Origin of the sequence: Tabrizicola sp., assembly GCF_016792905.1 — a bacterium.
GTDB lineage: Bacteria > Pseudomonadota > Alphaproteobacteria > Rhodobacterales > Rhodobacteraceae > Tabrizicola.
Window position 1 is genome coordinate 1 of record NZ_JAEULP010000016.1, and the last position, 89141, is coordinate 89141.

86 protein-coding genes are annotated in these 89141 nt (G+C 66.7%); 50 read left to right on the plus strand and 36 right to left on the minus strand.

The window, feature by feature from the left end; genetic code table 11:
* Positions 1-354: 2-oxo acid dehydrogenase subunit E2 (locus tag JNL31_RS01985; protein ID WP_294969206.1), on the plus strand; the 354-nt coding region annotated here is incomplete at its 5' end.
* Positions 351-1724: a dihydrolipoyl dehydrogenase gene (gene lpdA, locus JNL31_RS01990; RefSeq protein WP_294969209.1), complete on the plus strand. Its 1374-nt coding sequence runs from the start codon at positions 351-353 to the stop codon at positions 1722-1724. The genes JNL31_RS01985 and lpdA, both read left to right, overlap by 4 nt.
* A gap of 22 nt (positions 1725-1746) precedes the next feature.
* Here the strand turns inward: lpdA and JNL31_RS01995 are convergent, their stop codons facing one another.
* The 11 genes from JNL31_RS01995 to JNL31_RS02045 all read right to left on the minus strand — a co-directional run bounded on the left by JNL31_RS01995 (position 1747) and on the right by JNL31_RS02045 (position 16017).
* Positions 1747-2823, minus strand: a complete 1077-nt coding sequence (locus tag JNL31_RS01995; RefSeq protein ID WP_294969212.1) for a branched-chain amino acid aminotransferase — start codon at positions 2821-2823, stop codon at positions 1747-1749.
* A 22-nt stretch (positions 2824-2845) separates the two neighbouring features.
* Positions 2846-3367, minus strand: coding sequence for a hypothetical protein (locus JNL31_RS02000; protein ID WP_294969215.1), 522 nt, complete (start codon positions 3365-3367; stop codon positions 2846-2848).
* Positions 3360-6167 carry a 2Fe-2S iron-sulfur cluster-binding protein gene (locus JNL31_RS02005; RefSeq protein WP_294969218.1) on the minus strand — a complete coding sequence of 936 codons (2808 nt, stop codon included), beginning with the start codon at positions 6165-6167 and terminating at the stop codon, positions 3360-3362. The genes JNL31_RS02000 and JNL31_RS02005 overlap by 8 nt, the downstream gene beginning before the upstream one ends.
* Complete coding sequence (locus JNL31_RS02010; protein ID WP_294969220.1) at positions 6164-6421, minus strand: sarcosine oxidase subunit delta; 258 nt, start codon at positions 6419-6421, stop codon at positions 6164-6166. Before JNL31_RS02010 ends, JNL31_RS02005 begins: the two co-directional genes overlap by 4 nt.
* A gap of 7 nt (positions 6422-6428) precedes the next feature.
* Positions 6429-7682: a sarcosine oxidase subunit beta family protein gene (locus JNL31_RS02015; protein ID WP_294969223.1), complete on the minus strand. Its 1254-nt coding sequence runs from the start codon at positions 7680-7682 to the stop codon at positions 6429-6431.
* A gap of 5 nt (positions 7683-7687) precedes the next feature.
* Complete coding sequence (locus tag JNL31_RS02020) at positions 7688-10099, minus strand: FAD-dependent oxidoreductase (RefSeq protein ID WP_294969225.1); 2412 nt, start codon at positions 10097-10099, stop codon at positions 7688-7690.
* A 127-nt stretch (positions 10100-10226) separates the two neighbouring features.
* Positions 10227-10907, minus strand: a complete 681-nt coding sequence (locus JNL31_RS02025) for a TetR/AcrR family transcriptional regulator (protein ID WP_294969228.1) — start codon at positions 10905-10907, stop codon at positions 10227-10229.
* A 120-nt stretch (positions 10908-11027) separates the two neighbouring features.
* Positions 11028-12638 carry an ABC transporter ATP-binding protein gene (locus tag JNL31_RS02030; RefSeq protein ID WP_294969231.1) on the minus strand — a complete coding sequence of 537 codons (1611 nt, stop codon included), beginning with the start codon at positions 12636-12638 and terminating at the stop codon, positions 11028-11030.
* A 2-nt stretch (positions 12639-12640) separates the two neighbouring features.
* Positions 12641-13468, minus strand: coding sequence for an ABC transporter permease (locus tag JNL31_RS02035; protein ID WP_294969235.1), 828 nt, complete (start codon positions 13466-13468; stop codon positions 12641-12643).
* 1 nt (position 13469) lies between these two features.
* The gene (locus JNL31_RS02040) at positions 13470-14426 is read right to left on the minus strand and encodes an ABC transporter permease (RefSeq protein WP_294969238.1); all 957 of its coding nucleotides are present in this window, start codon (positions 14424-14426) and stop codon (positions 13470-13472) included.
* Between the two features lie 19 nt (positions 14427-14445).
* Complete coding sequence (locus JNL31_RS02045; RefSeq protein ID WP_294969240.1) at positions 14446-16017, minus strand: ABC transporter substrate-binding protein; 1572 nt, start codon at positions 16015-16017, stop codon at positions 14446-14448.
* A gap of 325 nt (positions 16018-16342) precedes the next feature.
* Here JNL31_RS02045 and JNL31_RS02050 point away from each other — a divergent pair, with 325 nt between their 5' ends.
* The gene (locus tag JNL31_RS02050) at positions 16343-17251 is read left to right on the plus strand and encodes a LysR family transcriptional regulator (RefSeq protein ID WP_294969242.1); all 909 of its coding nucleotides are present in this window, start codon (positions 16343-16345) and stop codon (positions 17249-17251) included.
* Positions 17252-17262: 11 nt separating this feature from the next.
* Here the strand turns inward: JNL31_RS02050 and JNL31_RS02055 are convergent, their stop codons facing one another.
* The 5 genes from JNL31_RS02055 to JNL31_RS02075 form a co-directional block, all read right to left on the minus strand.
* Positions 17263-18816, minus strand: coding sequence for a trimethylamine methyltransferase family protein (locus JNL31_RS02055; RefSeq protein ID WP_294969245.1), 1554 nt, complete (start codon positions 18814-18816; stop codon positions 17263-17265).
* A 204-nt stretch (positions 18817-19020) separates the two neighbouring features.
* On the minus strand, positions 19021-20100 hold the full coding sequence (locus JNL31_RS02060; protein ID WP_294969248.1) for an ABC transporter ATP-binding protein: 1080 nt from the start codon (positions 20098-20100) through the stop codon (positions 19021-19023).
* A 24-nt stretch (positions 20101-20124) separates the two neighbouring features.
* Positions 20125-20946: a carbohydrate ABC transporter permease gene (locus tag JNL31_RS02065; RefSeq protein WP_294969250.1), complete on the minus strand. Its 822-nt coding sequence runs from the start codon at positions 20944-20946 to the stop codon at positions 20125-20127.
* Positions 20943-21821, minus strand: a complete 879-nt coding sequence (locus JNL31_RS02070) for a carbohydrate ABC transporter permease (RefSeq protein WP_294969253.1) — start codon at positions 21819-21821, stop codon at positions 20943-20945. The genes JNL31_RS02065 and JNL31_RS02070 overlap by 4 nt, the downstream gene beginning before the upstream one ends.
* A 63-nt stretch (positions 21822-21884) precedes the next feature.
* Positions 21885-23216, minus strand: a complete 1332-nt coding sequence (locus JNL31_RS02075; protein WP_294969256.1) for an extracellular solute-binding protein — start codon at positions 23214-23216, stop codon at positions 21885-21887.
* Positions 23217-23378: 162 nt separating this feature from the next.
* Between JNL31_RS02075 and JNL31_RS02080 the strand changes: the two genes are divergently transcribed.
* From JNL31_RS02080 to JNL31_RS02145, 14 genes are all read left to right on the plus strand, one after another.
* On the plus strand, positions 23379-24143 hold the full coding sequence (locus JNL31_RS02080) for a GntR family transcriptional regulator (RefSeq protein WP_294969259.1): 765 nt from the start codon (positions 23379-23381) through the stop codon (positions 24141-24143).
* Positions 24140-25060 (plus strand): ROK family protein, encoded by a 921-nt coding sequence (locus tag JNL31_RS02085; RefSeq protein WP_294969262.1) that lies wholly within the window; start codon positions 24140-24142, stop codon positions 25058-25060. Before JNL31_RS02080 ends, JNL31_RS02085 begins: the two co-directional genes overlap by 4 nt.
* Positions 25061-25076: 16 nt before the next feature.
* Positions 25077-26126, plus strand: coding sequence for an SIS domain-containing protein (locus JNL31_RS02090; protein ID WP_294969266.1), 1050 nt, complete (start codon positions 25077-25079; stop codon positions 26124-26126).
* 3 nt (positions 26127-26129) lie between these two features.
* Complete coding sequence (locus JNL31_RS02095; RefSeq protein ID WP_294969269.1) at positions 26130-27776, plus strand: choline dehydrogenase; 1647 nt, start codon at positions 26130-26132, stop codon at positions 27774-27776.
* A gap of 230 nt (positions 27777-28006) precedes the next feature.
* Positions 28007-28834 carry an aldo/keto reductase gene (locus JNL31_RS02100; protein WP_294969272.1) on the plus strand — a complete coding sequence of 276 codons (828 nt, stop codon included), beginning with the start codon at positions 28007-28009 and terminating at the stop codon, positions 28832-28834.
* Between the two features lie 112 nt (positions 28835-28946).
* Positions 28947-30572, plus strand: coding sequence for a DUF4139 domain-containing protein (locus JNL31_RS02105; RefSeq protein ID WP_294969275.1), 1626 nt, complete (start codon positions 28947-28949; stop codon positions 30570-30572).
* A gap of 223 nt (positions 30573-30795) precedes the next feature.
* Positions 30796-31185, plus strand: a complete 390-nt coding sequence (locus JNL31_RS02110) for a MerR family DNA-binding transcriptional regulator (RefSeq protein WP_294969429.1) — start codon at positions 30796-30798, stop codon at positions 31183-31185.
* Positions 31186-31239: 54 nt separating this feature from the next.
* Positions 31240-33012 carry an acyl-CoA dehydrogenase C-terminal domain-containing protein gene (locus tag JNL31_RS02115; RefSeq protein WP_294969278.1) on the plus strand — a complete coding sequence of 591 codons (1773 nt, stop codon included), beginning with the start codon at positions 31240-31242 and terminating at the stop codon, positions 33010-33012.
* A 76-nt stretch (positions 33013-33088) separates the two neighbouring features.
* On the plus strand, positions 33089-33718 hold the full coding sequence (locus JNL31_RS02120) for a glutathione S-transferase family protein (protein WP_294969281.1): 630 nt from the start codon (positions 33089-33091) through the stop codon (positions 33716-33718).
* Between the two features lie 10 nt (positions 33719-33728).
* Positions 33729-34940 carry an acetyl-CoA C-acetyltransferase gene (locus tag JNL31_RS02125; RefSeq protein ID WP_294969284.1) on the plus strand — a complete coding sequence of 404 codons (1212 nt, stop codon included), beginning with the start codon at positions 33729-33731 and terminating at the stop codon, positions 34938-34940.
* Positions 34941-35001: 61 nt separating this feature from the next.
* Positions 35002-35472, plus strand: coding sequence for a cupin domain-containing protein (locus JNL31_RS02130; RefSeq protein WP_294969287.1), 471 nt, complete (start codon positions 35002-35004; stop codon positions 35470-35472).
* Complete coding sequence (locus tag JNL31_RS02135; protein WP_294969290.1) at positions 35469-35930, plus strand: hypothetical protein; 462 nt, start codon at positions 35469-35471, stop codon at positions 35928-35930. The genes JNL31_RS02130 and JNL31_RS02135 overlap by 4 nt, the downstream gene beginning before the upstream one ends.
* Positions 35927-36907: a cupin domain-containing protein gene (locus JNL31_RS02140; RefSeq protein ID WP_294969293.1), complete on the plus strand. Its 981-nt coding sequence runs from the start codon at positions 35927-35929 to the stop codon at positions 36905-36907. Before JNL31_RS02135 ends, JNL31_RS02140 begins: the two co-directional genes overlap by 4 nt.
* On the plus strand, positions 36904-39093 hold the full coding sequence (locus tag JNL31_RS02145) for a 3-hydroxyacyl-CoA dehydrogenase NAD-binding domain-containing protein (RefSeq protein ID WP_294969296.1): 2190 nt from the start codon (positions 36904-36906) through the stop codon (positions 39091-39093). Before JNL31_RS02140 ends, JNL31_RS02145 begins: the two co-directional genes overlap by 4 nt.
* Before the next feature lie 193 nt (positions 39094-39286).
* Here the strand turns inward: JNL31_RS02145 and JNL31_RS02150 are convergent, their stop codons facing one another.
* The 5 genes from JNL31_RS02150 to trpS all read right to left on the minus strand — a co-directional run bounded on the left by JNL31_RS02150 (position 39287) and on the right by trpS (position 43354).
* Positions 39287-40243: a D-glycerate dehydrogenase gene (locus JNL31_RS02150; protein WP_294969299.1), complete on the minus strand. Its 957-nt coding sequence runs from the start codon at positions 40241-40243 to the stop codon at positions 39287-39289.
* Positions 40243-40578, minus strand: a complete 336-nt coding sequence (locus JNL31_RS02155; protein ID WP_294969302.1) for a tRNA-binding protein — start codon at positions 40576-40578, stop codon at positions 40243-40245. The genes JNL31_RS02150 and JNL31_RS02155 overlap by 1 nt, the downstream gene beginning before the upstream one ends.
* The gene (proC, locus tag JNL31_RS02160; RefSeq protein ID WP_294969305.1) at positions 40575-41387 is read right to left on the minus strand and encodes a pyrroline-5-carboxylate reductase; all 813 of its coding nucleotides are present in this window, start codon (positions 41385-41387) and stop codon (positions 40575-40577) included. Before proC ends, JNL31_RS02155 begins: the two co-directional genes overlap by 4 nt.
* A 27-nt stretch (positions 41388-41414) precedes the next feature.
* Positions 41415-41918, minus strand: coding sequence for a YbjN domain-containing protein (locus JNL31_RS02165; RefSeq protein ID WP_294969308.1), 504 nt, complete (start codon positions 41916-41918; stop codon positions 41415-41417).
* 380 nt (positions 41919-42298) lie between these two features.
* Positions 42299-43354: a tryptophan--tRNA ligase gene (trpS, locus tag JNL31_RS02170; RefSeq protein ID WP_294969311.1), complete on the minus strand. Its 1056-nt coding sequence runs from the start codon at positions 43352-43354 to the stop codon at positions 42299-42301.
* 78 nt (positions 43355-43432) lie between these two features.
* On the opposite strand from trpS, the gene JNL31_RS02175 reads away from it, so the two are divergent.
* Positions 43433-44122, plus strand: coding sequence for a rhomboid family intramembrane serine protease (locus tag JNL31_RS02175; RefSeq protein WP_294969313.1), 690 nt, complete (start codon positions 43433-43435; stop codon positions 44120-44122).
* On the opposite strand, the gene murJ is transcribed toward JNL31_RS02175, so the two are convergent.
* The 3 genes from murJ to JNL31_RS02190 are packed head-to-tail and all read right to left on the minus strand — an operon-like array spanning position 44113 to position 49612.
* Complete coding sequence (gene murJ / locus JNL31_RS02180; protein ID WP_294969315.1) at positions 44113-45657, minus strand: murein biosynthesis integral membrane protein MurJ; 1545 nt, start codon at positions 45655-45657, stop codon at positions 44113-44115. The genes JNL31_RS02175 and murJ overlap by 10 nt on opposite strands.
* A complete protein-coding gene (locus tag JNL31_RS02185; protein WP_294969432.1) occupies positions 45654-48395 on the minus strand; it encodes a [protein-PII] uridylyltransferase in 2742 nt (913 codons plus the stop codon). Before JNL31_RS02185 ends, murJ begins: the two co-directional genes overlap by 4 nt.
* A gap of 44 nt (positions 48396-48439) precedes the next feature.
* Positions 48440-49612, minus strand: coding sequence for a penicillin-binding protein activator (locus tag JNL31_RS02190; RefSeq protein ID WP_294969317.1), 1173 nt, complete (start codon positions 49610-49612; stop codon positions 48440-48442).
* Between the two features lie 106 nt (positions 49613-49718).
* Here JNL31_RS02190 and rsmI point away from each other — a divergent pair, with 106 nt between their 5' ends.
* The 3 genes from rsmI to gshB are packed head-to-tail and all read left to right on the plus strand — an operon-like array spanning position 49719 to position 51978.
* Positions 49719-50576, plus strand: a complete 858-nt coding sequence (rsmI, locus tag JNL31_RS02195; protein ID WP_294969321.1) for a 16S rRNA (cytidine(1402)-2'-O)-methyltransferase — start codon at positions 49719-49721, stop codon at positions 50574-50576.
* Positions 50577-50625: 49 nt separating this feature from the next.
* On the plus strand, positions 50626-50979 hold the full coding sequence (locus tag JNL31_RS02200) for a YraN family protein (protein WP_294969434.1): 354 nt from the start codon (positions 50626-50628) through the stop codon (positions 50977-50979).
* Between the two features lie 54 nt (positions 50980-51033).
* The gene (gene gshB / locus JNL31_RS02205) at positions 51034-51978 is read left to right on the plus strand and encodes a glutathione synthase (RefSeq protein WP_294969324.1); all 945 of its coding nucleotides are present in this window, start codon (positions 51034-51036) and stop codon (positions 51976-51978) included.
* A gap of 99 nt (positions 51979-52077) precedes the next feature.
* Here gshB and JNL31_RS02210 read toward each other — a convergent pair whose 3' ends face one another.
* The gene (locus JNL31_RS02210) at positions 52078-52974 is read right to left on the minus strand and encodes a hypothetical protein (RefSeq protein WP_294969326.1); all 897 of its coding nucleotides are present in this window, start codon (positions 52972-52974) and stop codon (positions 52078-52080) included.
* Positions 52975-53153: 179 nt separating this feature from the next.
* On the opposite strand from JNL31_RS02210, the gene JNL31_RS02215 reads away from it, so the two are divergent.
* From JNL31_RS02215 to pqqE, 6 genes are all read left to right on the plus strand, one after another.
* Positions 53154-53693 carry a sel1 repeat family protein gene (locus JNL31_RS02215; RefSeq protein ID WP_294969328.1) on the plus strand — a complete coding sequence of 180 codons (540 nt, stop codon included), beginning with the start codon at positions 53154-53156 and terminating at the stop codon, positions 53691-53693.
* A gap of 76 nt (positions 53694-53769) precedes the next feature.
* Complete coding sequence (pqqA, locus tag JNL31_RS02220) at positions 53770-53865, plus strand: pyrroloquinoline quinone precursor peptide PqqA (protein WP_294969330.1); 96 nt, start codon at positions 53770-53772, stop codon at positions 53863-53865.
* Positions 53866-53874: 9 nt separating this feature from the next.
* Positions 53875-54765, plus strand: a complete 891-nt coding sequence (gene pqqB, locus JNL31_RS02225; protein WP_294969331.1) for a pyrroloquinoline quinone biosynthesis protein PqqB — start codon at positions 53875-53877, stop codon at positions 54763-54765.
* 5 nt (positions 54766-54770) lie between these two features.
* Positions 54771-55505 carry a pyrroloquinoline-quinone synthase PqqC gene (pqqC, locus tag JNL31_RS02230; protein ID WP_294969436.1) on the plus strand — a complete coding sequence of 245 codons (735 nt, stop codon included), beginning with the start codon at positions 54771-54773 and terminating at the stop codon, positions 55503-55505.
* Positions 55502-55765 (plus strand): pyrroloquinoline quinone biosynthesis peptide chaperone PqqD, encoded by a 264-nt coding sequence (gene pqqD / locus JNL31_RS02235; RefSeq protein ID WP_294969333.1) that lies wholly within the window; start codon positions 55502-55504, stop codon positions 55763-55765. Before pqqC ends, pqqD begins: the two co-directional genes overlap by 4 nt.
* Positions 55758-56861, plus strand: a complete 1104-nt coding sequence (pqqE, locus tag JNL31_RS02240; protein WP_294969336.1) for a pyrroloquinoline quinone biosynthesis protein PqqE — start codon at positions 55758-55760, stop codon at positions 56859-56861. The genes pqqD and pqqE overlap by 8 nt, the downstream gene beginning before the upstream one ends.
* 112 nt (positions 56862-56973) lie before the next feature.
* Here pqqE and JNL31_RS02245 read toward each other — a convergent pair whose 3' ends face one another.
* Positions 56974-57756: a CPBP family intramembrane glutamic endopeptidase gene (locus tag JNL31_RS02245; protein ID WP_294969338.1), complete on the minus strand. Its 783-nt coding sequence runs from the start codon at positions 57754-57756 to the stop codon at positions 56974-56976.
* A 217-nt stretch (positions 57757-57973) separates the two neighbouring features.
* On the opposite strand from JNL31_RS02245, the gene JNL31_RS02250 reads away from it, so the two are divergent.
* The 5 genes from JNL31_RS02250 (at position 57974) to JNL31_RS02270 (ending at position 64552) form a co-directional block, all read left to right on the plus strand.
* Entirely contained in the window at positions 57974-58381 is a 408-nt protein-coding gene (locus JNL31_RS02250; protein WP_294969341.1) for a c-type cytochrome, read from the plus strand.
* Between the two features lie 125 nt (positions 58382-58506).
* Positions 58507-60270: a PQQ-dependent methanol/ethanol family dehydrogenase gene (locus JNL31_RS02255; protein WP_294969344.1), complete on the plus strand. Its 1764-nt coding sequence runs from the start codon at positions 58507-58509 to the stop codon at positions 60268-60270.
* Positions 60271-60420: 150 nt separating this feature from the next.
* Positions 60421-61113, plus strand: coding sequence for a response regulator transcription factor (locus JNL31_RS02260; protein ID WP_294969439.1), 693 nt, complete (start codon positions 60421-60423; stop codon positions 61111-61113).
* 123 nt (positions 61114-61236) lie between these two features.
* Entirely contained in the window at positions 61237-62349 is a 1113-nt protein-coding gene (locus JNL31_RS02265; RefSeq protein ID WP_294969441.1) for an FIST N-terminal domain-containing protein, read from the plus strand.
* A 1-nt stretch (position 62350) separates the two neighbouring features.
* Positions 62351-64552, plus strand: coding sequence for a PAS-domain containing protein (locus JNL31_RS02270; RefSeq protein ID WP_294969347.1), 2202 nt, complete (start codon positions 62351-62353; stop codon positions 64550-64552).
* Here the strand turns inward: JNL31_RS02270 and JNL31_RS02275 are convergent.
* From JNL31_RS02275 to JNL31_RS02295, 5 genes are all read right to left on the minus strand, one after another.
* Positions 64549-65340 carry an ABC transporter permease gene (locus JNL31_RS02275; protein WP_294969350.1) on the minus strand — a complete coding sequence of 264 codons (792 nt, stop codon included), beginning with the start codon at positions 65338-65340 and terminating at the stop codon, positions 64549-64551. The genes JNL31_RS02270 and JNL31_RS02275 overlap by 4 nt on opposite strands.
* Positions 65337-66050 carry an ABC transporter ATP-binding protein gene (locus JNL31_RS02280; RefSeq protein ID WP_294969354.1) on the minus strand — a complete coding sequence of 238 codons (714 nt, stop codon included), beginning with the start codon at positions 66048-66050 and terminating at the stop codon, positions 65337-65339. Before JNL31_RS02280 ends, JNL31_RS02275 begins: the two co-directional genes overlap by 4 nt.
* Positions 66051-66168: 118 nt before the next feature.
* Entirely contained in the window at positions 66169-66606 is a 438-nt protein-coding gene (locus tag JNL31_RS02285) for a hypothetical protein (protein ID WP_294969357.1), read from the minus strand.
* Between the two features lie 4 nt (positions 66607-66610).
* Positions 66611-67561, minus strand: a complete 951-nt coding sequence (locus tag JNL31_RS02290) for a YVTN family beta-propeller repeat protein (RefSeq protein WP_294969360.1) — start codon at positions 67559-67561, stop codon at positions 66611-66613.
* Positions 67558-68727, minus strand: a complete 1170-nt coding sequence (locus JNL31_RS02295; protein WP_294969363.1) for an ABC transporter substrate-binding protein — start codon at positions 68725-68727, stop codon at positions 67558-67560. Before JNL31_RS02295 ends, JNL31_RS02290 begins: the two co-directional genes overlap by 4 nt.
* 160 nt (positions 68728-68887) lie before the next feature.
* Between JNL31_RS02295 and pedF the strand changes: the two genes are divergently transcribed.
* The 6 genes from pedF to JNL31_RS02325 all read left to right on the plus strand — a co-directional run bounded on the left by pedF (position 68888) and on the right by JNL31_RS02325 (position 74808).
* Positions 68888-69571, plus strand: a complete 684-nt coding sequence (gene pedF / locus JNL31_RS02300; RefSeq protein WP_294969366.1) for a cytochrome c-550 PedF — start codon at positions 68888-68890, stop codon at positions 69569-69571.
* Position 69572: 1 nt separating this feature from the next.
* A complete protein-coding gene (locus JNL31_RS02305; RefSeq protein WP_294969369.1) occupies positions 69573-70487 on the plus strand; it encodes a transporter substrate-binding domain-containing protein in 915 nt (304 codons plus the stop codon).
* Between the two features lie 75 nt (positions 70488-70562).
* Positions 70563-71087 (plus strand): CoxG family protein, encoded by a 525-nt coding sequence (locus tag JNL31_RS02310; protein WP_294969372.1) that lies wholly within the window; start codon positions 70563-70565, stop codon positions 71085-71087.
* A gap of 45 nt (positions 71088-71132) precedes the next feature.
* Positions 71133-71618 (plus strand): (2Fe-2S)-binding protein, encoded by a 486-nt coding sequence (locus tag JNL31_RS02315; protein WP_294969374.1) that lies wholly within the window; start codon positions 71133-71135, stop codon positions 71616-71618.
* Between the two features lie 9 nt (positions 71619-71627).
* Positions 71628-74006, plus strand: a complete 2379-nt coding sequence (locus tag JNL31_RS02320) for a xanthine dehydrogenase family protein molybdopterin-binding subunit (protein ID WP_294969375.1) — start codon at positions 71628-71630, stop codon at positions 74004-74006.
* Positions 74007-74019: 13 nt separating this feature from the next.
* Complete coding sequence (locus JNL31_RS02325; RefSeq protein ID WP_294969377.1) at positions 74020-74808, plus strand: FAD binding domain-containing protein; 789 nt, start codon at positions 74020-74022, stop codon at positions 74806-74808.
* Between the two features lie 53 nt (positions 74809-74861).
* Here JNL31_RS02325 and JNL31_RS02330 read toward each other — a convergent pair whose 3' ends face one another.
* The 3 genes from JNL31_RS02330 to JNL31_RS02340 are packed head-to-tail and all read right to left on the minus strand — an operon-like array spanning position 74862 to position 78486.
* Complete coding sequence (locus JNL31_RS02330) at positions 74862-75713, minus strand: FAD:protein FMN transferase (protein WP_294969380.1); 852 nt, start codon at positions 75711-75713, stop codon at positions 74862-74864.
* The gene (locus JNL31_RS02335; protein WP_294969382.1) at positions 75710-77785 is read right to left on the minus strand and encodes a 4Fe-4S binding protein; all 2076 of its coding nucleotides are present in this window, start codon (positions 77783-77785) and stop codon (positions 75710-75712) included. Before JNL31_RS02335 ends, JNL31_RS02330 begins: the two co-directional genes overlap by 4 nt.
* 53 nt (positions 77786-77838) lie before the next feature.
* Positions 77839-78486: a carbonic anhydrase gene (locus JNL31_RS02340; protein WP_294969385.1), complete on the minus strand. Its 648-nt coding sequence runs from the start codon at positions 78484-78486 to the stop codon at positions 77839-77841.
* Between the two features lie 186 nt (positions 78487-78672).
* Between JNL31_RS02340 and JNL31_RS02345 the strand changes: the two genes are divergently transcribed.
* From JNL31_RS02345 to JNL31_RS02355, 3 genes are all read left to right on the plus strand, one after another.
* Positions 78673-79017: a hypothetical protein gene (locus JNL31_RS02345; protein WP_294969388.1), complete on the plus strand. Its 345-nt coding sequence runs from the start codon at positions 78673-78675 to the stop codon at positions 79015-79017.
* A gap of 238 nt (positions 79018-79255) precedes the next feature.
* Positions 79256-80644 (plus strand): M17 family metallopeptidase, encoded by a 1389-nt coding sequence (locus JNL31_RS02350; protein ID WP_294969444.1) that lies wholly within the window; start codon positions 79256-79258, stop codon positions 80642-80644.
* A gap of 57 nt (positions 80645-80701) precedes the next feature.
* Entirely contained in the window at positions 80702-81517 is an 816-nt protein-coding gene (locus JNL31_RS02355; RefSeq protein ID WP_294969391.1) for an NlpC/P60 family protein, read from the plus strand.
* A gap of 55 nt (positions 81518-81572) precedes the next feature.
* On the opposite strand, the gene JNL31_RS02360 is transcribed toward JNL31_RS02355, so the two are convergent.
* Together JNL31_RS02360 and JNL31_RS02365 are read right to left on the minus strand one after the other, a co-directional pair.
* Positions 81573-81917: a DUF2794 domain-containing protein gene (locus JNL31_RS02360; RefSeq protein WP_294969394.1), complete on the minus strand. Its 345-nt coding sequence runs from the start codon at positions 81915-81917 to the stop codon at positions 81573-81575.
* Positions 81918-81947: 30 nt separating this feature from the next.
* The gene (locus JNL31_RS02365) at positions 81948-82955 is read right to left on the minus strand and encodes an asparaginase (protein ID WP_294969398.1); all 1008 of its coding nucleotides are present in this window, start codon (positions 82953-82955) and stop codon (positions 81948-81950) included.
* A gap of 180 nt (positions 82956-83135) precedes the next feature.
* Here JNL31_RS02365 and JNL31_RS02370 point away from each other — a divergent pair, with 180 nt between their 5' ends.
* The 9 genes from JNL31_RS02370 (at position 83136) to JNL31_RS02410 (ending at position 88912) form a co-directional block, all read left to right on the plus strand.
* Positions 83136-83666, plus strand: coding sequence for an invasion associated locus B family protein (locus JNL31_RS02370; RefSeq protein WP_294969401.1), 531 nt, complete (start codon positions 83136-83138; stop codon positions 83664-83666).
* Positions 83667-83788: 122 nt separating this feature from the next.
* Entirely contained in the window at positions 83789-84964 is a 1176-nt protein-coding gene (rlmN, locus tag JNL31_RS02375) for a 23S rRNA (adenine(2503)-C(2))-methyltransferase RlmN (RefSeq protein ID WP_294969404.1), read from the plus strand.
* 60 nt (positions 84965-85024) lie between these two features.
* On the plus strand, positions 85025-85447 hold the full coding sequence (locus JNL31_RS02380; protein ID WP_294969407.1) for a DUF6173 family protein: 423 nt from the start codon (positions 85025-85027) through the stop codon (positions 85445-85447).
* Between the two features lie 75 nt (positions 85448-85522).
* On the plus strand, positions 85523-85672 hold the full coding sequence (locus tag JNL31_RS02385; RefSeq protein WP_294969410.1) for an aa3-type cytochrome c oxidase subunit IV: 150 nt from the start codon (positions 85523-85525) through the stop codon (positions 85670-85672).
* A 28-nt stretch (positions 85673-85700) separates the two neighbouring features.
* A complete protein-coding gene (locus tag JNL31_RS02390) occupies positions 85701-86306 on the plus strand; it encodes a hypothetical protein (RefSeq protein ID WP_294969413.1) in 606 nt (201 codons plus the stop codon).
* Positions 86307-86384: 78 nt separating this feature from the next.
* A complete protein-coding gene (gene mobA, locus JNL31_RS02395) occupies positions 86385-86975 on the plus strand; it encodes a molybdenum cofactor guanylyltransferase MobA (RefSeq protein ID WP_294969416.1) in 591 nt (196 codons plus the stop codon).
* Positions 86972-87463: a molybdopterin-guanine dinucleotide biosynthesis protein B gene (gene mobB / locus JNL31_RS02400; RefSeq protein ID WP_294969419.1), complete on the plus strand. Its 492-nt coding sequence runs from the start codon at positions 86972-86974 to the stop codon at positions 87461-87463. The genes mobA and mobB overlap by 4 nt, the downstream gene beginning before the upstream one ends.
* Positions 87456-88322 carry a molybdopterin guanine dinucleotide synthesis gene (locus JNL31_RS02405; protein ID WP_294969422.1) on the plus strand — a complete coding sequence of 289 codons (867 nt, stop codon included), beginning with the start codon at positions 87456-87458 and terminating at the stop codon, positions 88320-88322. The genes mobB and JNL31_RS02405 overlap by 8 nt, the downstream gene beginning before the upstream one ends.
* Complete coding sequence (locus JNL31_RS02410) at positions 88313-88912, plus strand: GNAT family N-acetyltransferase (RefSeq protein WP_294969425.1); 600 nt, start codon at positions 88313-88315, stop codon at positions 88910-88912. Before JNL31_RS02405 ends, JNL31_RS02410 begins: the two co-directional genes overlap by 10 nt.
* The last annotated feature ends 229 nt before the right edge of the window (positions 88913-89141 follow it).

Below are 89141 nucleotides of genomic sequence, written 5' to 3' on the forward strand. Positions count from 1 at the left end.
GGCCTTTTCGCGACGGCGGCCGAAATCCTTCGTCTTGCCGAAGCTGCCCGCTCCGGCAAGGCCACGCGCGAGGAGCTGACGGGATCGACGATCACCGTCTCTTCGCTGGGGCCGCTGGGAGGGATCGCGACGACGCCGATCCTGAATGCGCCGGAAGTGGTGATCATCGGGATCAACAAGGTCGCCGTGCGGCCGGTCTGGGACGGAAGCGGCTTCGCGCCGCGCCGGATGATGAACCTATCGGCCAGCTTCGACCATCGCGTCATCGACGGCTGGGATGCGGCGACCTTTGTCCGGCGGTTGAAGGCGCTGCTTGAACAGCCTGCGCTGATCTTCATGGGGTCGGAGGCATGAGGCAGGATCGCTGCAAGGTACTGGTGATCGGGGCCGGGCCGGGGGGCTATGTCTGCGCGCTGCGCTCGGCGCAGGCGGGGCTGGATACCATGGTGGTCGAGGCGGCAGCGCCGGGCGGCACCTGCCTGAACGTGGGCTGCATCCCGTCGAAAGCGCTGATCCATGCCGCGGATGCGTTTCATGCCGCCGTGCAGATGGCCGCCGACAACCCGCTTGGCATCCGCGCGTCGGTGCCCAGCATCGACCTGGCCCGCACGATGGCCTGGAAGGACGGCATCGTCGCCCGGCTGACCGGCGGGGTGACGGGGCTGATGGCGAAGGCCGGGGTGCGGCTGGTGCAGGGACAGGCCTGCATTCTTGACGGCAAGAGCGTGGAGGTCCTGACTGCCGAGGGGCCGGTCCGGATCGTGACCGAGCATCTGGTCATCGCCACCGGCTCGCGTCCGGTGGACCTGCCGGACCTGCCCTTTGGCGGTGATGTGCTGTCCTCGACCGGGGCGCTGGCGCTGGCGGAGGTGCCGAAGCGGCTGGCGGTGGTTGGCGGCGGCTACATCGGGCTGGAGATCGGCACGGCGCTGGCCAAGATGGGCGCGCAGGTGACGGTGGTGGAGGCCGGACCGCGCATCCTGCCGCAGTATGATGCCGAGCTGACGCGCCCGGTTGCAGCAAGGCTGAAGGCGCTGGGGGTGGAGGTGTTGACCGGCGCGCGCGCCATTGGCCATGCAGCGGGGGTGCTGACGGTGGATACCGCCGATGGCAGGCGCGAGGTGGGGGCCGACAAGGTGCTGGTCACGGTCGGGCGCGCGCCGGTGACGCAGGGCTTCGGGTTGGAGACGCTGGGCCTGACGATGGCGGGGGCGTTCGTTGCCATCGACGCGCGCTGCCGTACCTCGATGCGCGAGGTCTATGCGATCGGCGACGTGACCGGCGAGCCGATGCTGGCACATCGCGCGATGGCGCAGGGGGCGATGGTGGCGGCGGTCATCGCGGGCGGGCGCGAGGACTGGGACAAGCGCGCGATCCCGGCGGTCTGCTACACCGACCCCGAGATCGTCACCGTCGGCCTTTTGCCCGGAGCTGCCAAGGGCGCTGCGGTGGCGACGTTTCCCTTTGCCGGAAACGGTCGCGCGCTGAGCCTTGGGCGTGACGATGGCTTTGTGCGCATCGTGCATGACCGTGACAGCGGTCTGGTCCTGGGCGTGCAGGCGGTGGGTGCCGGGGTGTCGGAACTGGCGGGGGAATTCGCGCTGGCGCTGGAAATGGCGGCGACGCTGACCGACCTGGCCGAGACGGTCCACGCCCACCCGACCCTGGGCGAGACGGTGCAGGAAGCGGCGCTGAAGGGGTTGGGCCGGGCGCTGCACCTGTGAGGGAGCGCCCGGCCCGGGGTCATCAGCCGATGGTGCGGACCCAGCCGTAGGGGTCGTTCGACTGGCCGCGTTGCAGGCTGACCAGCGCCTCGCGCAGACGGCGGGTGACGGGGCCGGTCTGGCCGTCGCCGATCAGGAACTCGCCCCCGTCATGGCGGACCTTGCCGATCCCCGCGACCACGGCGGCGGTGCCGCAGGCGAAGGCCTCGACGAGGTGGCCGCTGGCGGCGTCGGCCTGCCACTGGTCGAAGGCATAGGGCCGTTCCTCGATGGCGGTCCCCGCATCGGACGCAAGCTGCATCAGCGACTTGCGGGTGATGCCGGGCAGGATGGTACCGGTCAGCGGCGGGGTGATCACGCTGCCGTCCTTGAACACGAAGAACACGTTCATGCCCCCCAGCTCCTCGACCCAGCGGCGTTCGGCGGCGTCGAGGAACACCACCTGATCGCAGCCATGCGCCGAAGCCTCGGCCTGGGCGATCAGGCTGGCGGCATAGTTGCCGCCGCATTTCGCCGCCCCGGTGCCGCCGGTCGCGGCGCGGGTATAGGCCTGCGAGGCCCAGATGGTGACAGCCTTCTCGCCGCCCTTGAAATAGGGACCGACGGGCGAGGCGATGACGCAGAAGATGTATTCCCGCGCCGGGCGGACACCCAGGAACGCCTCGGAGGCGAACATGAAGGGCCGCAGGTAGAGGCTGCCCTCGCCCTCGGGCACCCAGACGGCATCCTGCGCGACCAGCTTCTGCACGGCGTCAAGGAACACCTCCTCGGGCAGTTCCGGCATCGCCATCCGGCGGGCCGAGGCGTTGAAGCGCCCGGCATTTTCGTCGGGGCGGAACAGCACGATGCGGTTGCCCGGCTGGCGATAGGCCTTCATGCCCTCGAAGATTTCCTGCGCGTAATGCAGCACGCTGGTCGCCGGGTCGAGCGGGAAGGGTGCGCGGGCGGTGATCTGGGCTGAATGCCAGCCCCGCCCCTCGGTCCAGCGGATGACCACCATGTGGTCGGTGAAAAGCGTGCCGAAGCCCAGAGCCTTGAAGGCCTCGACGCGATCGGCCTCGGGCAGGGGTGCCGGATTCGGATGGATATCGAAGTGCATTCTGTTCCCGTGAGTTGTTCTGTTACTCCGAATACGCCGCAAGTCCGGTCGCGGCAATCCAGTCCAGCACAAAGGCCGTCAATCCGCGGTCAATGTGCAGCCGAAGGCCCTGCGGGTCGCGGCAGAGCGCGGCGATCTGCCCGGCGAAGAGCAGCGCGGCAGAGGGGCCGGGCGCGCGCGGGTCGATGGCGGTTGCGCGGACGAAGAGCTCCATCGCGTTCGCGCCGCCGATGTGAAGCACAGCAAGCGCCCCGGTCATCGGGGTGATGGCGATGCCGTCCCGCCAGCCGGCCGCCGCGTGATCCGCCGTCAGCCCGACGGCGAGCATCCGGTTGCGCGCCAGCCGCAGCGCATACCGGGTGTCGTCGACCTGCCCCAGCAGCCCCACGGGGGCGGACAGGGTCTGCGCCGCGCAAAACGCATCGAGATCGCCGCTGACCATCAACTGCGGCACGGCGGGCAGCACCCGCACGATCAGGCCATCGCCGCGCAGCGCGGCACCGGGGGCGGGGGCAGGGGGCCAGAAGGCGGCGCGGTCACGCATGAAGCCGCTCTCCTTTCGGGTCGAGGAAGCAGGGCGGGCAGAGCGTCGCGCGCCGCCGCTGGCCCAGGTGGTGCAGCGTGATCTCCTGCCCGTGGCGTTCGGCGCCGCGTTCGATCAGGCCAAGGGCGACGGGATGGTCGAGCGCCGCGCCGGGATGGCTGGAGGTGATATAGCCGATGGAGCGTGGTGTTGTGCCGGACAGGTCGATGCCATGCGCGCCGACCGGCAGCGGGCCGAACCCGTCGGCGGGCAGAAGGCCGACGAGCTGGTTGCGGTCGGCCCGCTGCGCCTCGTCGGTGAAGAGCGAGCGGCGGCCAAGGAAATCCACCTTCTTCGCCTTCATCGGCCCGCTGACCCCAAGGTCCATCGGTCGGGTCATGCCGTCGGTGTCCTTGCCGATGACGATGAAACCCTTCTCGGCCCGCAGGATCATCAGCGCCTCGATCCCGATCGGCCCGCCGCCCTCGGCCCGGGCGGCAGCGGCCAGCCGGTCCCACAGCGGCGGGGCAAGGTCCTGCCGAACCGACACTTCATAGGATCGGTCGCCGGTGAAGCTGACCCGGGTCAGGCGCAGTGCAGCCTCGCCGCTGCCATGCCAGCGCGTCGTCATGTGCGGGAAGGCCGTGTCGGACAGGTCGGCGTCGATGCCGGCGGCGGCCAGTGTCGCGCGCGCCTTCGGGCCACTGACCGTGAGGGTCGCGGTTTCGGCGGTGGCATCGTGAATGGCGATCCGCGCGGCGGGAAAGCGATCCTGCCGCCATTCTTCCAGCAGCCCATGCACGCCCGCGACATGCGCGGAGGAGCAGGACACGACGAAGCGGTGGTCGTCCAGCCGCACCAGCACGCCATCGTCATAGACCACGCCGCTTTCCGCCAGAATGAAGCCATAGCGGCACTGGCCCGGCTTCAGGGTGGAGACGGTGTTGTAGTGGATGAAATCGAGGAAGGCGGCGGCGTCGGGGCCGATCACCTCGATCTTGCCGAGGGGCGAGGCGTCGAACAGGCCGACGGCGGCGCGGGCCAGTTTCGCCTCGGCCAGGATGGCGCTGTCATCGCTGCCGTAATGCGCCGGGCGCAGCCAGCCGCCATAGTCGCCGAGGCTTGCGCCGATCTCGCGGTGGCGGGCCTCGCAGGCCAGCCGCCGGACCGGGTTCATCCGCGACCCGCCGCGCGGCCCGGCGAGGCTGGTATAGGGCACCGGCGCAAACGGCGGGCGGTAGGTGGTGGTCCCCACCTCGGGGATACTGCGCCCGGTCAGCGCCCCCATCAGCGCCATCCCGGCGAGGTTCGAGGTCTTGCCCTGGTCGGTCGCCATGCCAAGCGTGGTGTAGCGCTTCAGGTGCTCGACCGAGACCATGTTTTCGCGCGCGGCAAGCTCCACATCCTTGGCGGTCACATCGTGTTGCAGGTCGATCCAGACCCGCCCCGGCTGACCGGGCCTGGGCCAGAGGGGCGTGATGTCATAGGGCGCGGAGTCGGCCACCGGCACATCGGGCAGGCCAAGCGTTTCGGGCAGGGCGGCAAGCGCCTCGGCCAGCGCGAAATGACCGGCGGCGGCGCCGACCGTGACCAGGCCAGCCACAGGCGCTTCGGGAACGAAGCTGAGCCGCGCGTCGTCCCAGCGCAGGCGTCCTTTCGCCTGGGCATGGAGGTGGACGGTTGCGGTGAACCCGCCCGAGACCAGAACGCAGTCGCAAGGGATGCGGGTGCCGTCTTCCAGCACGACCCCCGTCACCATGCGACGCCCCAGCGCGCGGGCGACGCGACGGCCTTGGCGGGCATCGACCACCGTCACCTCGGCCCCGGCGGCGGTCATGGCGGCAGCCACCTCGTCGGTCGAGCTGTTGTTGGTGGCGACGACGATCCGCAGCCCCGGCAGCACGGCCTGCCGCCGCAGGTAGCCAAGCGCCGCCTCTGCCGACATCACCCCGGGCAGGTCGTTGGCGGCAAAGGGCAGCGGGCGTTCGACGGCGCCCGCCGCCAGCACGATGCGCCGGGGCCGCACGCGCCACAGCCGGTCGGGGCCGTCGTCCCGCCGCTGGTTCAACGCGATCAGGCCGTGGTCATAGATGCCGAAGGCGGTGGTGCGGGTCAGCACGGTCACGCCAAGCTGGCGCAGGTCGGCCTCTGCCGCAGCCAGCCAGTTGGCGCCGGGCATCCCGTCAATCCGGGCCGAGCGGAACAGAAGGCTGCCGCCGATCCGGCTGCCGTCATCGACCAGGACCACGCTTTCGCCGCTTCGCGACAGCCCCAGCGCGGCGGCGATGCCGACCGGCCCGGCCCCGACGACGACCGTATCGCAATGGTGGTTCCGCTGGTCGCCGTCCGGGAGCGGAGCGGAAGACGGCTTGATCCGCCCAAGCCCGGCCATGCGGCGGATGGCCGGTTCGTAGACGTGCCAGTTCGGCCAGAAGAAGGTCTTGTAGTAGAAGGCCGAGGGCAGGAACCGCGCGAAAAGGTCCAGAAACCCCAGCCGGTCCGCCCGGGCGGAGGGCGAGCTGTTGGCCGACCGCAAGTCCAGCCCGTCCCGGGCCGGTTCCAGCGTGACCCGCAGGTTCGGGTGGAAGCGGGGGCCGTCGGTGGCATCGGCGTAGACGTTCGGCTCTTCGGTTCCCGCGCCCCAGATCCCGCGCGGACGGCGATACTTGAAGCTGCGGCCAAGCACGCGCTCGCCCGACGCGAGGAGCGCCGAGGCCAGCGTGTCGCCGTGGAACCCCTGCACCGGGCGACCATCGAAAGTGAAGCTCAGCGGGCGGCTGCGGTCGACCTCGCCCCCCTCGGGCAGTCGGCGGGCGGTCATGGCTGATCCCCCAGGGCGCGGCCGGGCAATGCCGTCATCGTCACGGTGTCGCGGTGCATCTTGAACAACTCGCCACACGGGATGTGCAGCCAGATCTCCTCGGCCGCGCCGCGCGGATTGGTGCGGAAGTGCAGGTACTGCGCCCAGGCCTCGGGCGAGCAGTCGGGAGCGGGGCGGTGGTTGCCAAGCTCGCCGCCGAAGTGGAATTCGGGTTCGGGACGGGGGCCGCAGAAGGGGCAGGAAAAGATCTGCATCAGGTCCTCAATGCGCGATGCCGGAACCCGCAGCCTCGTCGATCAGCCGGCCGGTGGTGAAACGGTCCAGATCGAAGGGGCGCGAGATGTCGTGGTGCTGGCCGGTGGCCATCAGATGCGCCAGCAGCACGCCTCCGGCCGGGATCGACTTGAACCCCCCGGTACCCCAGCCGCAGTTGAGGAAAAGCCCCGGTAGCGGGCTTTCGCCAAGGATGGGAGAGCTGTCGGGCACCACGTCGACGATGCCCGCCCATTGCCGCATCAGGTTCAGCTGGCGGAAAGCGGGGAACATTTCCACAAGGCCGGAGAGCACGGTTTCCAGCACCGGCAGGTTGCCGCGCTGGCCGTAGGACGGGATGCGGTCCAGCCCACCGCCCACCACCATCTCGCCCTTGTCGGACTGGCTGGCATAGGTGCCTGCGCCGGGGGACAGGACCACGGTATCCAGGATCGGCTTCACCGGTTCCGACACGCAGGCCTGCAAGGCGTAAGAGGTGACCGGCAGGCGGAACCCCGCCTTCGCCGCCATCTGCGACGAATGCCCGGCAACGGCGAGGCCGACCTTGTCGGCGCGGATCGCCCCGCTCGCGGTGACGACGCCCCGGCAGCGACCGCCCTCGATCAGGAAATCCGTGACCTCGCATTGCTGAAGGATATGGACCCCCAGCCGCGCGGCGGCGCGGGCATAGCCCCAGGCGACGGCATCGTGGCGCGCGGTGCCCGACCGGCCCTGCCAGACCCCGCCAAGGGCCGGATAGCGCGCCTTCGGTCCGAAGTTGTAGATCGGCAGCACGCGCTTCACGTCCTCGGGGCCGAAAAGCTCGGCGTCGGTGCCGTTGATCTGCATGGCGTTCACCACGCGGGCCGCCATCTCCATCTCGGCGGGCGTATGGGCCAGGCTGATCATGCCGCGCTGCGACAGCATGATGTTGTAGTTCAGCTCGCGGCTGAGGCCTTCGTAGAGCTTCAGCGCCATGTCGTAGAGCCGCACGCTTTCCGGGAAGAAGTAGTTCGACCGCACGACCGTGGTGTTGCGCCCGGTGTTGCCGCCGCCCAGCCAGCCCTTTTCCACCACCGCCACATCGGTGATGCCGTGCTGTTTCGCCAGGTAATAGGCGGTCGCCAGCCCGTGCCCGCCGCCGCCCACGATCACCATGTCGTAGCGCGGCTTCGGCTCCGGGCTTTCCCAGGCCTTTGCCCAGCCCTTCTGGCCCGCCAGACCTTCTTTCAGCAGCGAAAGCGCGGAATAATGCCGTGTCATCGGGATCAGCCGCGCATCGCCACGCCACTTGGGTCATGCGGCGAGGCGGCGATCACCTCGGCGGCGACCTCTTGCCCGACGATGTGCAGGCTGAGAGCCGTTCCCGGAGAGGAAACCGCGCGATCGACCATCGCCATCGCAAGGCTTTGCCCGACCGTATGGCCATAGCCGCCGGAGGTGACGAAGCCCACCAGCCTGCCGTCCTGCCAGACCGGTTCATAGCCGGAGGCATCGGCATCTGTCGCGGCGACCTTGAGCGTCACCAGAACGCGGGCCGACGGATTGTCGCGTTCGGCCAGAGCGGCGGCGCGACCGGTGAAATCGCCCTTGTCCCAGTCGATGAAGCGATCCATCCCCGTCTCGCCCGGTGTATAGCCTTGCGTGAACTCGCGCGACCAGATGCCGAAGCTCTTCTCCAGCCGCAGCGACAGGACGGCGTTGAAGCCGATTTCGCGGAGGCCGAACTCCTGCCCTGCCGCCAGCAGCAGACGGCGCAGGGTCGCGTGTTCCAGTGCGCCGACGTTGATCTCGTAGCCCAGCTCGCCGGTGACCGACATGCGCGCGACCTTCGTGCGCAGCAGGCCGATGTCGAGCCGGGCCAGCCCCATGAACGGCAGGGCGGCGGCGGACACATCCTGATGCGTCAGCTTGCGCAGCACATCGCGCGACTTGGGGCCGACCAGGGCAAAGCCGCCCACGCTGTCGGAAATGTCGCGGACCACGGCATCCGGCGCGGCGTGATCCTGAAACCAGCGCATGTGCCATTCGCGCAGGTAGTAGGAGCCCATGATCCACCAGGTCCCGTCGCCCCAGTTCAGGATCGACAGGTCGCCCTTGAGCTTGCCGTTCTGGCCCAGCATCGGCGCAAGGGCGGCGCGGCCGGGTTTCGGCAGCTTGCAGGCGAAGGTGCGGTCGAGCCAGGCCTTTGCGCCGGGGCCGGTGACTTCATAGCGCGAGAAGGCGGTGATATCGAGAAGGCCCACGCCGTCGCGGGCGGCCTTGGCCTCGGCGGCGATCAGGTCGAAGGCGTTCGACCGTTTCAGGGTTGGCACCTCCTCGAAGCCCTCGGGCGCGAAGTAGAGCGGTTGCTCCAGCCCCCAGCCCGCCCCCCAGCGGCAGCCTGCGGCGGTCATGCCGTCATAGGCGCCGGGGGTCTTCAGCACCCGACCGGCGGGCAGCTGTTCGTTCGGGTAGGACATCACGAAGCGGCGCGAGTAGAACTGGCCAGTGGTCTGGCGGATGAATTCGCGGCTGGCGGCGAAATCGCCGTAGCGGGCGATGTCCATGCCGTAGATGTCGGCCTCCGGCTCGCCGTGGATCATCCATTCGGCCAGCGACTTGCCGACGCCGCCGCCTTGCAGGAACCCGGCCATCACCCCGCAGGCGACCCAGTAGTTGCGCAGCCCGCGCACCGGGCCGACCAGCGGGTTGCCGTCGGGCGAAAAGGTGAAGGCGCCGTTCACCCAGCGCTTGACCCCGGCGGTGTTCAGGCAGGGAAAGCGCTGGAAGCCAAGACCCATCTCATGCTCGATGCGGCCAAGGTCCTCCTGGATCAGCTCGATGCCGAAGTCCCAGGGCGCGCCATCCATGTTCCAGTGCTTGAAATCGCGTTCATAGATGCCAAGCAGCAGGCCCTTCTGTTCTTGCCTTGTGTAGGTGAAGCCTTCAAGATCGACGATCAGCGGGATTTCCCGGTCCATCGCGGCGAGTTCCGGGATGGTTTCGGTGACGAGGTAGTGGTGTTCCATCGGCGTCACCGGCAGGTCTATGCCTGCCATCCGCCCCACCTGCTTGGCCCAGAGCCCGCCCGCGTTCACCACATGCTCGGCGGTGATCAGGCCCTTGTCGGTGATGACTTCCCACATCCCGTCGGCGCGCTGGCGCAGGCTTTCGACCCGGGTGTGTTCCAGGATGTCGGCCCCGCGCATCTTGGCGGCGCGCGCATAGGCATGAACCACGGCGGAAGGGTCGATATGGCCTTCGCGGTCGCTCCACATGCCGCCGATGATGCCTTCGGTGGAGATGATCGGGCAGCGGGCCTTGATCTCGTCGGGCCCGATCAGTTCCACATCGTCGATGCCAAGCGACTGGAAGGTGCGGTAGGCCGATTGCAGCCATTCCCAGCGGGCGGGCGCGCAGGCGACGGAGATGCCGCCCGTCATGTGCATTCCGATGTTGATACCGGATTCGGCGCCGACCTCGGTCAGAAGGTCGATGGTGTAGGCCTGCAACGACGCGATGTTCGGATCGGCGTTCAGAGCGTGGAAACCGCCTGCGGCGTGCCAGCTTGATCCGGCGGTCAGCACGTCGCGTTCCAGGATCGCGACATCGGTCCAGCCGAATTTCGCCAGGTGATAGGCGATCGAAGCCCCGACCACGCCACCGCCGATGATGGCAACCCGATACTGATTCTTCATCGCGTCCCTCCGCTTTGCCGGAACGGTGTCACATAGGTACACTTATGTCCATTGCTTTCTCGATTCGACGGCACAACATGAAAACGCCGCCCCGGGGGCGGCGTTTCAGATGGCATTCGGCAGGGGGTCAGTCGCGGGCGCGGCGCAGCGGGCCAAGCACCTTGTCCTCGACCAGCTGCGTCAGTTCGCGGCATTGCGCTGCATCGGGCATGAGACCGGCGAAGATGTGCAGATAGGCCGGCCCATGCGAAAAGCGGACCGCCGGTTCCTCGAACTCTTCCAGCGTGTACTGGCCGATCTGGGTGAAATACAGGACGCGGGCGCGGATCAGCGCCTCTTCCTCGCCCAGGCCGTAGCGCAGGAACATCCGCCGCAAAGCATCCATCCGGATCTCGTCGGCCTGCAAGACCACCGATTTCACCGTGGCCGAGCGCCGTGCCCAGAGCCGCACCGCCATGTCGAGCGTCGGGTCGAACTGGCTGGAATCAACCCAGCATTCGAACACGTTGGTTATCGCGCGGATCACGTCCGGCGCGGGTCGCATCGCCCGTTCGATGATCGGGCTGGTGTTCTTGCGCAGCCATTCGTCCAGCATCGCCTTGTGCAGCGCCTCGCGGCTTTCGAAATGCCAGTAGAAGCTGGATCGCGCCACGTCCAGTTGCCGGGCCATGATCTGCACCTTGACCCGGTCGATGCCGTCTTCGACCAGAGTGCGCAAGGCGAGGTCGAGCCAGTCCTGCCGCGTCAGCGGTTGGGCGCGGTCTTCGGGGGCCGCCTCGGGGCGGGAGTGGTCGGTTCCGTCCTGCACAGTGGCCCTGGCCTTTCGCCGCCGATGGTGCCCGAGATTAGGAAGTTCAGCGTCCTTGGGCAATGGCTGCCAAGCCTTTCATGTCGCGGCACCCGCAAGGACAGGGTGCCGCATTAAGGTTCACTTATGTACGGTCTTTTCGGCCATCACAGCCTCCAGCCAGCCGGGTTTCATCTGCGGAACCGAGACGAGCAGATTGCGGGTATAGGGGTGCATCGGTTCGGCAAAGACCTCGGCGGTCGGGCCGACGGCAACGGTCTGGCCCTGAAGCAGGACCAGCGTGCGGTGCGCGATGCGGCGGACGATGCCGAGATCGTGGGTGATGAACAGGTAGGACAGGCCGAGTTCATCCTGCAACCGGACCAGAAGCCGCAGGATGTCGTCGGCGATCAGCTGGTCGAGCGCCGAGGTGGGTTCGTCGCAGATCAGGATGTCCGGCTCTGCGGCCAGGGCGCGGGCGATCGCCACGCGCTGCTTCTGGCCACCCGACAGCTGCGGCGGCTGGCGGTCGGCAAAGGCGGCGGGCAGGCCGACCAGCGCCAGCAGCTCCTCGACGCGGCTGCGCAGTCCGGCCCCCTTCAGCCCAAGACGCAGCGCCGCCGGTCGCCCGACGATCTTGCCGATGCTTTGCCGCGGGTTCAGCGACATGTCCGGCAACTGGTGGATCAACTGGATTCGCCGCAGTTCCTCGGCACTGCGGGACCGATATCCTTCGGGCAGCGGCCGACCGTCCAGCGCGACCCGCCCGGCCACCGGCGGCAGGAGCCCGGTCAGCACCTTCGCCAGCGTCGACTTGCCCGAACCGGATTCCCCCACCACGGCAAAGGTCTCGCCCCGGTGCAGGTCCAGCGTGACGCCCTGCAACACGCGGGTGCGGCCATAGGCGGCCTCTACCTTCTGCACCCGCAGGACCGGGGGGCCGGGATCGGCAGGCAGGGGCCGCATCATCGGCTGGCTGTGGTCGCGCTCGGCGACCAGCGCGGCGGTATAGCATTCGCGGGGGGCGGTGAGGATCTGGGCGCATGTGCCCAGTTCGACCATCTTGCCGCCGCGCAGCACCATGATCCGGTCGGCCAGTTGCGAGACCACGGCAAGATCGTGGCTGATGTAGAGCGCGGCGCTATGCTCCTCGGCGATGATCTTCTTGATCAGCGCCAGCACCTCAAGCTGGGTCGTCACGTCCAGCGCCGTCGTCGGTTCGTCGAAGACGAGGATGTCGGGGCGACCGATCACCGCCATCGCCGCCATCGCGCGCTGCAACTGGCCGCCTGACACTTCGTGCGGGTACTTGCGCGCCAGGGCCTGCGGATCGGGCAGGCCAAGCCGGCCTAGCAGCGCCACCGCGCGGGCCTGCGCCTCGGCCTTGGTCATCTGGCGGTGCCGCAGCGGGCTTTCGCAGATCTGGTCGACCAGCCGCATGGCCGGGTTGAACGAGGCGGCGGCGCTTTGCGCGACATAGGCGATCCGGACGCCGCGGTAGCCCTGCCGCCCCGTCACGCCGATGCGGCGCAGATCGGTGGCGTCGATGCGGATCTCGCCGCCGGTGATCCGGCACCCCGCCCGGGCATAGCCCATCGCGGCCAGCGCGATGGTGGACTTGCCCGCGCCGCTTTCGCCGATGAGGCCCAACACTTCGCCCCGCCGCAGGGTGAGCGACACATCGTCGACCAGCACATGCTCCTGCGCCTCGATGCGCAGGTTGCGGATTTCCAGGATCGGGTCTTGGGCCATGATCACAACTCCGCCGAGGCGCCCGAAGGACGGACGTTGCGGCTGAGCAGCCAGTCGACGATCAGGTTCACCGCCACAGTGACGATGGCGATGGCCAGCGCCGGCCAGATCGGGGCGAGGATGCCGAAGCTGATCGCCTGACCGTTCTCGCGCACCATGCCGCCCCAGTCGGCCTGCGGCGGCTGCACGCCAAGGCCCAGGAACGACAGGCTGGCGACGTAGAGAAAGTTGAAGCAGAACCGCAGCCCGAATTCCGAGATCAGCGGCGGCAGGGCGTTTGGCAGGATTTCGTGCGCCATGATCCAGGGCAGCGATTCCCCGCGCAGACGCGCGACGTCGACGAAATCGCGGGTGGCGACGTCCACCGCCACGGCCCGGGCCACCAGGTAGACACGCGTGGAATCGAGAAGCGCGATGGTCAGGATCAGCGTCGGGATCGACGACCCCAGAGCGGTCAGCACGATCAGCGCCATGATCAGCACCGGCACCGACAGGAACATGTCGATGACGCGCGAGAGAAAGGCGTCGACCCTTGGCCCGGCGACGGCAGCGAAGATGCCCAGCGAGACGCCAATGGCGAAGGAGAGAAGCGTCGTTACGAGCGCCAGCCCGATGGTGGTGCGCGCGCCCGAGATCACGCGGGATAGGATGTCGCGGCCGATGTTGTCGGTGCCCAGCCAGAATTCGGCGGACGGGCCGGACCAGGTGCGACCGACGGTGGTTTCCGGGTCATAGGGCACGATCCACGGCCCGATGAGCGCAAAGCCGATGAAAAGCGCCAGCACGATGATGCCGAAGATCGCGGTCGGCGGAATCCGGAGCCGGGTCATCTCATCTCCCCCTGTTCGGACTGCGCAGGCGCGGGTTCACCAGGACGGCCAGGATGTCGGAGACAAGGTTCAGCCCGATGAAGGCGATGCCGAAGATCAGCCCGCAGGCCTGAACGACCGGAATGTCGCGCTTGGCCACCGCGTCGACCATGTACTGCCCAAGGCCCGGATAGACGAAGACCACCTCGATCACCACGATGCCGACAACCAGATAGGCCAGGTTCATCGCCACCACGGCGATGATCGGGGCCGCCGCGTTGGGCAGGGCGTGGCGGGTGATGACCGCACCGCGCGGGACGCCCTTGAGGAAGGCCATCTCGATATAGGGCTGCGACATGACCGACAGGATCGAGGTCCGCGTCATCCGCATCATGTGCGCGGTGACAAGGCAGGCCAGCGCCACGATGGGCAGCACCATTGCGTGCAGCGATTCCCAGAACCCCATTTCGGGGAAGATGGTGGACAGGTTCGGGAACCACCCGAGCTTGACCGAGAACACCAGGATCAGGAGGTAGGCCGTGAAGAACTCGGGGAAGGAGATCGCGGCCAGCGCGCCGATGGCAAGGACACGGTCCAGGGCCGTGCCTTCGTGCGCGGCGGAAAGGATGCCAAGCCCGATCGCCAGCGGCACCGAGACCAGCGCCGTCAGCCCCGCCAGGCGCAGCGTGCTGACCAGGCGGGGCCAGATCGTCTCGGCGATGGGGGTCTGGGTGGTCAGCGACTGGCCAAGATCGCCGTGCAACAGATCCCACAGCCATTTGCCGTAGCGCAGAACCAGCGGGTCATCGAGCCCCAGCTGCTCGCGGAACCGGGCCAGGGTTTCCGGCGTGGCGCCGCGACCGAGGATTTCGGTCGCGGCGTCACCGGGCAGAAGGTTGGTGGCCACGAAGACCAGCACCGTCACGCTGATGAGCGTCACCAGGCCAAGCGCCAGGCGAATTGCGATGTAACGGCCCATCTGTCGCGGCCCCTTTTCGTCAGGCGAACCAGGCCTTTTCCGCAACCCGAAGGTCGCACATGCCGAAGCGCGGGTGCTTGTCGACGCCCATCACCGTGGTGGCATAGCCATCCAGCGTGTCGTTGATGGCAAAGACGATGTGCCCGGCCTCGTCCGACACCAGTTGCTGACAGGTGGCATACATTTCCTTGCGTTTCGCCTGGTCAAGTTCGACCCGCGCCTCGGCCAGAAGCTTGTCGAAGGTTTCGTTCTTCCAGTTGCTGTCGTTCATCGGCGAGGCGGTCGAATAGCTGACGGTCAGGCTTTCGTCCGCTGTCATCCGCGCGCCCCAGATCACCGCGCAGAACGGATCGACGCGCCAGACGTTCGACCAGTAGCCGTCGGCGGGCACCTTGTTCAGCTCCAGCTTGATCCCGGCGGGTTCCAGCGACTGCTGGAAGATCTGCGCGCAGTCGGGCGATGTCACCCAGGCACCCTCCGAGACGGTCAGGCGGAATTCGCTGCCGGTCAGCCCGGCCTCTTTCAGGTGGAAGGCGGCCTTGTCGGGGTCATAGGCGCGCTGCGGCAGGTCGGCGTTGAAGAACGGGTTCGACGGGGCGACGGTGTGGTCGTTGCCGATCGTCGCATAGCCGTTCAGCACGTTGTCGATGATCTTCTGCCGGTCGATGCCGTATTTCAGCGCCAGAACGGCGTTCTTGTTGGTGTAGGGGTCGTCCGAAACGCGGGCGCAGAACACATAGCGCAGGCCCGTGCCCTCGCCGCGCACGATGTGCAGGTTCGGCGCCTGCATCAGGAAGTCGACCGTGCGCGGGTCCAGCCGGTTGGCGCCGTCGATCTGGCCCGATTGCAGCGCCGAGGTCCGCGCCACGGCATCGGCGATGTAGCGGATTTCCACGGTGTCAAAGTTGCCGCGCCCGGGTTTCCAATAGTCGCCCCGGTTCTTGAACACGGCACGGACGCCCGGCTCGAAGCTTTCCACGACATAGGCGCCGGTCCCGATCGGGTTCGCCCAGTCGGTATGGCCGTCCGGCACGACGAGAAGGTGATAGTCGCCCAGCAGCGCCACGAAGTCGGCATTGCCCTGCGACAGCGTGATCTCGATCTGGGTGTCGGTGATCTTCTTGATGTCGGTGATCGGTTCCAGGTTGCCCTTCAGCTGAGAGACGGTTTCGCCCCGGTGCAGGTTGATCGAATAGATCACGTCCTGCGCGTCCAGCGTCTTGCCGTTCGAGAAGGTGACACCCTGGCGGATGTTGAAGGTCCAGACCTTCGCTCCCGGCGCGACCTCCCAGCTTTCGATCAGCTCAGGCTGCGGCTGGCCGGCGCCGTCGAATTCGATCAGGCCGTTCATCACCGCGTAGCAGAGGCTGATCGGCACTTCGTCCGAGAGCGTCATCGGGTTGAAGCTGTCGGTCGAGGTGCCGCCCTCCATGCCTAGGCGCAGCGTGCCGCCCTTCTTCGCCTCTTGCGCGTGCGCCGCGCGGGGCAACCAAAGGCCACCCGCCGTTACCAGCGCGCCAGCCGCCGCTGTTCCAAGGAACCCGCGGCGGGAAAGCAGTCCTGCCGACGTCCACCCGTTTCCGTCACGCATCCGTCATCTCCCTCTGTCGCCGTTGCGCCTGTCGAAGTTTTCAGTACATAACTGTACTTTTCACGATCTGCCAAGGCCCTTCTGAGCCTCATGCTGTCGAAGGGGCGGCCAGCGTCCACAGTTCTCTTGTAGATCATTGAAGTATCGTTATGATTTTCCAGATTCCGATTCTTCTTCGGGGGCTGCGGCCCGATGCCCTGACGCCAATCATCGCCTTTTGGATTTGGCAATCATCGCCCATGCTCCACTATTGCGAATCATGGAAGTACACTTGTGCGCCATCCTTGGCTTGACGAGGTGCAGTCCTCAGCCATATCCGAAAGTCATGCCATCGCTGCGCTCCGACATCGGCTACCTTGCCTGGCTGTTCGCCTTTGAGGCAGCGGGGCGGCACCTTGGCTTCACTCGTGCGGCCGAGGAACTGGGGGTCACGCAGGCTGCGGTCAGCAAGCAGATCGTTGCGCTTGAGGCCCATCTCGGCCGGAAGCTGTTCCATCGCAGGGCACGCGGGGTCGAGCTTACGGTTGCGGGGCGAGAGCTTCTGGACACGACAAGCTACGCGCTCGGCGCAATCGCCCGGACCATGCGGGACCTGCGGGATGCGCGGGACGGCCCGCTGACCGTTGCCCTGTCCATTCCACTGTCGCAATACTGGCTAATGCCACGACTGTCCGACTTCACCGCGCGGCATTCAGGAATCGCGATCCGGATCATCGCGCAGGACGAACCCGAGAAAGCCCCCGACGCCGACCTACAGGTTGTCTTCGCGCAAGCGGGCAATGCGCTGGTGACGGGCGCGCAGCGCCTGTTCGGCGCATCCGTGGTTGCCATGGCGTCGCAGGAATTTCTGGAGGCGCACCCGCTGCACACGGTTTCGGACGTACTTCGCGCGCCCCTCATCCGCCATGACGCCCCCGATTCCAGCTGGCTTTCTTGGCGGGACTGGGCACACCACGCCGGTGCAGACACGCAGTCGCTGCGCCCCACCCTGTCGGTCAGTCGCTACGAGGACGCGGTGATCGCGGCGCAGCGGCATCAGGGCGTGGCGCTGGTCTGGTGCATCGAGGGCCAGCCACTTCCCTCGGAAGGCGGTCTGCGCCCGGTGCCGGGACCGGCGATGGCAGCCCCTGGCGCCATCTACCTTGTCGTCCGTGACCGCACTCGCCCGGGGGTCGAGGACTTGATCGCGTGGCTTGCCGAACAGGCGGGCGAGCGGGCGCCCGGCATCCGATAGCCAGCTCCAGCTCAATCCATCGCTGGTGCACCACCCGCTGCCTTGCCTGCTTCGACGACGGGGCGCAGCCGTTCCAGCCGTTCGGCGGCACCCTCTGGCGCGCGGGCCTCGCGCAATACCTGCTTCCAGACATCCGTCGCCCGTTCAGCCGAGGTCCTGGACCCGTTTTCGGTCCAGGTGCCGAAATTGTTCAGATCGGCCACGATCGGGGCGTAGAAGGCGGTCTGGTAGCGGTCCATCGTGTGCTGTGTCTGGAAGAAATGCCCGCCGGGGGCCACTTCGGCGATGGCGTCAAAGCCGATCTCGGCGGCGGAACCCGAAGGCCGGGTGCAAAGCTCGGCGAACATCTGCAGGCTTTCGACATCGTTGACGAACTTCTCGTAGCCAAAGGTGAGCCCGCCCTCCAGCCAGCCCGCCGTGTGCACGATCAGCGTGCCATGCGCCATCGACGCGCCCCAGAGGCCCATCGTCGTTTCAAGCGCCGCCTGCATGTCGGCTGTGTTTGACGCTGCACCCGATGCCGTGCGCCAGGGCAGGCCGATATGCCTGGCCAGTTGCCCGCCGCCGATCTGCATCTTGATGTGTTCGGGGGTGCCATAGGCGGGGGCACCGCTTTTCATGTAGACGTTCGACGAAAAGCCGCCATAGCTGACCGGGCAGCCGCTGTTGACCAGCTGGGTCAGCGTGATCGCGGCGAGCGCCTCGGCATGTTGCAACGCCAATGCGCCTGCGGGCGTGATTGGCGCCATCGCCCCGGCGAGGCAGAAGGGCGTGACGATGCACATCTGTCGCGCGCGGGCAAAGTCGATCAGTCCCTTGGCCATCGGGTTGTCCAGGAGCCGCGGCGAGTTGGTGTTGATCACCGTGCTGACCCAGACGTCGGCCGCAAACTCATCATCCGTCAGGTTCAGCGCGGACTGTATCATCTCGAACCCCTGCGCCACCTGCGCCGGGCCGCGCGAGAACAGGAACAGCGGCTTGTCGGAATGGGCAAGCTGCGCCTCGATGGTGGCGTAGTGGCGCAGGTGCACCGGCACGTCCTGCGGCTCGACCATCGGGCCAAGCATGTGGATGACGTCATAGGCCTGGCAGAGCTGAAGGGATTCCACAAAGTCCGCCAGCGATCCGGGCCGGCGTCCGCGGTCGCGGTCGGTCGCGTTCGGGCAACCGACGCCCGCCATGAAGATCATACGCCCCTGAGCATAGGTCTGGTCGCGCTGCGGATTGGGCGCGCGCAACCGCCACGTCCGTGGTGCGCCCGCAAGCGCCGACGAGACGATGTCGCGGCCGATGAAGACCATGTCTTCGACAACCCTGGCGCCGGCCGCCGCATAGATGTCCCGCGCCTCTGGCAGCAGGACCCGCATGCCAAGGTCTTCCAGAACCCGCAGCGCTGTATCGTGAATGGCCGCGATCTCGTCGTCCGAGAACATCTTCTGCGCGGGGAAGGGGTGATCCAGATGGCGATAGTCCGGGGCGCGGACCGTCTTGGTCGTCGTCTCCCGACCGCGACGCCGCTGGCGTGAAACGAGGCTTTGCGATGCAGACAGGTCTTCAACATCCATGGATACGGCCTTTGGCTGAGACACGTCAGCGCGTCATTCGCCTACAGCCTATGGCTGGTTCGCCCTTTCACAACGCCACTAATTTTCCACCGATCCATAACCAGTGGGAATACATGGCATCTCTGTCCCGCCGGGGTCGGTTGACATGGAACGCCGTTGCCCCAGGCTGATCGCGTTCCTGGAACCACCGTATCAGTTCGTCCTTCACTCGATCCGCTGTTCGGACACCGGATCGAAGAGATGGACATGATCCGGATCAAGCACCAGCCGGACCTGCTGGCCCAGCGACGGAACCTTGGCCGATCGTGCCTCGCGCAGGATTAGGGGGCCAAGATCGGTTGCCAGCGTCAGGATCATCTCATGGCCAAGGTTCTCGATATGCTCAACCGATCCCGCCAGACCGGACTCTGACCCTGTCGCGGCCAGGCGCAAATGTTCGGGGCGTTGGCCCAGGACCACCTTTCCCAGATGCGCAGCAGCTGGTGGCAGGGCAAGGGTCTGGCTGCCGAAGCGAACCGTGCCTCCGTCAACCGGCAGCGTCATGACGTTCATCCGGGGCGTCCCGATGAAGCGGGCGACGAACAGGTTGGCGGGGCGGTTGTAGACCTCGTCCGGGGTGCCGTATTGCATCAGGTTCGCCTTGTGCCCGGCGGCCAGCGGCGCCAGCACGGCGATTTTGTCGCCCATGGTCATCGCCTCGGTCTGGTCATGGGTGACATAGACCATCGAGGCGCCCTGATTGCGGTGGAAACGCACGATCTCTGCCCGCATCGCGGTGCGGAACTCGGCGTCGAGGTTCGACAGCGGCTCGTCGAACAGGAACACCCCCGGCCGCCGCAGGATGGCGCGGGCCAGCGCCACCCTCTGCCGCTGACCGCCGGAGAGCGCGCCGGGTCGCTTGTGCAGATGGTCGGAAAGGCCGACGACCGCCGCCACCTCGGCCACCTTGCGGGCGATCCCGGCCCGCGCCTCGCCGCGGATCTTCAGGCCGAAGCCAAGGTTCTGCGCGACGGTCATGTTGGGGAACAGCGCGTAGCTCTGGAACACCATGGCGATGTCCCGGGCGGCGGGATCGGCGTCGTTCATCCGCTCGCCGCCGATCCGCATGTCACCTTCGTTGATCGCGGCAAGCCCGGCGATGGACCGCAGGATGGTGGATTTGCCGCAGCCCGAGGGGCCGACCAGCACGACAAACTCGCCATCCTCAACGATCAGCGACAGGTCCCGCACCACGGGAACCTCGCCAAAGCGGATGCCCACATTCTGAAACTCGACGGCTGCCATGTCAGGCCCTCCGGAATGAATTGTTCATTTGACGGCACCAAGGCTGAGGCCGCCGACAATCTGACGCTGCGCCAGCACGGCAAAGATCAGCATCGGCAGGATCGAAGTGATGGCCGCCGCGGACAGTGCCCCCCAGTCGATCGCCGCATAGCCGCGGTAGGCGGCGACGGCCAAGGTCACGGTCTGCGCCTTGTCGAAGGTCAGCCCCAGTGCAATGGCCAGTTCGTTCCAGATGCGGATCGTGTTCAGGATCGCGGTGGCGGCGATGCCGGGGGCGGCCATCGGCAGATAGACGCGCAAGAGGATCTGCCAGCTTTTGGCGCCTTCCAGCCGCGCCGCCTCGTACAGCGCGAAGGGCACGTCGGCGAAAAAGGCGCGCATCATCCAGATGGTGAAGGGCAGCGTGAAGGTCTGGTAGACCAGCGCAAGGCCGAAGACGGTGTCGTAAAGCCCGCTTGCCTGGAACAACCCGTAGATCGGGATGACGAACAGGAACTCCGGCAGCATGTAGGAGAGGAGGAGCCAGGCAAGGATCGTCGCCCGCCCCGGCACCCGCTTCTGGTTCAGCGCGAAGGCCGCCGGAATGCCGATGGCAAAGGCCATCAGGTTGCCCAGAAGCGCCGCGAAGAGGCTGTTGAGGAACCCCTTGATGAAAGTCGCATCGGCCCAGACCTTGGCGTAATGGTCCCAGATCGGCACGAAGACCAGTTTCGGCGGCATCGCGAAGGCATCGGCCTGGGTCTTGAGCGAGATGCCGATGATCCAGAGGATCGGGAAGATGCTGGCGAACCCGGCAATGATCAGGATCGCATAGGACAAAAGCGTGGCACGCCTTGCGCGGGTCATTTGGCACCTCCGGTCCGGCGGTCAAGCGCGCCATAGGCGACGCAGATGGCAAAGATCAGCGCCGAGAAGATCACGACCGTCGCCGCCGCCTCGCCGAACTTCGAGAACTTGAAGGCGGTCTGGTAGGTCAGGGTCTGCACCGCCTCGGTGCGCCGCAGGGGGCCGCCGCCGGTCAGGCCGAAGACAAGGTCGAACACCTTCAGCGTGTCGATCAGCCGGAACACCACCACGGTCACGATGACCGGGCGCAGCATCGGCAGGGTCAGGTAGCGGAACATCTGCCAGCCATTCGCGCCCTCCAGCCTTGCGGCCTCGAACGGCTCTTCCGGCAGGCTTTTCAGCGCGGCGGCAAGGATGATGAAGACGAAGCCGGTCTGCCACCAGGTCTCGACCATCACCAGGCTGGGCATGGCGGCGGTGGTGGACCCCAGCCAGTTCGGCTCCGGCAGGCCGACCGCGCCAAGGGCGGCGTTGATCACGCCGAAGGTCGGGTCAAGAAGCACCTTCCAGACCAGCGAGACAGCAATGCCGGAGACCATCAGCGGCAGGATCATCAGCACCCGGAACAGGCCCGCGCCCCGCGTCACCCGGTTCGCCGCAAGGGCCAGGATCATCCCCAGCACCAGTTCGACCAGAACCGCCGAGACGGCGAAGGTGAAGGTGTTCACCAATGCAATGACGAAGGACCCCTTCAGCCACAGGAGCCGGTAGTTCTTCACCCCGGAAAAGATCGAATCCCCACCCCAGGTCCAGTCATGCAGCGACATCCAGAGGACGGTGGCGATGGGGTAGAGCGTGCAGGCCCCCAGCACCAGGACCGTGGGCAGGATATAGGGCCAGAGGTTCGGCTGGGACGGTGCGATGTCCTGTGCCATCGGCGGACCTTTCGGAAGGGTGGGACAGGCCCCGCCGCATCGGTTTGCGGCGGGGCGGAACGGTTACTGCATCACTGCGGGGGCAACTTCCTGAAGGGTCGCCACGGCCGAGGCCGGGTCTTCCCCGCCATAGATCGCGTGGATCGCATCGACGATCACCAGCACGACCTCGCCCCAGCCTTCGCGGAAGACCATGGTCGGGCGGGTATGCTCCAGCTGCTTGCTGACCGCCTCGACATAGCCGGGCGCGAAGGCGGCAACGTAATCGGGATTGGCCCAGGTCGAGCTGCGGGTGGCGCCGCCGGTCTTCAGGCCGAAGGTGGCGTCATTGGCCTGCGATGTCGCCCATTGCATGAACAGCCATGCGGCAGTCTTCTTCTGCGAGTTCTCGGCCATCGACAGCCCCCAGGCCCAGTGACCGCTGACGCTGACGCTGACGCCATCGACGGCAGGCAGCACGGCATAGCCGACCTTGCCAGCGACGGCGGAATTCGCGGCATCCTCGAAGCCCGGCCCGAAGACGCTGGCATCGACGAAGAAGGCGGCCTTGCCTTGGGCGAAGTAACGGCTGGCATCTTCCCAGCCGAAGGACAGCGCATTCTCCGGGCCCGCTTTCAGAAGGCCCGCATAATGCGCCAGTCCCGCCGCGATGCGCGGGTCGTCAAAGCGTGGCTTGTCCCAGGCGCCATCGAACCAGATGTTATAGGGCAATGGCGCCTCGGCCTCGCCCCAGGCGTTCAGCACAATGCCGGTCATCGTGTCGACCAGGCTGCCCGACCGCTGGCCGCGCATGACCGAACCGAACACCTCACCCGCGCCTTCGTCCGTCACCTTCTGGGCGCCTGCCAGCAGGTCGTCCCAGGTTGCGGGAAGTGTGCCGCCAAGGTGGGCGTCGACCAGATCCTTGTTGTAGAACAGGATATAGGCCTCCATCGAGATCGGGATCGCATATTGCTGGGCCGCCGCATCGCCGGGCGGGAAGCTTGCTCCTTGCAAGAGCGCGGGCGAGAAATCGGCATAGTCCCAGGCCGCGTCGGTCAGGGCCGCGTCATTGATGTAGGGGGTCAGCGGCGCCACGCCGTTCACCTTCCACTGCTCATAGATCGCCGCATCCATCAGGGTCATGAACACGTCCGCGACCGGCTCTTCCGACCGGATCGCCAGGTTGGCGCGGTCAAGATACAGGTCTTCGGCAAAGGCGGTGACGTTGACCTTGATGCCGGTCAGCGCCTCGAACTCGGCCAGGTGCTCGCGCACTCCGGCGGTCCAGGGATGTTCGCTGGCCAGAAGGGTAATCTCGGTGCCCTCGGCCTGCCGCCAGTCAAAGGCGAAGGCGGGGTTGGTGATGGCCGCAGCCGAAAGCATCAGCGTGGCGGCGAGCAGTCTTGTCGTCATGGGATGTTCCTCCATTGCGGCATGCCCTTTTTCAGATCAGGCTAGTCATCAGGTTGACAGGTTGTTATGACATGCTAATGTGTGGATAGCATAACGACGACACTGGCGCAATCTGGATTCTCGGCGTCAAATACCCGGACCCAAGAGCGCGAGGAGCGAGAGATGACGACCGACATCAAGGAAAGACAGGCCATCCGGCGCAGCAGCAATGTGCCTGCTTACAGCCAGTTGGCCGATATTCTGGAACAGCAGATCGCCGCGCTGACCGATGAGGAGCGCGCCCGCGCCCTGCCGTCCGAGGGCGACCTGTCGCGGCAATACGGGCTGTCGCGAATCACCGTCCGCCAAGCGCTGAAGAGCCTCGAGTCCAAGGGGCTGGTCTATTCGGCACAGGGCCGGGGGTCGTTCCCCACCCTTCAGCGCGTCACGGGGATTTCGGGCTTTCACAGCTTCACCGCCGAAGTGCGCCGCAACGGGCAGGAACCGGGCACGGTGATCCTGGCAACGTCCGAGGTCGACCGGCTGCCCGCCTCCATCGCCGAAAAGCTGCCGGTCGCCGAGGGCGAAGGCGGTCCCCAGGTGCATCTGCGGCGCCTGCGGCTGATCGACGGCCTGCCCATTGCGGTCGAGGATGCCTGGCTGCCGAAGGCGCTGTTCCCCGACCTTCGCCCGGCGGACTTCACCGATGGTTCACTCTATTCCCTTCTGGCGGATCGCTGGGGGCTGGAACCGGCCTGGACCGACGCGCTGATCGAACCGGACCGTGCCGCGCCCGAGGTCGCGCAACTACTGGCGATCGACCCCGGCGATCCGGTGCTGGTCGCCTGGCGCGTCACCGTCACCGCCGAGGACAAGGTGTTCGAGCGCGTCCGTTCGATCTACCGCCCCGGCTTTTCCCTGCGCGTCGCGCGCTATCGGCTGGGATGAGCATGATGCAGGGCGCGGCAATCGGGCTGGATATCGGCGGCGGCAGCACCAAGGTGGGGCTGATTTCCTCTACGGGCGACCTTCTGGCCTCGCGCCGGGTCGTGCTGGCCGAAGGTGCGGATTTCCCGGCGATCCTGGCGCAATATCGCGCCGCGATTGCCGACCTTGGGGCCGACGGGCTGCCGGTCGGCATCGCCTACCCCGGCCATGTCGACCGCGTGCGGGGCCTTGGGCTGAACTCGAACGTGCCCGCGCTGGACGACCATCCGCTTGCTGCCGCGCTCGGTCGCGGGGTTCTCCTCAACGACGCCGATGCCGCCGCCGTGGCGGAGGCGCGGCATCACCCCGAAACCCGGATGCTCATGGTCACGCTGGGCACCGGGGTCGGCGTGTCGATGATCATCGACGGGCGGCCGCTGGAAACCGCAGGCGGAACGCTGGGCGACAGCGGGCACCTGAACCTTGACCCCTCGGGCCGGCACCGCTGCCGCCAGGGCTGCACCGGCTGCCTCGAATCCGTGGCCTCGGGTGAGGCGCTGGCCCGCGATGCCACCGCCATGGCGGGGACCGGCGAAAGCCCGGCACTGGTCGTCGAGTTGCAGGCATCGGGCACCGTTTCTGCCGCCGCCGCCTGCCGCGCGGCCCTTGCCGGTGATCCGGGCGCCCTCAGCCTTGTCGCGCAGATGGCCGACTGGCTCGGCATGGCCGTCGCCAGCTGGCGGGCCAGTTTCCATCCCGACCTGATTGTCTTCGGTGGCGGCCTCTCGGCCCTCGGCCAGCCCTTCATCGACCAGATCCGCGGCCGCGCCGATGCCCGCTCGCTTCCCTTCCTCGCGGCGCATTGCCGCCTGACCCTCGCCCGCCTCGGCAACGACGCGGGCATGATCGGCGCGGGTCTGGCCGCGCTCGCCCCCTGACCCAAAGGAACCACCCATGTCTGACGCCTATCTTGCGGAAATCGCCGAACAACCCGGAATCCTTGACCGCCTGGGCGAGGTCTTCGATGCGACCTGGGGCGCCGCCCTGGGACAGGTTCGCGCTGACATTCAGGCGGGCCGCTTCGACCGGGTTGTCCTGACCGGCATGGGCGGATCTCTGCACGGGGCGCATCCGGCGCATCTGGCGCTGACGCGGGCGCTTCCCGTTCCGGTCCTCCTGTGGGAATCGGGCGAGCTGACGCAGCAGGCTCCAGGGGCTGTAACCGCCCGCACCCTTTTGATCGCCATTTCGCAATCCGGCGAAAGCGGCGAGGTCCGCCGCCTGACCGAGGCCGCGGCCCGCCCGGCCTGCGTGATCTCGATCACCAACACCGCCGACAACGCTCTCGCCCGTTGGGCCGACATCGCGGTTGCCACCCAGGCCGGGCCGGAACGCACCGCGTCGACCAAGACCTACACGGCGGGGCTGGCGGCGACACATCTCGTCGTCGCCCATCTCACCGGCACGGCGGCCGGTTCGGCGGGCGAGGTGCGCGCGCTGTCGCACACCGTCGCCGACCTGATCGCCCGCCTGCCCACCCAGGCCGATGCCGCCGCCCGCCACCTTGGCCACACCGCCCCCCTGACCGTGATCGGGCGCGGTGACAGCTATGCCTCGGCTGCCATGGCCGCGCTCCTGACCGAAGAGGCCGCGAAACTGCCCTGCGAGGCGCTGACCGGCGGGCAGTTCCGCCATGGCCCGCTGGAGCTGGTCCGCGACGGCTTCCGCGCGGTCGTCTACCTGGGCCAAGGCCCCGCCCGCCCGCTGACCGAGGCCCTGGTGGAGCGCATCGTGGCCCTTGGCGGGCGCGTGGTGACGATCGGCACCACTCCCGGCCCGGCTTCGGACGCGGTTCTGCCGATTGCCCTGCCCGAGATCGCGCCGGGCCTCTTGCCGGTGCTGGAAATCCTGCCTGTGCAGTTCCTCGTCATCCCGCTGGCCATCGCGCGGGGTTTTGAGCCCGCCGCCTTCCTGAACGCCCAAAAGATCACCACGGGGGAATGATCGATGCCGATCCAGGGAAGCCTGCCCAAGGGCGAATACGACTACCTGATCATCGGCGCCGGATCGGCGGGCTGCGTGCTGGCCGCGCGGCTGACCGAAGACCCGCAGACCCGAGTCTGCCTGATCGAGGCCGGCCCGCGCGACCGCAGTCTCTTCATCCACATGCCCGCCGCGCTGACCATGCCGATCGAAAGCAAGACCTGGAACTGGCGCTACGTCACCGGGCCAGAGCCGCATCTGAACAACCGCACTCTCGGGCAGGCGCGCGGGCGGGGGCTGGGGGGCAGTTCGTCGATCAACGGCATGGTCTGGGTGCGTGGCCACCAGTCCGACTATGACCAGTGGGAGGCCGAGGGCCTGACCGGCTGGTCCTTTGCGGATTGCCTGCCCTATTTCAAGAAGATGGAAAGCTTCGAGGGCGGGCGCGATCCCAACCGGGGCGGTGACGGCCCCTTGAAGATCACCCGCAGCAAGGCGGACCATCCGTTCTACGAAGCCTTCCTGCGCGCGGGTGAGGCCTATGGCCTGCCCACGGCCCGCGACTACAACAGCGCCGAGATCGAGGGCCTGCATGTCACCCAGGCCACCATCGCGGGCGGGCGGCGGCAAAGCACGGCGGTCGCCTACCTGCATCCGGTCGCCCATCGGCCCAACCTGACGGTGCTGACCGGCTGGCGCGTCGACCGTGTGGTCCTTGACGGCGACCGCGCCACCGGCGTTGCCCTGCGGCGGGGGCGCGAGACGGCGGAACTGCGGGCCGGGCGCGAGGTGATCCTCTCCGCAGGCACAATCGGCTCGGCCCATCTGATGCTCCTGTCCGGCATCGGTCCGGCGGATCATCTGCGCCAAAGCGGCATCACCGCCCGCCACGATCTTCCCGGTGTTGGCGAGAACCTCCAGGACCACTTCGTCGCCTCGCTGATGTTCCGCGCCTCGGGCACCCGCAGCATCGCCTCGGACCTGTCGATCTGGAACCGCCCGCGGATCGGGCTTGAGTGGCTTTTGACGCGCGGGGGCCTCGGCGCCACCAGCTTTTTCGAGGTCGGCGCCTTCTTCCGCAGCGGTCCGGGGGCGGCCTACGCCAACATGCAGCACGAATTCCTGCCCTTCCTGGCCGATTTCCAGGACGGTCGGGTCAGGATCGACCACGGCTACCAGTATTTCCTCAGCCAGATGCGCCCGAAAAGCCGGGGCTGGCTGCGGCTGCGCAATGCCGATCCCGACATGCACCCCGAGATCGTCTTCAACTACCTCGATGAACCCGCCGATGCCGAGGAAATGCTCGATGGCCTCGCCCAGACCCGCGACATGGCCCGGCAAGCCCCCTGGGCCGAGATGGGCGGCACCGAGATCGCGCCGGGGCCGGATGTCCGCTCGCGGGCCGAGGCGCTGGCCTGGATGCGCCGCATCGGCAACACCGAGCATCACCCGGTTGGCACCTGTCGCATGGGGCACGACGACAGGGCGGTGACGGACGGAGAAGGCCGGGTGCGCGGGCTTTCCGGCCTGCGCATCGTCGACGGCTCGATCCTGCCCTATATCCCGACCGCCAACGTCAACGCGCCGATCATCATGGTCGCCGAAAAGATCGCCGACCGGATCCGGGGCCGGACGCCCCTGCCCCGGCAGACGCTTCAGCATCAGGCGTGAGAAGAGCCGGGGGCCATCTTTCCCGACCCGGTACGATCGTCGCGTCCGGAGCCAGGGACCGGCTCGGGAAACGGCGCCGCACGGCGGGTGGCCGCGACCTTTCCCCCTTTCGCCGGTGGGTATGGGCGCATGGTCCGGCCTGATCCCGCCTCAGGGCGCGGTCCCTGCCCCGGGCCCCTTGCGCCCGTCCGCTGCAGGGGCTTTCCTGTCCATCGGAAGAGGAGCCCGCCATGACCGCACCCCGCCTTGCCCTGAACGACGGCCGCTCGATCCCGCAGCTGGGCTTCGGCCTCTGGCAGGTTCCCGTCGGCACGACCGCCGAAACCACCGCCACCGCGCTGCGGCTTGGCTACCGGCTGGTCGACGGCGCGGCAATCTATGGCAACGAGGCAGGCCAAGGTGAAGGCATCCGGCGGTCGGGCCTGCCGCGCGACGACGTCTTCGTCACGACGAAGGTCTGGAACAGCGAGCAGGGCTTCGACAAGACTCTGCGCGCGGCGGAGGCGAGCCTGAAGCGGCTGGGCCTCGACCATGTCGACCTCCTCCTCATCCACTGGCCCTGCCCGAGGAAGGACCTTTACCTCGACACCTGGCGCGCGCTGGTCCGGCTGCGGGACGAAGGCCGGGCGCTGTCCATCGGCGTTTCGAACTTTCAGGACCCCCAACTGACCCGGATCATCGCCGAGACCGGCGTCACCCCCGCAGTGAACCAGGTGGAGATCAACCCGAGGCTCCAGCAACCCAGCTTGCGTGCCTTCCACGCCCGGCACGGGATCGTCACCCAAAGCTGGACCCCGCTCGGCCAGGGTCGCAGCTTCGCTACTGCCCCGGTGCAGGCCGCCGCCAAGCGTACCGGCAGAAGCCCGGCGCAGGTCATCCTGCGCTGGCACATCCAGATCGGGGCCTCGGTGATCCCCCGCTCGACCCGCGAAGCAGGCTTGCGGGAAAACCTGGATCTCTTCGACTTCGCGCTGAGCGAAGCGGAAATGACCGCCATCGCCACGCTGGACGAAGGGCTGCGTTGCGGCCCCGATCCGGCGCGCTTTGAAATGGACTGATCCCGTTCGACGCAAGGAGGCCCGCAATCCTTGGGACGGGTTTCCCGCCCTTGCCGCCTGCGCTGCCCCCGGCCTACCCTTCGCGCGACACCCAACCGAAAGGCCAAAGCCGATGCGCGCCCTGATTGCCGCCCTTCTCGCCTCCACCGCCCTGCCGGCCTGCGCAGATACCATCGCGGCGACCAGCAAGATCACCGCCGTTACCGTCTACCCCGACGGCGCGAAGCTGACGCGCGAGGTCCGCTTCACCGCGCCCGACGCGGGGGGCCACGAGCTTCTCGTCACCGACCTGCCCTATGACAGCGACCCGGGGCTGATCCGCCTTGCGCCCTCCGAGGGCCTGACCGTCGGTGCCTTCGCCTTGCGCGCCGACCGTCTGCCCCCGCGCGAGGACCCGCTGACCGAGGACCAGAAGACTGCCAAGGCCGCTGTCGAAGCCGCCCAGTCTGCCGCCGACCAGGCCGCGCTGGCGCTGGAGGCGGTCACGGCGAAGATAGAGGCCGCCGAGGCGCAGGTGCGGTTCCTGTCCTCGTTCACCGGCGCCCTGCCGGATGGGGCGACCCCCGACACGATCAAGTCGATGGCCACGATGATCGGGACCGAGACACTGACGGCCCGTCAGGCCGCCCTTGCCGCCAAGGCGGAATTGCCGCCCGTCCGGATCGCCCTGACCGAGGCGCAGGACGCGTTGGTCAAGGCGCAGGCTGCCTATGACGCGCTGCCCACCGCCGACATGGACTATACCGCGCTGTCGGTTGCAGTGACCGCCGCTGCGGCCGGAGAGCAGACCGTCACCGTCACGCAATACGTCGGCAATGCCAGCTGGCAGCCAGTCTATGACCTGAACCTGACGCGGACGGATGGCGATGCGCTGACGCTGAACCGGGCCGTCCTTGTCACCCAGTACACCGGCGAGGATTGGGATGGGGTGGCGCTGACCCTGTCGTCCTCGCGACCATCCGAACAGGCAGCTCCGTCGCAGCTCTGGCCGGAATTGCGGTCGGTGGGGCCAGAGGAACCGGACCTCGATCTCGCCCGCAAATCCGAGGCCGTCGGTGGGGCCCTGTATGAGGAAGCCCCCGCCGCCGCCCCCGCCGTCACCGTCGCCGGCATGGCCTATGAGGGCGACACTGTCGTCTACAACTACCCCGAACCCGTCACCGTCGCCACCGGCGCCGAGAACCTGCGCCTCGCGCTCGACAGCCTGTCGTTCTCGCCTGTGGTCAAGGCCGTCGCCGTCCCCCGCCTCGACAAGACCGCCTTCGTCATGGCGAGCTTCACCAACGCCAGCGCCGAACCGCTGCTGCCCGGTCAGGCGATGCTGTTCCGCGAGGGCGTGCTGGTCGGCTCCACCTGGCTGGACGTGATCGCGCCGGGGGTGGAAACGGATGTGGGCTTCGGCGCCATCGAGACGCTGACCGTCAAGCGCGAGATGCCGAAGCGCGCGGGGGGCGAGACGGGGGTGTTCACCAGCGCCAACCAGCAAAGCGAAAGCGCGGTGATCACGGTGGAGAATACCGGCGACCAGTCCTGGCCGGTCCGCGTCCTGGACCAGGTACCCTACAGCGAGCAGGACGACCTTGAGATCGAGGTTTCGGCCAGCCCCGAGCCGACGGAAACCGACGTCGAAGGCCAGCGCGGCATCCTCTCCTGGGAGTTCGACCTTGCGGCGGGCGGCAAGGAGACGATCGCGCTGGAACAGACCCTGACCTGGCCCGAAGGCTTGGTCCTGCGCTGATCCGGGCGCAACTTTACCCTGACGGGCCGGGCCGCAACGCCCGGCCCTTTCCGTTGCGGCACCCGCGAAAGTTGCCGCTGGACGGATGACTTCACGTCAGACCGAAATCTGACGTGACGTCACAGTGACGTTAACGTCAACCACTCTGGTATTCGTGGGAACGGGTTCGCATCTGCCCCGGCAGAGACGCTTCCCAATGACGAGTGAGCCCATGAAAACCGACATACCGACCGACGTGATGACCATCCGCGAGATGTGCGAGGCCTTCGATGTGACCCCGCGCACGCTGCGGTTCTACGAGGCCAAGGAACTGCTGACCCCGATCCGGGTCGGGACGCGGCGGCTGTTCACCCGGCGCGACCGGGCGCGGCTGGCGCTGATCCTGCGCGGCAAGCGCTTCGGTTTCAGCCTGGAGGATATCCGGCAGACGCTGGACCTCTACGACCGCGACGGCGCGAACACCGCGCAGCGCCAGCGCGCCTATGAGCTGGCCATGGCGCGGCTGGCCGAGATGGAGGCCCAGCGCGCCGAGCTGGACCTGGCCATCGCCGAGCTGAAGGCCGAGCTGGCCGATGCCGAAGCCAAGGGCCTGGTGCCCCGCCGCGCGGCCTGACGACAAGACCCGCGCCCCCGTGGCGCGGCACCAACCAGGGAAGAGGACCGACAGATGCCCAGCTACACCGCCCCCGTGAAGGACATGCAGTTCCTGCTGCACGACGTTCTGAAGATCAGCGAGACCGACATTCCCGGCTATGCCGATCTGGACAGAAGCTTCACCGGGGCCGTGCTGGACGAGGCGGCAAAGGTCGCGCAAGACATCCTCACCCCCCTGAACGCGGTGGGCGACACTGAAGGCTGCAAGCTGGAGAACGGCGTCGTCCGCACGCCCAAGGGCTTCAAGGAGGCCTTCCGTACCCTCTCCGAAGGCGGCTGGATGTCGCTGGACGCCGCCCCCGACTATGGCGGGCAGGGCCTGCCCTACCTGATGCACACGGCGGTGAACGAAACCTTCGTTTCCGCCAATATGGCCTTCAACATGTACCAGGGCCTGACCCACGGCGCCTATTCGGCGATCCTGGTGCACGGGACCGACGCGCAGAAGACGAAGTGGCTGCCGAAGCTCGTCACCTGCGAGTGGACCGGCACGATGAACCTGACGGAACCGCATTGCGGCACCGATCTGGGCCTGTTGCGCACCAAGGCCGAACCGCAGGCAGATGGCAGCTACAGGATCACCGGGCAGAAGATCTTCATCTCGGCCGGCGACCATGACATGGCCGAGAACATCGTCCATCTGGTGCTGGCCAAGGCCCCCGGCGGCGGCGAGGGGACCAAGGGCATCAGCCTCTTCATCGTGCCGAAGGTCATGGTGAACGACGACGGCTCGCTTGGCGCCCGCAATGCCGTCTCGGTCGGCAAGGTCGAGGAGAAGATGGGCATCCACGGCAATGCCACCTGCGTCATGAACTATGACGGGGCGACCGGCTGGCTGCTCGGGGACCTGCACAAGGGCATGAAGGCCATGTTCACGATGATGAACGAGGCCCGGCTTGGCGTGGCGTTGCAGGGCTATGCCGTGGCCGAACCCGCCTACCAGAACGCCGTGGCCTATGCCAAGGACCGGCTGCAGGGTCGTGCGGTGACCGGGGCCGAAAACCCCAAGGGCCCGGCGGACCCGCTGATCGTGCATCCCGACATCCGCCGCAACCTGATGGAACAGAAGAGCTTTGTCGAAGGCGCCCGCGCGCTGACCTACTGGGGTGCCACCCTGATCGACCGCGCGCATCACGGCGACGCGGCGGCGGACGGGCTGATCGGCCTCTTGACCCCGGTGCTGAAAGGCTTCCAGACCGACAAGGGCCTGGAGATGACGGTGCAGGCCCAGCAGGTCTTCGGCGGGCACGGCTATATCGAGGAAACCGGCATGTCGCAGTTCGTCCGCGATGCCCGGATCGCCCAGATCTACGAAGGCGCGAACGGCGTGCAGGCGCTGGACCTTGTTGGCCGCAAGCTCGCCACCGACGGCGGCAAGCATGTGATGGCCTTCTTCGAGATGGTGAAGGCCGAATGCAAGGCGCATGACAGTGACGAGCGGATGGCGGGCTTCGTCGAACCCCTGAAAGCCGCGTCGAAGCAGATGCAGGCGGCGGCCATGTTCTTCATGCAGAACGGCATGAAGAACCCCAACGCCGCGCTGGCGGGCTCCTACGACTTCATGCACCTGATGGGTCATGTCTGCCTGGGCCTGATGTGGACCCGGATGGCCAAGGCCGCCCACGCCGCGCTGGACTCGGGCGCCGAGGACCGCGCTTTCTACGAGACGAAGATCGCCACGGGTCGCTTCTACATGGCCCGCCAGCTTCCCGCCTGCGCCGCTCACCTGGCCCGCATCGAATCCGGTGCCGAGCCTGTGATGGCACTCGCCGCCGAGGCGTTCTAGGCTTCAACCCGACGGCGGGCCTTGGGGACGCGTCCCGAAGGCCCGTCCGACTGCAACAGCTTTCGGGGAGGAAGGCATGAAGCTCTACTGTTTCGGCGAAAGCGGCAACGCCTACAAATGCGCGCTGGCGCTGACCCTGGCCGATCAGGACTGGGAGCCGGTCTTCGTCGACTTCTTCAAGGGCGAGGCCCGCAGCCCCGAATTCCGCAAGATCAACGAGATGGGCGAAGTGCCGGTGCTGGTCGACGGCGACCAGACCCTGACCCAGTCCGGCGTGATCCTCGACTACATCTCCTCCAAGACCGGCAAGCTTGGCGGGCGCTCGGCTGCCGAACGCCGCGAGGTGCTGCGCTGGCTGTTCTGGGACAACCACAAGCTTTCGACCCAGATCGGCACCACCCGGTTCCTGATGAACTTCCTGCCGCCGGAGAAACGCCCCGAAGCCGTGATCCCCTTCCAGCAGGGCCGCCTGAAAGCCGCCTACACCGTGCTGAACGACCATCTTGCGGGCCGCGACTGGATCGTGGGCGAAGCCCCGACCATCGCCGATCTGTCGTGCTGCGGCTATCTCTACTACCCCGAGCCCTTTGGCTTCACCCGCGCCGACTGGCCCCATATCGACGCCTGGCTTGACCGCATCTCTGCGCTGCCCGGCTGGAAACACCCCTACGACCTGATGCAGCGGGCCTTCCCCGCCACCGCTTGAGGAGACGACAATGTCCGAAGCCTTCATCTATGACGCCGTCCGTTCCCCGCGCGGCAAGGGCCGCCCCGATGGCAGCTTGCACGAACTGACCTCGGTCGCGCTGTCGGCCAAGGTGCTGAACGCGGTGAAAGAGCGGAACGGGCTGACCGGCCATGCCGTCGAGGATGTGATCTGGGGCAACGTCACCCAGGTCGGCGAACAGGGCGGCTGCCTGGCGCGGTCCGCCGTGCTTGCCTCGGACCTTGACGAAAGCATCCCCGGCCTTGCGATCAACCGCTTCTGCGCCAGCGGGATGGAGGCGGTGAACCTCGCCGCAAACCAGGTGAAGGGCGGCGGCGGCCATGCCTATATCGCCGGCGGGGTCGAGATGATGGGCCGCGTCGCGATGGGCTCGGACGGGGCGGCGATTGCGGTGGACCCGACCCTTGCGATGAAGACCTACTTCGTCCCGCAAGGCATTTCGGCGGACATCATCGCCACCGAATACGGCTTCACCCGCGATCAGGCCGATGCACTGGCGATGGAATCCCAGCGCCGCGCTGCCGTCGCCTGGGCGGAGGGGCGGTTCGCGAAATCCGTCCTGACGATCACCGACCAGAACGGCCTGCCGATCCTGTCGACCGACGAATACATGCGCCCCGGCACCGACATGCAGGCGCTTGGCGCGCTGAAACCGGCCTTCAAGGAGATGGGCGAAATGATGCCCGGCTTCGACAAGGTCGCGATGATGAAATACCCGCATCTGGAGCGGATCAACCACATCCACCACGCCGGGAACTCCAGCGGGATCGTGGACGGCGCAGCGGCGGTCCTGATCGGGGACGCGGCCTTCGGCAAGGCTCATGGCCTGAAACCCCGCGCCCGCATCCGCGCCACCGCAAAGATCGGCACGGATCCCACGATCATGCTGACCGGCCCGGTCCCGGCGACGCAGAAGATCCTGCACGACAGCGGATTGCAGATCGGCGACATTGACCTTTTCGAGGTGAACGAGGCCTTCGCCAGCGTGGTCCTGCGCTTCCAGCAGGCCTTCGACGTCGATCCTTCGCTGGTCAACGTCAACGGCGGCTCCATCGCCATGGGCCACCCCCTGGGCGCGACCGGGGCGATCATCATCGGCACGCTGCTGGACGAGTTGGAACGGCAGGACAAGGCGATGGGACTGGCGACACTGTGCATCGCCTCCGGCATGGGTGCCGCCACCATCATCGAGCGGGTGTGACCGCGTTTGCCGCGCCAGCCTCGGCCCGGCGCGGCAAGGATTGCAACCAGGGGAGCTGCCAATGCCAGTGATCGACCCGACCAAGGTTCCGGTGAAGACCGGCTCGATCTATCCCGAACCCTACGCCAGCATGATGAAGGGACGATCCTCCCTCCGGCTGGGCGACGCCGGGGGCCTGACCCAGTTCGGCGCGAACCTCGTCATGCTGGAACCCGGCGCGCTGTCTTCCCTGCGACACTGGCACCAGAACGAAGACGAATTCGTGATGGTGACGGAAGGCGAATGCACGCTGGTGCAGGACGCAGGCGAGACGGTGATGCGCCCGGGTGACTGCGCGGCCTTCCCGGCGGGCAGCACCGACGGGCACCATTTCATCAACCGCACCGACAAGGTGGCGAAGTTCCTAGTCGTCGGCAGCAAGGCCCCGCGCGAGGTCGCAACCTATTCCGACGTCGACTTCCGGCTGGAAATGGAAGGCGGCAAGGCCCGCTTCACCTACAAGGACGGCACAGACTGGACGGGGCCACGATGAACCCGCTGACGATCTACCAGAACGCCTTGAACATCGTCTCCGAAGCGGTGCTGGCGGGCGATTTCTTCCGCTATGCCGCGATGATCGACTTTCCCTATCTGGTGCACACGGCCGACGCCGATCTTCTTGTAACGACAACCGCCGACCTGTTGCCCGCGTTCGAGGCGGTTCACCGGGGCCTGACGTCGCGCGGCGTCACCCACTACGAACGCGTCGCCCGATCGGCCGATTATGTCGACCGCAACCGGATCGAGGGCAGGCACCACACCCATATGCTGGCCGATGGCCGGCCGGTCAACTGCGCCCATGCCTCCGGCCAAACCATCGTGCGCCGGGGGGAGCTCTGGCTCTTCTCCGAAGCGCATTATGATGCCGTGAAGGGCGACCGCTGGCCGCTGACCTTCAGCAATCTCTTCGACGCCGCCGACGCGCTCGGGTTGCCAGAGGCCGCGAAATGATCGTCGATCCCGCCACCGCGCCCACCAGCGGCGAGAAGGGGCTGCACAGCCTGCACCTGTCGGTCGCGGGCGGGATCACCCAGTTCGGCGCCTATCTCGACACGCTCGACCCCGGCGCCTGGTCCAGCCAGCGGCACTGGCATTCGGCCGAGGATGAATTCATCTATCTCCTCTCCGGAACCGCCACCCTGCGCGATGATACCGGCATGACCGACCTCTTCCCCGGCGATGCCGTCTCATGGCCGCACGGGGAGCCGAATGGCCACCACCTGACCAACCGCGGCGACGTGCCTGCGCGCTGGCTGATCGTGGGCTCGCGGGCCCGGGGCGACATCTGCACCTATCCCGATGATGGACGGCGGCAGATCAACAGCGACACCAGCTGGAAGATCGTCGATTCCGGGGGCAACATCCTCAAGGGCGGCGACCTGCCGGAAGAGCTTCTGAACCTCCGCGACCGCTGGGGCACCGCGTTCGACGGCACACCCCGCCCGAACGTGATCCGCGCCGGGTCGGTCCCGGCCATCTATTGCGCCAACAATTACCCGGCCCGGTTCGCTGACCTTGGCGATGCGGAAGACATCGCGCTGTCCGATGCAGGAGGCCTGACCCAGTTCGGCGCCTTCCTGGAAATCCTGCACCCCGGCGGGCAGACCAGCCTGCGCCACTGGCACGAGGAGGAGGACGAGTTCCTCTATGTCCTCGACGGCACGGTCACGCTTCTGGAAAACGACGGCCCCCACGTCATCGGCCCCGGCACCGCCGTCTGCTGGCCCGCCGGTGCGCCAAACGCCCATTGCCTGCGAAATGACGACAGGGAACCCGCAACCCTCTTCATCACAGGCTCCCGCTTTGCCGAGGACGCCTGCCACTATCCCGACATCGACCTTCACTACTCGCGCCGGAACGGGCTGCGGACCTTCGCCATGAAGGACGGCACCCCCTACCCCGGCTGGCCCAAGGAGACCCAGAAATGACCGACTTCACCATGACCAAGGATGCCGACGGCGTCGCGACGATCACCTGGGACGTCAAGTCCAAGTCGATGAACGTCATGTCGACCGAGGCCTTCGCAGCCCTGTCCGGGCTGGTCGACGAGGCGCTGGCCGATGCCTCGGTCAAGGGCATCATCATCACCAGCGGCAAGAAGGACTTCGCCGGGGGGATGGACCTGAACGTCATCGCGAAGATGCGGGCCGGTGGCGCGCAAGCGATCTTCGATGGCGTGATGCAGATGCACCATGTCCTGCGCAAGATCGAACGCGCCGGGATGGACCCGAAGACGCTGAAGGGGGCCAAGCCCATCGTCGCGGCCCTTCCCGGTACCGCGCTGGGGATCGGCCTTGAACTGCCGCTTGCCTGCCACCGGATCATCGCCGCCGACAACCCCAAGGCCAAGATCGGCCTGCCCGAGATCATGGTCGGCATCTTCCCCGGCGCGGGCGGCACCACGCGGCTGTCGCGCAAGCTGGGCGCGATGATGGCGGCGCCCTTCCTGCTGGAGGGCAAGCTGTCCGATCCCAAATCCGCCAAGGGCGCGGGACTGATTGACGAAGTCGTTGCCGCCGAAGACCTGCTGAAACGGGCGAAGGAATGGGTCCTGTCGGCGACCGAGGCCGACCTGGTGAAACCCTGGGATGCCAAGGGCTACAAGTTGCCCGGCGGCGCACCCTATTCGGCCCCCGGCTTCCCCACCTTCGTCGGCGCTTCGGCCATGGTCCACGGCAAGACCATGGGCGTCTATCCGGCGGCCAGGGCGCTGCTGGCGGCTGTCTATGAAGGCGCGCTGGTGCCCTTCGACACCGCCCTGAGGATCGAGGCCCGGCATTTCACATCCGTCCTGATGAACCCCTCGTCCTCGGCGATGATCCGCAGCCTCTTCATCAACAAGGAGGCGCTGGAGAAGGGCGCGAACCGGCCCAAGGTTGCCGATCAGGCGGTGAAGAAACTTGGCGTCATCGGTGCAGGCATGATGGGGGCCGGGATCGCCTATGTCTCCGCCAATGCGGGGATCGAGGTGGTGCTGATCGACTCTACGCAAGAGGCGGCGGATCGCGGCAAGGCGCATTCGTCGGACCTTCTCGACAAGGGAATGAAGCGCGGCAAGGTGACGGCAGAGAAGAAGGCCGAAGTGCTGGGCCGGATCACCGCAACCACCGACTACGCCGCGCTGGCGGGCGTCGATCTGGTCGTGGAAGCCGTGTTCGAGGACCCGAAGGTCAAGGCCGATGTGACCCACAAGGTCGAGGCCGCCACGGGCGCCGACTGCATCTATGCCACCAACACCTCTACCCTGCCGATCACCGGGCTGGCGGCAGCCTCCAAGCGTCCTGACGAATTCATCGGCATCCACTTCTTCTCGCCCGTCGACAAGATGAAGCTGGTCGAGATCATCAGGGGCAAGAAGACCGGCGATGTTGCTGTGGCAAAGGCCTTGGACTTCGTCCGCCAGATCCGCAAGACCCCGATCGTGGTCAACGACGCCCGCTTCTTCTACGCCAACCGCTGCATCATCCCCTATATCAACGAGGGCATCCGCATGGTTGCCGAAGGGGTGGAACCAGCGCTGGTCGAGAATGCGGCAAAGCTGGTCGGAATGCCGCTCGGCCCGCTGCAGCTGGTCGACGAGACCTCCATCGACCTCGGGGTGAAGATCGCCAAGGCGACCAAGGCCGCGATGGGCGACGACTACCCGGACGAGGCGGTGGACCATGTCCTCTTCTGGATGGCCGATCAGGGCCGTCTGGGCAAGAAGGCCAATGCGGGCTTCTACGCCTATTCCGACAAAGGCGAGCGGCTTGGCCTGTGGGAGGAGCTGGAGCACAAGTATCCGCAGGACAAGATGCAGCCCTCGCTGGCCGACGTCCAGCACCGCCTCCTCTTCGCGCAGGTGCTGGAAGCCGTGCGCGCGCTGGAGGAAGGCGTCCTCACCGACATCCGCGAAGGCGACGTGGGGGCGATCCTCGGCTGGGGTTTCGCGCCCTGGTCGGGCGGGCCGTTCAGCTGGCTCGACATCATCGGCGCAGGCCGCGCGGTGGAGATCTGCCGCGGCCTCTCCGCCCAGTTCGGCCCGCGCTTCCACGCCCCGGCGCTGCTGCGGGAAATGGCCGAGAAGGGCGAGACCTTCTATGGCCGGTTCGGGGGAGAGAAGGCGGCGGCCTGAGACACTCCGGCGCCAACGGTCCCGACCCCGCTTCCCTCCTCCTCGTGGGGAGGGAGAGGGTGGGGGGCTTCCAACGGGGGTCCATGCCTCCGATCCGATCAATCCTTAACAGCCTTCCGTCTCTACGCGCGTAGAGACGGAAGGAAGACAGATTGAAGACGGAAGAAAGACGCGAAACCCGCCGTTGGTCCGGTCAGGGATTAACCAGGTTCGGCGGGGATTTTCCCTCGGCCCAGGCCACCAGGTTCGCCACCGCCATCATCCCCATGTTCTCGCGCACCTCCAGGCAGGCGGTGCCCAGATGCGGGATCAGCGTCACGTTCTCCATCGCGATCAGCGCGGCCGGAACCTTTGGCTCGAACTCATAGACGTCCAGCCCCGCCCCCGCGATCCGGCCCTGTTGCAAGGCGTCGATCAATGCGTGTTCGTCCACCACGTCGCCCCGGCTGATGTTCACGAAGATGCCGGTTTTCTTCATCATTCCCAAGGTCTTGGCGTCGATCAGGTGATGCGTCGCAGGGCTGCCCGGCACCGCCACGACCACGAAATCCGAAGCCATCGCCTCGGCCATCTCCACCTGTCGGGCAGGAAGGCCGGGGTCATCCACACGGGAGCGGTTGTGGAACACCACCTCCATGTCGAAGCCGTAATGGCAGCGCCTGGCAATTGCCTTGCCGATCCGTCCGAAGCCGATGATTCCAAGGCGCTTTCCGGTGACATGGGTGCCCAGCATCTGCACCGGCCCCCAGCCTTCCCAGCCCCCGGACCGGAGGATGCGCTCCCCCTCCCCCAACCGCCGCGCGGTCATGAGGATCAGGGAAACCGCAATGTCGGCGGTGGCATCCGTCACCGCGCCGGGGGTGTTCGTCACGGCGAGCCCCGCGGCCTTGGCGGCCCCGGCGTCGATGTGGTTGTAGCCCACCCCGAAATTCGCAAGAATCTTCGCCCGGGGATCGGAAACATCGGCGAAAACATCGGCTTGAAATCGGTCGCCGAGCGTCGGCAGCACCGCATCGTAGTCACGCAGCGCAGCCCGGAGTTCCTCGGGCGACAGCACCTCGGTCCGGTCGCGCAGGGTCACGTCGAACCGCGCGCGGGCGGCGTCCAGCACGCGGTCGGGCAGGCGGCGGGTGATCAGAAGTCTTTGCATCAGAACAGTTTTCCTCCCAGCGGAACCTCATGCCCCGGCCCGATCAGCACGACCGCGCCCTCCTCGTCCGGCAGGCCCAGGACCAGGACTTCGGAAGGGACCGGCCCGATCTGGCGCGTCGGGAAATTGACCACGCCCAGCACCTGCCGCCCGATCAACTGGTCGATGGTGTAGTGTTTGGTGACCTGCGCCGAGGAGCGTTTTTCCCCGATCTCTGGCCCGAAATCGACCCAGAGCTTGTAGGCCGGTTTCCGCGCCTCGGGGAACGGCTCGGCGCGGATGATGCGGCCGACACGGATGTCCACCTTCTCGAAATCGGCATAGGAGATGGTCATTTGCCAAGCTCCCGTCCCCGGTCCGCCGCGGCCTTCACCGCGCGCTTCAACAGCGCCGGGAAGCCGGTATCCGGCTCCATCAACACACCCAGCGCGGCGGCAGTCGTGCCGCCCGGCGAGGTGACGTTGATCCGCAATTGTGCAGCGCTTTCAGGGTTTTGAAAGGCCAGCTCCCCCGCCCCGCAGACCGTGGCGCGGGCCAGCTGCATCGCCACATCGGCAGGCAGCCCCTCGGCCTCGCCCGCTGCGGCCATCGTCTCGATCAGGTGGAAGACGTAAGCGGGGCCGGAGCCGGAGACGGCGGTCACCGCGTCAATCTGATCTTCACTTGTCAGCTCTACCACCTGCCCCACGGCAGCCATCAGCTCGCGGGCAAGGGCGAAATCGGCATCGGAAACATGCGTGTTGCGGCAGATTGCAGTGATCCCCCGGCCCACCATCGCGGGGGTGTTGGGCATCGTGCGGACGATGGGGGTATCGGCACCAAGGGCGGCCTCGAAGGTGGCAATCATCGTCCCCGCGGCGATGGAGACGAAGAGGGTCGAGCCATTCCCCAGTGCTTGCAGCGAAGGCAGCGCCGCCCCCATCATCTGCGGCTTCACGGCCAGCAGGGCCACGGCCGGCGAAGGCGGAACCCCTTGATTCAGATGAACTCCGCTGCCCTTCAGCCAGTCGGTCGGGTTCGGCTCGATCACCCAGACCGATCCCGGAGGCACCCCCGCCGCCAGCCAGCCGGTCAGCAAGGCCGTCCCCATCTTGCCGCAGCCAAGCAGCACCAGCCCATCCCGGGCCACACGTTCCAAGCTCATGGATACCCCCTTCAAGCCGGGGGAAGGTTAGGCGCGCCCGTAAGCCTCGGCAATGGCGACTTTCATCGCTTGCGCCGGGCTCTGGTCGCCCCAGATCGCCAACTGGAACGCCGGGTAGAAGCGTTCGGAGGCCATCACCGCCGCCGCGATCAGCCGGTCGATCTGCTCCGGCCCCGCGACCTGTCCGCCCGACAGGACCAGCCCATAGCGCCAGACCATCAGCTTCTGCTCCGCCCACCAGGTGAAGGCCCCGGTCCAGACCATGTCGTTGCAGCGGTTCAGCATGTCGTGCAGCGCGGGCAGCTTGTCGTCGGGCGGCTCCATCTCGAAGGTGCAGATCAGGCGCAGCGTCTCGTCCTGCTCGGACCAGGCCAGGGTCAGCGAATAGGTCCGCCACTGTCCCTCGACCGCCATGGCGATCTGGTCGTCGGTCACGCGGTCGAATTCCCAGGCATGATGCTCGGCCAGGGTCTCGACGATGTCGATGGGATGGAGGTCTTCCATCGCAGCGTAGTCTTCGGAAAGCGACATGCCCGGCCTCATTTTGATGCCATCGGGGCGGTTCGACCCCAAGGGCTGGGTGTCTGGCAAGGTGCAGCGTTGCCTGACGCTGCCCTTACTAAATCTTGGGGCCACGTCGTGGTAGCTGTAAAGTGATTTCTTCGCAAAATAGCTGTGGAAAAGGCGATTTCTGGTCAAAGAGAGTCTGTGGAGTCAAAGGCTTGCCATTTCGCGCGCGTCGGCAGGGCCAATCCACACGCGGAAGCAGAAAAAAGCCCCCGTGCGGAATGGCACGGGGGCGTGTCGGGAGGTCAGGCCTTCAGGGGCAGCGGGCCGGACCGGGCGATGGGGACAGATCGCATCTCCGAACACGCTGACCCTACGGCCTGGGTGTATCGGGACCGTGACAGTCAGCCCCGCCGTGAGCGGATCATGCCGGTGATGTCGTAGACCTGCTCCAGGATCGGCCGGGCGATGGCATCGGCGCGGTCGGCCCCGTCGCCAAGGATGCGGTCGATCTCGGCGGGGTCGGCCATCAGGCGATTCATCTCGCTGGTGATCGGCGAGAGTTTCGCCACCGCGAGGTCGGCCAGCGCGGGCTTGAAGGTGCCGAACTGGGCGCCCGCGAAATCGCGGATCACCTGCTCCACCGTGTGCCCGGCAAGGGCCGCGTAGATGTTCACCAGATTGCGCGCCTCGGGGCGGTCCTTCAGCCCCTCGACCGTCTCCGGCAACGGTTCTGGGTCCGTCTTGGCCTTGCGGATCTTGGCGGCGATCATGTCGGCATCGTCGGTCAGGTTGATCCGCGACTGGTCGGACGGGTCGGACTTCGACATCTTCTTGGTGCCGTCGCGCAAGGACATGACGCGGGTAGCCGCGCCTTCGATCAATGGTTCAACCACCGGGAAGAAATCGACCTTGTAGTCGTTGTTGAACTTGATCGCGATGTCGCGGCACAGTTCCAGATGCTGTTTCTGGTCGTCACCGACCGGCACCATCGTCGCGTGATAGACGAGTATGTCGGCAGCCATCAGGCTGGGATAGGCGAAAAGGCCCAGCGAAGCGTTCTCGGCGTTCTTGCCGGCGGTCTTGTCCTTCCATTGCGTCATCCGGCTCATCCAGCCCATGCGGGCGACGCAGTTGAAGATCCAGCCAAGCTCGGCATGGGCCGAGACCTGCGACTGGTTGAAGAGGATGGAACGCTTCGGGTCGATGCCCGCGGCGATGAAGGCGGCGGCGCCTTCGCGGGTCTGGTGGCGCAGTTTCGCGGGTTCCTGCCAGGTGGTGATCGCGTGCATGTCGACCATGCAGTAGATCGTCTCGATCCCCTCGTCCTGCTTTTCGACGAAGCGCTTCAGCGCGCCGAGGTAGTTGCCAAGCGTCAACCCGCCCGAGGGCTGGATGCCCGAGAAGATGCGGGGCTTGAAGGTTTTCGGCGTTTGGACCGCCGAAGCCGGGGAGGACATGGGGACTGGCTCCGTCTGGAAAAAGCTTGCGAACCCGCGTAATCGAAGGGGCAACAGGCGTCAATCAGGCAGGCAGGCATGGACACCGATCACAACGCACCCCCGTTGAACCCTCTTCCCTGGATCGTCTGGGTCCTGGCGCTGCCCCTGATCGCGATGGAGATCGTGCTGTCGCTGGCCGGGGCGGGTGTCGTCGGGGGCGCGCAGGGGGTCGGCTGGCGCATCCAGGCGGTGGAGCGGTTCGGCCTGTTCCCCGAGCTTCTGAAGCACCAGTGGGAAACCGGCGGCTATCCGCTGGAGGAGTTGCCCCGCCTGGTCAGCTATGTGGCCGTGCATGGCAATTTCACCCATGCCCTGTTCGCCATCGTCATGCTGCTGGCCCTTGGAAAGATGGTCGGCGAGGTCTTCCGATGGTGGGGGGTGCTGGTGGTATTTCTTGGATCGGCGGCGGTGGGGGGCGCGGCCTACGGGCTGCTGATCCCCGGGCTGCGGACGCAGCTGATCGGGGCCTATCCCGGGGTCTACGGCTTGATCGGGGCCTTCACCTTCCTGATCTGGACGAAGCTGGCGCTGGTGGGCGCAAACCGGCTGCGGGCTTTCACCCTCATCGGGATGCTTCTGGTCATTCAACTGGTCTTCGGGCTGCTGTTCGGCGGCAACTGGGACTGGGTGGCGGAAGTCACCGGATTTGCGACCGGGTTCCTGCTGTCCTTCGTCGTCAGTCCCGGCGGGTTCCAGCGGGCGGTGGCGCTGATCCGTCACCGCTGACGGCGAAGTGCCTTCAGGTCTGACAGGCGGACGGCCTTCAGGGCGACGGCGGCGAGCGCGTAGCTCGCCATGCCAATTGCGATAAGGAGGCACAGGGCCAGGATGCGGTAAGCCTTGGCATCCAGCATCGGCTGCAACAGGTTCCATCCACCCCAGAGCGCAGCGCCCATGAAGGCCGAGGCGAACACGATCCGCCAGAAGCGAGACAGGAAACGGGCGTCGAAGCGGGCCTCCTCGCCCAGGCTGCGGGCACCCCACCAGAGCTGGCCGACCATCACCCATGCCGAAAGCGTGGTCGCCCAGGCGGCGGCAGAGAACCCGATCCACGGCATCAAGCCGAAGGCGAGCGCGGCGTTCAGGACCATCGACCAGACGGCATATCGGAACGGGCTGCGGGTGTCTTCGCGGGCGTAGAACAGCGGTTGCAGCGCCTTTTGCAGGACGAAAGCGGGCAGGCCAAGGCCGTAGATCGCCAGGGCAAGGGCAGTTGCGGCGGTGTCTTCTGCATCGAACTTGCCGCGTTGATACAGGACTTCGGTGATGGGGAAGGCGATGACCACCAGCGCCACAGCCGCAGGGAGGGTCAGGAGGAGGGCGAATTCGGTGCCGCGGTTGAAGGCCTCGCGCCCGCCCGCGTGGTCCCCGGCCTGCAAGCGGCGGGAAAGCTCGGGAAGAAGGACGGTGCCGACGGCGATGGCGACGACGCCCAGCGGCAGCTGGTACAGCCGGTCGGCATAAACCAGCCAGGAAATCGCCCCCTCGGTGCCCGAGGCGACCTGCCGCGAGACGAGGAGGTTGATCTGGACCACACCTCCGACCAGCAGCGCAGGGCCCATGTTGACCATCAGGCGACGGAAATCGGGGCTCATTCGTGGCCAGCGCAGGCGCGGGATGAACCCGATGCGGCGCGCGGCGTACATGGTCCAGAGGAGTTGCGCGATGCCGGTGACGGGCGTGGTCCAGGCCAAGGTCAGGCCCATGTCCCAGCCCATCCGGCTGGCGAGAAACATGGCGGCGATGAAGACGAGGTTCATCAGGACCGGCACCGCCCCGGCTTCCGCGAAATGGCCATGCGCGTTCAGGATGCCGGAGAGGAGCGCGAAGAGCGAGATGAAGCCGATGTAGCAGAAGGTGATGCGGCCAAAATCGACCGCCATGTCGAAGCGCCCGTCGCCGACAAAGCCCGCCGCCATGGCCCAGACCAGAAGCGGCATGGCCAATGTGCCGATCAGCGAGAAGACGACCAGGAAAGCAGTCATGCCGGAGAAGGCGTTCTGGGCGAAGTCCTCGGCGTCTTCGCCGCCTTCAAGCTTCTTGGCGTAAAGCGGCACAAAGGCCTGGTTGAAGGCCCCCTCGGCGAAGAAGCGGCGGAACATGTTCGGCAGGCTGAAGGCCACGTTGAAGGCATCCGCGACCGGACCCGCACCCAGATAGGCCGCCATCATCAGCTCGCGCACCAGTCCTGCCCCGCGCGAAACCAGGGTCCAGCCGCCAAGGGTCACGATACTGCGGATCATCCCGCGCGAGCTGCTCATGCGATGGCCCTTTCGGCCCCTTCCGCGATGGCCTGGCGCAGCTTCTTCTCCAGCGCTTCCTGCCGGTGCTTCTGGTGCAGCTTCAGGCCGAACATGTCCTTGACGTAAAAGGTGTCCACCACCTGCGCGCCATAGGTCGCGATCACGGCGCTGGCGATGTAGATGTTGTTCACCGCCAGCGTCCGGGTCAGGTCATACAGCAGCCCCGGCCGGTCGCGGGTGTCGACCTCGATGATCGTGTAGATTTCGGACCCTTCGTTGTCGAAGGTGATATGGGTCGGGAAGCGGAACTCGCGTTCGCGCTTCTTGATCTTGTCGCGGTCCTTCAGGGCCTCGCGGGCCACAACCTCGCCCTTCAGGGTCTTGTCGATCATCCCCCGCAGGCGCGGCAGGCGGGCGACTTCATAGGGGTGGCCCTCGATGTCCTGCACCCAGAAGACGGCGGTGGCATAGCCGTCCTTGGACGTGTAGGTCCGCGCGTCCACCACGTTCGCCCCGACCAGCGCAAGCGCCCCGGCAAGGCGGCTGAAGATGCCCGGGTGGTCATGCAGGGCAAAGCAGGCGCGGGTGGCGTCGCGGTCAGGGTCGGGGTGCAGGTCGATGCGGATCTCATCATCGCCAAGGCCCTGCAGAAGCCGGGCGAAGACCTCATGCGTGTCGGTCGACAGGCCCTGCCAATAGGGCGAGTAATGTCGGGTCGTCTCGTGGTCAAGCGCCGCGGTTTCCCAACCCTTCAGACGCTCGCGCAGGGCCTGGGTCGCTTCCTCCTGCCGGTTCTCGCGGTTGAGCGTCTCGAGACCCCCTTCCAGCGCCTCGGCCGTCTGCTTGTAAAGCTGCCGCAGCAGCATGGCCTTCCAGTTGTTCCAGGTCCCCGGTCCCACGCCGCGGATGTCGCAGACCGTCAGCACGGTCAGCAGGTCCAGCCGTTTCCGCGTCTTCACCGCCTTGGCGAAGTCGCGCACTGTCCGCGGGTCGCCGATGTCGCGCTTCTGCGCCATGTCGGACATGAGAAGGTGGTAGCGCACCAGCCATTCCACCGTCTCGCTTTCCTCGGCGTCCAGCCCCAGCCTTGGGCAGACCCGTCGGGCGATTTGCGCGCCAAGGATCGAATGGTCCTCTGGGCGTCCCTTGCCGATGTCATGCAGAAGCAGCGCGACATAAAGGACCTTGCGATTCACCCCACCCTTCAGGATCGAGGAAGACAGTGGCAGGTCCTCGACCAGCTCGCCACGTTCGATCTGGGCCAGGCAGCTGATCGTCTGGATGATGTGCTCGTCGACCGTGTAGTGGTGGTAGACGTTGAACTGCATCATCGCGACGATGGGTTCGAACTCGGGGATGAAGGCGGCCAGGACCCCCAGCTCGTTCATCCGGCGAAGGCTGCGTTCGGGGTTGCCGTGCTTCAGCAGCAGGTCCAGGAAGATGCGCTGCGCCTCCGGGTCCTCGCGCATCTCGTCGTCGATCAGGTCGAGATGCGAGGTCACGATCCGCATGACGTTGGGGTGCAGCAGGTACTTGGTCCGCAAGCCCTCCTCGAACACGCGCAAGAGGTTCAGCTTGTCCTTCAGGAACTCCTGCGGGTCCTTCACGTCGATCCGGCCCTGCACCATCTTGTAGCCGGCCTTCACCCGCTTGGTCAGCTTGAACATGCCGAAGAGGCTTGCCTCGCGCTTGGCGTGGCGGGCTTCCAGTTCGGTCAGGAAGATACGGGTCAACTCACCGACGCGCGTGGCCAGGCGAAAGTAATCCTGCATGAAATGCTCGACCGCACGGCGCCCGCCCGTGTCGCGATAGCCCATGCGCGCCGCCACCTCGACCTGCAGGTCGAAGGTCAGCGTGTCGGTCGGTCGTCCGGTGATGTAGTGCAGATGGCAGCGCACGGCCCAGAGGAAGTCCTCGGCCTGGGCGAAGCTGTCGAATTCCTCGCGCGACAGAAGCCCTGCGCCCACCAGCCCCTCGGACGACGGCACCCGGTGCAGGTACTTTCCGATCCAGTACAGCGTCTGGAGATCGCGCAGGCCGCCCTTGCCCTCCTTGACGTTCGGCTCCAGCACATAGCGCTGGCCACCCTGCCGCTTGTGCCGCGCGGCCCGTTCCGCCAGCTTCGCCTCGATGAATTCCGGGCCAGAGTTCCGGAACAGCTCACCCCAAAGCCTGGTGTCCAGTTCCTCGGCCAAGGGGGCATGGCCGCAGATGAAGCGGTGCTCCAGAAGCGCCGTGCGGATGGTGATGTCCTCGCGCCCGAGACGGATGCAATCCTTCACCGTGCGGCTGGAATGGCCGACCTTCAGCTTCAGGTCCCAGAGCATGTAAAGCATCGTCTCGATGACGCTTTCCGCCCAGGGGGTGATCTTCCAGGGGGTCAGGAACAGCAGGTCGACGTCGGATTGCGGCGCCATCTCGGCCCGGCCGTAACCACCGACGCCCAGCACGGCGATGCGCTCGGCATCGGTGGGGTTGGCCAAGGGGTGCAGGCGCATGGCGGCGGCCAATGTCACCTGCACCAGCACGTCGGTCAGCCCCGCCTGCGCCGAGATCAGTGCGCGGGCCCGGCGGGGGTCCGCACGAAAGGCGGCCTCGAAACCGGCGGTGGCCTCGGACTTGGCGGACTGCAGATCCTGAACCACCAGCGCGCGGGCCGCCTTCGGATCGTCTGCGGCCTGCAGGCGGTCCAGCACCCGGAGGGACAGCTCGCCCGCATCCGGCAAGCAATAGCCGGGGCCGACCACCTGGGGCATCGTCGCAGCCTCGACCGAGTCTTCCACGATCCCCGGACCCGGTCTCAGAACCCGGCGCCGCCAAAGCTGCGGGGCGCTGCGTCGATCACCACGACCTGGTTGGAGCGGATCGTCGCCACCGCCAGGCCACGCTCGTTGGTGCCGTTCGGCAGCAGGCGGAAGATGCCCGAGACGCCCGCGAAGCCGGCCGACTGCGTCAGGTCGCCCTTCGACAGCGGCGCTCCGCCCTTGGCCCGGTTCGCCAGTGCGCCGATGGCAGCGATCCCGTCATAGGCAAGACCCGCGACCGGCACCGGCTGGCTGCCATAGGCGCCTTCATAGCGAGCGCGGAACTGGGCGTGCAGGCCCGGATCAGGCATCGCGAACCAGCCGCCCTGCACTCCCGGCAGCGCCAGCGTGGCGGGCGGGATGTCCCAGCGGGTCAGGCCGATGAACTGGGTGGTCGCCTTGTCGATGCCGTTGTCGACCAGAAGCTGGCTCAGCAGCGGCAGCGCCCCCGCCGTGTCGGCGGTCAGGAACAGCACCGTCGCTCCCGAGGACTTCGCCGTGCTGACGATTCCGCTCGCCGCCTGCACGATGCCGTTCTGCGAGAATTCGTAGGAGGTCACGCCCACGACCGAGCCACCGGCCGAAGCAACGCCGCGCTCGATGGCGGCCTTGCCGACCTCGCCCGCAACGTTGCGGTCATGCACGATCAGCACCTTGGACTTGCCGTTGCGTACCGCGTAATTCGCCAGCCGCCGGGCGGTGTTGTCGAAGGTCTGGCCCAGGACAAAGACGTTGCCGCCCGCGATGGCCGCGTTGTTCGAGAAGGCCAGCACGTTCACCCCGGAATTCGCCACCGCGACCCCTGCGGCATTGGCTTCCTCGGAATAGAACGGCCCGAGGATCACCTGCGCGCCCTCGTCCACCGCCTGCTTGGCCAGCGCCGAAGCCTGAGCGGGGCTGCCGCCGGTCTTGTAGACCCGGAGGTCGATGTTGACCCCGGAGAGATCGTTCATCGCCAGCCGCGCGGCGTTTTCCAGGTTCGCGCCGAACAACTCATCCTGCGACTGCCCCGAGCCCGAGGGGATCAGGAGCGCCACCTGCACCGACCCGCCATTGCCGGGCGGGGCCGTTCCGGGCCCGGTGGCGACACAGGCCGAAAGGACCACGGCACCAAGAACAGAAAGCATCTGGCCCAGCGACTTGCGGGCCCGGTGAATAACGGACAACATGGTGGTTCCTCACTGTTGCAGGGGCACTGCGATTGCGGGCCAAGGTAGTTGGTTCGGAAAGGGAAGTAAACTTGTGAGGCAGGACTCGGATACCCCTGATTCCCCGATGAAACCCGCCCTGCGCGCCATTCCGCCGGGGCTGCACTTCGTCTCGACCCCGATCGGTGCGGCGCGCGACATCACGCTTCGCGCGCTCGACGTTCTGGCCGGGGCCGATGTGCTGGTGGCCGAGGACACCCGCACCCTGCGCCACCTGATGGAGATTCACGGCATCCCGCTGAACGGGCGCCCGCTGATCGCCTACCACGACCATTCGGGCGAGGGGCAGATGCAGCGGCTGGTTGGTCTTCTGGCCGAGGGGAGGAGCCTCGCCTACGCCTCCGAGGCCGGGACGCCGCTGATCTCGGACCCGGGGTTCGAACTGGCCCGCGCTGTGGCAGCAGCAGGCCTGCCGATGTCGGCGGCACCGGGCCCCTGCGCCGCAATCTGCGCCCTGACCTTGTCGGGCCTGCCCTCCGACCGCTTCTTCTTCGCGGGCTTCCCGCCTGCCGCCCAGGGCGCACGGCGCAGTTTCCTGACCGAGCTTGCGGGCGTGCAGGCGACACTGATCTGCTACGAAAGCCCGAAACGCCTTGCCGCGCTCCTGGCAGACATGGCGGTGGCGATGGGTGGCAGTCGGCAGGCCGTGGTTTGCCGGGAATTGACCAAGCGGTTCGAGGAAGTCCTGCGCGGCAGTCTTGACCAGCTGGCGGCCGAGATCGGGGCGCGCGACATCAAGGGCGAGATCGTGGTTCTGGTCGACCGCGCCCCGCCAGCCGAGGCGAGCGAGGCACGCATCGGCGAGGCGTTGGATGCGGCGCTGAAGACCATGTCCGTTAAGGATGCCGCAACTTTCGTGTCGCAAACTCTGGGTGTATCACGCAAGATCGTCTACCGGATCGCACTTGATCGCAGCCAGGGATAGGCCGATGCCCTTTGATTTCGCACCGTCACCGGTTCAGCGCAACCGTAGCTTGCGTGGTTTGGCAAACTATCATGCCGGTCATGCTGCCGAAGCTTCGGTTGCCCGCCATTACGAAGACCGTGGCATCGCGATCTGCGCCCGGAACTGGCGGGGCATCACCGGCGAGATTGACCTGATCGGTCGCTGCGGTGACGAAGTGATCTTCGTCGAAGTCAAGCAAAGCCGCAGCCACGACCTGGCTGCCTCGCATCTTTCGCAGGCACAGATTCGCCGGATCTTCGCGACGGTCGACGAATATGTGGCGAATGAGCCCAAGGGTCTTCTGACCGATGTTCGCATCGATCTGGCGCTGGTCGATGGCCAGGGCCGGATCGAAGTGCTGGAAAACGCCTTCGCGGGCTGAATTGCATCTTCCGGCAGCTTCGGCCATCACTCGTTCCAGGTGAAGGAGAGTACCATGCCGCTGAAGGTAGCCCTGCAGATGGACCCCATTGGGTCGGTCAATATCAACGCCGATTCGACCTTCCGCATCGCGCTCGAGGCGCAGGCGCGCGGGCATCATCTGTTCTTCTACACGCCGGACCGGCTGGCCTTCGTGGAAGGCCGGGTTCTGGCGCGCGGCTGGCCGATCGAGGTCCGGCGCGAGATCGGCAATCACGTCACCTATGGCGAGGAAACCGAAGTCGATCTGGGCGATTTCGATGTCGTCTGGCTGCGCCAGGATCCGCCCTTCGACATGGGGTACATCACCACGACGCATCTCCTGGAAATGCTCCACCCGAAAACCCTCGTGGTGAACGATCCGTTCTGGGTACGGAACAGCCCGGAAAAGCTCCTCGTCCTGCGCTTCCCGACGCTGACCCCCCCCACCGCCATCGCCCGCGACCTGGCGACGATCCGCGCCTTCAAGGCCCGGCACGGCGACATCATCCTGAAGCCGCTCTACGGCAACGGCGGTGCGGGCGTCTTCCGGCTGGACCCGAATGACCGCAACCTGTCATCCCTGCACGAGCTGTTCATGGGCATCAATCGCGAGCCACTGATCGTGCAGAAGTTCCTGCCTGCGGTCGCGAAGGGCGACAAGCGGGTGATCCTGGTCGACGGCGAGGCGGTCGGCGCGATCAACCGGGTGCCGCAGGCGGGCGAGACCCGGTCGAACATGCATGTCGGCGGGCGGCCCGAGAAGATCGGCCTCAGCGAGCGCGACCTGGAGATCTGCCGCACCATCGGCCCCACCTTGCGCGAAAAAGGCCAGATCTTCGTCGGCATCGACGTCATCGGCGACTGGCTGACCGAAATCAACGTGACATCGCCCACCGGCATTCAGGAGCTTGAGCGTTTCGACGGCACCAATGCCGCAAGGCGCATCTGGGAAGTGATCGAGGCGAAGCGGCGCGCCTAGGTCTGCCCCGCCCCGGCAGGAGACGTGGCGCAGGCTCTGGCTTCCGCGCGCGCGCCCGACGTTCGACAAGAACGGGAGTCCGCCCATGCCGGAATGGCTCTAGCCAAGCTTGCTGTCGGGGTAGGCCCGCACCACATCCCAGACCAGCGCTTTCATCCACTCCTGCTGCTCGGCCGACGGCCAGCCAGGGTCTCCCCTGAGCGGAGGGATGATGCGTGGGTCGCGACCGTAGATCACTGCAAAATGTGCAAGGGAAATCAGGAACGCGCCCTTGGGGTTGACATGGATGTCGTCCTCGAAAATGTCGGTGATCGCCTTCAGCCCGGGTGCGGTCCCTGCGGCGATCTCGTCGTAGACCCTGGCCATGATCTTTGGCCCCGGGATCATCTGAACGAAGGGGCAGCCGGCCGGTCGGTTGGCGTTCACATGGTCGGCGATCTCCTGCCAGTGGACCATCTCGACGTCCAGCCTCTCGCGGAAGGGAAGCAGGCCTTCGGGCGTATCGTTGCCCTCGATCTGTCGGTCAGGACCGCTGTCCAGCGTGATCCAGGAAGCATAGAGTACCGTCTGGGCGCCCTTGCCGTGATTGCCGTTCTCCCATGCATGCGTCACCCAGGTCAGCGCCATGCCGAGCGAGTCATGCCACTGGATCGTCAACAGAACGGTGACGCGCTCGGTCAGAACCAGCAGATCGTAGTTCGCAATGTCGCGACGGGCATCGATTTCAAGGTTCATGGAGTTGTTCCAGCGAATCTCCATCGGACTGCCTGGAATAGTGGACCGGTCGATCGCCATCCCACCCGATGCGGCCCCCCCCGCAGCCTGAACCATTGCGGTCAGCGGCCCCGGAATCGGGTCGGTCAGGCTGTGGCCGGACATCACCACACGCAGGTCGAACGGGCGTTCGCGCCCTGCGTCGGCAAAGCTTGCGCTACCCAGTGCAGGAAGGGCCGCGATTCCGGCAAGGACACTGCGGCGATCAGGAAAACGGGACATGGAATGGCCTTTCGAGACGATGCAATGTGGCGGGAAGCTTAGCCGCAGCATAGCGGCGGGGGAAGTCGGCTCCTCGGACTGAAGGCACCCACATGGGAAAATGGTCGTGTACGACCATGGCGGATTTGGTCGCGGCCACCACCTCACCTACACTCCATCCAAAGCAAAGCGAGAGCCCGATGCGAGCGATCCTTTTTCTGTCATTGTCCGTCCTGCCAGCCCTCGCCGAACCGGTGGAAGAGGTGGGAACCCTCAACCCCGAAGAGATGACCATCGCCCGCATCCTGGACGATGTCGGCCGGGGTGAAACCAGCATGATGAATTGTGCGGCCGGCTACGGGATGACCAAGAAAGGCGACCACGACCGCGCGCGCGTTGTCTTCGAAGCCTGCGCCGCCGATGGCTGGGTCGGGGCGATGACCTGGATGGCCCAGCTGGATGACAACGGCCTTGGCACCCCGGACGAGAATCCGGAACGCGCCGCCGGTTGGGACCGGACTGCGGCAGAAGCGGGCGATCCGGTGGGAATGTTCAACTACGGGCTCGACTTGATGCGGGGTCGTGGCGTGAAAGCGGACGAAACCGCGGGCCGCGCCCTTGTGGACCGGGCCGCTGCCGCGGGTCTTCCGGTGGCCCGGCGCCTGCAGGCGGCGAGCTATGATCTCGACGAGGTCACGCCCGATGCCGACAACTGGAAATACGAGAAGCGGCTCTACTGACCCCCCTCCGAAGGTCGCATAGGCCGGGGGAAGGATTCGTGGCTTACTGATGGCATCTGATGGAGGAGGAACCCCGATGCGCTGGACGAAACCGAAGGCCGTGGAAGTGCGCTGCGGCATGGAAATCAACATGTACGGCCCCGCCGAGGATGACGGGCGCACGGTCATCTGACCTGACGCCATGATCCTGACGGTACTTGGCGCCGCTGCGGGCGGCGGGGTGCCGCAATGGAACTGCGCCTGCCGGAATTGCTCCCTGGCCCGGGCTGGCCTACTGCCACGGATGACGCAATCGTCCGTGGCCGTTTCATTGGATGGCACCGAATGGGTGGTGCTGAACGCCTCGCCCGACATCCGCGCCCAGCTTGCGGCCAGTCCGCGGTTTGCGCCATCGGTATTGCGCGGCAGCCCGGTCAAGGCGGTGGTGGTGACGAATGCCGATGTCGATCATATCGCCGGGCTGTTGTCGCTGCGCGAGGGAACGAACTTCGACCTCTGGGCGAGTGTCGAAACCCATGCCGTCCTTTCCGCCGATGCGGTGTTCGGAGTGATGGCCGAGGGCACGGTCATCCGGCGGGAAGTGGCTCTGGACATCGGATTCGGGCCATTGCCAGGGCTGGTGGTCACGCCTTTTGCCGTGCCGGGAAAGGTGGCGTTGTTTCTGGAGGAGACAATGGGTACGGGGCACCGGATGGGTGGACAGACAGTCGGGCTGGAGATCAGCGGCAACGGCAGGCGGGCCTTCTACATCCCGGGTAGCGCAGACGTGCCGGACTGGCTGTTGACCCGCGTCGAGGGGGCAGACCTGCTGTTTTTCGATGGCACGGTGTTTGACGATGACGAAATGGTACGCGAAGGCGTGGGAACCAAGACCGGCAGCCGCATGGGTCATGTCGCAATCGGCGGGCCGGGGGGCACGCTGGAACGATTTTCGGGCAGCCGGATCGGCCGCAAGATTCTGATCCACATCAACAATACCAATCCGATCCTTCGCCCCGACAGCCCCGAACGGGAAGCCGTCCTGGCGGCGGGCTGGGACGTGGCACAGGACGGGATGGAGGTAAGCCTATGACCAAGATGACGAAACCGATGGGCGCCTTCGAGGCGCGGCTGCGCCAGATCGGCGACGACCGCTATCACGACAAGCACCCGTTCCACCGGTTGCTGCATGGGGGCGGCGCGACAGTGGACCAGGTCCGCGCCTGGGTGGTGAACCGCTGGTACTACCAGTCCCGAATCCCGATGAAGGACGCGGCTTTCATGAGCCGGGTCGAGGACCCCGACCTCCGCCGCGCCTGGCGGTCCAGGATCGAGGACCATGACGGGGCCGAGGGCCGCGACGGTGGCATCCGGCGCTGGCTGAAGCTGGCGGACGCGGTGGGGCTGGACCCGGACTACGTCGCCTCGGGAGTTGGGGTGATGCCCGCGACGCGCTTCGCGGTGGACGCCTATGTGACCTACGTCCGCGAGCGGACGCTGTTGCAGGCGGTGGCCTCGTCCCTGACCGAGCTGTTCGCCCCGAAGATCCATGCCGAGCGGATTGCGGGGCTTCTGGAACACTACGATTTCGCCACACCCGAAACGATGGCCTATTTCCGCCACCGGCTGACCGAGGCGCCGAAGGACGTGGCATTCGGGCTGCAATGGGTGATCGACCATGCCGCAACGCCCGCCGATCAGGATGCGGCGGCGGCGGCTTTGACCTTCAAGACCGAGGTTCTCTGGGCGCAGCTTGACGCGCTTTGGCATGGTTATGTCCAGCCGGGGAACATCCCGCCGGGGGCCTGGCGGCCGGGCGAGGGGTTGAAGTGACCCCCGCGCTTCCCCCCGGCGTGCGCCTGCACTGGGATGCGGTGCGGGCGTGCCATGTGCTGCTCGCCCCCGAGCGGGCACTGATGCTGGACGAGATCGGCCATGCGATCCTCGCCCGTGTCGACGGGGTGATCGGGGTCGACACGCTGGTCGCGGGTCTTGCTGTCGATTTCGACGCTCCCGTTGCCGAGATCGGATCGGACGTGACCGAGTTCCTTGAGGGTCTCGCCCGGGAAAGGCTGGTGGACCTCCATGCCTGACGGCACCCGCATCATTCCGCCGCCGATCGCGATGCTGGCCGAGCTGACGCATCGCTGTCCGCTGTCCTGCCCCTATTGTTCCAATCCCCTCGACCTGGCGCAGCGCGAGTCAGAGCTGTCGGCGGAGGAGTGGTCCGAGATTTTCCGGCAGGCGGCGGCGTTGGGGGTGTTGCAGGTGCATCTGTCCGGGGGCGAACCGGCGTCGCGGCGGGACCTGGAGGTGATCGTGGCGGCTGCGCGGGGAGCCGGGCTTTACGCGAACCTGATCACCTCGGGCATCGGGCTGACGGCGGATCGGATTGCGGCGCTGGTGACGGCGGGGGTGGATCATGTCCAGTTGTCGGTGCAGGGGACAACGCCCGCTACGGCGGACCGGGTGGGGGGGTACAGGGGCGGCTTCGCCCGGAAGATGGCGGCGGCCGAGGCCCTCGCGGCGGCGGGGGTCGCACTGACCCTGAACGCGGTGATGCACCGGCACAATCTGGGGGAGTTGCCGGAGGTGTTCGATCTGGCCGAGAGGCTGGGAGCGCGGCGGGTGGAGGTGGCCTGCGTCCAGTTCCAGGGCTGGGCGCTGGAGAACCGGGCGGTGTTGCAGCCGACGCGGGAGCAGGTCGAGGAGGCGAAGCGGCTGGTGGCCGAAGCCCGCGCGCAGCGGCGGGGGCGGCTGGTGATCGACTTCGTCCCGCCAGACTACTACGCGGACCTGCCCAAGGCCTGCATGGGGGGCTGGGGGTCGACCGGCCTCAACATCGCGCCGGACGGGTCGGTGCTGCCCTGCCACGCGGCGCAGACGATTCCGGGGATGAGGTTTGCCAACGTGAAGGACACCCCGCTGGAGGAGATCTGGTATCGCGGGCCAGCCTTCGCGGCGTTCCGGGGGACGGACTGGATGCCGGAGCCCTGCCGGTCCTGCGATCGGCGGGAGGTGGATTTCGGCGGCTGCCGCTGCCAGGCGCTGGCCGTCCTTGGCGACGCCTCGGCCCCCGATCCGGTCTGCCGACGGACGCCGGGGCGGGCGCGACTCGACCTGCTTCTCGCGGCCGAGGGGAATGGCCCGGGACTGGAAGCGGCGCGGTGGCGGCGGATCGGGGGGTGATGTGTCCACAGTGGACAGATTTTGAAAACCGAATAAAAACAATCAGTTGAGTTTTTTCATTCAGGGATTCTTAACCTCTGCGACTGGGTCGACCTGATGCGGGCAGTGCCCATCAGGCCGGGGCATTCCGCACCTTGCGCAAGAGGAAAAGCGCGTAGAACAAGTTCGGCATGACGATGGTCAGCGGCACGAGATAGGCTTCCAGCGGCAGGGGGCCTTCGGGCAAGGGCTGCTGCGCTGCCTCGTAAGTCACGAGCAGAAGGCCGAAGTTCCAGAACATGTGGAACACGATCGGGGGCCAGAGCGAGCCGGTGCGCAGGAGAAGCGCGCCGAGAAGGAGGCCGGTCATCGTCGCGGCAACCGCCTGACCGGTGGCTTGCCCCAGATCGCCCATGGCGAAGACGTTCAGCACATGCACGGCGCCGAACAGAAATGCAGTGAGCAGGATCGCGGGCCACAGTCGCAGGTGGGCAGACAGCGCCCGGAAGACGATGCCCCGGAACATCCATTCCTCGGACAAGGCGACGAGGGCCGTGTTGATCGCCAGATACCCGATGGCTCGGTCGGGCGGCAGGCCGATGGCGCAGGCCAGCGCGAAGATCGGCAGGAGCGTCAGGATCGGGAACCACATCAGCCGCAAGGCCACCCTGCCGTCCGGCCGATTGAAGCCAAGGTCGGTCCAGCGGAAGAACCGCGTGAGACACGCGAGCACCGCCAGACCCAGAACCACGTTCCAGGCGATGCCGGTCGACAGCCCGGCGATCAGTTCAGCCATGGAGGACGGGCGTTCGCGGCGCAGCGCGGCACCGACCAGGATACCTGCCACGAGCCAGATCACGAGGGACAGGCCGCCCTGGCGCAGGCGCTTGTGCGAAGGGGTGACGGAGGTATCCATGCTGTCGCGGTCTGCCCGATGTTCTTCCGAATTGTCGCCCGGATGGCCCCGGTCCTTCCCGCGCCAAGTCCCGCTTGCCCCGGCCACGCACTGGACTACGACCATATGACCCGGTTTTCTACGACCATAAGGCCCCGTTCGCTTGACGCATGTCAAACCTCTTCCGGGCCAGCGAGGCGCAATTTGGCGGCGTTTTCAATCGCCAAGGAGAACCCTCATGCATCGCATCGCCAACCGCTCTGTCATTCTGGCCCTGTCGCTTCTGACCCTGACCGCACTGCAGACACTTGCCGACGACGCCGGCTCCTTCGACCAGATCAAGGTCGGGGCCGGCAAGGCGCTGTTCGAGGCGGAGTGCCGCCGCTGTCACGCCACCGATGCCAGTGACCCGAGTTACGGGCCGCTGCTGGAGGGTGTGGTCGGCCGCGAGGCTGGCACGTTCGCGGGCTATCCCTATTCCGAGGCGCTCAAGGCAGCCGGGTTCGTCTGGACCGAAGGTGCGCTCAAGGCCTGGATGGAGGACAATGACGGCTTCGTTCCCGGCACCAAGATGCGCCATGTCGGGATCGAGGATGCGACCGTGCAGGACTTCATCCTGGCCTACCTCCAGTCGATCTCGGGGTGAGGCGGGGCTTACGACCATTGGCCAATACCCGCCCGGCCGGATCGGTCGCAAAGTGACTATGGACAGGTGCCCGGGGGAGGGACCGGCGCGCCGTCCTGTCGCGAAAACCCGAGGGAGGGATCCTGATGAACCGTTTTGTCGCTGCCGTTTCGGCGGCCCTGATGCTTGCTGCCCCGGCTTACGCGGGGATCACCGAAGAAGACCTGGCGGGGGACAGCGCCTCGACCGGGGACGTCCTGACCAACGGGATGGGGCGCGACCTGCAACGGTTCAGCCCGCTGACGCTGATCAACAAGGACAACGTCGGAAAGATGGTTCCGGTCTGGGCCTTTTCGCTGGGCGGTGAGAAGCAGCGCGGGCAGGAAACGCAGCCCCTGGTGCATGACGGGATCATGTACATCACCGGGTCGTACAGCCGGTTGTACGCCATCGACGTCCATACCGGGAAGGAGGTCTGGCAGTTCGACGCCCGCCTGCCCGAGGGGATCCTTCCCTGCTGCGACGTGATCAACCGGGGCGCGGCGATCTATGGCGACAACATCTATTTCGGCACGCTGGATGCCCGGATCGTCGCGCTGAACCTGAAGACCGGCGACGTTGTCTGGAACAAGAAGATCGCGGAGTACAAGGAAGGCTACAGCTATACCGCGGCGCCGCTGATCGTGAACGGCCTTGTCATCACCGGCAATTCGGGTGGCGAGTTCGGCATCGTCGGCGAAGTGCAGGCGCGGAACGCCGAGACGGGCGAGCTGGTCTGGACCCGGCCGACCATCGAAGGCCACATGGGCACCTTGAACGGCAAGGAATCGACGATGACCGGGACGCTGAATGCGTCCTGGCCCGGCGATCTGTGGAAAACCGGCGGCGGGGCGACCTGGCTGGGCGGGTCCTATGACATCGAGACCAACACGATCGTCTTCGGCGCGGGCAACCCGGCGCCCTGGAACAGCTGGCTGCGCAACGCGGGCGACAAGAACGACGGGACCGGTGACAACCTCTATGCCGCCTCGCGCCTGGGGCTGGACCCGGCGACCGGCGAGATCAAGTGGCACTACCAGACGACCCCCCGCGAAGGCTGGGACTATGACGGGGTGAACGAGGTCGTCGCCTTCACCGACAAGGACGGGAACAAGAAGTTCGGCACCGCCGACCGCAACGGGTTCTTCTACGTCCTGAACCGCGAGGACGGGAAGTTCCTGAACGCCTGGCCCTTCGTGAAGGACATCACCTGGGCCAAGGGCATCGATGAGAACGGTCGCCCGATCTACAACGAGGAGAACCGTCCGGGGAACCCCGCCGGTGCGGCGGATGGCGCGAAGGGCGAGGTGGTCTTTGCCTCGCCGTCCTTCCTGGGCGGCAAGAACTGGATGCCGATGGCCTACAGCCAGCACACCGGACTTTTCTATGTGCCCTCGAACGAATGGGGCATGGACATCTGGAACGAGCCGATCACCTACAAGAAGGGCGCGGCCTATCTGGGCGCGGGCTTCACCATCAAGCCGAACTACGAGGACCATATCGGCAGCCTCAAGGCGATCGACCCGGCAACGGGCGAGTGGAAGTGGGAATACAAGAACGAGGCCCCGCTTTGGGGGGGCGTGATGACCACGGCGGGGGGACTGGTGTTCTTTGGCACGCCCGAGGGCGAGTTCAAGGCGCTGGATGACGAGACGGGGAAGGAGCTGTTCAGCTTCCAGACCGGGTCGGGGATCGTGGGCCAGCCCGTCACCTGGGACGAGAACGGCGAGCAGTATGTCGCGGTGGTGTCGGGCTGGGGCGGGGCAGTCCCGCTCTGGGGTGGCGAGGTTGCGAACAAGGTCAACTACCTGAATCAGGGCGGCATGGTCTGGGTGTTCAAGCTGCCGAAGGAACTGGCGATGGCGAACTGACCCCCTCTGGTCAGGCCATCCGTCAAGGCCGCGCGCGTCCGGGGAAACCCGGGCGCGCGTGTGCTTTTGCCCATAGGACTTTTGGCCTGTATCGGGCGGGGGCGGCGCGCGATACTCTTGGCCAAGACCCAACCCGGAAGGCGCATGATGATGATGGTTCCCGCAAGCGACCCCCGGCCCCTGCATTCGGCGCTGATCGTCGATGACCATCCGCTGTTCTGCGACGCCCTGTCGATGACGCTGAAGTCGGTCGCCGGGATCGAGGAGATCGAGACGGCGGATAGGCTGGAGACGGCGATTCACCGGGTCGACCTGAACCCGGCGCCGGATGCGATCGTGCTGGACCTGAACCTGCCGGACGTGAACGGCATCGACGGGCTGATCCGGTTGCGGCAGGCGGCGGGGGAGGTGCCGGTGCTGGTGGTGTCCTCGCTGGCCGACAACCGGGTGATCGGGGCCTGCATGGCGGCGGGGGCGGCGGGCTTCGTGCCAAAGCATTCCCGGCGCGAGGTGTTCCGGGCGGCCTTCGACGCGCTGCGGGAGGGCAAGCGCTATCTGCCCGAGGGCTATGAGCCCCTGCCCGAGGGCAAGATGAAGGGAACCGCGCGAGAAGAGGCGATCGGTCGGCTGGGGCTTCTGACCCGGCAGCAGGCGAAGATATTGCAGCTGATCTGCGAGGGCCTGTTGAACAAGCAGATCGCCTATGAGCTGTCGATTGCCGAGACCACGGTGAAGGCGCATGTCACGGCAATCATGCGCAAGCTTGGGGTGCAAAGCCGGACCCAGGCGGTGCTGATCGCGCGCGAGACGAACTTCACCTCGCTGATGCCAGAGGATGGCTGAGAGCCGAAAGGCTTGCCCGGACTGGGAAAGCCGCCGTAGCATCGGGGCCGGGAGAAGGACATGATCGCCGCAGATGACACGGCCCCTGCCGCGGCGGGGGCATTGCCCGATGGCCTGTCCGTCATGCCGCGCGCCCATGCCGAGGCACGCGATCCCGAGGCTTTTGCAAAGCTGGTGAGGGGCCTTGGACCGGGGCCCTTTGTGGCAGTGATCCTGTTCATCTCGCCTCAGGCCGACCGCGCTGTGCTGGCGTCAGGGCTGTCGGCCGCGTTTCCCGGCGTCCCGGTGATCGGCTGCACCACGGCAGGGGAAATCTCGCCGGAGGGCTATTCGGAGGGAGAGATCGTCGCGGTCGCCCTGCCCCGCGCCAGTTTCGCGGTGGACTGCCTGGGCGTCGACCTTGGCGCACTGGACCAGCAAGAGCTGATCGGGCGGCTGATCCGGGCGCGGGCCGGGCTGGCGCGACGGCATCCCGACTGGGAGGACGAATTCGCCTTCGTCCTGGTCGACGGGCTGTCGATCCGCGAGGACGAGCTGACCGCTGCGCTGGGGCCGGGGCTGGGTCCGGTGCCGCTGTTCGGCGGCTCGGCCGGGGACGGCACGCGGTTTGCCGAGACCTTCGTCTTGCAGGACGGGCAGTTCCGCCAGGGCTGGGCAGTGCTGATGCTGGTGCGCACCGCCTGCAAGGTGAAGGTGTTCAGCCTGAACCACCTGACGCCCACCAACCGCCGCATGGTCGTCACCGGGGCCGACCCCGCCCGCAGGGTGGTGCACCAGATCAATGCGGAACCGGCGGCGCAGGAATACGCCCGCCTTCTGGGCAAGGATCCGGCGCAGCTGACCACCTTCACCTTTGCGGCGCATCCGGTTGTCGTCCGCATCGGCGGCAGCCACCATGTCCGGGCGATCCAGCAGATGGCGCCAAACGGGGACTTGGTGTTCTTCTCGGCCATTGACGAGGGGCTGGTGCTGACACTGGCGGAGCCGCAGGATATGGCGGTGCATCTGGATTCGGCGCTGAACGCGCTGTCGGAAGCGGGAAAGCCAGCGGCGATCCTGGCCTGCGACTGCATCCTGCGGCGGATCGAGGCGATGGAGAACCAGCGGTTCGGGGCGGTGTCCAGCCTGTTGAAAAGCCACGGCGTCGTGGGCTTTTCCACATACGGCGAACAGCTCAACTCCATGCATGTGAACCAGACGATGACCGGGGTGGCAATCTACCCCCCGAAAGCCTGACATGATCGAGACGCTGATCAACCCGGCGGACAGCGCCGAGCGGCGGGCCGAGAAGCTTCTGACCATCGCCGAGGCGCTGATGCGGCGCGTGGAGCAGGCGACGGACGACAGCGGCGCCGCCTATGCGCAGTTCCAGCGCGCGGCGCTGCTGGAGGATCAGGTCCGCGAGCGGACGCATGATCTGGGCCGGGCGCTGGACCTGCTCAATGAGTCGAACGCGCGACTGGCCGAGGCAACGCGCGAGGCCGAGACCGCGCGGCAGAACCTGTCGAACGCCATCGAGACGGTGCAGGAAGGCTTTGCCCTGTTCGACCGCGAGGACCGGCTGGTGATGTGCAACTCGCGTTTCGCCATGCACATGCCGGATGTCCATGCCCAGTTGCAGCCCGGCCTGTCGTTCCCGGATTATGTGGCCAAGGTCAGCCGCTCACCCCATCTGGCCTTGCCCGACGGCGAAGGTGGGCCGGACTGGGCGCAGGGGCGGTTGCGGCGGCACAAGGACCGGCACGTCATCTTCAACGTGCGGATCACGGGCGACAGCTGGGTGCAGGTCAGCGAGCACCGCACAGCGGATGGCGGCACGGTGATCCTGCAGACCGATGTCACCGACATCATTCGCGCCGAACGGCACGAACGCGGCAAGCTTCTGGACGATCAGGCACGGGTGATCCGGGCGACGCTGGACCACATCAACCAGGGGATCAGCATCTTTGACGCCGAGGCGCGGCTGGTCGGCTGGAACCAGCGGCTGGGCACGCTTCTGTCCTTGCCGATGGGGCGGCTGCGGATCGGAGCCTCGTTCGAATACCTGTTCAGCCGGTTCCAGACCGAGATGCAGTTCGACACCGGGATGAGCTTTGGCGCGCTGATGGCCTGGGTTGCGGGCGCGGGCAGCAAGGCACCGCTGGAGTTCGAGGTGCGGCGCGGCGAGGACATGATCCTGGATGTCTTCGCGCAAGGGATGCCGGACGGTGGCTTCGTGTTCAGTTTCACCGATGTCACGGCGGAACGCGCGGCGCTGGAGGCGCTGAGCCGGGCAAACGAGACACTGGAAGCCCGGGTGATGGAACGGACGCTGGAGCTGGAGGACGCGCTCGCCCATGCGGAACGGGCCAACGCCAGCCGGTCGCGCTTTGTGGCGGCGGCGAGCCATGACCTGTTGCAGCCCCTGTCGGCGGCGAAGCTTTTCATCAGCTCCATCGGTGGCGAGGGGCTGGACAGCGGCGCGCAGGTGGCGCTGGACAAGGCGCAGAACGCGCTGATCTCGGTCGAGGGGATCCTCGACGCGCTTCTGGACATCTCGAAGCTGGAATCGGGCAAGGCGGCAGTCAGCGTGGGGGCCGTCAACCTGGACCGGCTCTTGCGGACGCTGGCCGAGGAGTTCGCGCCGATGGCTGCGGCGAAGGGGCTGGCGCTGAAGGTGGTGCCCTGCGGGGTGGTGGTCGAAAGCGACCCGGCCTATCTTCGGCGCATCCTGCAGAACCTGATCGGCAATGCGATCCGCTATACGGCCAGCGGCCGGGTCCTTGTGGGCGCGCGGCGTCGGGGCGGCCTGGTGCGGCTGGAGGTCTGGGACACGGGGCCCGGCATCCCCGAGGAAGCGCAGAACGACATCTTCAAGGAATTCCACCGCCTGAACGCCCGTGCCTCGGCCAGCGAGGGCATGGGTCTGGGGCTGGCGATCGTCGAACGCGCCTGCGCGCTGCTGGGGCACCCGCTGGGGCTGAATTCGGTCGTCGGACGCGGCACCTGTTTCATGGTTCAGGTGCCGTCTGGCGCGGCGGGACCGATGCTGCCACTGCCCGCCGAACTGCCGGAGCGCCGGGGCGTGCAGATGCTGGCAACCGAGAAGATCGCATTTCTGGTCGAGAACGACGCGGAATTGCGCCGGGCGCTGGGGCTGTTGTTGGAAAAGTGGGGGATGACGGTGCTGGATGCCGCCTCGGGCGAGGAGGCGCTGGCACTGATCGAGGAGATCGGCATCCTGCCGGACATCTTCCTGGTCGATCACCAGTTGGGCGACGGGATCACGGGGATCGAGTTCCTGGGCCGGATCAGGGCGGCGCATGGCGAGGTGCCCGCGCGGCTGATCACCGCGAACCGCGGGCTGGACGTGCGGGCAGCGGCGACGGCGGCGGGGATCGAAATCCTGTACAAGCCCATCGACCCCCGCGCGCTGGAAGCGGTGGTTTCGCGGCTTTAGCCCTTGGTGCGGGTGAAGCCGCGGGCGGGGTCATAGCCGTATAGTGCTGCCGCAGCGAAGACGGCGGTGGCGAGCAGGGTCCAGCCAAGGGCGGGCCAGTTTGGCGTGAGGTAGAGCGAGAAGCGGATCAGCTCGACCCCTTGCGTGAAGGGGTTCAGCGCGCAGGCGTTCGCGAGGGCTGGGCTGGCCTCGGCCATCTTCCAGAGCGGGTAGAGCGCGGAGGAGAGGAAGAACATCGGGAAGATGACGAAGTTCATCACTCCGGCAAAGTTCTCCAGTTGCCGGATGAGGGAAGAGAGGAGGAGCCCGAGGGCGCCGAGCATCAGGCCGACAAGGAGGAGGGCGGGGATCACGGCGACAAGGCCCACCAGGGGGGGCCGGATGCCCCAGGCGTAGCCGATGCCAAGGAAGACCCCGCATTGGAGGAGGCTGATCAGGGTTCCGGCGAGGAGTTTGGCGAAGAGGAGCCAACCGCGCGGCAGGGGGGCGGTGAGGAGAAGCCGCATCGAGCCCATCTCGCGGTCGTAGACGAGGGAGAGCGAGGATTGCATGCCGTTGAAGAGGCAGATCATGCCGAGAAGGCCGGGGAGGATGTAGGTCTCGTAGGTGATGTAGGTCTGGTAGGGGGGCGTGATCGAGAGGCCGAGGGCCGCACGGAACCCGGCGGCGAAGACCAGGAGCCAGACGAGGGGGCGGACGAGCGCGGCGACAAGGCGGCTTTTCTGGCCGAGGAAACGGGCCAGTTCGCGGTGCAATATGGCGGTGAGGGCGGCGAGGTAGCGGCTCATGCGGGGTCGCCCGTAAGCGTGAGGAAGCGGTCGGTCAGGGTGCTGCCTTCGGCCAGGGTGGCGGCGGGGGCGTCGGCGAGGAGGCGGCCCCGGTGCAGGATCAGGCAGCGGTCGGTGGGGGCGACTTCGTCGGTGAGGTGGGTGGCCCAGAGGACGGTGGTTCCCTGCCGGGCAAGCGCATGGGCGTGATCGGTGATCGTCCGGCGTGAGGCTGCGTCGAGGCCGACCGTGGGTTCGTCGAGGAGGAGGACGGCGGGGCGATGGATCAGCGCGCGCGCCAGTTCGACGCGGCGGCGTTGCCCACCGGAAAGGCTGCGGGCGGGGGTGTCGGCGCGGTCGGCGAGCGACAGGGTGGCCAGCGCCTCGTCGGCAGAGGCGCGGGCGGCGGGGCCGGTCAGGCCGTGGAGTGCCGCGTAGTAAAGCAGATTGCGGCGGGTGGTGAGGTCGAGGTCGAGCGTCGGTTGCTGGAACACGCAGCCCAGCGCAGCGAGGGCCTTCAGGGGCGCGCGGGTGAGGTCGTGCCCGGCGATGGCGATCCGACCCTGCGGCGCGACGAAGAGCCGGGTGAGGAGGGAAAAGAGGGTGGACTTGCCCGCCCCGTTCGGCCCCAGAAGTGCTGTGAAGCTGCCGGGGGCGAGGGTGAAGGTCAGCCCGTCCAGCGCCTTGCGCGGGCCATAGGCGAAGGAGAGGCTTTCGACGGAGAGGGTCATTCAGGGCGGGTCCTGACCTGCTCGGGTGATCGTGTCCCGGTCGCAGTCCCCATATCCCCTCCCCGCCGGGGGAAGTGGAGGCACATTGACCCGGCCGCCTGACCTGTGCGTGCCCGGCTCATTCGATGGTGATCTGCAGGGTCTGAGTCTCGCCGCCTTGCGGGGTGCGCAGGGTGTAGCTGCCGGGCTTGATGGCGATGAAGCCCACGTCCATCGTGCCCGCCTCGTCGAATTCCACGCTGTCGAGGCCGAGGGGGCGGATTTCCAGGCCCTCGATGACGATCTCGTCGATCCAGACTGCACGCAGGAAATCGGCCCCGGCCAGCGCGAGTTCCTGACTGCCGTCGGAGGTGATCTCGACCTCGTAATAGGTGCCGGATTTCAGATGCCAGGCTTCGCCGAGCGGTTGGCCGGCGGAAAGCATGATTTCGGGCAGGTCCTGCTTGTTGGTGGCGGCAAAGAGGCCAGCGGGGGCACCCATGCCGGCCGTAGCTTCGTCGTTGTCGGCAAAGGCGGGGGTAGCAAGACTGGCGAGCAAGGCAAGGGTCAGGCGCATGGGATCACTCCGTCGGCCGGAAGGCGGCGCCCCAGGGGAAGCGACCGACCTTGATGGATTTGAGCGCGCTGCGGGAGGCGACGTCGATCACGGTGACATCACCCGACACGCCGTTGGTGGTGAAAAGCTGGCTGTGGTCGCGGTTGAAGGCCATGTGCCAGACGCGGCGACCGACGAGGATGTAGGTCTCGACCTCATGGGTCTGCATGTTGATCACGGCGACATGGTTCGCCGGGCCGAGGGCGACGAAGGCGGTGCTCTGGTCGGGGGTGAATTCGAAGCCGACCGGCTGGATCAGGTCGTCGTTGACGCCGGGAATGGCGAAGCGGATCTTCGCCTTCTCGGCCTTGGTCGCCACGTCGAAGACCGTGACCGTGCCGCCGACTTCGGAGGACACCCAAAGTTCACTTGCGGTGAATTCAGCGTGGCGCGGGCGGCTGTCGACCAAAGTGTTGGCAATGATCTGGTGCGTCCTGGTGTCGATCCAGTGCGCCATGTTGGTGGTTTCCGACGTCGTCACCACAATGGCGCCATCCGGCGAGACGCCCATCCCTTCCGGCTCGATCCCGACGTTGATCTGGGCCACGACCTTGCGGCTGTCGACATCGACGACGGTCGTCACCGCATCGTCTTCGTTGGCGATCCAGAGATGCTTGTCGTCGGGATGCAGGACGAACTGTTCCGGGTCCTCGCCGGAGGGCAGCTCGTGCAGGATTTCGCCGGTGGCCGGGTCCATCACCTGCACCGTGTCGCTGTCCGAGGCGCAGATGTAGACGCGGGAATAGTCGTGGCTGAAAGTGATCCCGCGCGGGCGTTCGCCGGTGGGGATCGTCCGGGTGACTTCCAGCGTCGCAGTGTCGATCACGCTGATCGTGTCGTCCTTTTCGTTCGTCACCCAGATTTCGTCGGCCAATGTCGGGGTGGCGAGGAGGGTCAGGAGAAGCAGGCGGATCATGGGGCCCCCTTGAAGGCGGTGCAGGCGGATTCGGGTTCGTCGAGGCCGAGGGTGTCCATCTCGTTCCGCTGGTGCAGGAAGCCTTCGACCGGGGCCAGGGTCACAAGCGCGCGGGAGTTCACCACGGCAATGGGCTGGCGAAGCTGGCCATTCCAGGCACGGAACGACAGGCCGCGGCCCTTGAAGCCGTCCATCTGGAAATCCGGGTTGAGGAGGAACGCGCGGAGCGTGGCCGGGTCGCTGGAGCCGGTGCGGGTCACGGCCTCGCCGATGGCGCGGATGGCAGCCCAGGCGGCGTAGTCCAGGCCGCGCATCGGGCGGAGGGCGTGGTCCTCGAAACGGTTCTGAAGCTGGACCGCGCCCCAGCTTTCGATGACCGGGGCCCAGGCCGTGGGGACCATGCCGTCGGACCCTGCCACGGGGCGGGGGAGCCAGGCGTTGTGTTCGATGTAGCGGCCGAAGTCGTCGGTTTCGTCAGCGACAAGGATGACGTCATGGTCGGGGAACCCCTCAGTGAAGCGGGGAATTTCGTCCATGGTGGACTCGCGCAGGTCGGTGTCGAAGGTCCAGTCCTTCTCGGCGGCGATGGTGATGCCGAACTTGGTGGCAGACCGCCGGAGGGCTTCGGCGAAGGCCTGGTCGGCGGGATGCGAGCCGGTGACCAGGACGGTCGTCTGCCACTGCTTGCGCTGCAGGACCTGCATCAGGGCATCGGTGCGCGCGGCGTCTTCGGGGATCGTGTGGAGAAGGTTCGCCCGGCAGTCGCCAGAGCGGAGATTTTCCGCGCCGGAGGAGACGTTGAAGAGAAGCGCCCCTTGCGCCTCGGGCAGGTCGGCGACCGACAGGATCGTGGCGGGATCGGCGTCGATCAGGATCAGGCGGGAGGTCTTCAGCGCCTCGCGCGCGGCTGTGGTCAGCTCGCCACCCGGGGGGATGGAGGCGAGGGTCAGGCTGTAGCTGTGGCCAAGGAAGCTGCCGGTGGTTTGGGTGTCGGCAATGGCGATTTCAGCCCCGGCGATGCCAAGGTCTTCCGGCACGGGGTCGAGGTTCGAGAGGACCGGGGGGCGGTCGACCTCCAGCCGCAGGTAGGTGATCGCGACGGGCAGCTCGGCCCAGGCAGGCGCGGCTGTCGCAAGGATCGCGATGGTCAGGACGATGCGGAACATGGAGCCCTCCCTCCAGGCCCAAGACTGCGACCGGGGGCAGCGATGGCCAATACGACCATGGTCGGACGGCGCGGAGGGGCGGGTTGCACCTTGGTCGAATGGCGGGGGGCGGGGGTCAGGGTTTACCCCTTTGACCCAGACCTTGAGGGAGGACCCCCGAATGATGCGCAAGACCCTGGCGGGCCCGGCCCTGCTTCTGTCCCTGGCCGTGACCGCGACGCTGGCCTTTGCCCACGGTGACGTGGCGCCGCAGCCGGTAAACACCGATGCCCTGCCCGAGGTGGGCGAGGAATGGCTGGTCGAGAACCCCTACCGCGCCGACAAGGTGGGCGACGAGGTCTGGTGGCAGGCCGTCATGATCGGCGACAGCGGGTTCAACCAGAACTGCGCGCGCTGCCATGGGCTTGGCGCGGTGTCGGGTGGCCTTGCCCCGGACCTGCGCTTCCTGGAGGCGGCGGAATACGGGGACGAGTGGTTCGCCGAGCGGTTCCAGCACGGCTACACCCAGGACGGCACGACGAAGATGCCGGCCTTCGGGGAGATCCTGGGCCAGAAGGCGGGCTGGGCGATCCGGACCTATATCGAGACCCGGCCCGAGGACGGGGCGCTCGACGCCCACAAGGACCGGCTGGGGGCGATCCGCGACGAGCTGATGGCGGGGGGCGGCGACGATGCGGCGCTGAAGGCGGAGCTGATGGAGATCGCGGGTTCGGTGGTGACGGCCTCGGGCGCGCCGAAATCGGATTCGGCGGCGCTGCGGGCTGCGCTGGCGCTGGACGGGACGGAGGCGGCGAAGAAGCACGCGGCCGAGATGCTGACCATCGGGCTTTCGGCGGCGCATTGAGATGCTGCGGGCTGCGGTCCTGGCGGTGATGCTGCTGGCGGCGGGCATGGCGAATGCCCGCTGCGAAGGCCAGGCTCCGGGGGCAAAGCCGCAGAACACCCCGCGCGAGGATGTGGGCCAGACGCTGGACGAGATCGTCGAGCGCGGCTGGATCGAGATCGCTGTCTACGAGGACTTTCCGCCCTACAGCTGGGAAGAGGGCGCTACGCCGAAAGGGGTGGACGTCGAGGTTGGCAAGATCATTGCCGAAGGACTGGGGGTCGAACCCCGGTTCCGTTTCGTCCAGTCGGGCGAGACGCTGGAGGCGGACCTTCTGAACTATGTCTGGAAGGGCGCGGCGGTCGGCGGGCATGTGTCGAACCTGATGATGCGGGTGCCCTACAACAGCGATTTCACCTGCCGGGTGGAGCAGGCCGTGTTCACCGGGCAATACGCGGGCGAGAAGGTGGGCATCGCCTACCGGATCGAAGCCTACCCCGACGCGGTGCAGGTGGCGAATGCGGACGGGCGGCATCCGGATGCGCCGGTGCCGTCGTTCTTTGTCTATGACCCTGTCGGGGTCGAAAATGATTCGATTTCCGATTTCTACCTGACCTCGGCCTTCGGCGCCTCGGCCAAGATCACGCGCTACAAGACGGTAGCGGCGGCGATGGCGGGATTGAAGGCGGGGGAGGTGATGGCGGTGATGGGACCCCTGTCGCAGCTTGAGGTCGGCGCGGGCGAGGGCGTGGCGGTTCATGCGCCGCTTCTGCCGGGTTTTGAGCTGTCGCGCTGGACGCTGGGGGTGGCCGTGCACCAAAGCCACCGCGACCTTGGCTATGCGGTGGACGACGCCATTGCGGCGGCCCTGGCGGATGGCCGTATCGCGGAAATCTACGCGGAGTACGGACTGGAGTTCACCCCGCCCGAGCGTTGAACAATACGACTTAGGAATCATAGCCGCCCGTTGCGTCAGCCGATATGCTGATTATGCTACAACGGGGGAGAGGCCATGAAGCTCAGTGACACCCGCGACATCAAGGCCACCCCCGGCGAGGTCTGGACCGCGATCCTGAACCCCGAGGTGCTCAAGGAATGCATTCCGGGTTGCGAGAGCCTGAGCGGGTCGGTCGCCGAAGGATACGAGGCCGTGGTCAAGCAGAAGGTCGGGCCGGTGTCGGCGACCTTCACCGGACTGGTGCAGCTTTCGGACATCGTCGAGGGCAAGTCGCTGAAGATTTCCGGCGAGGGCAAGGGCGGCGTCGCGGGCTTTGCCAAGGGCGGGGCCGACGTGTCCTTCGAACCGATCGAGGGCGGCACCCGGCTGACCTATGTGGCCGAGGCCAGTGTCGGCGGCAAGATCGCCCAGCTGGGCAGCCGGATCATCGACAGTTTTGCCAAGAAACTCGCCGACGAATTCTTCACCCGGTTCCAGGAGGCGGTGGAGGAGCCGGAGCCTGCAGAAGTGGCCGGAGAAGAAGGTGCCGGGCCGGAGGAACAGAAGAAAGGTTGGTTCAAGCGACTGCTCGGCGGCTGAACGGGCCGCAGGGAAGTACCTAGGAATACCCAGGGAGGAGCAAGAATGACGAAAGTCTCGATGACCGTGAACGGCCGCGCCGTTTCCGGAGAGGTGGAGGGGCGGACGCTTCTGTCCTCCTTCCTGCGCGAAGGGCTGGGGCTGACCGGCACCCATGTCGGCTGCGACACCAGCCAGTGCGGCGCCTGCGTGGTGCATGTCGACGGCCAGCCGGTGAAAAGCTGCACGGTCTTTGCGTCGGATGTGGCCGGAGCACAGGTCAGGACCATCGAGGGGATGGCGAATGCGGATGGCTCGCTGGGGGTGATCCAGCAGGCGTTCCAGGACCATCACGGGCTGCAATGCGGCTTCTGCACGCCGGGCATGGTGATGTCGTCGGCGGCGCTTCTGGCCGAGAACCCGAAGCCGACCGAGGCCGAAGTGCGGCACTATCTGGACGGCAACATCTGCCGCTGCACGGGCTACCACAACATCGTCAAGGCCGTGATGGCTGCCTCGGGGCAGGATGTCAGCGCCTTGGCTGCGGAATAGGGGGGCGAGATGCCGAAGGATCACGGGATTGGCGCGCCGATGAAGCGCCGCGAGGATGTCCGCTTCCTGACCGGGCGCGGAGTTTATACGGACGATCTGGCCCTGCACGGGCAGGCGGCGGCGGTCTTTGTCCGCTCGACCGTCGCGCATGGGCGGATCAAGTCGATCAATCCGACCAAGGCGGCGGCGATGCCGGGCGTGCTGGCGATCTTCACCGGCGAGGATTTCAAGGACGTTGGCGGCAACCCGGCAGGCTGGCTGATCAACAGCCGCGACGGCACGCCGATGCGGGAACCGAAGCGCCCGGTCTTGGCGCATGGCAAGGTGCGGCATGTGGGCGATGCCTATGCCGCCGTGATCGCGGAAACGCTGTCGCAGGCCAAGGATGCGGCGGAACAGCTGGCCGATGACAGCGTGATCGAGGAGCTTCCGGCCATCGTCGACATGAAGGCGGCGGTGGCGGATGCAACGAACCGCGTGCATGACGAGATCCCGGACAACCTGTGCTTCGACTGGGGCTGGATCGAGGACAACCGCGCCGCTGTTGACGCAGCGATGAAGGCGGCGCCGCATGTCGTCACCCTCAATCTGGTGAACAACCGGTTGGTGCCGAACGCGATGGAGCCCCGGGCTTCGATTGGCGAGTACAACCCGGGAACGGGCGACTACAAGCTGACGACGACCAGCCAGAACCCGCATCTGACACGGCTTCTGGTGGCGGCCTTCGTGCTGGGCATCCCGGAGAACAAGCTGACGGTCGTGGCCCCGGATGTGGGCGGCGGCTTCGGGTCGAAGATCTATCATTATGGCGAGGAAGCGCTGGTCCTGGCGGCGGCGAAGAAGCTGGGCCGCCCGGTGCGCTGGACGGCGGAACGCAGCGAGTCTTTCCTCACCGACGCGCATGGCCGCGACCATGTGACGAAGATCGAGCTGGGCTGCACCAAAGACGGGCAAATCCTTGCGATCCGCACCGAGACGCTGGCGAACGTGGGGGCCTATCTGTCGAACTTCTCGACCGCGACGCCGACCTTCCTGCACGGCACGCTGATGGCCGGGCCGTACAAGGTGCCGCATGTCTATGTGAACGTGAAAACCGTTTTCACCAACACCGCCCCGGTCGATGCCTATCGCGGTGCGGGACGGCCCGAGGCGACCTTCAGCCTGGAGCGGGTGATCGACAAGATGTGCCGCGAGCTGAACCTTGACCCGTTCGAGGTGCGGCGGAAGAACCTGCTGACCCCGGACCAGTTCCCCTATACCACGCCGGTTGGCCTTGTGTATGACACCGGCAACTATCAGGCGACGCTGGACCGCGCGATGGCGATGGCCGATGTGGCCGGGTTCGACAAGCGCGCGGCTGCTTCCAAGGCGCGCGGCAAGCTGCGCGGCATGGGGCTTTCCACCTGGATCGAGGCTTGCGGCATTGCGCCGTCGCATCTGGTGGGCATCCTGGGGTCGCGCGTCGGGCTTTATGATGCGGCGACGGTGCGGGTGAACGCGACCGGGAACCTGAGCGTGATGGTCGGCGCCCACAGCCACGGTCAGGGGCACGAGACGGTGTTTGCGCAGATCGTGGCCGAGAAGCTGGGGGTGCCCGAATCTTCGGTGGAAATCGTGCATGGCGACACCTCGAAAATCCCGTTCGGGATGGGGTCCTATGGCTCGCGGTCGCTGGCGGTCTGCGGGGTGGCGGTGACCAAGGCCATCGACAAGATCGTCGCCAAGGGCAAGAAGATCGCGGCGCATATGCTGGAGGCGTCGGAGGGTGACATCACCTTCGAGGACGGCAAGTTCAGCGTGGCGGGGACCGACAAGGCCAAGACCTTCGGCGAGATCGCCTTCAGCGCCTATGTCCCGCACAACTACCCCTTGGAGACGCTGGAACCGGGGCTGGAGGAGACTGCCTTCTACGACCCGGCCAACTTCACCTATCCCGCAGGCGCCTATATCTGCGAGGTCGAGGTCGACGAAGGGACCGGCAAGGTCGACGTGGTGGCGTTCCACTGTGCCGACGACTTCGGCAACGTGATGAACCCGATGGTGGTCGAGGGCCAGGTGCATGGCGGGGTGGGCCAGGGGATCGGCCAGGCCCTGTGCGAGTTCACGGCCTATGACGAGAACGGCCAGCTTCTGACCGGGTCCTACATGGACTATCCGATGCCCCGGGCCGAGGATGTGCCGTTCTACAACGTCGATTACAGCTGCCAGACGCCCTGCACGCACAACCCGCTGGGGGTGAAGGGCTGCGGCGAGGCTGGGGCCATCGGGTCACCCCCGGCGGTGGTCAACGCGGTGATCGACGCGCTGCATCGCGGGGGGCACGCCCATGTGACGCATATCGACATGCCGGTCTCGCCGTCGCGGGTCTGGCAGGCTGTGAACGGCTGAGGGGAGGACGATCATGCACAACTTTGATTTCGCGAAACCCTCGACGATTGCCGATGCGGCCAAGGCGTTGGCGGCGGACGGGGCGCAGGCCCTGTCGGGCGGGCAGACGTTGATCCCGACGATGAAGCAGCGGCTTGCCGCCCCGGCCACGCTGGTCAGCCTGACCGGCATCGCCGAGATGCAGGGAGTCTGTGTCGGCGATGGCGGGCTGCATATCGGGGCCGCAACGCCCCATGCGGTCGTGGCGAAGGAGGCCGCGAAACACTACCCGGCGCTGGCGGACCTGGCGGGGGGCATCGGCGACCCGGCGGTGCGGTCGCGGGGGACGATTGGTGGCAGCATTGCCAACAACGATCCGGCGGCGTGCTACCCTTCGGCGGTTCTGGCGTCCGGCGCGACGGTGGTGACCAACAAGCGCAAGATCGCGGCGGATGACTATTTCCAGGGGCTGTTTTCCACGGCGCTGGAGGAGGGGGAGTTCGTGACGAGCGTGGTCTTCCCGATCCCGCAGAAGGCGGCCTATGTGAAGTTCAACCAGCCCGCCAGCCGCTTTGCCCTGACCGGGGTCTTCGTCGCGAAGTTCGCGAACGGCGTGCGGGTCGGCGTGACCGGCGCGGGCAACGACGGCGTCTTTCGCTGGGCCGAAGCGGAGCGGGCGCTGTCGGCGGACTTCTCGGCCTCGGCTTTGTCGGGGCTGAAGGTTGATCCTGCGGGGATGAACGCGGACCTGCATGGCTCGGCCGCCTACCGGGCGAATCTGGTCAAGGTGCTGACGGGTCGCGCGGTGATGGCTGCGGGCTGACCCGTTCAGCAATTGAGAAAGGCCCGGTGGAGCGATCCGCCGGGCCTTTCGTTTCAGACGGTTTGCAGGTTGCCGTCGAAACCGACCAGCGTGACGCGGATCAGGCCCGGGTGGCGCAGGGCCGCGATCCGGTCGGCGGTCAGGAAGACCAGCGCCGTGGAGAGGGCGTCGGCGAGGGCAGCAGTCCTGGCCTCGACCGAAACGGTGGACCACAAGGGCGGCAGGCCCATTGGGTGGAGGATATGCGGCTGGCCGTTCACCAGCGTCGCCATGGGCGAGGAGGTGGCGATGGCGGTGCCGGTCAGGGTCCGGGTGGCAAGGTGGCCGTGGACCGGGTCTTGCAGGCCAAGGCGGAAGGGGCCGCCAAGCGCGGCAGTCTCGCCCATGTCGATCAGGGCGTGGTCGAAGCCGTGGGCGGCAAGGTGGGCTTTCACCGCATCGGCGCCGAAGCCTTGGGCGATGCCGTTGAAGGTCAGCGCCATGCCGGGTCGCAGGGTGATGCCAATGACGCGCTGGACGTGCCGCCAGCCGATTGGGGAGGTGTTGGCCCGACCCTCGGCTGCGGCCTGCCAGAGGGGCTGGACGGTCGGATCGAAGGCTCCGTCGGTCAGGCGATGGATGGCATCTGTCAGGTCGAGGACGGAGTTGAAGGCGAGCGATGGGGCGGCAAGCCGTCCGGTCGCGTTAAGGTCGGTCAGGGCCGAGGGGCGGTGGAGCGAGAAGTCGGCCTCGATGGCCTCGATCAGGGTAGGAAGGCTGGCGAGGGCGGCCGCGGCGGCATGAATGGGGCCGCGGAGGCTGAGGGCGCAATCGGCACCGAAGGCCCGGCCCTGCCAGCGGGTTTCTGCTTCGGCAGGCGTCGCAAGGGCGGCGGCGGAGAGGGCGAGGAAGCGGCGGCGGTTCATGTCCGGGCCTCGCGCAGGACGGGCGGGGCCAATGGGCGGCCCCTGGCGGCAAGGACCAATGGCACGCAGGCGGCGGGCGAGTTGTGGATCGTCACGCAATCGAGGCACTGGAAGCATTCGGAGTACTGGATCTGGCCGCTGGCCTTGATCGCCCCGTACTTGCAGCGCACCCGGCAAAGCTGGCAGGGCGATCCGCATTCCCGGCGCCGGGCGATCCAGTCGCGGCCCCGGATCACCCCGCCGATGGCCATGAGTGCGCCCAAGGGGCAGACCCAGCGGCAGAAGCCCTTGAAGGTGAAAAGGCCAAGGACCAGCCAGAGCGCGGCATAGGCGACGTAAGGCCAGTCGCGCAGGAAGACCGTCGTGATGGCCGTCTTGAACGGCTCGATTTCGGCGGCGGTGTCGAGGTGGGTCGGGGAAAACACGGCGACGCAGATCAGGGCGCCGAGGAGGAAGTATTTCAGGCTCTTGAAGCGGGCATCCCAGCGGGCCGGTGGCTCCCATTCCGGAAGGCGGAAGAAGCGGCCTGCGTGGTGGGCGAATTCCTGGAGCGCTCCGAACGGGCAGAGCCAGCCGCAGAAGAGCCCCCTGCCCCAGAGCACGAAGCCGAGGATGGTGACGGCCCAGATCAGGAGCGAAAACGGGTCGTAGAGGAGGAAGGCGAGCGAGCCATCGTCTAGCGCGGTGCGCAGGGTGGCGAGGGGAGTGACGATGGAAAGCTGGCCCTGCCCCCAGAAGCCGATGAAGCCGGTGACGAAGGCGAGGGCCGCGAGCCGGATCGGCGTGCAGAACGGGTGATCGGACAGACGGTTGATGCCGGGGCCAAGGGCAGCCAGAAGCAGGGCGAGGACGCAAGCCAGCAGCAGCAGGTCGGCCTGCCGGTTCAGGATCGCCTCGCGCCACGGCGCCAATTTTTCCGGCGGGGCCTCGCGCAGGAAGAAACGTTCGGGCGTCGCGAGTGTCAGGCGGAAATGGGCGCTGCCGACCTGCGGCTGGAACTGGCCGTGCGCGCGCAGCGCGGTGGCGGACAGCTCCCAGTCGGCGGCGGGATCGAAGCCAAGACGACGGTCGGTGCGCAGGATCATCGCCGTGCCCTGCGGGACCCCGGGCAGGGTTTCGAACAGGAGATCGGCATCGCGGAGCGCCAACGGCAGGCCGCCTTGCGTGGCGGACAGGAGGTCGGGTTCGGTGTTGCGGACAAAATCCGGCGAGACGAGGCCATGGCGGGCGGTGTCGATCACCAGGATCGGTTCGTCCTGCGGCGAGACGGTCAGGAAGCGGTTGAGGTCGGACAGGCTTTCCGGGGTCAGGACCGCGCGGGCAATGGAAGCCGGGCCAAGGTCGACGGCCCAGAGATCAAGGTAAAGGCCCTGCGGGTCGGCCTGCGCCTCGGGGTCGTCATGGGTCCAGAGCGTCCCGGCAAAGGCGGCATCTGCCTCGGCATTGGTGACGCGGAGGTTGCGGGCGATGCCTTGGGTGACGAGGTCGTCCCAGTTGAGGGCTTCGTCCACGGCAGGGTCGGGCCGGGCGGGTGGCGCGGACTGGATGCCCTGCATCCGTTCCCGCGCCACGGCCAGCGTCGCAGCCAGGATCGATTCATGCGCGATGCGGACCGAGGCGGTCGCCTTCGTCACCCCGTCGAGGTAGACCAGATCGGTGCCCGAGCCTTCGCCGTAGGGGTTGCCGACGACGAGGGGTTCGTTGATCGAATGCCCCCGGTACTGTTCGAGAAACTTCAGGAACGGCGCCTCGCCCAGACCCGAAACGAAGATTGGCTCGTTGTGATCCAGGAGGCGCACGTCGATGAAGGTGCCCTGCAGGTCGAGCAACACCAGCATGTTGATCGGCCCGCCCGAAAAGCCGGGCAAGGGGGCAAGCGGGCCGGTCTCGAACACATAGCCCGCCTCGGCCCCGCCGGAGTTCAGAAGGCTGTAGACCCCCTTGTCGTCCAGCGCCTCGCCCAGCGCGTAGGGTGGAAGGATCAGGGGCGCGATGCGGTCACGCGGGCTGGGGTCGGCAGCCGCAACCGCAACCGTCAGGCAGAGCCACAGCAGGGCAAGGACCACGCGCATGCGTCAAGGATAGGCGCGTGACGGCCCCGCGCGTATCCGACCAAAGTCGGCTTTCAGACCGGGAAGAAGTCGCCCCGCGCCGGATCGTAGTTTTCCAGCAGCCCCTCGCCGGTATTGTTCCAAAGGCCGTGCAGGGTCAGCCGGTCATCCTCGACCGCGGATTTCACGAAGGGGAAGGTGAGGAGGTTCTCCAGGCTGGTCAGCACGGCCTCTTTCTCCAGCGCCTGCAGGATCTCGGCGTCGGGCAAATGCGCGACCTTGTCGAAGCCGGGGCGCAGGATGTCCATCCAGCGGCCGACGAAGCTGGTCTTTTCCTCCAGCGCGGGAGCATGGCCGCGGCACATGTCGTGGCAGCCCTTGACCCCGCCGCAGTTGGAATGACCGAGGACCACGATATGCGCCACACCAAGGCTGGTGACGGCATATTCCACCGCAGCCGAGGTGCCGTGGCGTTCGCCGTCCGGAGTATAGGGCGGGACGAGGTTGGCGATGTTGCGGTGGATGAAGAACTCGCCCTCGTCCGCACCGAAGATCGAGGTGACATGCACCCGGCTGTCGCAGCAGGAAATCACCATGGCGCGGGGATGCTGGCCGCTTTCGGCCAGGCGGCGATACCAGGCGCGGTTGTCCTGGTAGGTGGTCGCGCGCCAGCCATGGAAGCGCTGGACCAGATAGGCAGGCAGGGGGCGGATGAAATTCATGGGCATCGTCCTCTGTTGTCGCACCCTCCCTATGCTGCATTTGCGGAAAATTCGAGGGGCAAAATCCGGGCCGAGGCCGAGGCAGGCAACCAATTCTTCAGCATGCGGGTCCAGGCTGGCGGCGGGTGTGATGAAACTTGGGTGTCTATGATGGGAGAGATTGCGACTCTCAGGCCACGAGAGGTCGTGCGCCAGGATGTCGAGGCCATTGCCGTGATCTACCGAAACCTCGGCGCGCCGGTCGCCGAACAGATGGTGACGCGGGCACTTGGGCAACTGGCGCTGACCATGGCCGGGATCGCCGAGCAGGTCCGCTCGCAGGAGTTGCGGGACCTGGCGCGGCAGCTGGCGCGGTTCGGGCGGCTTGCTGCCGATCTGGGACTGCTGAGCCTGGCCGCTGTGGCGAGCGACGCCGGAGCCTGTCTGGAAAAGGCGGACAGCACCGCGTTTGCGGCGGTCTGGGCGCGGCTTCTGCGGGTGGCAGAGCGCTCCCTTGCGGCCGAAACCGGGCTGGCGGACCAGTCGGTGTAGCGGATGAACCGCAAGTCTGGCTGGAATCGCTCAATGACGGGTTGAGAATACGATTGACGCTACAATTTCTTGGCGAGGACGGCCAACCCGCACCTGCGACAGTCGGCACCGGGTGGCGCAGATTGGGGGGGAAATCACGGCAATTCGGCGCAATCCTCTGGAAACGCTTGCTAACTGGCCCGAATATCCGGCAACTGATGGCAGGAAACGGGACCCCGACCGCCATATGTCCAAGAGCTTGATTTTTGCCTTTGCCACTGCGTCACCGAGCACGCGGCCGCTGTATGTCCTGCGCCCGGATGAAATCGCGACCTTCCAGGCCGAACGGGGTGCTGCCTGGGCGGAATGGCTGACGGCCACCGACTTCGAGGCCGGACTGGGTGAGGTGCGACTGCTTCCGGGCAAGGATGGTGGCGTGGCCGGGGCCGTGGTGGGCTATGGCTCGGCCCAGGCGCGGCGGCGGACACGATTTGGCCTGGCAAAGGCGGTGGCTGGCCTGCCCGCGGGCGACTGGGCTTTGCAGGGAACGCTGGATCAGGGCGAGCGGACCGAAGCCGCTCTGGCCTGGCTTCTGTCGGCCTACCGCTTCGACCGCTACCGTCCGGGTCGAAAACCTGCCGCTGAGACGCGTCTGGTGTGTCCCGAGCATGTCGACCCGGAACGCCTGATCGCGATGGCCGAGGCCGAGGCGCTGACCCGCGACCTGATCAACACCCCGGCCGAAGACATGGGACCGGCCGAGCTGGAAACCGCATTCCTTGACCTGGCGGCCGGGTTCGGCGCCACGACCGAGGTGATCCGGGGCGAGGATCTTCTGACCCAGGGCTTCCCGATGATCCATGCCGTGGGACGGGCCAGTCCCCGGGTGCCGCGTCTGCTGGACATGCGGTGGGGGTCCGCAGGGCCGAAGCTGACGCTGGTCGGCAAGGGGGTCTGCTTCGATACCGGCGGCCTGAACCTGAAGCCTTCCGCCGGAATGAGCCTGATGAAGAAGGACATGGGTGGGGCCGCGACAGTAATTGGACTGGCCCGCATGATCATGTCGCTGGGCCTTGCGGTGCAACTGCGCGTCCTGGTTCCGGCGGTGGAGAACCTGGTTTCGGGTACGTCGATCAAGCCGAAGGACATCCTGACCAGCCGCAAGGGCCTGACGGTCGAAGTGAATGATACGGATGCCGAAGGGCGGCTGATCCTGGCGGACGCGCTGGCCTATGCCTGCGAGGGGAACCCGGATATCCTGATCAGCATGGCCACGCTGACCGGGGCCGCGCGGGTCGCCGTCGGGCCGGACCTGGCGCCCTACTACACCGACGACGCAGGACTTGCCGCCGCACTGGAGGCGGGCGCCAAAGCCGGTTTTGATCCGGTCTGGCGGTTGCCGTTCCACGACGCCTATGAAACCGTGATCGAGCCGGGGATCGCCGACCTGGACAATGCGCCGGGCTATGGTTTCGCCGGTTCGATCACGGCTGCGCTGTTCGTGCGGCGCTTTGTCGAGGGGCCGCGCTACATGCATTTCGACATCTATGGCCACACCCCGAGCGACCTCCCGGCCCGGCCGAAGGGCGGGGTCGGCCAGGGCGCGCGGGCGCTTCTGGAGGCGCTGCCTGCGATGCTGCGACAGTGAGGTGCTGCTCCGACGACGCCGGGGCAGAAGCGGGGAGAACGAGTTGAGGAGAACGCGATGGACAGACGGCTGACGCCCTTTTCAGGCCGGGTGGCGCATGTCTCGCTTTCGGGGCTGGTAAACGCACCCCTGACGGAGGGGCTTCGGGCGCAGGTCATTGTGCCGGTGGCAAATCTCTGTGTCAGCGTGGGCGGTGCGCGCGACCGGCAACTGCTGATGGGCGACGCCGTGACGGTGATCGACCGCGATCAGGGCCATGTCTTCGTGATGTCGGACAAGGACGGGTATTGCGGCTGGATGGCGGAAAACACGCTGGGCCAGGGCCCCGAGCCGACGCACTGGGTCGCGTCGCCCGGCACCCATCTTTATGCCGAGCCACAAGTGCAGGCGCCCGACAAGATGGCGCTGAGCATGGGGACGCGATTGACGGTGATCGGGTCCTGGGGCGCATGGGCCAACACGCCACACGGCTTCGTGCCGCTCCGCCACCTGCGGGCCCTGGGTGACTGGGAGGAGGATCCGGTCGCGGTGGCCGAGAGCCTTTTGGGCACGCCCTATCTGTGGGGCGGCAATTCGCGCTTCGGGCTGGATTGTTCAGGTCTGGTGCAACTGTCGCTGATCAGTTGCGGCAAGCCCTGCCCCGGGGACAGCGACATGCAGATGTCGCTCGGTCGGCTTCTGGCCCCGAACGAGCCGATGAAACGGGGCGACCTGATCTTCTGGAAGGGCCATGTCGCGATGCTGGTCGACCGCGACCGGATGATCCACTCCAACGGGCATACGATGTCGGTCGCCTATGAAGGGCTGAAGGACGCCATCGCGCGGGTTTCTGCCGGGGGCGGTGGGCTGGTGACGGCGCGACAGCGGCTTTGACCGCGGCCGACGGCTGGCCCCTCGGGGAAACAAGATCGAACCAGATGGCGCTGCGTCAGACCGGACCGATCAACCGGCGCTCCAGCACCTTCAGCACCTGATCCAGATCATGCCCCCGCCGCAAGACGCGGCCGTCCATGCCGACGACCGCGTAGAGCCCCTGACGGGCGCGAACCTTCGGACGCTTTTCGATCCGGTAAAGCGGCGTTTCCGCCGTGCGTCGGAAGACCGCGAAGACAGCAAGGTCACGCATGGCGGCGATGGCATAGTCACGCCACTCCCCGGCCGCGACCATCCGGCCATAGACCCGCAGGATCAGGCCAAGCTCCTTTCGGTCGAAGCGGACCTCCTCGGCGATGCGGGTGGTCTGCGGAAACGGGATCGGCGCCTCGACATTCATGGGGAAAGCTTACGCGATGTCGCCCTCAAATCAACCGGGAAAGCCGTCGGCCATGCGGTAGAAGCCGGTTTCAAGGCCCCGCCAGTTGCGCTGGACACCTGCCATCCGCTTGACGGCCGCCGGATGCGCGGGGTCAAGGACGCCGATCTTTGCAAGAAGGGCCGTGACGGCAGCCTCGGACGCGCGATAGCCGCCATCGACCACCTTGAGCGCTATCCCGAAGCCCTTTTCCGGCACGATGGCGACATAGACCGCCTCGGCCCCGCCCTTGATCGCGACGCGTCCGTCCATCGCACGCATCAGTTCGGTGCAGGTCTCGCCCTCGCCCGAAATCAGGTGCGGATGGGCGGCCATCGCCCGGGTCAGCCGGAACATCGCATCCTCACGCGCGCCGTGACCTTCGCGAGCGGTGGCATATTTCGCCATCGCGCGGGCCAGCCCCTCGACCGTCATGGCGAAGTTCGGGGCGGAACAGCCGTCGACGCCCCAGCCCGCGACCGTCTCGCCCGTGACTTCTTCCGTTGCCAAGCGGACTGCCTTTTGCAGCGGGTGGTCGATTTCGACATATTCCGGCCCGGCTTTCAGATGCTGGGTCACCGTCAGGAAGCCGGAATGCTTGCCCGAGCAGTTGTTGTGCAACTGGCAGGGTTTTTCATGGGCCTCGACCAGCCGGTTGCGCTCGGTCAGGTCGCCAGGTTCATGCGCGCCGCAGCGCAGGTCGGATTCGCCAAGACCGAGGTCAGCCAGCCAGCGCCCCGCAAGGTCGACATGCACATGCGCACCCCGGTGGCTGGCGCAGGCAAGCGCCAGATGCGCCTGCGACAACCCCCGCGCGTCAGCGGCGCCGGTTTCCAGCAAGGGCAGCGCCTGCATCATCTTGGCCGACGACCGCGGGAAGATCACCGCCTGCGGATTGCCCCAGGCCGCGACCACACCCTTGGCATCGCAGATCACCGCATGGGCCTGATGCACGCATTCCAGGAGGCCCCCGCGCCAGACTTCCATGACCGGAACCGCGCCGTCGCTGACCTTTGCCATTGCTCTCCCCCTTATTCTTCCGTCACATATGCGCGAATTCCCGCCCAGCGGGCTTTCGCGGCATGGCCCTTTTGATTATGGCTGGAATATCGGGTAGAACGACGCCGCGCCAGTCAAAAGCCTGCCCCGGGGCAGCGCGACATGGCAAGGCACGAAGACAGCTTGGAGGCTGCGTCAACGATGACATCCCTTTTCGGTCGCACGCTTGCGCTTGCCGCGATCACGTTTGCCGGGGCTGGATCCCTGGCCCCCGTTTCGGCTCAGGAATCGACCAATCGCGTCGCCACGATGACGGACTGGAACGTCTTTACCGAGGAAAGCCCCAAGGAATGCTGGGGCGTATCGAAGCCGAAGGAAACCGTGAACAGCCGTGACGGCCAGCCGGTTTCGGTTCGGCGCGGCGATATCCTTCTGTTCGTCACCTTCCGCCCCGGCAAGCCGGGCGAGATCAGCTTTACCGGCGGCTACCCCTTCGCGGGCGGCTCGACGGTGGAAGTCGCGATCGACGGCAGTGCGTTCCAGCTGTTCACCGATGGCGAATGGGCCTGGCCGGGCAGTGCCGAGGATGACGCGAAGCTTCTCGCGGCCTTGAAGGCCGGGACGAACGCCACGCTCACCGCGCGGTCGGGCAAGGGCACCGAGACGAAGGACACCTTCAGCTTGCGGGGCTTCACCGCCGCAATGGAAGACGCCGGGAAGCGCTGCCAATAACGGCGGCCTGCCCTGCCCTGAAGCGCCCCCTCGCGGGGCGCTTTGCATTTTCCGGGGAATCGCCTATATGCGCCCCACATCCAGATCGCCTGTGACAAGGCCCCGTGAAAGGATCTGCCGCCATGACTGCCCCCATCACGCAAGACGTGCTGACCATTCCGCGCAAGCTGCCCGAGGGTGGCAAAACGAACCTCGTCGGGTTGACGCGCGACGGCCTGCGCGCCGCGCTGATCGCTGCCGGGACACCGGAGAAGCAGGCGAAGATGCGGCTCGGTCAGGTCTGGCAATGGGTCTATCACTGGGGCGTCCGCGACTTTGCGCTGATGACCAACCTCGCCAAGGATTACCGCGCGCTTCTGGCCGAGAACTTCGTGATCGAGATTCCCGAAGTCGTCACCCGGCAGATTTCGGAAGACGGCACCCGCAAGTACCTGGTCCGTATCGCCGGGGGCCACGAGGTCGAGGTGGTCTATATCCCGGAAACCGACCGGGGGACCTTGTGCATCTCCTCCCAGGTCGGCTGCACGCTGACCTGTTCCTTCTGCCACACCGGTACGCAAAAGCTGGTGCGCAACCTGACCGCAGCGGAAATCGTCGGCCAAGTGATGCTGGCCCGCGATGACCTTGACGAATGGCCCGTTCCCGGAGCACTCAAGGAAGAGGTCCGCCTGATCTCGAACGTCGTGCTGATGGGGATGGGCGAGCCGCTTTACAATTTCGAGAACGTCCGCGACGCGATGAACATCGTGATGGACGGTGAGGGGATTGCCCTTGGCCGCCGCCGGATCACGCTGTCGACCAGCGGTGTGGTCCCGGAGATTGCCCGCACCGCCACGGAAATCGGCTGCCAGCTCGCGGTCAGCTTCCACGCCACGACCGATGAGGTCCGCGACGTGCTGGTGCCGATCAACAAGCGCTGGAACATCGCCACGCTCTTGGAGGCGCTGAAGGCCTATCCGGGTCTGTCGAACTCGGAGCGGATCACCTTTGAATATGTCATGCTGGACGGGGTGAACGACACCAAGGAAGACGCCTACCGTCTGGTCAAGCTTCTGGAGGGCATCCCCGCCAAGGTGAACCTGATCCCGTTCAACGAATGGCCCGGCGCGCCCTACAAGAGGTCATCGGGGAACCGGATCCATACCTTCGCCGATATCATCTACAAGGCCGGCTATGCCTCGCCGATCCGCACCCCGCGCGGCGAGGACATCATGGCCGCCTGCGGGCAGCTGAAATCCGCGACCGAGAGGGAGCGGAAGTCGAAAGCCCGGATCGAGGCCGAGGCGGGCCTGTCCTGACCCCTTGCGGGCCGGGGCGGTTTTGGCTTCTCTGGCGGGACATGGATGAAGGACAAACCGATGGCGAAGGCCGCAGCGAAGACCCCTGCCCCGAAAAAACCCGTCGCAGGCAAGACGGCTGCGAAACCTGCGGCGGACCGTCCGAAAAGCCCCGCCGAATGGGCGCATGACCGGCTGGTCATGTATATCCGCAACTTCGAAAGCCAGCTCGATGCGCAGCAGGAAATCGCGATGGGCTTCGCCTCCGACGAATCCGGTGTCTTGCGAATCGAGGGGCTGGGCTTCTTCGACCCCGACATCATCACCTTCTACGGCCGCGACGAGGAGGGGGCAAAGACCCAGCTGATCCAGCATGTGACCCAGCTTTCGGTGACGCTGCGCGCCGTGCCGAAGGAGGCCAGGGCCGAAGCTCCGCGCCGGATCGGGTTCCAGCTCAACTCGGGCTGGGTCGGTGGGGATTCGGGGGACGCATCAGCCGGTTAGGCTGCCGCAACCCCGTGACAGGGCCTGGCGAATAGGCTATGGCCAACGAAAGATGAAATTCCAGGGAACGGAAACATGGCCGATCACCACCACGCCGAACATGTACAGGGCTCGATGGACATCCGCGCGCAGGAAAAGACCTTCGCGGGTTTCATCCGCGTGTCAGTCTGGGTGGCCGGGCTTGCCATCGCCGTGCTGATCTTCCTCGCACTCGCCAATTCCTGAGCGTCTGGCTCCGCGCGGGATACAGCCGATGCGCCTTTTATTGTGCCTGATTGCGCTTCTGGGTCTTGCGGCATGCGCGGAACCCAAGTGGGCGCCGCAGGAACAGGTGGATGCCGTCCGCTATGTCGAAGGGCCGCCAAACTACATCACGCTCTATACCGTGGTGAACAAGTCCACCGGCTCGGGCGCGCATTCGGCGATCCTGGTCAATGCCTCGCAACGGGTGATCTTTGACCCGGCAGGCACCTGGTATCACCCCAAGCTGCCGGAACGGAACGATGTCACCTTCGGCATGAACGACAAGGCGCTGGCCTTCTACATCGACTACCACACCCGCAAGACCTACGACACGATCGAGCAGAAGGTCTATGTCTCGCCCGAGATCGCGGAACTGGTCTTGCAGCGGGTGCTGAACAACGGTGCGGTGGCCAAGGCGATGTGCACCAATGCGACCTCGTCGATCCTGGCGGGCGTTCCCGGCTTCGAATCCTTGCCGCGGACATTGTCGCCGAAGCGGCTGTCGAAGGCCTTTGGCGAGTTGCCGGGTGTCACGACACGGGTCATCACCGATGATGACGACGACAACAACCACGGCGTCCTTCTGGTGCAGCACGACGGCACGCCGCTGGAGTGATCGACCCGCCGTCGCTTGAACCGGCTGCGTGATGCGGTAGGCTTTCGCCGCAGCCCCGGGCCAGTGGAAAGGCAACTCTTGCAAATCTTCGGCGTGATCCTTGCGGGCGGCCAGGCCCGGCGGATGGGCGGGGCGGACAAGGCCTTCGTCGCGCTGGCCGGTCGCCCGCTGATCGCCCATGTGCTTGCCCGGCTGGAACCGCAGGTGGAGCGGGTGTTGATCTCGGCCAATGGCGATCCGTCGCGCTTTGCCGGGTTCGGCTGTCCGGTCGTGGCGGATGACAGGCCGCAGGGTCCGCTGTCGGGGGTGCTGGCAGCGCTGATCGCCGCATCCGGGATGGGGGCGACACATGTCGTTTCCACCCCTGTCGATACGCCCTTCCTGCCGGGCGATCTGGTGCCGCAACTGCTGCTCGCCGCCGAGGCCTCGCTGGAAGGCCTGGCGCTGGTGGCCGCCGGGGACGGTGATCACCCGGCGACCGCGCTCTGGCCCGTGGGCCTGGCCCCTGCCCTTGCGGCCTACCTGGCTGCGGGCGAGGCGAAAGTGACCCGCTTTACCGACGCGCATGCCGCGGCGCGCGCGTATTTCGCCGATGCCCGTGCCTTCCTGAACCTGAACACCCCCGAAGATCTCGCCGCCGCCGAGGCCTTGCTGAGAGGCGCGGCATGAGGGTCTACGGCGTCATCGGCTGGAAGAACTCCGGCAAGACCAGCCTGATGGAACGGCTGGTGGCCGAGATCACCGGGCGGGGCTATTCCGTCTCGACCGTCAAGCATGTGCATCATGCCGTCGATCTGGACCATCCTGGCAAGGACACGTTCCGGCATCGCCAAGCGGGCGCGCGCGAGGTGGTGCTGGCCTCGGCCGACCGCTTCGCGCTGATGGTCGAACACCGGGGTCCGGAACCCGAGCTGACCACCGTGCTGGCCCGCCTCGCCCCGGTCGACCTCGTGCTGGTCGAGGGCTACAAGCGCGACGCCCACCCCAAGGTCGAGGTCTGGCGCGAGGAGACCGGCCATCCGCTGATCCAGCCCCATGACCCGCTGGTGCGCGCGGTGGCGACGGATGCCGGGCTGAAGCTGAAAGTGCCGGTCTTGGACCTGAACGACACCGGCGCCGTGGCCGACTTCATCCTGCGCGAGGTGGGGCTTGTTTGACCGGGTGATCGTGGTCGACTGGTCGGCGGCGAACCTGCCGACCAGTGCCACCAACCGGGCCAATGCCGTCTGGATCGGCTGCCACGATGCCGAGGGCGGCGCCGAGTGGCACCACCGCACCCGTGCTGGTGCCGAAGCGCAGATCGTGGCCCTAATCGAGACCGCGCGCGCCGCAGGGATGCGCCTGCTGATCGGATTCGACTTCGCGATGGGCTACCCGGCAGGCTTCGCGGCCCGTCTGACCGGAGAGGTGTCGGCACCGGCAGTCTGGCGCTGGCTTGCGGGCGCGATCACCGATGTCGAGAATCGCAACAACCGCTTCGAGGTCGCCACCCGGATCAATGCCGCCTTTCCCGAGGGTCCGGGTCCGTTCTGGAGCCATCCCACGGGCCAGGTCTGGCCCGGCCTGCCCTTCCGCCGCGCTGGCATCGACTACGCCGCGCTGGGACTGGCCGAAACGCGGACGGCAGAAACCGTGGTGCGCCGTGCGAAGAGCCCCTGGATGCTGTTCAACCCGGGATCGGTTGGGTCGCAAAGCCTGCTGGGGCTGCCGATGATCCACCGGCTGAGCCAGATGCCCGGCGTCGCGGTCTGGCCCTTTGCCGCCCCTGACGCCCCGGTGGTGCTGGCCGAGGTCTACCCCTCGCTCCTCGCCGGGCCCGTCGCAATCCTGGCGAACGAAGAGGGGCTGACCGCCGACCAGGCGCAGGTCCGGCTGCTGTCGCGGGCACTGCACCGGCTTTCCCGGCACGACCGGCTGGCGCCCCTGTTCGACGCCCCTCCCGAAGCCGCCGAGGAGGGATGGATTCTTGGTGCCGGTCACGCGTCCCTTCTGGCCGAGGCGCTGGCATGGGCGTGACCATCTACCGGGGCCTGCATTCCAGCCTCCGCCCGCAGGCGGCGCGGCTTTACTGGGAGGCGTTCGGGGGCAAGCTGGGGCGGGTGCTGGGGCCGGACGAGCGGGCCTTGCGGTTCTTCCAGCGGGTGATCCGGGGGGACCTGTGTTTCGCTGCGGTCGATGAGCGGGGCGAGCTGGTGGGGATCGCGGGATACAAGACCCCGGCGGGGAGCTTCGCGGGGGGAAGCTGGGATGACCTGGCCGAGGTCTACGGGCGCTGGGGCGGGCGGTGGCGGGGCGGCGTTCTGTGGGCGCTGGGGCGGGAGGTCGACAACGACCGCTTCCTGATCGACGGGATTTGCGTGGCAAAGGCCCACCGGAGCAAGGGGGTGGGGTCGATGCTTCTGGGCGCTCTCTACAGGGAGGCGGCGGAGCGGGGGTATCGCTCGATCCGGCTGGACGTGATCGAGGACAACTTCCGGGCGCGGGCGCTCTATGAGCGGCAGGGGTTCCGGGCGGTGCGAACCGAGGAGCTGGGGCTGCTGAGGTTCCTGTTCGGATTCGCCTCGTCGACGACGATGGTGCGGCCCCTGCGCGGGCCGGGGGACTGAAGTGTCCACGGTGGACAGAATTTTCGATCGTTTGGAATCAATAGGTTGCCCGCGGACATTAAGGGTTTGGCAAGGTTTGCCTCTGGCACTTGTGGCCCCGTCCAGCACCTGTCAGAATATGATCAAATTCCATATCTCGGAGTCCGACCATGATCACGAAGCGCGAATTCTACATCGACGGGAACTGGGTTGCGCCGCTGGAGGCGCGGGATTGCCCGGTGATCGACCC

Excerpts from the sequence above, each read along its gene's own strand:
- JNL31_RS02145 (WP_294969296.1), top strand. The coding sequence starts at position 36,904 with ATGACCGACTTCACCATGACCAAGGATGCCGACGGCGTCGCGACGATC.
- JNL31_RS02260 (WP_294969439.1), top strand. The coding sequence starts at position 60,421 with ATGATGGTTCCCGCAAGCGACCCCCGGCCCCTGCATTCGGCGCTGATC.
- JNL31_RS02325 (WP_294969377.1), top strand. The coding sequence starts at position 74,020 with ATGCACAACTTTGATTTCGCGAAACCCTCGACGATTGCCGATGCGGCC.
- JNL31_RS02150 (WP_294969299.1), bottom strand. The coding sequence starts at position 40,243 with ATGCAAAGACTTCTGATCACCCGCCGCCTGCCCGACCGCGTGCTGGAC.
- JNL31_RS02315 (WP_294969374.1), top strand. The coding sequence starts at position 71,133 with ATGACGAAAGTCTCGATGACCGTGAACGGCCGCGCCGTTTCCGGAGAG.
- rlmN (WP_294969404.1), top strand. The coding sequence starts at position 83,789 with ATGACTGCCCCCATCACGCAAGACGTGCTGACCATTCCGCGCAAGCTG.
- JNL31_RS02335 (WP_294969382.1), bottom strand. The coding sequence starts at position 77,785 with ATGCGCGTGGTCCTTGCCCTGCTGTGGCTCTGCCTGACGGTTGCGGTT.
- JNL31_RS02015 (WP_294969223.1), bottom strand. The coding sequence starts at position 7,682 with ATGACACGGCATTATTCCGCGCTTTCGCTGCTGAAAGAAGGTCTGGCG.
- JNL31_RS02270 (WP_294969347.1), top strand. The coding sequence starts at position 62,351 with ATGATCGAGACGCTGATCAACCCGGCGGACAGCGCCGAGCGGCGGGCC.
- pedF (WP_294969366.1), top strand. The coding sequence starts at position 68,888 with ATGATGCGCAAGACCCTGGCGGGCCCGGCCCTGCTTCTGTCCCTGGCC.
- JNL31_RS02140 (WP_294969293.1), top strand. The coding sequence starts at position 35,927 with ATGATCGTCGATCCCGCCACCGCGCCCACCAGCGGCGAGAAGGGGCTG.
- JNL31_RS02190 (WP_294969317.1), bottom strand. The coding sequence starts at position 49,612 with ATGTTGTCCGTTATTCACCGGGCCCGCAAGTCGCTGGGCCAGATGCTT.
- JNL31_RS02125 (WP_294969284.1), top strand. The coding sequence starts at position 33,729 with ATGTCCGAAGCCTTCATCTATGACGCCGTCCGTTCCCCGCGCGGCAAG.
- pqqC (WP_294969436.1), top strand. The coding sequence starts at position 54,771 with ATGACGAAACCGATGGGCGCCTTCGAGGCGCGGCTGCGCCAGATCGGC.
- JNL31_RS02100 (WP_294969272.1), top strand. The coding sequence starts at position 28,007 with ATGACCGCACCCCGCCTTGCCCTGAACGACGGCCGCTCGATCCCGCAG.
- JNL31_RS02040 (WP_294969238.1), bottom strand. The coding sequence starts at position 14,426 with ATGGGCCGTTACATCGCAATTCGCCTGGCGCTTGGCCTGGTGACGCTC.
- JNL31_RS02090 (WP_294969266.1), top strand. The coding sequence starts at position 25,077 with ATGTCTGACGCCTATCTTGCGGAAATCGCCGAACAACCCGGAATCCTT.
- JNL31_RS02105 (WP_294969275.1), top strand. The coding sequence starts at position 28,947 with ATGCGCGCCCTGATTGCCGCCCTTCTCGCCTCCACCGCCCTGCCGGCC.
- proC (WP_294969305.1), bottom strand. The coding sequence starts at position 41,387 with ATGAGCTTGGAACGTGTGGCCCGGGATGGGCTGGTGCTGCTTGGCTGC.
- lpdA (WP_294969209.1), top strand. The coding sequence starts at position 351 with ATGAGGCAGGATCGCTGCAAGGTACTGGTGATCGGGGCCGGGCCGGGG.
- JNL31_RS02410 (WP_294969425.1), top strand. The coding sequence starts at position 88,313 with ATGGGCGTGACCATCTACCGGGGCCTGCATTCCAGCCTCCGCCCGCAG.
- rsmI (WP_294969321.1), top strand. The coding sequence starts at position 49,719 with ATGAAACCCGCCCTGCGCGCCATTCCGCCGGGGCTGCACTTCGTCTCG.
- pqqB (WP_294969331.1), top strand. The coding sequence starts at position 53,875 with ATGATCCTGACGGTACTTGGCGCCGCTGCGGGCGGCGGGGTGCCGCAA.
- JNL31_RS02340 (WP_294969385.1), bottom strand. The coding sequence starts at position 78,486 with ATGAATTTCATCCGCCCCCTGCCTGCCTATCTGGTCCAGCGCTTCCAT.
- JNL31_RS02005 (WP_294969218.1), bottom strand. The coding sequence starts at position 6,167 with ATGACCGCCCGCCGACTGCCCGAGGGGGGCGAGGTCGACCGCAGCCGC.
- JNL31_RS02370 (WP_294969401.1), top strand. The coding sequence starts at position 83,136 with ATGACATCCCTTTTCGGTCGCACGCTTGCGCTTGCCGCGATCACGTTT.
- JNL31_RS02215 (WP_294969328.1), top strand. The coding sequence starts at position 53,154 with ATGCGAGCGATCCTTTTTCTGTCATTGTCCGTCCTGCCAGCCCTCGCC.
- JNL31_RS02355 (WP_294969391.1), top strand. The coding sequence starts at position 80,702 with ATGGACAGACGGCTGACGCCCTTTTCAGGCCGGGTGGCGCATGTCTCG.
- trpS (WP_294969311.1), bottom strand. The coding sequence starts at position 43,354 with ATGTCCTCCCCGGCTTCGGCGGTCCAAACGCCGAAAACCTTCAAGCCC.
- JNL31_RS02020 (WP_294969225.1), bottom strand. The coding sequence starts at position 10,099 with ATGAAGAATCAGTATCGGGTTGCCATCATCGGCGGTGGCGTGGTCGGG.
- JNL31_RS02390 (WP_294969413.1), top strand. The coding sequence starts at position 85,701 with ATGCGCCTTTTATTGTGCCTGATTGCGCTTCTGGGTCTTGCGGCATGC.
- JNL31_RS02055 (WP_294969245.1), bottom strand. The coding sequence starts at position 18,816 with ATGGATGTTGAAGACCTGTCTGCATCGCAAAGCCTCGTTTCACGCCAG.
- JNL31_RS02065 (WP_294969250.1), bottom strand. The coding sequence starts at position 20,946 with ATGACCCGCGCAAGGCGTGCCACGCTTTTGTCCTATGCGATCCTGATC.
- JNL31_RS02155 (WP_294969302.1), bottom strand. The coding sequence starts at position 40,578 with ATGACCATCTCCTATGCCGATTTCGAGAAGGTGGACATCCGTGTCGGC.
- JNL31_RS02385 (WP_294969410.1), top strand. The coding sequence starts at position 85,523 with ATGGCCGATCACCACCACGCCGAACATGTACAGGGCTCGATGGACATC.
- JNL31_RS02000 (WP_294969215.1), bottom strand. The coding sequence starts at position 3,367 with ATGCGTGACCGCGCCGCCTTCTGGCCCCCTGCCCCCGCCCCCGGTGCC.
- JNL31_RS01995 (WP_294969212.1), bottom strand. The coding sequence starts at position 2,823 with ATGCACTTCGATATCCATCCGAATCCGGCACCCCTGCCCGAGGCCGAT.
- JNL31_RS02280 (WP_294969354.1), bottom strand. The coding sequence starts at position 66,050 with ATGACCCTCTCCGTCGAAAGCCTCTCCTTCGCCTATGGCCCGCGCAAG.
- JNL31_RS02305 (WP_294969369.1), top strand. The coding sequence starts at position 69,573 with ATGCTGCGGGCTGCGGTCCTGGCGGTGATGCTGCTGGCGGCGGGCATG.
- JNL31_RS02320 (WP_294969375.1), top strand. The coding sequence starts at position 71,628 with ATGCCGAAGGATCACGGGATTGGCGCGCCGATGAAGCGCCGCGAGGAT.
- JNL31_RS02045 (WP_294969240.1), bottom strand. The coding sequence starts at position 16,017 with ATGCGTGACGGAAACGGGTGGACGTCGGCAGGACTGCTTTCCCGCCGC.
- JNL31_RS02080 (WP_294969259.1), top strand. The coding sequence starts at position 23,379 with ATGACGACCGACATCAAGGAAAGACAGGCCATCCGGCGCAGCAGCAAT.
- JNL31_RS02010 (WP_294969220.1), bottom strand. The coding sequence starts at position 6,421 with ATGCAGATCTTTTCCTGCCCCTTCTGCGGCCCCCGTCCCGAACCCGAA.
- JNL31_RS02310 (WP_294969372.1), top strand. The coding sequence starts at position 70,563 with ATGAAGCTCAGTGACACCCGCGACATCAAGGCCACCCCCGGCGAGGTC.
- JNL31_RS02330 (WP_294969380.1), bottom strand. The coding sequence starts at position 75,713 with ATGAACCGCCGCCGCTTCCTCGCCCTCTCCGCCGCCGCCCTTGCGACG.
- pqqE (WP_294969336.1), top strand. The coding sequence starts at position 55,758 with ATGCCTGACGGCACCCGCATCATTCCGCCGCCGATCGCGATGCTGGCC.
- murJ (WP_294969315.1), bottom strand. The coding sequence starts at position 45,657 with ATGAGCAGCTCGCGCGGGATGATCCGCAGTATCGTGACCCTTGGCGGC.
- JNL31_RS02115 (WP_294969278.1), top strand. The coding sequence starts at position 31,240 with ATGCCCAGCTACACCGCCCCCGTGAAGGACATGCAGTTCCTGCTGCAC.
- JNL31_RS02290 (WP_294969360.1), bottom strand. The coding sequence starts at position 67,561 with ATGATCCGCCTGCTTCTCCTGACCCTCCTCGCCACCCCGACATTGGCC.
- JNL31_RS02060 (WP_294969248.1), bottom strand. The coding sequence starts at position 20,100 with ATGGCAGCCGTCGAGTTTCAGAATGTGGGCATCCGCTTTGGCGAGGTT.
- JNL31_RS02135 (WP_294969290.1), top strand. The coding sequence starts at position 35,469 with ATGAACCCGCTGACGATCTACCAGAACGCCTTGAACATCGTCTCCGAA.
- JNL31_RS02255 (WP_294969344.1), top strand. The coding sequence starts at position 58,507 with ATGAACCGTTTTGTCGCTGCCGTTTCGGCGGCCCTGATGCTTGCTGCC.
- JNL31_RS02360 (WP_294969394.1), bottom strand. The coding sequence starts at position 81,917 with ATGAATGTCGAGGCGCCGATCCCGTTTCCGCAGACCACCCGCATCGCC.
- JNL31_RS02250 (WP_294969341.1), top strand. The coding sequence starts at position 57,974 with ATGCATCGCATCGCCAACCGCTCTGTCATTCTGGCCCTGTCGCTTCTG.
- JNL31_RS02035 (WP_294969235.1), bottom strand. The coding sequence starts at position 13,468 with ATGACCCGGCTCCGGATTCCGCCGACCGCGATCTTCGGCATCATCGTG.
- JNL31_RS02030 (WP_294969231.1), bottom strand. The coding sequence starts at position 12,638 with ATGGCCCAAGACCCGATCCTGGAAATCCGCAACCTGCGCATCGAGGCG.
- JNL31_RS02380 (WP_294969407.1), top strand. The coding sequence starts at position 85,025 with ATGGCGAAGGCCGCAGCGAAGACCCCTGCCCCGAAAAAACCCGTCGCA.
- JNL31_RS02295 (WP_294969363.1), bottom strand. The coding sequence starts at position 68,727 with ATGTTCCGCATCGTCCTGACCATCGCGATCCTTGCGACAGCCGCGCCT.
- JNL31_RS02095 (WP_294969269.1), top strand. The coding sequence starts at position 26,130 with ATGCCGATCCAGGGAAGCCTGCCCAAGGGCGAATACGACTACCTGATC.
- mobB (WP_294969419.1), top strand. The coding sequence starts at position 86,972 with ATGAGGGTCTACGGCGTCATCGGCTGGAAGAACTCCGGCAAGACCAGC.
- JNL31_RS02075 (WP_294969256.1), bottom strand. The coding sequence starts at position 23,216 with ATGACGACAAGACTGCTCGCCGCCACGCTGATGCTTTCGGCTGCGGCC.
- gshB (WP_294969324.1), top strand. The coding sequence starts at position 51,034 with ATGCCGCTGAAGGTAGCCCTGCAGATGGACCCCATTGGGTCGGTCAAT.
- pqqA (WP_294969330.1), top strand. The coding sequence starts at position 53,770 with ATGCGCTGGACGAAACCGAAGGCCGTGGAAGTGCGCTGCGGCATGGAA.
- JNL31_RS02130 (WP_294969287.1), top strand. The coding sequence starts at position 35,002 with ATGCCAGTGATCGACCCGACCAAGGTTCCGGTGAAGACCGGCTCGATC.
- JNL31_RS02120 (WP_294969281.1), top strand. The coding sequence starts at position 33,089 with ATGAAGCTCTACTGTTTCGGCGAAAGCGGCAACGCCTACAAATGCGCG.
- JNL31_RS02085 (WP_294969262.1), top strand. The coding sequence starts at position 24,140 with ATGAGCATGATGCAGGGCGCGGCAATCGGGCTGGATATCGGCGGCGGC.
- JNL31_RS02245 (WP_294969338.1), bottom strand. The coding sequence starts at position 57,756 with ATGGATACCTCCGTCACCCCTTCGCACAAGCGCCTGCGCCAGGGCGGC.
- JNL31_RS02275 (WP_294969350.1), bottom strand. The coding sequence starts at position 65,340 with ATGAGCCGCTACCTCGCCGCCCTCACCGCCATATTGCACCGCGAACTG.
- JNL31_RS02165 (WP_294969308.1), bottom strand. The coding sequence starts at position 41,918 with ATGTCGCTTTCCGAAGACTACGCTGCGATGGAAGACCTCCATCCCATC.
- JNL31_RS02185 (WP_294969432.1), bottom strand. The coding sequence starts at position 48,395 with ATGCCCCAGGTGGTCGGCCCCGGCTATTGCTTGCCGGATGCGGGCGAG.
- JNL31_RS02070 (WP_294969253.1), bottom strand. The coding sequence starts at position 21,821 with ATGGCACAGGACATCGCACCGTCCCAGCCGAACCTCTGGCCCTATATC.
- JNL31_RS02265 (WP_294969441.1), top strand. The coding sequence starts at position 61,237 with ATGCCGCGCGCCCATGCCGAGGCACGCGATCCCGAGGCTTTTGCAAAG.
- JNL31_RS02365 (WP_294969398.1), bottom strand. The coding sequence starts at position 82,955 with ATGGCAAAGGTCAGCGACGGCGCGGTTCCGGTCATGGAAGTCTGGCGC.
- JNL31_RS02175 (WP_294969313.1), top strand. The coding sequence starts at position 43,433 with ATGGACACCGATCACAACGCACCCCCGTTGAACCCTCTTCCCTGGATC.
- JNL31_RS02210 (WP_294969326.1), bottom strand. The coding sequence starts at position 52,974 with ATGTCCCGTTTTCCTGATCGCCGCAGTGTCCTTGCCGGAATCGCGGCC.
- JNL31_RS02285 (WP_294969357.1), bottom strand. The coding sequence starts at position 66,606 with ATGCGCCTGACCCTTGCCTTGCTCGCCAGTCTTGCTACCCCCGCCTTT.
- JNL31_RS02050 (WP_294969242.1), top strand. The coding sequence starts at position 16,343 with ATGCCATCGCTGCGCTCCGACATCGGCTACCTTGCCTGGCTGTTCGCC.